Genomic DNA, 115343 nt, shown 5'->3' with positions numbered 1-115343 from the left:
CCTCGTCACGATGCCCCGTACCGTCCGGCGCGGCGCCGGTTCAGCGCGGAGTGGGACGGTAGACGAGTTCCTGGGTGTGGCCGTCGAGGGTCCGGCTTTCGAGCAGCTCGAGGTCGAAGTCGCCCGCGCCGCGCAGGATCGGGCTGGTCCCGGTCCGTCCGGAGATGACCGGGAAGATCGTCACCTGCAGCCGGTCGACCAGTCCCGCGGCCATCAGCGCCCAGTTGAGCGACAGGCTGGCCGGCGAGCGCAACGGCACCTCCGACTCCTGCTTGAGGCGGGTCACGATCTCCACGGCGTCGCCGCTCATGATCGTCGCGTCCGGCCAGCCCAGAGTGTCTTCCAGCGTGGACGAGATCACCGTTGCCGGCGCACGCATCGTCCGGAGGTTCCACTCGTCGAGCCAGTTGGGGTCGATGCCCGACGTCATGATCGCGGCGTTCTCCCGGAAGGTCGTCGCCCCGAAGACCATGCGCTGCCCGGTGTCGAAGAGGGCGGCGCGGTGGGCCAGGAGATCCGGGCCCTGTTTGCCCCAGTAGCCACCCCAGTCGGCGCCTTCGGCGAACGAGCCATAGCCATCGAGGGTGGAGAAGACGTCCCAGGTGTAGACAGCAGTCATGTCGGTTCCCTTCCGCGTGCCAGTCTTGTCCTCTCCACGAACGGGCCGGCCCGGATCCGACAGGACCGGCGGTGGTTCCCTCCACCGGATCGGAGCCAGGTACACGTCCGCGCGGCCGTCATGCCCCTCAGCGGCACGCGGACGGTAGCGTCTCGCGAACCGTGGACAACTCTCTAGGCTGGAGCGATGAAGGTTATGTCCATCCAGTCGGCGGTCGCCTACGGCCACGTCGGGAACTCGGCGGCTGTCTTCCCGCTGCAGCGCATCGGTGTCGAGGTCATCCCGGTTCCCACGGTGAACTTCTCCAACCACACGGGCTACGGCGCCTGGCGGGGACCGCTCATCCCGCCGCCCGACGTGGCCGAGATCCTCCTCGGGGTCGAGGAGCGGGGCGTGTTCCCGCAGATCGACGCCGTGCTGTCCGGCTATCAGGGCGGGGTCGGCATCGGGGATGTCATCGTCGACGTGGTGCGCCGGGTGAAGGCTGCGAACCCGGCCGCCCTCTACGCGTGCGACCCGGTCATGGGCAACGCCAAGTCGGGCTGCTTCGTCGCGCCCGAGATCCCCGACATGCTGCGGGACAGGGTGGTGCCGGTGGCCGACATCATCACCCCCAACCAGTTCGAGCTGGGCTATCTGACCGGCACCGAGCCGGCGAGCATCGAGTCGACCCTCGCCTCGGCCGACCTGGCCCGGGCCGCGGGTCCCTCGACCGTGCTGGTCACGAGCGTGGAGCGGCCCGACCGGGACGAGGGCACGATCGAGATGCTCGTGGTCGACGAGACCGGCGCCTGGATCGTGACCACCCCGCACCTGCCGTTCAAGGCGAACGGGTCCGGTGACGTCACGGCGGCCCTGTTCACCGCCCACTACACCGCGACCAGGGACGCGGCGGTGTCGCTGGAGCGGACGGCGTCGAGCATCTTCGACCTGATCGAGACCACCTACAAGTCCGGCGAGCGCGAGCTCCAGCTGGTGGAGGCGCAGGGGTTCTACGCCACGCCGCGCATGCAGTTCACCGCCCGGCGCGTTCGCTGAGGCGCGCGTACGTCCGGGCGTGACCGCGCGCGCCCGGACCGCCGCGCATAGGGTCGGGGCATGTTCGCACTGGTTGTTCGCTTCGACTGCCGTGACTCGGCCGCGGCTGAACGGTTCGACGAGTTGACCGCAGAGGTCGTGCGCGAGATAGCGGAGAAGGAACCGGGCACGCTCACCTACGCCACGCACGCCGTGGCCGACGAGCCGCTGGCCCGGGTCTTCTACGAGGTGTACCGCGACCGGGGCGCCTTCCAGGCCCACGAGACCGCCGAGCACGTCCGGCGCTTCCACGCCCGCAAGGACCCGCTGCTGACCGCCACCCGTGTCGAGTTCCTGCAGCCCGGCGCCGGACTCGGCCGCTGACGGCCGTGATTCCGTTGTTTCCCGGCCCCGCCGAAGGGAAGGCGGCCCGCTCCAGCCACCATTGAGGAGCGACGATGGCCGACCGGGGTGCGGGTCGTGGGACGGCCGAGCCGAGCGCGGGCCGGCCCTGATATGGACGAGCAGACACGGCGCAGCTTACGGGCGATCGAGGACGACCTGGTCCGGGAGGATCCCGCCTTCGTCGACCGGATGCGGTTCGATCAGGCGCGGGCCGCCCGCCGTCCCGGCCCTTTGCGCCTCCTTCTACATCGTCGTTCCGATGGTGATGGTGCTTTTCGGCTGGCCGGCCGTGGTCCTGACGGTGATCGTCTTTGCCCTGGCACTCGGCTCTGTGCTGATCCGCCGCCGCCTCCGCGGGTGACCATCACCGGTACCCGGCTCGTCGCCATGCGAAAAGCCCGGCGCCAGGGGGCGCCGGGCTTTGCCGAAGCTGAGGCCGGTGTGGAGGTCGCCTGAAGGCGAGTGGCGCGACGCGGCTCCAGCCGAACGGTATTCCGCGAAGGCAATGGGGTGAGGCCCTGGGACACTGGCCACACCGGCTCCTCTTCCAACCGGTGGACCCCGGCGAGCAATCCCGGCCCGGCCGTGACGCCGACCACAACCGCCACCCGTACGTGGCCGGCGCCCACATCTCACCACCACGACGGGCGAGGGTACGCAGGCCGACGTGGCTGAGCAGGGCGCGAGAACACAGGACTGAAACCCGCCGTCCCGGCAGGCATCAATGCCGGATCGCCGGGTACGCGGCGCCATGACGCAGCCACAAGAAGCGGTCCTGATCGGTGGCCCCCGCGACGGGCAGCAGTTCGACCCGGCCGGCGCGGCCCTGGTGGAGCTCGAGGTGGACGCCTACGTCCACCGTTACGTCCGGACCACCGCCACTCGCGACACCGGCGGGCAGACCCGCCTGGTCTACAACTACGACGGCATGGTCGACCGGGTCATGGCCAGTGGCGAGCCGGTCCGTGATCTCGGAGAGGGAGACGACATGCAGCAGGACGGACAGCAAGGCGAAGGTCTCGAATACACCGGCACAGGCGACAGCGCCAAGCGGATCGGTCAAGCGCCCACCGCCACGGACGTCAACGATCCCGAACGGTCCTCCCGCAACACCGCGGCCGGATCGGGCTCGGAGCCCGGCCCGGGACCGGTGCAGCCGGACGCCGACGCCGGCGTCGACCCGACAGCGAGCATCGAGCCGCGCAACCAAGGCGCGCTCTGACCCGACCCCGCAACTCTGTTCCTGGGAGAAAGGCAAGGACGTGCCCAAACCGGTTTCCGAACAGGTCGTGGTCATCACCGGGGCATCCACCGGGATCGGCCGGGCGACCGCCCTGGCCTTCGCCGCCCGGGGCGCGAAAGTGGTCTGCGCGGCCCGCAGCGCCGAGGCGCTGGACGTGCTCGCCGCGCAGATCCACGTCGACGGCGGCACGGCCGTCGCCGTGCCGACCGACGTCGCCGACCCGGTGGCCGTACGCGCCCTGGCCGACACCGCCGAGCAGCACTTCGGCCGCATCGACACCTGGGTGAACAACGCCGCGGTCAGCGTGTGGGGACGGGTCGAGGACATCACCGACGCCGAGTTCGACCGGGTGATGCGGGTGAACTTCCTCGGCCAGGTGCATGGCGTGCACGCCGCGATGCCGGCCCTGCGCCGGGCCGGTGGCGGTGTCGTGATCGGCATCGCCTCGGTCGAGGGCGTCCGCGCTGTTCCGCTGCACGGGCCGTACACGGCCAGCAAGTTCGCCCTGCGCGGGTTCTACGACTGCCTGCGGATGGAACTGGCCCAGGAGGGCGCGCCGATCGCGGTCACCACGATCCTGCCGGCCTCGATCGACACGCCGTTCTTCGAGCACGCCCGGAGCAAGCTGGGCGCCATGGTCAAGCCGCCACCGCCGGTGTACGCGCCCGAGATCGTCGCCGACGCCATCGTCTATGCGGCCGCCCACCCGCGGCGCGAGATCCCGGTCGGCGGGGCGGCGGCGGGGTTCTTCCTCGGCCAGCGTCTGTCACCGGCGCTCACCGATGCGCTGTTCTCGCTGCGCCGGCTCGGCGTGGGCGCGCAACGCACCGACCGGCCGGACAACGGGGTCGACAACGTCGACGGCCCGCTGGACGGGCCGGGGCAGGTGCACGGCACCTATCCGGGCCGGGTGCTGCGGCACAGCCTGTTCACCCGCCTGATCGGCCGTCGGCCCCGCCCGGGCGACCTCGTGACGGCGGCGCTGAGCCGGCTGCGGCAGTCCCCGGACCGGGCGCCGGCGCCGGAGCCGGCCACCTCGATGGCCGGTTCCCGGACTTCGACCGTGACGAATCCGGCTGTTTGATCGAGGAACCGCCGGGAAGGCCCGACCAACCGGCAACGGGGCGGAGGGAGGAACGGCGCGATGTGCGGAATCAGCGGGGAGGCCCGTCTCGGCGGCGAGCCGGCCGATACCGAGGCGGTGGGCCGGATGACCGAGGCCCTGCGGACCAGAGGCCCGGACGGCAGCGGCTGCTGGAACGACGGCTGGGTCGCGCTGGGACACCGCCGGCTGAGCATCATCGATCTGTCCGAGAGCGGTGCCCAGCCGATGGTCGCCGAGCGCTGGGGCGCGGCGATCACGTTCAACGGCTGCATCTACAACTACCAGGAGCTGCGGACCGACCTGCGGGCTGCCGGGTACCGATTCCGGTCGACGAGCGACACCGAGGTGATCCTCGCGGCGTACCACCGGTGGGGCGAGCACTTCGCCGACCATCTGGTCGGGATGTTCGCCGTCGCCATCGTGGACCGCGCGCGGCGCCGGCTCGTCCTGGCTCGTGACCGGCTCGGCATCAAACCGCTGTACGTGTCCGAGACGCCGGGCCGGGTCCGCTTCGCCTCCACCCTGCCCGCCCTGCTGGCCGGGGGTGACGTCGACACCGGCATCGACACCGTCGCCCTGCATCACTACCTGTCCTGGCACACGATCGTCCCGGCGCCGCGGACGCTCCTCAAGGGGGTTCGCAAGCTGCCGCCGGCCACCGTACGGGTGATCGAGTCCGACGGCCGCCGCCGCGACCACGTCTACTGGAGCCCGGAGTACGTCCGTGACCCGGCCGACGACGGCATGGACGGGCGCGACTGGCAGGAGGCGATCGGCGGCGCGTTGCGTACTGCCGTCGAACGACGCCTGGTGGCCGACGTGCCGGTCGGGGTGCTGCTGTCCGGTGGTCTGGACTCGAGCCTGATCGTCGCGCTGCTCGCCGAGGCCGGCCGGTCCGACCTCCAGACGTTCAGCATCGGGTTCGAGGCGGCCGGCGGGGAGCAGGGTGACGAGTTCCGCTACTCCGACCTGGTCGCCCGCACCTACGGCACGGACCACCACCGCCTCCGGGTGACCGACGCGGAGTTGATGCCGGCTGTGGAGCGGGCCGTCACGGCGATGGCCGAGCCGATGGGCAGCCACGACGTGGTCGCCTTCCATCTGCTCGCCCAGCAGGTGTCCCAGCACGTGAAGGTGGCCCAGTCGGGACAGGGCGCCGACGAGGTGTTCGCCGGGTACGGCTACCACCAGCCGTTCGCGGACGTCACCCGGGCCGGCGCCCCCGGCCTGTTCGCCGCGACGTTCTTCGATCGCGGCCACAGCGAGATGACCCAGGTGGTGCAGCCGGAGTACCTGTGCGATCACGACGCCACCGCGGCGCTGGCCGGCGGGCATCTGCTCGCGCCCGGTGCGGAGACCGCGCTGGACGCCGCGCTGCGGCTGGACACGCACCTGCTGATGCCGGACGACCCGGTCAAACGCGTGGACAACATGAGCATGGCGTTCGGTCTGGAGGTCCGCGTGCCGTTCCTCGACCAGGACCTCGTCGCGCTGGCCGCTACCTGCCCGCCCGGGCTGAAGGCGGCGCACGGCGGCAAGGGCGTCCTGAAGGATTTCGCCCGTACCGTGCTGCCCGCCGGGTTGATCGACCGTCCGAAGGGCTACTTCCCGGTGCCCGCCCTGCGTCATCTGCGGGGTCCGCTGCTCGAGCTGGTCGGCGACGCGCTCTACAGCCCGGCGGCCAAGAACCGGGGGCTCTTCCGCCCGGAGTACGTCGACCTGCTCCTGCGGCAGCCGAACGAGCACCGCACGCCGGTCGGCTACAACAAGCTGTGGCAACTGGGGCTGCTCGAGCTCTGGCTGCAGAACCACGACATCAAGTGACCGACCGCACGGCACCTGAGCCACCCCGGTTCCGGAGCAGCCGGCCGGACCTCGGAAGGAGACCGTCCATGACGAAACCACTCACGAAGCCGACCGAAGCGTTCGCCGAGCTCGGGCGGATCGACTTCACGCAGACCGACGTCGCCGCGTCCCTGTCCCGGGTGGCCGAGCTGGCCGGGCGCAGCATCCCGGGCGCCGACGAGGTCTCGGTCACGCTCGTCGGGCCCGGCGGTGCGCACACCGCCGCCTTCACCGGGCCGCGGGCCATCACGGTCGACGAATGGCAGTACCAGCAGGGCCACGGTCCGTGCCTGGCCGCGGCGGCGGCCGGCCTGACGGTGTCCGTGCCGGACATGGCCGGGGAGAGCCGATGGGCGGACTGGGCCGACCACGCCATCGACGCGGGGGTCCACAGCTCTCTGTCCATCGGGTTGCCGCTGCGCGAGTCGGTCAGTGGCGCCTTCAACGTGTACGCGAGGAGGCCGCACGCCTTCGACGACGACGCGGTCATCCTGGCCGAGACCTTCGCCGGGTACGCCGCCGTCGCCATGGCCAACGCGCACCTGCACGCCGGTTCGGCCACGCTGGCCGATCACGCCCGGGCCGCCCTCGACAGCCGCATGGTGATCGAGCAGGCCAAGGGCATCGTCATGGCCGAGCGGCACTGCACCGCGGACGAGGCGTTCGCCGTCCTGGCCAGGGTCGCCGAGCAATCCGGCGGCGACCTGCACACTGTCGCCGAGGCGCTGGTGGCCGGCGCTGTGCGGTCGCCCGGCGCCGACTCCGCCGGGACGCCCGGCTCGAAGGGTGCGCTGCCGGCCTGAGCGATTCCGATCCCGGTCCGGATCAACTGTTTCGAGATCCGTCGGTTCAGGTTTTCCTCACCGGTGCCGGGGGCAAGCATCGGGCCCATGAACCCGCTGCGGTTGTCCGCGCCCCCGGCGCACGCACGGCAACTTCGCATCTGGGAATTGACCGGCGACGCCGAACTGAGAGTGATCCGCACCGACCTGCATCGTCACTTCGACGCAGACCGGCCCGACGAGCGCGAGAACGCCGAGCTGGCGCAGCGGATCGCGCTGGTCGCCACCGAGCTGGCCGGCAACGCCTTGCGTCACGGGACGCCGCCGGTCGTCGTCCGGCTGCTGGGCGACGAGGACTGCTACGTCCTCGACGTCAGCGACCACGACCCGCACCATGCCCCGCAACTCCCGGGCCCGCGCCGGCAGATCAACGCCGGGGGCCGGGGCCTGCACATCGCCGGCTCCCTGGCTCAGCAATTGTGCTGGTACAAGGACGCCGACACCAAGCACGTCTGGGCCTCGTTCCCGCGGCCGCACCGGGCCTTGGACACCACGGCGGTCCGCTGACCACGCCACCCTTTTCTGTCCTACCCCTGTGCTAGACATACCGACTGTGACTACGCCTCCGTTCACCATCTCCGTGCAGGAGCCCCACCTCGGCGTCGTGCGGGTGGGCCTGTCGGGCGAGTTCGACATGAGTGTCGGTGACGCTCTCGCGACCGCCCTCGTGGAGGCGGCGCGGCGTCCCGGGGTCACCCGGGTGATCGTCGACCTGGAACGGACACTGCTGGTCGACTCGCACGCCATCGCCGGCCTGGTCGCGGGGTATGAGGCGGCTGTTGCCGACGACCGGGTGTTCACCCTGGTCAACGGGCACGGCTTGGTCCAGCAGGTGCTCGACGTGACCGGTCTGTCGGAGGTGCTCTGCAGCCCCTCCTGACCCCGGAACGTCTTGAATGGCCAGGGCGGCGACGGGTATGCGCCGCGCGTGGACGTGACTCTGGCCGCCTTGATCGGCCTCATTGCGCTGGCCCTGTTGTTCGATTTCACCAACGGCTTCCACGACTCGGCGAACGCCATCGCCACCGTGGTCGCCACCCACGTTCTGCGGCCGCGGGTGGCCGTGGCCTGGGCCGCCTTCTTCAACTTCGCCGCTCTGCTGATCGTCGGCACCGCCGTGGCCAACACCGTGGGCCAGACCGTCAAGACGGAGTACTTCGGGCTGCCGGTCGTCTTCGCCGCCCTGCTCGGCGCGGTCATCTGGAACTACCTCTCGTGGTGGCTCGCGCTGCCCACGTCGTCGTCCCACGCCCTGGTCGGCGCGCTGGTGGGAGCGGGTCTGGCCCGCGGCGGCCCCGACGCGATCCACGGCGGCAGCGTCCAGAAGACCGCGCTGTTCATCCTGATCAGCCCGGTCGCCGGGCTGCTGATCGGGGGCGCCGTCATGCTCGTTCTCCGGCTGCTCCTGCGCCGCGCGGACGTCGTCCGGACGGAACGCCGTTTCCGGTACGCCCAGCTGGTGTCCTCCGCGGCGGTGTCGCTGGCCCACGGCGGCAACAACGCCCAGAAGACGATGGGCGTCGTCGCCGCGCTGCTGGTGGCCACCGGGCACCTGGAAGCCTCCGGCGACCAGCTGACCATCCCGCTCTGGGTCGAGGTGTCGGCCTACACCGCGATCGCGCTGGGCACTGTCTCCGGCGGGTGGCGCATCATCCGGACCATGGGTACGCGGATCACCCAGCTGCGCCCGGTCAGCGGGTTCGCCGCGGAGACCGGAGCCGCGGTGGCCCTGTTCGGCTCGACCTATCTGGGCGCTCCGGTCTCCTCGACCCACACCGTCGCCGGCGCCATCGCGGGCGCCGGCTCGCAGAACCGCGCCGCCACCGTGAACTGGTCGATCTTCGGCCGCGTCGCCCTCGCCTGGCTGGTCACCATGCCGGTCGCCGCGGCCCTGGCCGCGCTGGTGTACTGGGGTGCCACGCTGCCGCCCGAGCCGTACAACGTCGTCCTGATGGGTCTGGTCCTGCTCGTCCTGGGCACGCTGCTGGTGGTGGCTCTGCGCCGGGCGCCGTCGGCCGACGAGATCGAGGACGAGATCACCGGCGACCACGAGGCGCCCCTGCGGGCCGGCACCGGAAGCCTCACCGGCACCGCCCGCGTGCCCCTGACCAGCCCGGAACCCGACCCGGACCGGGCCCGGGCCGTCGCCAAGGAGATCGAGCAGCCCCTCTGAAACGCCGTCCGGCCCGTCGGTGGAGTGGCTGATGCCGGGCGGGTGGAGCGGCGGTCAGTCCTGGCCGCTGACGACGATGCGGAGGGCGACCGGGAGGCCGTCGGCGTCGACGTCGAGATGGACGGGGAAGAAGCCGTCACCCACGGAGGTCATCGCCATCAGGACGGTCGCGCCGGCGACCTCGATCACGCCGGCCTCGTGGTCGGCCGCCCGTACGAGGCTCATCACCTGCCAGTGATGCGAGTGCGGCCGGAAGTCGAACGCGAAGGCCGGACCGCCGGGCTCGTCGTGCCGGGCCTCCAGGGCCAGGCCCCGCTGGTAGGCCTCCTCGGCCGGCAGATCCACCCACCCGTACCCGGCATCGGGGGAGTCGCCGAGCGGGGGCGCGCCGAACTCGGCGGCGACCTGCTCCTGGTCGCGTCCCCAGAAAACCAGGTCGGCCAGCCCGTCCAGCGGCTCGAAGTGCTCCCAGGAGTTGAGCGCGTCGGCGTCGGCGAAGACGAACCGGGCGTGGTCGATCCCGAGCTGCCAGAACACCCAGGAGCCGGCGACGGGCGCGTCACTGAGCTCGATGCGCAGGGACTGCCAGGCGCCGTCGCCGGGGAGGGCGGTGACCGGCAGCGCCCGGTCGGCCGGCACCTCGATCGACAGCACCGGGACGCCCATGACGATGAAGCCCGGATCGCGGGCCGTGACCGCGTGGCGGACCCGCTCCCGGTGCGGGACCTGCTGCTCGAACGCCCGCAGGCTCGCGTCGTGCCCGTGCTCGCGGCAGTGTTCGTCGAACGTCGCGGTGAACCCGGCGACGCCGTGGGACGGGATGTCGTACAGCCGGGTGCCGGTCTGCCGGTCGAAGGACGCGGCCGCGGCCTCGGCGTCCGGGCCGACGATCGCGAAGTCGGTGGCCGGGCGCTCCTCGTCGTCGGGCACCCGGGCGCCGGACCACATCTCCAGGTAGCCGCCGTCGGTGATCACCAGCTGCCCGGACGGACAGGTCACCTCGCCGAGCACCACTTCGATCGTCATGATCGTGGAGCTTAGGGCGTATCTGATGGATCACGCCGCAGCCCCGCGTGATCCATCAGATACGCCCCTAGGGCAGCCGCGGCACCGTCAGTCGTTGCCGGCGAAGGCGCCGAGCCGCTCGATCGCCCACGACAGGACGAGGTCGCGCAGGGCGGCCGCGTCGTCGCCGGCGTACAGATCGGTGTTCCTGGCCTCTGCGAAGCGGCGCCGAAGCGTGTCGTCGGCCTCGACCTGGACGTCGGCGGAGCGCAGCGGCAGGTACGGGAAGGCGGCGACGTAGCCGGGGTCGCGTTGGAGAGGCCGGGCACCCGGCACCTCGCGAGGTCGCGGCAGACCGAGGACCGCGGCCCGGTCGTACGCGCCGCGGGCGTACTCGATGTCCTCGGGCCGGCTGTCCTCGATCGTGACCCGTACCGGGCGCAGCCCGAAGTTGCTGCAGTTGGACAGGTCGTCGCCGCACACGTTGGGGACGACCAGCAGGTCCAGGAGCGCGAGGAACTCGATGTGGTCGCCCGGCCGGGCCCGGTTGCGCTGGATGACCGCCTCGCCGCCCGGGCCGGTGGTGGTGTGCATGAACAGGTTGAGCGACTCGTGCAGGTCCCAGGGCGCCAGGCCGTACTCGCGCTGGGCCTCGTTCTGGATCTCCTGGCAGTTCGTGCGGTCGTGCAGGCCGAAGAACGCGCTGTAGATGAGCCGGCTGCAGAACGGGAACTGGGTGTCGGTCGTGGCCGTGCCGCCGACGATCGCCATGATCGGGCGCTCCCACGGCGCGTTGGACCACAGCACGTCACCGCGGGACGGGTGGCGGCCCTGCATGCCCCGGGTGCGGCCGGCGTGCAACCGTTCGCGGGGGTCGCCCAGGACGAAGACGTTCAGGTCGACGCACTGGTGGCCCTGGATCTGCGCGATCCGGATCACCCGGCCCGCCCGCACCTCGAACGCCTTGCCGGTGCCGGGCTCGAGGGTGTGCTCTTCCCCGGGCGTACGCCGGGGAGGTGCGGCGACGGCCTGCGGTGTGGCCCGACCGGGTGTGTGGGCCGGGGCGTCGGCCAGGGCGGCCCGGACGAGCTCGCCGAGGTCGCCGAGCTGCGCGTCCCGGTCGACGACCGCCTGCAGGAAGTCACGCTGCTGGTGGTTGAGCCGGAGCGTGATCATCGCGGCTCGCCGTCCGCGCGGCGGGCGAGCCAGGGACGCAGGCCGTAGTTGACCGTGGCGTTGAGCACGATCAGCAGCACCGCGCCGAACATCATCGGGGTGGTGACCAGCGCCCGGGCCCAGTCCGGCATGGTCGCCACCATCGCCTCGGGCAGCCACTGACCGCCCAGCGCGAGGATGAAGGCGGTGCCCGCCACCGTGAGGTTGAGGTCGTCCCACCGGACCGCGCTCATCATCTGCACGCCGCTCATCGCGATGATGCCGAAGAGCACCGTGGACGCGGCGGCCAGCACGGCGCCGGGCAGGCCCGCGACGAACGCGCTGAACACGGGCAGGAACGCGAGGGCGATCGCGATGACGCCCGCGGCCATCGTGACGAACCGGCTGCCGACCCGGGTCACCCGGACGATGCCGGCGTTCTCCGGGTACGAGGCGGTGCCGACCCCGCCGAACAGCGCCCCGGCCACCGAGCCCGCGTACTCGGTGAACAGCCCGCGGTTGATGCGGTTGCGGGTGAGCTCGGCGCCGCCCCAGCGGGACACGAGGGTGTACATGCCGACCGCCTCGGCGCTCGACTCGAGAAAGGCCAGCAGCATCAGCAGGACGGCCGGCCACTGCACGGCGAAGCCGAACGGCAGGAACGACGGCGGCCCGACGAACGAGACCCCCGTCAGGTCCGGGACGCTCCACAGCCCGGTCACCGCGGCCAGCACCGACCCGACCAGCATGCCGATCAGGACGGCGGCCCGCCGGATGAGCGTCGTGCCGCCCAGCAGCAGGCAGGCCACCACGGTCAGCAGCGTGACCAGGCCGATCCAGAACAGGTCCCAGCCGTACCCGGTCTGGCCCTCGGCGCCGAACCAGCCGGGCAGCCCGAGCGTCGCCAGTTGCGCGCCGATGATGATGCACATCGTGCCGAAGACCAGGGGGTCGGTGGCGAACCGGACGACGTGGATGAGCACCCCGAACCGCCCGATCGGGATGGTGAGCGCCATGAAGATCAGACCGGCGACGACCATCGACCCGAACGCGGCGTCGAGGCCGTAGGCCGCCCCGGCGGCGAGCAGGGCGGCGAAGAACGCCGCGGTCGGGCCCTGCACGATCGGGAGTCGCACGATGCGGCTGGACTGCAGCACGGTGACGATGCCGGCCAGCAGGAACGACGCCTGGATCATGGCGGTGACGTCGCCGGTGGCCAGGCCGAGCGTGACGCCGATGAGGACCGGGAAGACCCAGATGGCCGAGAGCGTCAGCAGATGCTGAACGGCGAAGAGCAGCAGTTTGGGTGGCGGGACTCGCTCCTCGAAGCCGACGTCCAGGACAGGCCGGCTCTCCGCTTCAACATTCACACTCATGGATCTTAGGGCCCTCGGCGCCCGGCTCGCCCCCGTCGAGCCGGCCCTCCTTGCCGCCTTCCTTGCCGGCCGGGAGTGTGCGGCGCCTCACGGGCGGCGGGCCAGGGGCTTCGGCCGGACACCCCGTACGATTCGCAGGGTTCAGTTCCAGTCGGTACAGAAGCGGTGGGTCGCCGCGTCAGGGAAGGTCGCCATGTCGGACACCGAGGCGGTCGACGCTTCACATCCCGGTCCCGGCGCACCGCCGGTGGCCGTGCGCGAGGTCCTCGCCGGCCCGCCGGCCCGGACCTCGTGGGCCGGGGTCGTCTCGCTCAGCCTCGGCGTCTTCGCGCTGGTGATGGCCGAGTTCCTGCCGGCCAGCCTGCTGCCGCGGATGGCCGCGGACCTCGGCGTGAGCCAGGGCACGGCGGGACAGACGGTGACCGTGACCGCGATCGGCGCCGGGCTGGCCGGGCTGTTCCTCCCGATCGCGCTGCCCCGAGCGGACCGGCGTCACGTCATGCTCGGCCTCTCGGTGGTCGCCGTGTTCGCCAACGTGCTGGGCGCCCTGGCCCCCAGCCTGGCTGTCCTGCTCGTCGCCCGGTTCTTCGTGGGCGTGGCGCTCGGCGGGTTCTGGGCCCTGGCGATCGCCATGGTGGCGCGGCTCGTCCCGCCCGGTCATCTCGGCCGCGCGGTGACCGTCATCAACGCCGGTGTCTCGCTCGCCACCATCACGGCCGTCCCGGTCGGCACCCGGCTCGGCGAGATCTGGGGCTGGCGCGGGGTGTTCCTGCTCGGCGCCGGGGCCGCGGTGCTCGCTCTGGTGGTGCAGGCGATGACCCTGCCGCGGGTCGCGCCGGAGTCGGCCGGCGGTCTTCGCGCTCTCGGGTCGACGCTGCGCTCGGGCGTCCTGCTGGTCGGCCTGTCGGCGATCCTGCTGGTCGCGGCCGGGCAGTTCACCGGGTTCACGTACATCCGGCCGGCCGCGGAGGAGGTGTCCGGCATCGACGCCGGCGGGCTCGCCGTGCTGCTGCTGGTCTACGGGATCGCCAATGTGCTCGGCACCGCGGCGAGCGGCTTCCTGGCCGACCGGGCCCTGCGGGTCGCCGCGCTGGTGTTCCCCGCGGTGCTCGGGCTGGGGATGCTCGGCATCGTCCTGACCGCGGGTTCGACGACGGGGTTGTTCGTCGCCGTCGCGTTGTGGGGCTTCGGGTTCGGTGGTTTCCCGACGACCGCGCAGACGTGGGGCGCCCGGACCGAGCCGGCCCGGCTCGAGCAGGTGGGCGGTCTGATGGTGACGGTCTTCCAGATCGCGATCGCGGCCGGCGCGGTCGGCGGTGGACTGCTCGTCGACCACGTGACCGCGTCGGCGCCGCTGATCGCCGGGGGCCTCGCCGCGATCGCCGGCGGCGCGCTGCTGGCGGTCCGGCGCCGGCGAAGCTGAGGGGGCGTTCGCTCAGCGGTAGAAGTCGCTGGGGTCGCCGGCCAGGGAAGCCTTCACGTGGGCGGTCCACTCGTCGGCGACCACCTCGGCGCGGTCCTGCTCGAGGCCGTCCAGCCCGGCTCGGACGAGCACCGCCGGGTCACCCTTGGGGCCGTCGTAATCGCTCAGGTCGGTGTCCGCGGCGCCCAGGTGCAGGGCGGTGACCAGCGTCTTCTGCTCGGCGAGCTCCAGTCGTACGCCGTTGGTCAGGTTCCATTCGGCGGCCTTCGCGACGCCGTACGCGGTGTGCCCGGGATAGTTGAACCACGACATCGCGGACAGCACGTTGAGGATCGCCCCGCCGGCCAGCTGCGGCGCGAAGGCCCGGATCATGGCGAGCGTGCCCCAGAAATGGGTGTCGAGCTCCAGCCGGATCCGGTCGAGGTCACCGGTGACCAGACCGGTCGCGGTGTCGAGGCCGGCGTTGTTGACGAGCAGCGTGACATCCGGCGCGGCGGCCGCGGCCGCCGCGACCGACGCCGGGTCGGTGATGTCGAGCGCCAGCACCGTGGCGCCCGGAAGGTCGACGAGCTCAGGGCGGCGGGCGGTGGCATACACCTTCGCCCCGCGCGAGAGAAGCTGCTGGGCGAAGTGCTTGCCGAGGCCACGATTGGCCCCCGTGACGAGGGCGACTGCTCCGGAGATCTGCATACCGCCGACGGTAGAACCTCACGTTGACGTCAGGGGCAAGACTCTGCGACGCCGGTCACTGCGGGTCAGGCGGCTCTCGAGCCGGCCCGCTCCGGACGGTGGTCGGCTGCGCTTGTGGCCTGCCGGACGAAGCGGGCGAGGTCGCGGGAGGTCGCGAACCTCGGCCAGGCCAGCCGCACCTCGCTCGGTGAGATGTCGGCCACCTCGACGACGCTGATGCCGGTCAGCACCATCTTGGGCAGCAGATCCGCCGCGACGAATCCGACCGCCTCGCCGAGCCGGATGCCGGCGCCGTACTGAGCCGCGCCCGACACGGTCAGGCCGGGCCGCCAGCTGTGCCGGAACGCGGAAGTTCTGTCTCCATGCCGTGGACCTTACCGCTTTCATACCGACCGGTACTTAATGGCGACCGGCGGAGCTCCGAGCCGGCGCGCCCCCGGTGTTCCCCGAGATGTTCACGAGCCGGGCCGCTGGCAAGATGATCGCGAAGTCGCCCGGCGTGATCCGAGGGTCCGGGCGGTACAAAACCCCGATAATGGGGAACGGGTCGTTCGTGCGCAGGATCTCGGCGCGCGCCCACGATGGAGGGACTGACATGGAAGCGCCGGCTTACGTTCAAGCGACGCTGATGAAGGCGGAGAAGGCCGGCGCGCATCCGGCCGAGCTGGCCGCGCTGCGCCGGCGTCTCGAGCAGCTGGAGGACCCGCGGGCCGGCCTGCTGCCCGGCGCGGATCTCGAGCCGCTCGACGACGTGCCCGCGCTGGAGGATCTGCCGGAGCCGTCGGCCGAGCAGGCCCGCGAGGTGCTCGACCGGCTGGTCGTGGTCAAGCTCAACGGCGGGCTGGGCACGAGCATGGGGCTGACCGGGCCGAAGTCCCTGCTCGAGGTCAAGCCGGGCCGGAGCTTCCTGGACGTCATCGCCACGCAGGTCCTGGCCGCGCGGGAGCGGTACGGCGCCCGGGTGCCGCTGCTGCTGATGAACTCGACGGTCACCCGCGAACCGTCGCTGGCCGTGCTGGAACGCTACGCCGATCTGCGGGACGCCGAGGTGCCCCGCGACTTCCTGCAGGGCCGCGAGCCCAAGCTGCGCGCCGACGACCTGTACCCGGTGGAGTGGCCGGCCGACCCGGAGCTGGAGTGGTGCCCGCCCGGGCACGGTGACCTCTACACCGCGCTGGCCGCCTCCGGCACGCTCGACCGGCTGCTCGACGCCGGTCTGCGCTGGTGCTTCGTGTCGAACTCGGACAACCTCGGCGCCACCGTGGACGCCCGCGTCGCCGCCTGGGTCGCGGCCGAGCGGATCCCGTTCGCGATGGAGGTCGTCCGGGGCACGCCCGCCGACCGCAAGGGCGGGCACCTGGCCCGTCATGGGGGCCGGGTCGTGGTGCGGGAGACCGCGCAGGTGCCCGAGGGCGACGACTCTTTCACCGACGTCGAGCGCTGGCGGTTCTACAACACCAACAACCTGTGGATCGACCTCCGGGCGCTCAAGGAGTTGCAGGACGCCGATCCGGCCGCGCCGGAGCTGCCGCTGATCGTCAACCGCAAGACCGTCGACCCCCGGGACGCGTCGAGCACGCCGGTGATCCAGCTCGAGACCGCGATGGGCGCGGCGATCGGGTCGATCGAGGGAGCCCGGCCGGTGCTGGTGCCGCGGACGAGGTTCGCGCCGGTCAAGAGCACCGACGATCTGCTCGTGGTCCGGTCGGACGCCTACGAGCTCGACGGGGACGGGCGGATGGCCCCGACCTTCGACGGCCCGGGACCGGTCGTGGCGCTGGACCGCGAGGCCTTCCGCCTGGTGCCCGACTTCGAGCGTCACTTCCCGGCCGGCCCGCCGTCGCTGCGCGGCGCCGCCCGGCTGCGGGTCGACGGCGACGTCACCTTCGGCGCGAACGTCGTCGTCGAGGGCGACGTGCACCTCAGCGGCCCCCGGAACGTCGCCGACGGCGAGGTGCTGCGGGGCTGAAGCGGGCAGGACTGTCCGGCAGTGATCCGGGTATGCGGGCCGCATGACCATCGGCGCACGCCTGCGACGCCGCGAGGATCACCGGTTGGTCCGGGGAGCCGGCTGTTACGTCGGTGACCTGCGCGTCGCCGGCTGTCTCGACGCCGTCTTCGTCCGGAGCGACCTTGCCCACGGCGACCTGCGGCAGGTGGACCTCGAGGCGGCCCGGGCGACGCCGGGGGTGGTCGCCGCCTGGTCCTCCGCGGATCTGCCGTTCCTGCCGGACACACCGCCCATGATGGACCCCGAGTCGGTGCGGGGGCGGCCGTGGCCGCCGCTGGCCACCGACCGGGTCCGCTACGTCGGTCAGCCGGTCGCCGTCGTCGTGGGGGACGACCGCTACGTGGCCGAGGACGGCCGGGACGCGGCCCGCGTCCGGATCGACGCGTTGCCGGTGCTGCTCGACCCGGCCGAGGCCGCGGACAGCCCGGTGCGCCTGTTCGCCGGCGCGGGCAACGTGGCCTCGGAGAAGACCTTCGGCGAGCCGATCGACGAGGCCGTCTGGCAGCAGGCCACCGTGGTCGTCGAGGCGACCTACCGCCAGCAGTTGCTCGCCCACACCTACCTGGAGACCCGGGCGATCCTGGTCCGGCCCGAGCCCGGCGGCGGCCTGACCGTGTGGGTGTCCCACCAGGCGCCGCACCGCCTGCGCCGGGATCTCGCCGGCGGGTTCGGCCTGCGCGAGGAGAACGTCCGGGTGATCGTGCCCGACGTCGGCGGGGCGTTCGGCGGCAAGAGCGAGACCTGGCCGGAGTATCTCGCCGTGGTGGCCGCGGCGCGGCGGCTGAACCGCCCGGTGCGCTGGCTGGAGGACCGGGCCGAGGCGCTGACCGGGCCGCCGCACGGCCGCGGCCAGAACCAGCGGGTCCGGCTGGCCGCCGACGCGGACGGCCGGATGCTCGCCTACGAGCTGCACATCGACGCCGACGTCGGCGGTTATCCGCACACCGGGGCGTTCGTGCCGATGGCGACCTCGATGATGGCCACCGGGGCGTACACCATCCCGCAGGTGTCCGTACGGAGCCGGGCGGTCGTCACCAACACCGCCCCGACCAGCCCGTACCGCGGCGCCGGCCGGCCCGAGGCGGCCTCGGCGATCGAGCGTACGGTCGACCTGCTGGCCCACCGGCTGGGGCTGGACCCGGCGGAGGTGCGCCGGCGCAACTTCATCGGTCCGGACGCCTTCCCGTACGACACGCCGACCGGCTTCACCTACGACAGCGGTGACTACGCCGCCGCCCTGGACGTGGCGCTGCGCGAAGTGGACTACTCCGGGTGGCGCTCCGAGCAGGCCCGCCGCCGACGCGAGGGTGGTGTCCCGCTCGGCATCGGGTTGTGCACCTATGTCGAGCGGTCCGGCGCCGGTGAGGAGTTCGGCGCGGTCGAGGCCTGCCCGGACGGCACGTTCGTGGCGCTGTCCGGGTGCTGCTCCACTGGGCAGGGCCATGAGACGTCGTTCCCGCAGGTGGTCGCCGACGTGCTGGGAATCGAACCGGAGCGGGTGCGGCTCGTCGAGCGGGACACCGCGGTGGTGCCCAGCGGCATCGGGTCGTTCGCCAGCCGGTCCATGCAGACCGGCGGGGCGGCGCTGCACCGCGCGGCCGGGAAGCTCATCGAGGCGGCCCGGCAGCGGATGGCCGAGACCTGCGCCGTGCCGGTGGGCGAGGTGACGTACGACGCCGGGGTGCTGGCCGCGGCCGGGCGGAGCATGACCCTGGCCGAGCTGGCCGGCACCGGTCAGCTGCGCGCGGACAACACCTTCGCGCCGCCCGAGGGGTTCCCGTTCGGGGCGTACGCCGCGGTGGTCGAGGTGGAACCGGAGCTCGGTGAGGTGACCGTCCTGCGCCTGGTCGCCGTGGACGACTACGGCGTCGTGGTCAACCCGCTCATCGTCGACGGCCAGGGGTACGGCTCCACGGTCCAGGGTCTCGGCCAGGCCCTGTACGAGGACGTGCGCTACGACCCCGACGGCCGGCCACTGACCCGCAGCCTGCTCGACTATCTGATCCCCACCCTGTCCGAGGTGCCCGCGCTGCGGTTCGCCGAGACCCGCACGCCCAACCCCAACACGCCGCTGGGGGCCAAGGGCGCCGGGGAGGCCGGGTGCATCGGGGCGCCGCCGGCGATCGTGAACGCGGTCGCCGACGCGCTCGCCCTGGACGCCCGCGACGCGCTGCAGATGCCCCTCACCCCGTACACCTGCTGGAGCGCCGCCCGATGAAGCCCGCACCCTTCGAGTACGTCGCCGCCCGCAGCGCCGACGACGTGGTGGCCGCCCTGGCCGACGGCCGGACCGAGGTGCTGGCGGGCGGGCAGAGCCTGGTGCTGGAGATGAACTACCGCACACGGCGGCCGGCCCGCCTGGTCGACATCAACCGGGTGCCCGGCTTCGACACGGTGGAGGCGATCGGCGACACGGTTCGCATCGGCCCGCTGGTCCGCCACCAGGCCTTCGAATCCGGCGCCGTCCCCGGACAGCTCGGCGCCCTGCTGCACCGCGTCGTGCGGCACATCGCCCATCCGCCCATCCGCACCCGCGGCACCATGCTGGGCAGCCTCGCGTACGCCCACCCGGCCGCCGAGTGGCCGGCGGTGATCACCGCCCTGGGCGCCGAACTCGACCTGGTGGGCGCCGGTGGCCGGCGCACGGTGGCGGCCGGGGACTTCTTCCTCGCGCCGTTCCGCACCGCCCGCCGCCCGGACGAACTGCTCGCCGAGGTCAGGCTGCCGGTGCTGCCGGCCGGCACGGTCATCGGCTTCGCCGAGCACCGGCGCACCCACGCCAGCTTCGCGCAGCTCGCGGTGATCGCGGCGGTGACCCTCGCGGACGGCCGGGTGTCGTCGGCGTCGATCGGCCTGGTGAACGCGGCCGACCGGCCGGTGCGGGCCCGGGCCGCCGAAGCGGCGCTGCTCGGCCGTCCCCTCGACGACCCGGCCGTCGCCGCCGCGGCCCGGGCTGCCGCCGAACAGGACGCCGATCCGGGTCCCCAGCCCTACACCGACCTGGCCTACCAGCGGCACACCGTCGCCGTGCTCACCCGCCGCGCCCTCGACCAGGCCCGAACCGAAGGATGACCGCTTTGCGTACCACGTTGACCGTCAACGGCCGGCCGTACGACCTCGACGTCGAGCCGCGCCGGACGCTGGCCGACGCGCTCCGCGAGGACTGCGGTCTCACCGGCACCCACCTCGGTTGTGAGCACGGCGTGTGCGGCGCCTGCACGGTTCTGGTGGACGGTCAAGCGGTGCGGTCGTGCCTGCTGTTCGCCGTCCAGTGCACGGACGCCGAGATCCGTACGGTCGAAGGCCTGGCCGATGGCGCCGAGCACCCGTTGCAGACGGCTTTCAGCGCCGAGCACGCGCTCCAGTGCGGGTTCTGCACGCCCGGTTTCCTGATGCTCGCCGTCGGTGCGCTCGAGAAGGATCCCGGCGTGGTGCGTGACGCCGAACGACTGCGCGAACTGCTGACCTCCAACCTCTGCCGCTGCACCGGTTACGAGGCCATCCGCCGGGCCGTCGTCGCTGCCGCCGGCGACCGGCCCGCCGGCGAGGACTGACCGTCGCGCGTCACGTTTTCTCCGCGCCGTGCCGGGAAGGCGGGGGACGAAGCGAGACCTCGCATCGACGATCACGAAGGAACACGATGACCGACAACGAGCCTCAGCAGCAGCCGCCCGGCAGCACCCAGGAGATGAGCCGGCGGCCCGACCACGGCGAGGACAGCTACCGCGGCAGCGGCCGCCTCACCGGGAAGCGCGCGCTGATCACCGGCGGCGACAGCGGCATCGGCCGGGCCGCCGCGATCGCGTTCGCCCGCGAGGGAGCCGACGTCGCGATCGCCTATCTGAACGAGGACGAGGACGCGCAGGAGACCGCCGCCCTGATCGAGAAGGCCGGTCGCAAGGCCGTGCTGATCCCCGGCGACCTCACCCGGCGCGAGCACTGCCGGACGGTGATCGACCAGACCGTACGGGAGCTCGGCGGCCTGGACGTGCTGGTCAACAACGCGGCGTTCCAGATGACCCACGAAACCCTCGAGGAGATCAGCGACGAGGAGTGGCAGCACACGTTCGACATCAACATCACCGCGATGTTCCGGCTGGTGCAGGCGGCCCTGCCGCACCTCGGCGAGGGTGCTTCGATCATCAACACCAGTTCGGTGAACTACGACCAGCCCAAGCCCACGCTGCTGCCGTACGCGACCACCAAGGGCGCGATCGCCAACTTCACCGCGGGCCTGGCTCAGATGCTCGGTGACCGCGGCATCCGGGTGAACGCGGTCGCCCCCGGTCCGATCTGGACGCCGCTGATCCCCTCGACCATGCCGCCCGAGCAGGTCGAGGAGTTCGGCAAGAACACCCCGCTCGGCCGGCCGGGCGAGCCCCGGGAGGTCGCCCCGGTCTACGTCCTGCTCGCCTCGGACGAGGGAAGCTACATCTCCGGGGCCGTCGTCCCGGTCACCGGCGGCAAGCCGATCCTCTGACCGCGCGCCGGGGCCGGCCGCGGGCCGGCCCCGGTTGAGTACGGGTACGCATGCCGGCGCGGCCCGCGTCGGCGAGACTTCTCGGCATGACTCAGCGCACCCGCATGCCGTTTCTGCTCGCCACCGTCGCCCTGGCCGCCGGGCTCACCGCTGGCTGCTCGATCCGGGACGCGATCTGCAGCTCGGGGGAGTACCCGGTCGCGGCCGTGGACAGCCTCACCGGGCGCGCCTGCGTGGCCGACGGCGAGCAGCCGCCGACCGGCTACGTCCGGTTCCCCGAGGGCAAGGTGCCCGAGCACGTCGGCGACGAGTGGGACACCTACTGGGGCGAGCACAAGCTGGACGAGAACGGCAACGAGGTCGCCTGATCGTGGCGCGGCGACAAACCGGGTGTTTCGCGCCGCCCCGCCGCCGGTCCGGGCCACCGCGGCCCCTAGAGTTGCGACATGTCTAAGGTGCTGCGGAAACTCCCTGTCGGCGAGCGCATCGGAATCGCCTTCTCCGGTGGCCTCGACACCTCGGTGGCGGTCGCTTGGATGCGAGAGCGCGGCGCCGTCCCCTACGCGTACACAGCGGACGTCGGGCAGTACGACGAGCCCGACCTCAGCACCATCCCGGACCGCGCCATCACCTACGGCGCCGAGCGGGCCCGCCTGGTCGACTGCCGGGCCGCGCTGGTCGAGGAGGGGCTGATCGCGCTCACCTGCGGGGCCTTCCACATCCGGTCGGGCGCGCAGACCTACTTCAACACCACGCCGCTCGGCCGGGCCGTGGTCGGCACGCTGCTGGTGCAGGCCATGCGGGCCGACGACATCTCGATCTGGGGCGACGGCTCGACGTTCAAGGGCAACGACATCGAGCGGTTCTACCGGTACGGGCTGCTGGCCAACCCGGACCTGCGGATCTACAAGCCCTGGCTGGACGACGCGTTCGTCACCGAGCTGGGCGGGCGGCACGAGATGTCGCACTTCCTGCTCGAGCACGATCTGCCGTACCGGGACCCGGTCGAGAAGGCGTACTCCACCGACGCCAACATCTGGGGCGCCACCCACGAGGCCAAGCGTCTCGAGCACCTGGACACCTCGATGGAGATCGTGGCCCCGATCATGGGCGTGCCGTTCTGGCGGGACGACGTGGACATCGCCGCCGAGGACGTCACCGTGGAGTTCGACCACGGCCGCCCGGTCCGGATCAACGGGCGCACGTTCGCCTCCGCGGTCGAGCTGGTGCATGAGGCCAACGCCGTCGGCGGGCGGCACGGCCTGGGCATGTCCGACCAGATCGAGAACCGCATCATCGAGGCCAAGAGCCGCGGCATCTATGAGGCGCCCGGCATGGCGTTGCTGCACATCGCGTACGAGCGGCTGCTGAACGCCATCCACAACGAGGACACCGTCGCGATGTACCACACCGAGGGCCGCCGCCTGGGCCGCCTGCTGTACGAGGGCCGCTGGTTCGACCCGCAGGCGCTGATGCTGCGCGACAGCATCGACCGCTGGATCGGCGGCGCGGTGACCGGCAGCGTCACCATCCGGCTGCGCCGCGGCCTCGACTACTCGATCGTCGACACCCAGGGGCCCAACTTCAGCTACCAGCCCGAGCGCCTGTCCATGGAGCGCAGCCACCTGCCGGCGTTCAGCCCCGACGACCGCATCGGCCAGCTGACGATGCGCAACCTGGACATCGCCGATTCCCGCAACAAGCTGGAGCAGTACGTGGCCGAGGGCGGCCTGGCCCCGTCGCGCAACCTCATCGGCGAGCTGCCGTTCGGCGGCGCGGCCTCGATCGTCGCGACCGGTGAGGCCGAGGTGGCCCCGGACGCTCTCGACCGGGCGGCGATGGAGTCGGGCACCGACTGACCCGCGAGCAGCACCACGTGGCCCCGGAGCGTCGAGCGCCGGGGCCGCTGTCGGCTGTGCCCGAGGTTCTCAAGGCAGTGCCGGCGATCACTTGCTGAGCGGAACAATGTTCCGTATCGTCGAAACGGAGCACGGTTCCACAACACGTCTCGAGCCACGGGAAAGAGAAGCCATGCAGTACCGCACCTTGGGCCGCACCGGAGTGCAGGTCAGCACGCTCGCGCTCGGCGCCATGAACTTCGGCCGGATCGGCAACACCACGCAGGAGGAGGCCACCGCCCTGGTCGATGCCGCGCTGGAGGCGGGGGTCAACCTCATCGACACCGCCGACGCGTACAGCGCCGGGCAGTCCGAAGAGATGGTCGGCCGGGCGATCAAGGGCCGCCGGGACGACATCGTCCTGGCCACCAAGGCGTTCCTGCCGATGGGCGACGACCGGAACAACCGGGGTGCTTCTCGCCGGTGGCTGGTCACGGAGCTCGACAACAGTCTGCGCCGCCTCGGTGTCGACCACGTCGATCTCTACCAGATCCACCGGTGGGACCCGACGACCAGCGACGAGGAGACCCTGTCGGCGCTGACCGATCTGCAGCGCGCGGGAAAGATCCGTTACTTCGGCTCGTCGACCTATCCGGCGTACCGCATCGTGCAGGCCGAGTGGGCCGCCCGGGAGAACCGGCTGAGCCGGTACGTGACCGAGCAGCCCAGCTACTCGATCCTGCAGCGGGGCATCGAGCGTGATGTCCTGCCGGTGACCGAGCAGTACGGCCTGGGCGTGCTGGTGTGGAGCCCGCTGGCGTCCGGCTGGCTGTCCGGCAGCGTACGTGCGGGCCGCGAGGTCTCCACCAACCGCTCCGCTTTCATGCCACAGCGGTTCGACCTGAGCCTCCCCGGCAACCAGGTGCGCCTGGACGCGGTCGAGCAGCTGGCCCGGGTGGCCGACGAGGCCGGGCTGAGCCTGATCCAGCTGGCGCTCGGCTTCGTGACCGCGCATCCCGGCGTCACCAGCGCGCTGATCGGTCCGCGCACCATGGACCACCTGACGTCACAGCTCGCCGCGGCGGACACCACGCTGTCCGGCGACGTCCTCGACGCGATCGACGCCATCGTGGCCCCGGGTGTCGACCTGGCGCCGGAGGAGAAGAACGACACCCCGCCGGCGTTGCTGGACGCGTCACTACGACGTCGCTGACCGGGTCGTACTTCGTCCGGCGACGGGCCTCCGTACAGCCGTCGCCGTCCAGGCCCGGCGATGATCGCAGCTATCCACGGATCACCTGTCCCCGGATAGCTGCGACCTTCACCCCGGTCCCCGGTTCGCGCCATGCTCCACCGGTCGAACACGGAGGCGGAACCGATGGACCGAGCACACCTGGCCGGCTTTCTGCGGGCCCGCCGCGAGGCGCTGCAGCCGGAGGACGTCGGGCTTCCCCGCGGCTCCCGCCGCCGAAGCGGTGGTCTGCGGCGGGAGGAGGTGGCCGCGCTGGCCGGTATGTCGGCCGACTACTACAGCCGGATGGAGCAGCAGCGTGGTCCGGTGCCCTCGGAGCAGATCCTCGGCGCGCTGGCCCGGGGCCTGCACCTGAGCCTGAGCGAGCGCGACCACCTGTTCGCGCTGGCCGGGCACCGGGCGCCGCGGCGTGTCCTGCGCGACGATCACCTCAGTCCCACGATGATGCGCATCGTCGACCGTCTCGCGGACACGCCGGCGCTGGTGATGTCGCGGTTCGGGGAAACGCTGGTGCAGACCCGCCCGGCGGTGGCCGAGCCGGCGAGATCGTCGCGGCCCTGCTGAAGGTCAGCCCCGAGTTCGCGCGGATCTGGCGGTTGCACGAGGTGGACGTCACCCACCATCACGACCTCAAGCGGTACCGGCATCCCGGGCTGGGGGAGCTCGAGCTGTACTGTCAGCCGCTGGTCGACCCGGAGCAGGCCCAGACGTTGCTGGTCTTCACCGCCCGGCCCGGCTCCCCGAGTCACGAGAAGCTGGGGCTCCTGGCCGCAGTCGGCGACTGATCCACCCACCGGTCCGACCCATGATCTTTACCCGCCCCGGGGTTCGGGTCATGCTTGCGGGGTCGAAGAGGGGAGGACCGATGGATCGGGCGCAACTGGCCGATTTTCTCCGGACACGCCGCGAGGCGCTGCAGCCCGAGGATGTCGGGCTGGTCCGCGGTTCCCGGCGCCGGACCGGCGGTCTGCGGCGCGAGGAGGTCGCCGCCCTGGCCGACATGTCGGCCGACTACTACAGCCGGATCGAGCAGCAGCGCGGCCCGATGCCGTCGGCTCAGATGCTCACCGCGATCGCCCGGGTGCTGCAGCTGAGCCTGAGCGAGCGGGATCACCTCTTCCGGCTCGGCGGGCAGCCCGTGCCGAGACGGGAGCGCGACGACAGCATCAGCCCCATCATGAGGCGCATCGTGGAGAGCCTTTCCGATGTGCCCGCGATAGTGATGACCGACCTCGGCGAGACGCTGTTGCAGACCCCTCCGGCGGTGGCGCTGCTCGGTGACTACACCCGGTTCCGGGGTTTTTCCCGTTTCCTGGTCTACCGCTGGTTCACCGACCCGGCGCAGCGCGCGCTCTATCCGGTCGAGGATCACCGCCGGCGCGGCCGGGTCTTCACCGCCGACCTTCGGGTGGAGTACGCCGCCGATCCGGACGGTACACCCGGCGACCTCGTCGCGGCGTTGCTGGAGGCGAGCCCCGAGTTCGCCGACATCTGGCGGTCGCACGAGGTCGACGTCATCCACCACCGCGACCTCAAGCGCTACCGGCATGCCGAGCTGGGCGATCTGGAGCTGTACGCCCAGCCGCTGCTCGACGTCGACCAGGACCAGTACCTCCGGGTCTACACCGCCGTCCCCGGCTCCCCGAGCGACGAGAAGCTCAAGCTGCTGTCCGCCCGGGCGGCCTCCCGCTGAGCCTGCTCCCCGTACCGGGCCGGCAAGTCCAACCGGATCCGCGCAACCGAACGTAACCTTCACTCGTCTTGATGCTCATGAAACGAACAGAGGCGTCAGATGGCGCGCGGTGACGACGACTTCATCGCGTTCGCCCAGGCGAGTTCCTCGCGGATGCAACGGGCGGCGTACCTGCTCACCGGCGACCAGCACCAAGCCGAGGAGGCGGCTCAGGCCACCCTGGTGCGGGTGTACGCCGCGTGGGGGCGGGTCAGTCGTAAGGACCCCTACGCCTACGCCCGCACGGGGCGGGACTATGACGCAGCTGGACGACCTCAAGGACGCCATGCACTCACCACCGGACTTCCAACCCGTCTCCCTGGACCTGCAGCAGGTGATGGCCGAGGGGGGCCGGATGCGCCGCCGCCGCCGGCTCGCCGTCGGCAGCGCGTCCGCGCTGACGGTGGCGGCTCTGCTGATCGGCGGAAGCCAGCTGGCCGGCCCCCGCGATCGGGTCGGCTCAATTCCGGTGGCCGGCCCCTCGGCGGCGCTGCCGTCCGCCGTCAGTTCCTCGGCGCCCGGCGTGCTCGGCACCGTCGTCAGCACCGGCCGGCAGGTCGGGGGCCGGCAATGGGTCCTCTACGTCCAGGCCGTCGATCCCGATGATCTGAACGGGACATTGACCCTGGTTCTCGGACGCACCAGAACCGGCACCGTCGACGACTTCACCACCGACATCGTGAGCAGCGACCCCGGAGCCGATCGGATGGCTCCCGGCTTCCACGCGGTTCGGCCCGGCCGCCTGCTCAACGGTCGCACCACCCCGACGTTCGGCTACTACGTCGGCGACGCCACCAAGATCACCGCGCGCGACGCCGCCAACGGGAAGACCGTCGAAGCGAAACGGACCCCCTGGACCGACTTCGGCGGACCGGAGAAGGCACAGATCTTCTGGTTCGACTTCACCGAGGGGCAGCCGCCGGCCGGCTTGACCGACCTCACCGCGTACGACGACAAGGGCGCCAGACTGCACGTCGGCGGCTGAAGCCAGATCTTCGTACCGTCGAGATCATGACCTGATCGCGCGCTGTCGACGGACCGGGCCGGACCTCCTAGAAGTGCATGCTGAAAAGCTGTTATGCGGCCGGCGCCTTTCCGGTCCGGTCCGGCGACCGCCCGATGAGTCTTGAACCTCGCGTAACCGCGTGGCAACATTGGCAATCGCAAATGCCTCGTTCGGCCAACCCGTTGCAGATGACCGCCGGGGCATTTTCTGGTTCAGGTTGTTAACGTTCACTGGGTGCGCGGGAGGATTCATGAAGGTCTTTGTGTCAACGCGCCCGAAGGGACGCCGGCGATGGCTTCCGGCGGTGACGGCAACGCTCGCCCTGCTCGCCGGCACGGTGCTCACCGTGGTGGCCGCCCCGGCCGCGTCGGCCGCCACGGTCGACCCGAGCGCCTGGTACGTGCTGGTCAACCGCAACAGCGGGAAGGCGCTCGACGTCTACAACCTGGCCACCACCGACGGCGCCCGGATCACCCAGTGGGCGCGCAACAACGGCAACCAGCAGCAGTGGCAGTTCGTCGACTCCGGTGGCGGCTATTACCGGATCAAATCGCGATTGTCGGGCAAGGTGCTGGACGTCTCGAACCATTCGACCGCCGACGGCACCCCGATCGTGCAGTGGGCCGACGGGAACGGAACGAATCAGCAGTTCCGGCTGGCCGATTCCGACGGCGGCCACGTCCGGCTGATCAATCGGAACAGCAACAAGGCCGTCGAGGTGCAGAACGCCTCCACCGCCGACGGCGGAAACATCGTTCAGTACGGCGACTGGAACGGCGCCAATCAGCAATGGCAACTGGTGCCGGTCGGCTCGACCACCCCGCCGGCCGGGGGCACGTTCAGCAACCCGGTGGTGTGGCAGGACTTCGCCGACGGCGACATCATCCGGGTCGGCGACGCCTATTACTACTCGGCATCCACCATGCACTACTCGCCCGGCGCGCCCATCCTGCGGTCGTACGACCTGGTCAACTGGGAGTTCGCCGGTCACTCGGTGCCCCGGCTCGACTTCGACTCGGGCGCCTACGACCTCTCCGGCGGGCGGGCGTACGTCAAAGGCATCTGGGCGTCGGCGTTCAACTACCGGCCCGCCAACAGCACCTACTACTGGCTGGGCTGCACCGAGTTCAACCGTACGTACGTCTACACCGCCACCGCGGTCGACGGCGGGTGGAGCAAGAAGGCCCGGATCAACAAGTGCTACTACGACGCCGGCCTGCTGTTCGACAACGACACCCCGTACGTGGCCTATGGCAACGGCACGATCAGCGTCGCCCAGCTGTCGTCCGACCTGACCTCCGAGGTGCGCTCGCAGACCGTCTACCAGACCCCGTCGAGCGTCGGGACGCTCGAGGGCGCGCGCATGTACAAGCGCGGCAACTACTACTACATCTGGCTCACCCGCCCGGCCAACGGCCAGTACGTGCTCCGCTCGACCAGCCCGTTCGGCCCCTACGAGCAGCGGCAGGTCCTGCTCGACCTGCCCGGGCCGATCAGCGGTGGCGGCGTCCCGCACCAGGGCGGCCTCGTCCAGACCCAGAACGGCGACTGGTGGTACATGGCCTTCACCGACGCCTACCCCGGTGGCCGCATGCCCACCCTGGCCCCGATCACCTGGAGCGGCGACGGCTGGCCGGTCCTGCAGACGGTCAACGGGCGCTGGGGGAGCAGCTACCCCAAGCCCGCGATCAGCACGACCAGGACCGTCCAGTCCATGATCGGCCCCGACACGTTCACCGGGGCCACGCTGGCGCCGCGCTGGGAGTGGAACCACAACCCGGACACCTCACGGTTCAGCGTCGGCAACGGGCTGCGCCTGTCGACCGCGACGGTCACCAACGACCTGTACAACGCCCGCAACACGCTCACCCACCGGATCCAGGGCCCGTCGTCCACGGCGACGATCCAGCTGAACTACTCCGGCATGGCCAACGGCGACCGGGCCGGGCTGGCGATGCTGCGCGATCAGTCGGCCTGGATCGGCCTGCGCAAGGACAACGGCGTCACCCGGGTGTCCATGACCAACGGGCTGACCATGTCGACCGGGGGCTGGGCCACCACCGGCACCGGCGCCGAGCAGGCGGGCGCGGCGGTCTCCGGCGGCACGATCTGGCTGCGGGTCCAGGCGAACATCCAACCCGGCTCCGGCCGTACGGCGACGTTCTCGTACAGCACGAACGGCAGCACGTTCACCACCCTCGGGCCGGCCTTCACGCTGAACAACGACTGGCAGTTCTTCATGGGCTACCGCTTCGGCATCTTCAACTACGCCACCAGCGCGCTCGGCGGCTCGGTCACCGTCAACCGTTTCGACCTGACCGCCCCGTAAACCCTTCGACCAGTGACCCGGCCATCCGTCCCCCGGCCGGGCACCGTCCACCAGATCCCCGGAGGAACCACGTGAACCCATCCCCCCACCGGCGCCGCCGCTGGCTGGCGGCCGCCGCCGCAGCCGTGACGACGCTGGCCGCCGGCCTGCTCACGGTCGTGAACGCCCCGGCCGCCTCGGCCGCGACCATCGACACCAGCGCCTGGTACGTGCTGGTCAACCGGACCAGCGGCAAGGCGCTCGACGTCTACAACCTGGCCACCACCGACGGCGCGCGGATCACCCAGTGGACCCGCAACGACCAGACTCAGCAGCAGTGGCAGTTCGTCGACTCGGGCAACGGCACCTACCGGCTCAAGTCGCGGCTGTCGGGCAAGGTTCTCGACGTCTACAACTGGTCGACCGCCGACGGCGGCTCGATCGTCCAGTGGGCCGACAACAACGCCGCCAACCAGCAGTTCAGCGTCCAGGACGTCGACGGCTACATCCAGCTGATCAACCGCAACAGCGGCAAGGCGCTCGAGGTGCAGGGCGCGTCGACCGCCGACAACGCCAACATCGTGCAGTACAGCGACTGGAACGGCGCCAACCAGCAGTGGCAGCTCGTCCGGGCCGGCACCACCCCCACGACGCCGCCCACGACCACGCCACCCGGCAGCTGCGCCCTCCCGTCCACCTACCGGTGGAGCTCGACGGGCTCGCTGGCCAACCCGCGGTCGGGCTGGGTCTCGCTCAAGGACTTCACCACCGCCCCGTACAACGGCCGGCAGCTCGTCTACGCGACGACGCATGACACCGGAACGAGCTGGGGCTCGATGAACTTCGGCCTGATCAGCAACTGGTCGGAACTGGGCTCGGCCAGCCAGAACGCCATGTCGTCGGGCACCGTGGCGCCGTCACTGTTCTACTTCGCCCCGAAGAACATCTGGGTGCTCGCCTACCAGTGGGGTGGGCCGGCCTTCTCGTACCGGACCTCCAGCGACCCGACCAACCCGAACGGCTGGTCGGCGCCGCAGACGCTGTTCTCGGGCAGCATCACCGGCTCCGGCACCGGGCCGATCGACCAGACGATCATCGGTGACGGCACGAACATGTACCTGTTCTTCGCCGGCGACAACGGCAAGATCTACCGGGCCAGCATGCCCATCGGCAACTTCCCCGGCTCCTTCGGCAGCACCTCGACGATCGTCATGAGCGACACCACCAACAACCTGTTCGAGGCGCCCCAGGTCTACAAGGTCCAGGGCCAGAACCAGTACCTCATGATCGTCGAGGCGATCGGCGCGAACGGGCGCTACTTCCGCTCGTTCACCTCGAGCAGCCTGGGCGGCTCCTGGACCCCGCAGGCCGCGACCGAGAGCAACCCGTTCGCGGGCAAGGCCAACAGCGGCGCCACCTGGACCAACGACATCAGCCACGGCGAGCTGATCCGGACCAGCGCCGACCAGACCATGACCATCGACCCGTGCAACCTGCAGCTGCTCTACCAGGGTCGTTCCCCCAGCTCGGGCGGCGACTACGGGCTTCTGCCGTACCGGCCCGGCCTGTTGACCCGGCAGCGCTAGCCACGGCCGCAGTATCATGGCGTGCCCCCTCGCCGTCCTGGTGTGGGCACGCCCATGCCGCATCCGCACCCGACCGGGCAGGCGCCGTGTTCTCCGTTCACGACATCCCGTTCTCCTACCGTGGCTCGTGGTTCGACATCTCCCCGGTCATCGCCGAGAAGACGTACGCCGACGACCTCCACCTGGTCTCCCACCAGACCGGTCTGCACGCCGTGCTGCGGTTCCTGCCCCGGCGCGGCGAGACCCGGGCCGACACCCGGATCGTCGCCGAACCGTCCCGGCTCACCTGGGAGAGCGGCGACGACCGGATCGAGCTGGCCTACCAGGACGCCGACACGATCCGGCTGCGCGGCACCGGCCTGGGCCTGCGCCTCGAGGTCGCCGCCGGCACGCTGACCCCGTTCTCCGGCAGCTACCTCTTCCGCGACGGCGTCACCGGCGGATACGTGCTCACGTCGTACGAGACCGGCCGCCGCTACCGGATCACCGTGCTGACCGGCGAGGTCGCCGACGTGGCCGGCGTCGAGACCCTGGGCGCCGGGGACCGCCACCTCACCATGCCGGACGGGCCGGAGTGGGAGCTGGCCGTCGAGGAGTACGAGACCGGCCGGGCGCCGTTCACCGCGGTCCTCTCCTTCGACGAGACAGTCGCCGCGGCGGCCCGGCAGTTCACCGCGTTCGCCGACGCGGTGGCCCCGTGGCGCGACGCCGGGACGCCGGCCGCCGACCTCGCCGCGTACGTGGTGTGGTCGGCCACCGTGCGCCCGGCCGGTTTCCTCGCCCGGCCCGCGGTGCTCATGTCCAAGCACTGGATGGACAAGGTCTGGAGCTGGGATCACTGCTTCAACGCCCTGGCCCTGGCCGCCGGCCACCCGGAGCTGGCCTGGGACCAGTTCCAGCTGCCGTTCGACCACCAGGACGAGGCCGGCGCCCTGCCCGACTCGGTGACCCACTCCGAGGTGCTCCACAACTTCGTCAAACCGCCCATCCACGGGTGGACCTTGCGCCGGCTGCGGGACGAGCTGTCGCCCGGGCCGGAACAGCTGAGCGAGGCGTACGCCCGGCTGGCTGCCTGGACGCGGTTCTGGCTCGACCACCGGCGTGCCCCCGGCCGAGAGCTTCCCCACTACCAGCACGGCAACGACAGCGGCTGGGACAACGCCACCACCTTCGACGAGGACCGCGTCATCGAGACCGCCGACCTGTCCGCCTTCCTCATCCTCCAGCTGCGCGAGCTGGCCGAGCTGGCGACCGCGCTGGACAGGCCGGACGAGGCCCACGAGTGGTCGGCGACGGCGGACGCGGTCCGCGAGGCGTTGCTGGGCGAGCTCTGGCAGGACTCGCGGTTCGTCTCCCGGTCGGTCCACACCGGGCGCCGGCGAGCCAGTTCCAGCCTGCTCGACCTGATGCCGATCGTGCTCGGCGACGACCTGCCGGCCGACGTCAGCGACCAGCTCGCCGCCGGCATCACCCGGCACCTCACCGACCACGGCCTGGCCACCGAACCGGTCGACTCCCCGCATTACGACGCCGACGGCTACTGGCGGGGACCGATCTGGGCGCCCTCGACCGTCCTGATCGAGGACGGGCTGCGCCGGGCCGGTCACACCGACCTGGCCGACACGATCAGCCGGCGGTTCCGGGCCCTGTGCGAGCGCTCCGGCTTCGCCGAGAACTTCGACGCCGAGACCGGCGCGGGCCTGCGCGACCGCGCCTACACCTGGACCGCCGCCGGCTATCTCATCCTGGCCGCCGCCCACCAGCACCGGACAGCCTGGACGCCCGGGTAACACCGGCCGGCGGCATCCCCGCCCGCAACAGCCCACCGGCGCGGTTGCCGGGCCGCGCTGGGGATGCAGGTCGACTCGGCCCCGGCCCGCGGGTCACGGCACGGACTGCTGGGCCTCGCCGGTGGGCCGGGCGTCGGTCCGCCGCTTGTCGGCTTGGGGTACGTGGGCGCGCAAAGGCGACCGTTGCCGCACCCCACGTCCGCGATCTCCGTGCCCGCTACCAAGGTCATCTCGGCGAGCAGGTCGAGCATCGCCCGCTCGACCGGCATGGAATTGAGCGCTTCGATCAGGTTCTTGGCGGACCACTCCGAGAGCACGTCATGCGCTCTCGCAGTTCTGTTCTGGCATCCATTTCCCGTTGACCTTGCCGTCGGGATCGGCGTGGCGGCGAATCTACCCCCGGCCAGAGACCTCACCGGTGGGGACGGACCAGCGTTCGTCGTCGCCTGGGTCAGGAACCACAACAAAGCCCAGGAGGGATGAGCCGTGGCCGACACCAGCCGCGTCTTCAACATCATCGCCCGTGACTCCGGCGTCGGCCGTGCGGCGGGCCATCGCCAAGGAGATCAAGACGGAGTCCGAGCAGCGTCGAGATCGGCGGCCAGAACTTGCTGCCGGAGCACGTGAAACAACGCCGGCAACACCACGGGTGGGTCACCCACCCGACCAGCTCCAGCCATCAGTGGCGCAGGAGACGCGAACGCCTGCACCAACTGGTCGACAAGGTCGGTCCGGGCGCCGTGCCGCGGATGCCGATACCGCGACAACCAGCGCAGATTCGCCGCCAACACCGGATCCATGACACCGAGCCGGCGGAACGCCCAGCCAACCTCCTCGCAAGCGCGAGCGATCACCGCGAACGCCTGGGCGTCCTTGCCAGAAATCCGATCGTCCGGGCGGACATCGACCACGACCCCGGCGCCGTCGACCAGCCGAGCGAAGAAGTCCGGCGCGTGGCGCCGCCAACGTGTCCCAACCTGCCAATACAGCCAAGAACGGCTGCGACGGGAACGCCACCACCTCACGGTCGACGTCCAGCCGCATCACATGGTCCCGCTCCAGCCAGGACTCAAACCCCACATGCCGGTCCGTGGTCGCCGACCACCACCAGCCGGGAAAGTGCTTCTGCCCTCGTGACCAGCCGGAATCGCGTATCGGCGACATCTCCTCGAACGCCGCTGTCCAGCGTTGCGCCAACGAGCCACGGCAACGAGACCCCGCCGCGTCGATGAACTCGATCTCGAAGTCCGTCGCGCCGAAGTCTTCTCCGTCAGCCTCGACCTGCGCGCTCATGCGAACGTGATTGCTGCTGCCGCCTACGGGTTGGGACTATGGCAGCCATGGATGTCATCGTGCAGCGCGTACGCACCACCTGGAGCAAGCGATCCCGCGGCTTCCCCCGCGCGACCGCCCGCAATGCTGCCCCGACCGCCTTCGAGCTGCCTTCCGGGCGCACGCCGCTGTTCCACGACGTCGCCATGCAGGAGGAAGACGATTTCGAGCCGCAGGTGAGCGTGATGCACGAGGCTCCACCACGGCATGAATTTGGGTTACGCCATACGGGGTCCGCGCTGCGGGTGCAGCTGCCGAATGGCTTTGGGGTACCCGTCCGTTCGCATCGCCCGGTTGTGCTGCTTCAGCCCGGCGAGTGGGTTCGGTGGCAGCTGAACAACCGCTGGTCGTCGGCGACTGGCATGGGGGACTGGCATTACACCTTATCGACGGTCAGCATCGCGCTCGGACCGATGCCACCTGAAACGTTCCTCGGCGAGGCGCCACACGTCATCGACGAGAAAGCAGCCTTGCGGTAGGGGCGCATGCAAGCTTGGGATGCGACCGAGCCGATCTCGGCCGATCTGTGACGCCAATCCGAACGCCGCAAGAGCCGGGAGGTGACCGCGCCCTAGCAGGTGGCGGTCGTAATCTGCTCCGATGAGTGATGCGGACCCTTTCGAAGTCGCAGGCTGGCGAATGGTGATGGGCGAGCTTCGTTCGGAGGATCTGCTGGTTATGTCGGTGAGCTCGAGCGCCGGTTGCTACCGACGTTTAGCCACCCGTTTTGAGCCGGAGGTCGTGTCAGTGAGTTTCAGCGCCACCCGGCGTCGGTTGCCGCTGACCTATTCGTGAGGATTGCCGTGGAGCCTTTCGCGGGCCTGGCGGCCTTGCTGCCACAGCAGCTCGAACTTCTCCGCTGGGATCGGCTCGATCGGCGGCTCGCCTTCGGCGGTGGTTGTGGGGAAGGGCGCTTCAGGGGCGATGCCGTAGCGATGTTCATAGGCGATAACCGCGTCCGCGCCGCCTGAATCTCGCGCTTCGAGGACCTCGGCGAGTGACGCGGCGGCGAGGAACGTCTGGTCTTGAGCGCGTATCTCGATGTGACGCGTTGACCAGCGCTCGTCGTCGAGTTCGTCGTAGCCCCAAAGGTCCTCGTCCGGTTGGTACCACTGGACATAGGTCGCCATGCCGTCAGTATCGATCATGGGCCCAGGATCGCCGCCGCGGTCCGGCTACCCGGCGAGCAGCTCCGCCAAGACCACACGGACGTCAGCCGGGTGCAGATTCAACGCCTCGAACTCATCCGCAGTCACCCACATCAACTCGAAGCTGTTCTCCACGGACTCGGGACCGGACAGCATGGGCACACCAGCAACGCCAGTCATCTGGAAGGAGAAGGCTGGACGGCCGTTATGTCGCCCGACCCACAATTGCCGGCCGATCGTGGCCCGCAGCCCGGTCTCCTCGGCAAGCTCTCGCACCGCATCTCGCCCCGCTCCCACGTGATCCACCAGAACACCCAGGACGCGCCGGTCCGAAACATGAGGCCGCTGCCGTCGGTCTCCATGGTCGCCGGTGGGGTGTCGCGGATGAGGAAAGCCCGCCGGCCCGGAGGTCCGGGCCGGCGGGTGAGGGACGTTGTGGGTCAGCCGGCGGTGCAGACGAGGGCGGCGGCCGGGCCGGCGCCGGTGCCCTGGAAGCCGAACTCGGTGCTGCCGCCGGCCGGGACCTGCCGGTTGTAGTCGACGCTGCGGAAGGCGACCGTCCCGGTGGTGCCGGTGTTGGTCGCGCTCCACGCGCCGGTCACCGCGCCGCCGGAGGGCAGGGCCACTCTGACGGTCCAGCCGTTGATCGCGGCGGAACCGGCGGTCACCCGGACCGAGGCCACGTACCCGCCGTTCCAGGTGTTCAGCGAGACGGTGGCGGCGCAGCCGGAGCCCGCCGGCGGCGGCGACGAGGTGGTCGGCGGGGTGACCGGAGGGGTGGTCACCGGCGGTGTGGTGACCGGCGGTGTGGTGCCACCGGCGTTCAGGGCGTTCAGGACCGAGGTGTACGCGGCCTTCTTGTTGCCCGAGCCGTCGAACAGCAGCGGGTTGGCGCCGGTGCGCCACGAGTCGGTGTCGCGGATGCCCCAGACGGTGATCCCGGTGCATCGGGACACGGCCAGGCAGGCCCGGGTGACGGTGCCGTAGATGTTGGCCTGGTTGCCGCCCTGCTCGATGTCGAGCTCGGTGATCTGCACGTCGACCCCGAGGTCGGCGAAGCGCTTCAGGTTGGCCTGGTAGGTCGAGTCGATGCCGGTGCCCAGGTGCGACTGGAAGCCCACGCAGTCGATCGGGACGCCGCGGGACTTGAAGTCGCGGACCATGTTGTAGATGCCGGTCGACTTCGCGTTGATGCCGTCGGTGTTGTAGTCGTTGTAGCAGAGCTTGGCGGCCGGGTCGGCGGCCCGCGCGGCGCGGAAGGCGGCCTCGATCCAGTCGTTGCCGGTGCGCTGCAGGTTGGAGTCACGCCGGGCGCCGCTGCCGCCGTCGGCGAAGGCCTCGTTGACCACGTCCCAGGCGTAGATCTTGCCCCTGTAGTGGGTGGCCACCTGCGTGACGTGGTTGATGGCGGCGTTGCGCAGGGCGGTCCCGGACAGCGACTGGGCCCAGCCGGGTTGCTGGGCGTGCCAGAGCAGCGCGTGGCCGCGGACCTTGGCGCCGTTGGACAGACCCTGGTTGAGGATGCGGTCGCCGTTGGTGTACGTGAATCGGCCCTGCTGCGGCTCGGTGGCGTCCCACTTCATCTCGTTCTCGGCGGTCACCGAGTTGAACTCCGTGGTGAGAATCCGGGTGTACGTGGAGTCGCCGAGCCGGCCGGCCGCGATCGCGGCGCCGAAGTAGCGGCCGGACTGGGCGGCCGAGGCGCCGAGCGTGCTGGCCGCTTCGGCGGTGCCGACAACCGCGACACTGGCGGCGATCACCGCACCTGCGGCGGCGGCCGAGAGCAGCAGGCTGCGTCGGCGGGGGATTCGGGGATTCATCAGGGGATGTGCCTTTCTGCGGGGGCCGAGCGGGGGTACGAATGGGAGCGCTCCCAGCTCAATGACGCATATTGCCAGGATGTTTCCGGCGACTCAAGGCGTATCGGCCGGGGCATATCGGCGACGGTCGGCGTAACAGTTTCGCGGTCGTGGTGAGCGGAGCAAAAGACGTCCGAGCCGAAGAAAATCGGGTAGTGAAAAAGTGTTACGTACGGTGGGCCTGATTGGTCGCGAGGCCGCATCCGCCACGGAGAGACCTGAATAGTTCTCGTGACCTTGCGGGCACCCCCACCGGTCTGCGACTGTCGAATCTCGCCCATTCATGCGATTCTTTGTTAGCGTTCACAGCAGTCGGTCACGCCGGTCGTCGGCAGTGGCGTTCTGGTGGAGGGGGCAGCTTCGATGGGTTTTCGCATCGTGATCGGCCGGCTGGAGGGCGTCGCGGCCGCCGCCTTGCTCAACGCCGTGCGGCAACCATGTCCGGGACCGCCGGATCGTCGTCCACGCCGGCGGACACCGAGCCGGCGCCTCCGCCATCCCAGGCTCGACGGGCCGGGGTGAGCCCCGATCATGGTGTGCGCGAAGCGCATACCGCGGGCGCGGCCAATCTTCAGCTGCCGGAGCCTGCCATCGTGGGTCAGACTCCGGCGCGGCATGGACAGCTCTAGGCAGTGCCGGGCTGGACAGCTCTGGGGAGTGCCGGGTCCTTTGGGGGCCGTTCGGGCAGCGCTCGGGAGTGCCGGTCCGGACAACTTCCGAAGACGGCCCGACGACTTCGCAAAGCCGGCCCGGAGTTGCGGGGAGTGCCGGTCCGGCTTTGGGGAGCGCCGGTCCCAGCTGTGAGGAGCGGCGGATCAAGGTTGTGATGAGTGGCGGATCGAGGCTGTGTGCTTTACCGATCGGACACCCTGAGAAGCACCGTCCGACTTTCCGGCACGTGGGGTGGCAGAGACTGTTCACTCCACGGATTACGCACGAGCGAACGAGAGAAGAAACGTTTCGCGTCTTAAAGGAATGCGACCACACGCCCCGGTTGAACAGGGAGATGTGTCGATTCCCGTCGAGGGCTGAATGCGCGACCGATCCGCGATGGTTGTCGATATCATCGGTGCGGCATCGAGCGGTGGAAAACCGGTGAGGGGAGGGGCCGTGGCGGCAGGCGACAGGGCGGCAGGACGCCACGCCCAGGTAGGAGGCGGCACCGGCCCCGGCGCCGTAACAGAAAACGCGGCGGAGCTGAGCGCGCTGGTCGTCGCCGCCCGCAACGGCGACCGCCCGGCCGCGGAGGCGCTGATCGCCGCGTACCTGCCGTTGCTCTATCGCATCGTCGGCCGGGCCCTGGACGGGCACGCCGACGTGGACGACGTCGTGCAGGAGACGGTCCTGCGGGCGCACCGTGATCTGCCGACCCTGCGGACCCCGGCCAGCTTCCGGTCCTGGCTCGTCGCGATCGCGATGCACCAGGTCAGCACCCGGCTGCGCGCGTGGCAGCAGGAGCGCGAACGCTCGGCCCCGCTGGACGACGCCGCCCGGCTGGCCGACCCGGCGGCCGACTTCGCCGACGTCACGCTGCTGCGGCTGGGGCTGTCGGCCCAGCGGCGCCAGGTGGCCGAGGCCACCCGCTGGCTCGATCCCGACGACCAGGAGCTGGCGGCGCTGTGGTGGCGCGAGGTGGCGGGTGAGATCACCCGGGCCGAGCTGGTGCGGACGCTGGGTCTCTCGCCGGCGCACGCCCGGGTCCGGCTCCAGCGGATGCGTCAGCAGCTCGAGCTCAGCCGGTGCCTGGTGGCCGCGCTGCAGGCCGAACCCCGGTGTCCCGGACTCGACGAGGTGGCCGAGGGCTGGGACGGCACGCCCAGTCCCCGGTGGCGCAAGCGCTTCGCCCGCCACGTGCGCGACTGCCCGGTGTGTGGTGCGGCGCCGACCGGCTTCTTCCCGCTCGAACGGCTGGTGGTCGGCGCGGCGGCGATCCCCCTGCCGGCGGCCGCGGCGATTCCCCTGTCGGCCGCCGCCGGGGCGTCCGGAGTGCTCGGCGCGGTCGCCACGGCGGGGGCCACCGGCGCCGGGACAGTGTTCGGCGCCAAGGTGGTGACGGCCGTGCTCATCGGGGCCGCCGTCTCCGGCGGTGTCTACCTGGCCCGGCCGGACGATGCCCCGCCGCCGTCGCGCCCGGCCCCCACGGCGGCCCCGTCGGCCTCGGCCTCCGGCGGCGCCGGCCGACCGGCCTCGCCGCGTCCCCCGTCGTCCACCGCCTCGGCGACGCCGCGGCCGAGTGCCCCGGCCGGCCCCGGCGCCGCCCGGCTCGTGCCGCCGGGGCGGGTGGTGCTGCGACCGGCCGGGTCACCGGGCGCCGTCGTGGCGCTCGACGGGAACTTCCTCGTCACGGCGACGGGTGTCCCCGGTGTCGTGCTGAACGCGATCCCGGGAGTCACCGATGCGCAATGCGTCTCGCTGCGCGCCGGCGACGGCCGCTGGTTCCGGCACGCCTCCTTCCGCATCATGCTGAGCCCCGAGGAGGACCGGGAGCTGTTCCGGATGGACTCGACCTTCTGTCCGCGGCCCGGACCCGGCCCCGGCACGGTGCGGCTCGCGTCGTTCAACTACCCCGACCGGCTCGTACGGGTCGTCGACGGGCAGTTGCGGCTCGATCCCCAGCAGACCGACGCGGCGTTCCTGCGCTCCGCCACCTTCACCCTCCACGAGGAGTAGTCCCGGCGCCGCTTGAATCCGGGGTCGGGCCCTCCTACCATCCGGACGCAGGCTGTGTGAGCGTTCACCACCGTCCATCGGATTGAGGACAGCTGATGGTTCGACCCGGTCAGGCCGACGACGACGCCGTGGTCCGGGCGGCCCGGGCCGGTGACCGGGACGCCCGGGACGAGCTCGCCCGCCGTCACCTGCCCATGGTCTACCACCTCGTCCGGCAGGTGCTGCACGACGAGGCCGAGGTCGACGACGTGGTGCAGGACGTCATGGTGCGGGCCCTGCGGCAGCTCGGGGATCTGCGCTCACCGGGCAGCTTCCGGGCGTGGCTGACGACCGTCGCCGTCCATCAGATCGGCACCCATCGGGCCCGGGCGAGCCTGGCCGCCCGGCGGTCGGCGCCGCTGACCGAGGCGGCCGGCCGGCCGGATGCCGGCGCCGAGGTGGAGGGGCCCGCGTTGCTGCGGGCGGCCCTGACCCAGCAGCGGCGTCAGGTGCGGCAGGCCGCGCGGTGGATGGGCCCGGACGAGCGCACGGCCTTCTCGCTGTGGTGGCTCGAACTGATCGGCGAGCTGACCCGCGCCGAGGTCGCCGCCGCGCTGGGGGTCGGGGTGGCACACGCGGGCGTACGGATCCAGCGGTCCCGCGAGCAGCTCGAGCTCAGCCGGGCCATCGTGGCCGCGCTGGAGGCGCTGCCCGGATGCGACGTGCTCGGTGACGTCGTGGCCGACTGGGACGGGGCGCCGAGCCCGTACTGGCGCAAACGGATCGGCCGTCACGTCCGTTCGTGCCCGGTCTGCGCCCGCGCGGCCGGCGAGCTCGTGCCGGCCGACCGGCTGCTGCCCACCCTGGCGCTGCTGCCCGTGCCGATCGCCCTCGCCGCGGCCGTTCTGGCCAAGACCGCGGGCGGTGGCGCGGCGGTGATGGCCTCGCCCGCGGCGACGGTGTCCGGCGTCTCGAAGTGGGCGAGCGGCGCGGTGCACGCAGCCACCGCCCATCCGCTGGCGGCCGTGGTGGGGGCCGGGTTCCTGGCCGTGGGGGTCACCGTGCCGGCGACGGGATGGGCCACCGCCCCGCAGCCCGTCCCGGCGGTCGCCGTGGTGCCCCGCCCGGGCCCGGTGGTGCCGTTGCCGGGCTCGTCGGCCCGGCCGCCGGTGATCGGACCGGTGTCGCTGGAGTCGGCCGGTCTTGCGGGGTCGTACGTGACCGTGGCCGGCGACCAAGGGGTGCTGGCCGCCGTCGGGCCGTCGAGCGCCCCCGCCGACCGGCAGCAGGCCACGCTGCGGGCGGTCGCGGGTCTCGCCGACCCGGCCTGCGTGTCGTTGCGGGGCCCCGACGGCCGATATCTGCGCCATTCGTCGTTCCGGCTGCGGCTCAGCCCCGAGGAGGGCACCGTGCTGTTCCGCCGGGACGCGACGTTCTGCGGCCGGGCCGGCTTCGTGGCCGGCAGTGTCTCGCTCGAGTCCTTCAACTACCGGACGTTCTTCCTGCGTCGTGTGGGCGACGAGCTGTGGATCGACCAGTTCGACGGCAGCGACACCCGGGCCGACGGCTCGTTCTTCGTCCGGCCCCCGCTCGCTTGACATCACCCGAGCGGAACGCCCCGGTCCCCGCGTGGGGGAACCGGGGCGCCGGCGTGGGTCAGCCCTTGATGCCGTGGACCGGCGGAACGGTCAGGGTACGGGCGTCGGGCGTGCCGCCGAGGATGATCTGGCGCAGCGCCGAGTTGTTGGTGGTGTCCAGCTCGGCCAGCTTCTTCTCGGGGTTGGCCAGCACCTGGATGTAGTAGGTGCCGTTGGGCAGGTCGGTGATCTCGAACGACTGACCCGGCCGGTACTGGCTGTAGGTGTCGCCGTTGCCGATGTCGAGCACCTCACGCACCGCGATCACGGTGTTCGCGCCGCACGAGGTGGACAGGTCGGTGTTCTCCGGCTGCCACTTCGCGTTCGGGATGGTGAAGTCGACCGCGTCGGTGTTGGCCAGGCAGAACGCCTCCTTGCCGCTGCGCACCGAGAGCTTCTGGGTCGAGTCGAGCAGGTTGTACTGCGCGAAGTCGGTGAAGTGCCAGTGCTTGTGACCCTCGCGGGCGTCCCACTCCATCGTGCCGGCCGGCCGGCTGCCGACCTGGTTGCCCTTGGCGTCGAAGTAGTACTGGTACGCGTCCATCAGCTCGGTGCCGGTGCGGCGGAAGCCGTCGACCAGCAGCGGCGACGTGCCGGCGTTCCACACGGTCGCGCCGAAGTTCACGTACGTCTTGCCGTCCTCCTCGGACAGCGCGATCTCCCACGCCGGCAGCGAGCGCAGGTCCGGTCGCGGACCGCCGGACGGGGCGGCCTTGAGCGGGGTGGGCCGCTTCGCCGGCGCGCGCAGCTCCGGCACGTACGCGGAGACCTGGCGCTTGGCGTCGCCCTCGGCCGTGTGGATCGAGTGCTCGTCGGTCGTGGCCGCCGGACCGGCGTCGGCCGCCTTCACCCGGGCCAGGCCGGCCTTGTCGGTCTCGGCGTCCACCACGTCGACCGTGACCTTGGCGCTGCCCTGGTCCTTCGGGATGCCGAGCAGGTCGCGGTAGACGGGGTTGACCGTGGCGGTGGCGGTGTACTTGCCGACCGGCAGGATGAAGGGCTTCGCCTCGTCGTACTCGGGCTGGTCGGGGACCGCGGAGTCCCAGCCGGCCTGCACACCCCAGACCGCGCCGAGCGTGAACGGGTTGTAGCCACCGCACGACGTCGGGTACGGGTTGGTGGCCGGGGCGTCGGGCCGGGTCCGCGCCGAGGAGTACGAGTTGCCGCAGAACGGGGTCTTGTACTCGGTGACCACCTTCCCGGCCTCGTCGGCGATGGAGATGGTGGTGAAGTCCTTGAGGCCGGTGAAGTCACTGATCAGGCCGGCCGGCAGCGCGACCTTCTTCTTCTTGCCGTTCTGCACGACCAGGCGCTCGGCCACGATCGGCTTGTCGTACCCGGCGCGCTTGACCCAGATCTCGAGCGGGTCCTTGCCGGCCACCACGTGCAGGCCCAGATCGAAGGACAAGTAGATCTCGCCGTCGTAGTCGTACCGCTCGGCGGTCACCTGCCCGGTGGCGGCGACGAACGACAGCGGGGGAGGGGTGGCCGCGGCCTGGGCCACTCCCACGCCCGCGGCGGTCAGCGCCAGCGACGCGGCCACGGCGCCGTAGGTCATCAGCCGTGATCGGCGGCGGCGCTTCTTCAACGGATCGGTCATGGGGTCCTTCCGGTCGGGCGGCTGTCGGTGGGGCAGCCGCTACCGGACATCCAAATCGGACAATGTCAGTTTCCTGTGAAATCGATGAGCGTTGGCACGAATCCGCGACAAAACCCTTCTTGTGGCCGAGGTCCGACATCGGCCGAAAGTCAGATGCGCCCAGGGTGCGCCGTCGGCATGCGGCGGCCGGCTGATCATCCGCCCAAAGCCTATAGACCGCGGTGGAATAGCATGTCGCGCATGAACATGCTTGGACGAGGTCGTAGGGCGGCTGCGCTGACCGCTGCCGTGATGCTGGCGATCGGCGGCGCGGCCGGCTGCGCCAAGGAGGACACCGGCGGCACCACCGAGGGCGGCGTGGCCCTGGTGAAGGCCGGCACCCTCACCACCTGCACCCACCTGCCGTACGCGCCGTTCCAGTCGAAGGACGACAGCGGCAAGGTCGTCGGCTTCGACGTCGCCCTGATCGACCTGGTCGCCACCAGGCTGAAGGTGACCCAGGCGATCGTCGACACGCCCTTCGAGGGCATCAAGTCCGGCGCCGACCTCAACTCCGGCAAGTGCGACGTGGCCGCGGCCGGCATGACCATCACCGACGAGCGCAAGAAGGTGCTGGACTTCTCCGACCCGTACTTCGACGCCACCCAGGCGCTGGCCACCCCGACCGGCAAAGAGGTCAAGACGCTCGACGAGCTCGTCGGCAAGCGGCTCGGCGTCCAGGGCGGCACGACCGGCGAGGAGTACATCAACACGCAGGTCAAGGACAAGAACCTGAAGATCGAGGTCGTCTCGTACAAGGACCTCGCCGCGCTCCAGCAGGCCCTGGCGACCAACCAGGTCGTGGCCGCCGTCAACGACCTGCCGGTCTGGAACGAGTACATCAAGGCCAACCCGGGCAAGGTCGTCGTCGCGGCCGGCTTCGACACCGGCGAGCAGTACGGCTTCGCCGTCAAGAAGGGCAACGCGGAGCTGCTCAAGGCCGTCAACGACGCCCTCGCGGCGGCGCGCACCGATGGCACGTACGACAAGGTCTACGCGGAGTGGATCGGCGAGAAGCCGGCCGCCTGACCCGATGAGACTGACTCCCCGCCGGCGGCGACGGATCCTCCGCGTCGCCGGCTACATCGTGTTCGCCCTGGCGATCGTGGCCGCCGTGAGCGCCGCGGACTGGGGCCGCCTGTCCGACGCGTTCTTCCGGCTCGACGTGGCCGAGAGCATGTTCCCCGAGGCGATCACCGTCGCCCTGCGCAACACGATCCTCTACACGCTGCTGGCGTTCGCCTTCGGCCTGACCGTCGGGCTCGTCCTCGCGCTGATGCGGCTGTCGACGATCCTGCCGTACCGCTGGTTCGCCACCGCGTACATCGAGCTGTTCCGCGGACTGCCGGCCCTGCTGGTGCTGTTCATGGTCGGCTACGGCGTGCCGCTGGCCTTTCCCGACCGCGAGATCCCGGGCGGCGTCTACGGCTCGGTCACCGTCGGGCTCGGCCTGACCGCGGCGGCGTACATGGCCGAGACCATCCGCGCCGGCATCCAGGCCGTACCCAAGGGGCAGCTCGAGGCGGCCCGGACGCTGGGCATGTCGCACCCGCGGGCGATGGTCTCGATCGTGCTGCCGCAGGCCTTCCGCATCGTCATCCCGCCGCTGACCAACGAGATCATCCTGCTGACCAAGGACACGTCCCTGGTCTACGTCCTCGGCGTCACCTCGTCGACGATCGAGCTGACCAAGTTCGCCGGGGACACGCTCAACACCCGGGTCAACCCGACCCCGCTGGTCGTGGCCGGACTGCTCTACCTGGTCATCACCCTGCCGATGTCGCAGGTGGTCCGCGGGCTGGAGCGCCGGGCCCGGAGGGAGAGGTGACCGCCATGTCCACCATCGAGATCACCGGCCTGCACAAGTCGTTCGGCCGCCTGGAGGTGCTGCGCGGCATCGACCTGACGGTCGAGCCGGGCGAGGTCGTCTGCGTGATCGGCCCCTCCGGTTCCGGCAAGTCCACGCTGCTGCGCTGCGTGAACCTGCTCGAGGAGCCGACCGGCGGCTCGATCCGGGTGGCCGGCGTCGAGGTCACCGACCCCGACTGCGACATCGACGCCGTACGCCGCGGCATCGGCATGGTCTTCCAGCAGTTCAACCTGTTCGGCCATCTGACCGTACGGGAGAACGTCACCATCGCCCAGCGCCGGGTGCTCAGACGCAGCCGGGCCGAGGCGTACCGCATCACGACCGACAACCTCAACCGCGTGGGCCTGGCCGACAAGGCCGACTCCTACCCGGCGCAGTTGTCCGGCGGTCAGCAGCAACGCGTGGCCATCGCCCGCGCCCTGGCCATGGACCCGCAGCTGATGTTGTTCGACGAGCCGACCAGCGCGCTCGACCCCGAACTGGTCGGCGAGGTGCTGGCGGTCATGCGCGGCCTGGCCGCCGACGGCATGACCATGCTCGTGGTCACCCACGAGATGGCCTTCGCCCGCGAGGTCGCCTCCCGCGTCGTGTTCATGGACGCCGGCGTGATCGTCGAGCAGGGCCGCCCGGCCGAGGTCTTCGCCCATCCCCGCGAGGACCGCACCCGCGAGTTCCTGCACCGCGTGCTCGAGCCGACCCGGGTCAGCGAGTCGGAGATCGGAGCCCAGCCGGCCGACTGAGCTCGTAGGGGCGGCCGGTCGCCCAGAGGCGGTCGAACTCGGCCAGGAAGTGGGCGAACCAGCGGGGGTCGCGGTCGGCCCGCAGGGGCAGCGTCGGCTCGGGGGTGCCGCAGCGGTGCGAGTAGATGTCGACGCGGGCGCGGCCGTCCGGGGTCTCGGGGTCGACGGCGATCAGGCCGAAGGCCGGCACGAAGTCGAGCAGCCGGACCTCGAGGCGGCCGGGGCCGGCGGCGGCCCGGTCGGTCAGGGCGTCCAGCAGGTCGAGGGTGGGACGCAGCCGGTGTTCGAAGATCTCGGGGTGGCCGGCGATGGTGCTGCGCCGGGCGGCCTCGGCCAGGGTGGCCGCGTGCGGGGCTATCACGGCGATGCGGACGGTGGCGCCCGCGTCGAGGCGCTGCTGCAGGACGGCGTAGTGGTTGCGCAGCGTGCGGGCCAGGGTGACCCCGGCCAGGCGGACGTCGGTGGCCGAGCGGAGGTCGAGGTCCACCCCGGAGGTCGACGGGGCCAGCAGGCGGTCGGCGCCGGCGTGGTCGCCGATCTCGCGGCCGAGCCGCTGGACGGAACGGGTGAGCCCGGCCAGCGTCGTCCGGCCCTGCAGCGAGCCGATCGCGAGCAGGCCCAGCGTGGTGAGCGTGGCGCCGCCGGTGACGGCGGGACCGACCACGTCGAACGCGCCGAGCAGGCCGACGGTGACGGCGAGGACGACGGTGGTCACCAGATCGAGCTGACGTAAGCGGGACATCATGCACCACCTCGGGGACGGCCGGAGGAGCCGGCGACCCGAGCCTACCGCATTATTGTCTAACTGACGAAAACTACGCCGCCGCGGTGCGCAGGATCGGCGGGTTCAGCATCGTGGCCGGCCCGGCGCGGTAGAGCGCCGCCGGTCGCCCGGTCGGGGGAACCCGCTTGGCCCCGGTGGGTTCGACGAAGCCCTCCGTGTTGGTCACCTTGCGGCTGAAGTTGCGCGGGTCGAGCGACTCGCCCCAGACCACCTCGTAGACCGAGCGCAGGTCGCCGATGGTGAACTCGGGCGGGCAGAACGCCGTGGCCAGGGTGGTCAGCTCGAGCCGGCGGCGCGCCCGCTCCACGGCGTCGTCGAGGATGCGGTCGTGGTCGAAGGCCAGGCTGCCGCGAATCTTGTCGACCGCGGCCCAGGCCGCGCCGCTCGCATCCGACCCGGCCACCGGCAGCGGCAGGTCGGGCATGATCGCCAGGTAGGCCACGCTGACCACCCGGCCCCGGGGATCGCGGCGCGGCTCGCCGTAGACCGCGAACTGCTCGAGGTGCAGGTCGTCGCCGTCGAGGCGGGTCTCCTCGCGCAGCTCACGCACCGCGGCGACGCCGAGATCCTCGTCGGTGCGGACGAAGCCGCCGGGCAGCGCGGGCCGGCCGGCGAAGGGATCGTTGCCCCGGGTGATGACGAGCGCCTGCAGGGCGCCCTCACGGACGGTCAGCACGGCGAGGTCGACCGCGATGCGCAGCTGGGCGTGGTCCCGGGTCGTCACCCGGTCAGCCTAGCTTGATGTTCGAATGACACGAACGGTGCGGGACCGGGACACGGACGTGGTGCGGCCGCCGAGGCGCTTGCCGGTCGTCTCGGCGGCCGGCCGCGCCGGGGGACGGCGATCGGGGCGTCGACCGCCGTCCCCCGGTGCGGGTCGTCCGTGGGGCCGCCACCCCTCGGACCGGTGTCAAGCCTTCCCGGTGGCCCTACCGTTTCCCTACCGCCGGTAGCCCCCAGGAGATATCGATGGCGATGTCGATCACCGTGCGCTGTTCCGGCATGACACAGTCGGTGACGTGGGCGACGGGGAACGGCAGTTCATCTTCGGGGTGCTGGGTGATCTCGAGGTGCGGGCGCCCGACGGCCGCCTCGTCGAGCTGCCCGGCGGTCACCATCTCTCGGTGCTGGCCGCCCTGCTGCTGCGGGCCAACCAGCAGCTGTCCACGGCGGAGCTGCTGCGCGCCGGCTGGGGCGACCCGGACGTCCAGGCCGCGCAGTTGCACAAGGCCGTCTCGGCCGTGCGCAAGCTGGTCACCGCGGCCGGCCGGCCGCGGGCCATCCAGACCCGCAACCGCTTCGGGTACGAGTTGAGGGCGGCCGACGACGAACTCGATCTGCTGCGGTTCCGCCGGCATGTCGAGCGGGCCGACGCCGAGCGCGGCGCCCAGCGGACGCCGGCCGAGATCGACCATCTGCGCCAGGCGATCCGGCTCTGGCGCGGTCACCGTCCCCTGGCCAACGTGCCCCAGCCGCCCTTCGCGGCCGACCTCGCCGCCCTGACCGGCCGGCGCAAGCGGACGGCCGTACGGCTGTTCGCGCTGGAACTGGCCCGCGGGGAGCACGCCGCGATCCTCGACGAGCTGACCCAGTTCGTGGCCCAGGACCCGGCCGACGGGCAGCTCTGCCGTCAGTTGATGCTGGCGCTTTATCGCAGCGGCCACGCCGCTGACGCCACGGCCGCCCTGGAACGGCACGAGGAGGCGATCGGGGGCAGCGCCGACCGGGAGCTGCGCCGCCTGGGCTACGCGATGGCGCTGTCCAACGACGAAGCGGTGGCCCGGGCCGACGCCGCCGTCCGCGGCTCGCGGGCCGTCCCGCTGCCCCGGCAGCTGCCGCCCGCGGCCGCGCACTTCGTCGGGCGCGAGGGCCCGCTCGGCGAGATCCGGCAGCTGCTGAGCGGGCGGCGCACGACGGTCGTGGTCATTCCCGGACCGGGCGGGATGGGCAAGACGGCGCTCGCGCTGCGGGCGGCCCACGAGGCCGCCGGCGCCTTCCCCGGGGGCCAGCTCTGGGCCGACCTGCGCGGCACCTCGGACCAGCCGGTCGACCCGGGCGAGGTGCTGGCCGAATTTCTGCGGGCGCTCGGCGAGACCGCCGTGCCCGAGCGCCGGCGTGAGCGGATCGCGCTGTTCCGGTCGCTGACCGCCGAGCGCCGGATGCTGATCCTGCTGGACGACGCGGCCGACGTCGCCCAGATCCGCGACCTGGTCCCCGGTGGTGGTGACTGCGTGGTGCTGGTGACCGCGCGGCGCCGGCTGCCCGGCATCGACGCGCCGGTCCACCACATCGCGCCGCTGGCCGCCCTCGATCCGGGCACGGCCGCGACGCTGTTCCGCAACGTCGTCGCGTCGGCCCAGGTGGACGTGAGCGCCGAGAGCGAGGCGGTCGAGGCCGTCGTCCGGCTGTGCGGCGGGTTGCCGCTGGCGCTGCGGATCGCCGCGCAGATGCGGGTGGAGGACTTCCACCGGCCCACCTCGGCGTTGCTGGGCCGGCTGACCGAACAGGGCCCGGACGGCTTCCGGCACGGTGACGAGAGCCTGGCCCGCACGGTGGGGGCCGGGCTCGCGCCGCTCGACGACCGCGCCCGCCGGCTCTTCTACTCCCTCGGGCTGCTGACCCAGCCCACGTTCGGCGAGTGGACGGCGGCCGCCCTGCTGGACGAGCCGGGGCCGGTGGCAGCCACGGCGCTCACCCACCTCGCCCTGGTCGGCATGATCGACGCCGTCCGCCCCGGCGTGCGCTACGGGTTCCACGACCTCACCCGGGCCTACGCCCGCGACCGGGCCGCCGTCGAGCTGACCCCGGCGAGCGAGCGGACCGCCGCGCCGGCCCGGGTGTGCCGGGCGCTGCTGACGCTCACCCGGCGGGCCCACGGCGCCCTCTACGGCGGGCAGTTCGACGTCGTCCACAGTGGTCTGCCGGACGTGCCGGTGCCGGCCGCCGAGTGGACGGCCGCCGCCGCCGCGCCGCGCGAGTGGTTCGAGGCCGAGCGGCTCAACGTGCGGGCCGCGGTCGGCCAGGCCGCGGCGCTCAGGCTCACCGAGCTGTGCTGGGATCTGGCCGTCTCGGCGCACGAGTTCTACGCGCTCGGCGCCCACTTCGACGACTGGCGGGCGACCCACGAGATCGCGCTGGCCGCGTGCCGGCGGGCGGGCGACCGGCGAGGCGAGGGCATGGTGCTGGTCGCGCTCGGCCAGCCCCCGCTGGTGGCCAGCGGCAGCCCGGGGGTGTCGGGGGCGGCGGAGCTCGAGCGGGCGGTCGCGTTGCTGGCCGCGGTGGGGGAGCGGCACGGCCGGGCGGTGGCGTTGCGCACGCTGGCCAACGCTCTGCGCCGGCGCGGCGAGCTGGCCCGGCCCCTGCGGCTGTTCACCGAGGCGCTCGTGCACTATCGCGAGAGCGGCGACATGGTGGGCGTGCAGCAGACCCTGCGTTTCATCGGGCAGACCCACCTCGACCTGGGCGACCATGAGTCGGCGCTGGCGATGCTGCGCGAGGCCGAGCGGCTGGCCCGCGAGACGGGCAAGCCGCAGGTGCTCGCGCCGACGCTGTACTGGAAGGCCCAGGCGCACCTGGCCCAGGGTGACCCGGCGGGCGCCGCGGACGCGCTGGGCGAGGTGCTGGCGGCCTTCCCCGGCGGGGTCGGGCACGCGTACGCCCTCCACGGCCTCGGTGACCTGGCGCTGCTCGCCGGCGAGCTCGAGGTGGCGGCGGCCCGTCTCGCCGGCGCCCAGGAGCACGCGCGCGACGGCGCCGACGTCCCGCTCGAGGGCCGCGTTCAGTTGTCGATCGCCAGGCTGGCGGGCCGTCGCGGCGCCCGCGCCGAGCAGGAGATCGCCCTGGTCCGCGCCGTGGAGCTGTTCCAGTCGTGCGGCGCCGTGCACCTGGAGATCGAGGCCCAGGCCGCGCTGGCCGAGGCGTACGGGTCGATCGGGGACCAGGACGCCGAGGCGGCCGCCCGGGACCGGATCCGTGAGCTGCACGGCGCCGTGCCGCCGGAGGACCGTCGGCGCGAGTGACCCCGCCGGTCTTAATGTCGGGTTGACACAAAGCGGGTCGGGCCCTTAATGTCATATCGACAGTAAGGTCGTCGGCGCCGCGATCCTTGCCGTTGATCCAGCGCGCGGACACGCGTGCGGAGGTCGGCCGGCCTCCGATGCCTCCCGTTCGGCCGTACGGGACGACCACGCGTGTCCTCCATCCGCTGTCCGCAACCCGCGAAAGGAAAGGCCATGCGCGCACGTCAACGTCACTTCCTCCTGGCTCTGGTCTCGGCGGTCGCCCTCGCGCTCGCCACCCAGCCGGCCCCGTCCAGCACCCAGGCCGTCAGCTGCCCCGGCAGCACGAGCTGGGACAACATTCTGCAGCGCTGCGTCTGATCGTCGGCGCAGGCCGGCGCCGGGGTCCGCATCGGGCCCCGGCGCCGCGGTGTCAACCCAGCAACTCCCACTCGGCCAGCTGGGTCGCCGTCCCGCCGTGGTTGGCGGTGACCTGCAGGCGGTAGCGGGAGTACGCCCCGGCGGCGGGAACGACGAACGCCCGGGTCTGGCGGCGGTCGGCGAAGTCGAGGCCCGTCCGGGTGTCGAGGGTGACCCAGGTGGCGCCGTCGGTCGAGCCCTGCAGAGTCCAGCCGCGCGGGTCCCGTTCGGGTGCGTCCTCGGCCGAGGTCAGGGTGTACTGCTTCACCGTCACGGGCGCCGGGAGCCGCTGCTCGAGAGTGGCGGTGTTCTGGAACGTCAGCCACTTGGTGAGCGACGTGTCGTCGACCAGCTTGGCGGCGGACTCGTTCGGCGCGTTCTCGCCGCTCGCCGTCACCGTGCCGGCGACGTCGGCCAGCGGGCGCGGGGCGGCGCTGCCGGTGGTGAGCGACGGGGGCACGTCGTTCGCGCCCGTGCCCCACGCGGACGGCGACGGCCCCATCGTGAACCGCAGGGTGCCCCCGGCCTGCAGATCGGCGTGGGTCAGGTAGTTCTTCGGGTACGCGACACCGTTGAGGGTGGCGCTCTGGATGTAGCGGTTGGTGTCGCTCACGCCGGGCGCCTCGACGGTGAACGTGCGGCCGTTCTCCAGCGTCAGCGTGGCCGACGGGTGCAGCGGCGCGCCGATCGTGTAGTCGGTGCTGCCCATGCGGGCCGGATAGAAGCCGAGCGCGCTGAAGACGTACCAGGCCGACATCTGGCCGTTGTCCTCGTCGCCCAGGTAGCCGCCGCCGTTGCCGGCGCCCGATCCGTACAGCTGGCTCAGGACGTCGCGGACCCGGTTCTGGGTCTTCGCGGGCGTGCCGGCGTAGTTGTACATGTAGAGCATGTGGTGGATCGGCTCGTTGGGATGCGCGTACTGGCCCATGCCGGTGTCGTAGGCCTCGCGCATCTCGTGGATGACCCCGCCGTACGAGCCGGGCAGGTAGTCGCGGGACGCCGCGAACACGGAGTCGATCTTGGCGGAGAGCTGGGCGCGGCCGCCGTACAGGTTGGCCATGCCCTGCGGGTCCTGCGGCGCGGGCGTGGCGTAGTGCCACGGCGCGCCCTCGGTGAACTCGTGGCCCCATTCGTTGGGGCGGAACGCCGAGTCGGCCGTACGCCAGGCGCCGTTGCTCTGCCGGCCCCGGAAGAACCCGGTCGAGGGCGAGAACAGTTTCGCGTAGTCCAGGGCGCGGTTCTCGAAGTAGGCGGCGTCCTCGGTGAACCCGAGACTCCGGCCCAGCTGCGCGATGCCGAAGTTGTTGGTGGCGTCCTCGAGCGTCCAGGAGGCCGCCTCGCCGCGGACGTCGGTGGGCACGTACCGCTTGAACGTGGACACCTCGAGACCCTTGCGGCCCCGGGACCCGGAGGGGGAGTGGACGGCCGCGTTCTTCACCATCGAGGCGTAGGCGGCCCGGTGGTCGAAGTTGCGCACCCCCTTCACGTACGCGTCCGCGAAGGCCAGATCCTGGTTCGTGCCGACCATGATGTCGATGTAGCCGGGACCCGACCAGCGGGGGGTCCAGCCCCCGTTCTTGTACGCGTTGACGAACCCGTCCAGCATCTCTCCGGTACGGGTGGGGGCGAGCAGCGTGTACAACGGCCACACTGCCCGGGCCGTGTCCCAGAAGCCGTTGTTCACGTACATCTGACCGTCGTGGACCGCGTTGTCGTACGGGCTGAAGTACTTGCGCACCCCGCCCACCATCTCGGACATGTTGTTCGGGTACATGAAGGCGCGGTACATGTTCGAGTAGAAGGTGACCTGACGGTCGGCGGAAGCGCCCGCGAGACGCACCCGGCCGAGCGCCGAGTCCCACACCGCCGCGGCTTCCTCCCGTACGGAATCGAAGGTCTTGGCCCCGACCTCCTGGCTCAGGTTGGCGGCGGCCTGCGCGACGCTCAGGTACGACGTGGCGAGCTTGAGGGTCACCGGCTCGTTCGCCGTGGTCGCGAAGCGGATCCAGCTCGTCACCCCCTGACCGCCGACGCTGCCGCTCGCCGCGATGGCCTTGTCGACGGTCGCCGAGAAGTACAGTCTCGGGCCTTTGTGGTCGACATACCCGGTGATCGTCCGGGCGGCCGCGTCGACGTTGATCGTGCCGCCCACCTTGTCGATGGTGTCGAAGACGATGACCGACTCGGACGTGGCCGGATACGTGAACCGCATCGCCCCGGCGTGGTCGGTCGGCGTCAGCTCGGCGGTGATGCCGTACGTGTCGAGCTGGGTCTTGTAGTAATGCGCCTTGGCCACCTCGTTGCCGTGGCTGAAGGTGGACTTGCGCGCGTCCGGCGTCGTCTTCACCGCGCCGGTCATGGGCATCACCTGCAGCTGGCCGTAGTCGCCGATCCACGGGCTGGGCTCGTGGCTGACGCCGAAACCCTGCACGGTGGTCGCGTTGTACTGATAGAGCCAGCCGTCGCTGTTGCCGTTGGTGATCGGCGTCCAGAAATTGAAGCCGTTGGGCACCGTCGTGCCCGGGAAGGTGTTGCCGCGCGAGTAGCTCACGTCGGAGTTCGAGCCGCGGCGGGTGTCGACCAGATCGGACAGGCGGGCGGCGGGCGCGGCGGCGGTGATCGCGAGGTCGTCGAACCAGCCGCGGAACGGGCCGGTACCGGCCGGCTGGTCGTAGCCGATCAGGATCCGGTCGATCGTCCGTCCGGCGACTTTGTCGCCGATCGCCGACGTGACGTAGTTCCACCGGTCGAAGCCGAGCACCGACCCGCTGCCCTGATAGGCCGGGTGCAGCCGGACGCCGTTCTGGTCGGTCGCCCCGGAGTCGCGCAGCCGGCTGCCGTCGGTGAAGACCAGGTCGACCGCGACGTCGAGGTGCCCGCCGGACTGCGGGTACACCCAGTAGGACAGGGTGCTGGCGGCGGTCACCGGAAGGTCCACGTCGAAGACCCGGTTGTACGAGTACGACGAGGTGGTGCTGAGGTCGTTGCCCGAGTACATGAGCGCCGACGTGCCGGTGTGGGCCGTCTCGGCGCGGGGCGCGCTCTCCATGGCGGTGAGCCCGCAGCAGTAGCCACCCACCCCGGCGCTGCTCTCCACGCTGTTCTGCCAGGTGGGCTGGGGGTCGCCGGTCTCAAAACCGGTCACGAAGTTGCCGGCGGCGGCCGCGGCGGGCGGACCGACCGCCAGGCCCGGACCGGCGATCAGCAGGAGAGTGGCGAGCCAGGAGACCGTTCTCGTACGCATGGCGTGACCTGCCGTTCCGGCCGAGCGGATGACAACGATGTCAACGTAAGCCGTCTCATGGACGAAGGTCAATGGAACGACGGACGTCGGTCGTCACCCGTGAGGTCGGCTAGCGTCGATCACATGAAACAGGAGAATCTGCGGTCGGTGGAACTCGAGCGTTCCGGTGTCGGGCGGTTCGTCGTACGCAATGCCCGGGGCGGGAAGATGCCGCTGGGCACGGGTGAGGACGACGCCTTCACGCCGGTCGAGCTGCTGCTCGCGGCCATCGGCGGCTGCACCGGCATCGACGTCGACCTGGTCACCAGCCGCCGCTCCGAGCCGGCCCGTTTCGTCATCCGGGTCACCGGCGAGAAGATCAAAGACGAGTCCGGCGTCAACCGGATGCAGGACCTCGAGGTCGAGTTCGACGTGGCTTTCCCCGAGGGGCCGCAGGGCGACAAGGCGCGCGAGGCGCTGCCCCGGATCATGCAGCAGTCGCACGACCGGCTGTGCACGGTCACCCGCACCGTCGAGCACGGAACGCCGGTCGCGATGCGCCGGACCGAGTGACCCCGCGCCCCCTCAGGTACGAAGACTTTCGGTGACCCGGCGGGCGACGGCTTCCCGGTCGTCCGCCTCCCGGTCGGCCTGCTCACGCTCGGCCACGGTCCGCCGGTCGTAGGCATCACGCGCCGCCGCGATCCTCGACTGGTGCTCCTCGGTCCAGCTCACCAGGGTCTGGATCGTCAGGTGCAGGGTGGAGCCCATCGCGGTCAGCGCGTAGTCGACCCGGGGCGGCACCGTCGCGTGGACGGTCCGGCTCACCAGGCCGTCCCGTTCGAGATGACGCAGGGTACGGGCCAGCATGCGCTGGCTGATCCCGTCGACCTCGCGGCGCAGCTCGGTGAAGCGCATCGTGCGCCGCTCCAGCAGGGCGATCACCAGCAGCGACCACTTGTCGGCGATGCGGTCGAGGATCTGCCGCACCTCGCAGTCCTCGCGGGTGTCCCACTGGCGCGCGTCATACGGATCCTCGGTATCACAGCAGTTACCGAGGGACTCCGAAGTTCCGTCTTCCACAGCTCGATGGTGCCTGGTGGTGTGGTCGGTGACAAGAAGTAACCGGCTTGCACGGGGGTAACCACCATGGATCTACGCGCCTGGAGCGTGTTGCTCGTCCTCTGCGGAGCCATCTTTCTCGAGGGCATCGACATCGCGATGCTCAACGTGGCCCTGCCGGCCATCCGGGCCGACCTCGGCCTGTCCACCGGTCTGCTCAGCGGGGTGGTCAGCGCCTACGTCCTCGGCTACGGCGGCTTCATGCTGCTCGGCGGCCGCGCGGCCGATCTGCTCGGCCGGCGGCGGATGTTCCTGTTCTGGCTGGCCGTCTTCCTGATCTTCTCGGGGCTCGGCGGGCTGGCCACCGAGGGCTGGCAACTGCTGGTGGCCCGGTTCATCACCGGCGTCGCCGCGGCCTTCATGACGCCCGCGGGGCTGGCTCTGATCACCGCCAACTTCCCGGACGGGCCGCTGCGCAACCGGGCCCTCGGTGTCTATGCCGGCACCGCGGCCGGCGGGTTCTCGCTCGGGCTGGTGGCCGGCGGGGCGCTGGTCACGATCGGGTGGCGCTGGGTCTTCTTCGCCCCGGTCCTGCTCGCCGCCGTCCTTCTCGCGGCCGCGGTGCCGCTGCTCCGGGACACTGCGCCGCCGCCGCGGCCCGCGCGGGCCTTCGACCTGCGCGGTGCGGTCACGGTCACCACGGCGATGCTCCTTCTGGCGTACGCCGTGGTGGACCTGGCCGTCGGGCCGGCGCTCGCCGGGCTGGCCCTGCTGGCCGTGTTCGTCGCGATCGAGCGCCGGGCCCCGCATCCGCTGGTGCGGCTCGGCATCCTCCGCTCGGCCCGGCTGATCCGGGTCAACGTGACGGCCCACCTGTTCCTGTTCGCGTTCGCCGGCTTCCAGTTCGTCGTCACGCTCTATCTGCAGGAACTGCGCGGCTGGAGCCCGATGCGGACCGGCCTGGTGATGTTGCTGGCCGGCATCGACACGGTGCTCGCGCCGACGCTGACGACCTGGCTGGTGAACCGCCACGGCGCCGTCCGGGTGCTCTTCGGTGGTCTGGTGGCCGGCGTGCTGGCGTACGCGTCGTTCCTGCCGGTCACCGAGGACTGGACCTACTCGGCCATGGTGCCCGGTCTGGTTCTGCTCGGGGTGGCCTTCGCGCTCGCCTACGGCCCCCTGACCATGGCCGCGACCGAGGGCGTGGCCGAGCGCGAGCACGGCCTGGCCGGCGGGTTGCTCTACACCGCGATCCAGTTCGGCACCGCGCTCGGCATCTCGGCGGTCACCGCGGTCAGCCTGGCCGGCGGCGTGAGCATCGGCTCGATCCGCGCGGCCCTGTGGCTTCCGGTCGGCGCCGTCGTCGTGGCCGCCGCGGTGACGGCGTTCGGCCTGGCCGGCGAGCGCCGGCCGAAACCCGCCGTCGTTCTGACCTGAGATCTGCTCGGGCTGGCGGGGCGGCCGTCGGGCCGGCCGGTCAGGCGGCCGGCACGGTCACCGGGATGGCCAGCACGCTGCCCTCGCGGGCGGCCCGGCGGGCGTGCTCCTGGAAGTCGGGGGCGGCGCAGGCGAACAGGGTCCGGCCGGTCGCGCCGCCCAGCGCGCAGGCGTAGACGTTCGTGCCGGGGCGGATCTCCTCGGTGATCTCGCCGCCCTCGACCACGCGGATCAGGCGGCCGCCGAGGGCGTCGGCCACCCACAGGCCACCGTCGGCGTCCAGGCACGAGCCGTCCGGAGCGACGTGCAGCTGGGCGAGCGCCCCGGCCACGCTGCGGTCGGTGGCGAGCGGGCCGAACTCGGCCCACACCCGCCGGTTGGTGAGCCGGCCGTCGCCGGTCAGGTCGAAAGCGGTGATGCGGTTGCCCAGCGTCTCGTTGACCAGGACGGCGCCGCCGGCCGTGAACGCCATGGCGTTGGGGAACCACAGATCGGTGGCCAGTTCGGTGACGGTGCCGTCCGGGTCGGCCCGGTGCAGCGCGGCCGGCTCCAGCGGGTCGCCGGCCATCAGGTCGAAACCGAAGTTGCCCACGTAGGCGCGGCCGTCGCCGTCCACCGCCATGTCGTTGAGATGCCCGCCGGCGTGCTCACTGAGATCGGCGTGGGTGACCAGGCGGCCGTCGGGCTCGCGGCGCAGGATGCGGCGGTCGCGCATCGAGACGACCAGCAGGCGGCCGTCGGGCAGCCAGCCGAGGCCGGACGGCTGCTCGTCCACGGTCGCCTCGAGGCGGAGGTCGGTGCCGTCCTCCCGCGCGGACATGACCCGGCCCGTGTAGAAGTCGGAGAACCACAGCCGGCCCTCGTGCCATCGTGGCGCCTCGGTGAAGCTGAACCCGTCGAGCACGGTGGTGACGGCGTACGTCATGGTCGTCCTCCCTCGGTGGGAGGCTGATGATCCGCCTGGCCGGGCCCGGTCCGCAAGGGGCCGCTCAGGACGGCTGCGGGACGACGGCCTGGGCGCCGATGACCGAGAGAAGCTGCAGTTTCTCGTAGCTCTCGCTGCCCGGGACGGCGGTGTAGACGAGCAGGATGTGCGACTGGCTCGGGTCGATCAGCGACTGGCAGGCCAGCTCGAGGTCACCCACCTCGGGGTGCACGAACCTTTTCGCCTCCTCGAACCCCACGCTGACCTCGTGGTCGTTCCAGAGGGTGCGGAACTCCTCGCTGCGCGGCAGCAGCAGCTCGGCCAGCTGGGCCGCCCGCGAACCGGGACCGCGCAGGGTGACGATCTTGCGCAGGCCGGAGGCGTAGACCCGGGAATGGTGCGCGTGGTCCTCCGGCGGGTGCAGGGCCCGGGCGGCCGGGTCGGTGAACCAGCGATAGCCCAGGCTCCGGGCCGGGCCGGTGAACCGGGTGTTGTCGCCGGTGAGCGCGACCCCGGGCGGCGTCTGCCGCAGGCTCTCGCCGAGCTCGGTGACGATCTCGGCCGGGCTGTCGGTGAGCCGGTCGAAGATGCGCAGCAGCCCGGGGCTGATGTGCTCGCTGGTCGCGCCCCGGGGCGGCGGGTTGTGCCCGGCCAGCCGGAACAGGTGGTCGCGCTGATCGAGGGAGAGGTGCAGGCCCTGGGCGATGGAGGCGATCAGGCGCTCGGACGGGTGCGGCCCGCGCTCGCGCTCGAGCCGGCTGTAGTAGTCGGTCGAGAGGTGGCAGAGCGCGGCGACCTCCTCCCGGCGCAGCCCGGCGGTCCGGCGGCGCTGCCCCCGGGGAAGGCCGACGTCCTCGGGTTGCAGCGACTCGCGCCGGTTGCGCAGGAATTCGGCGAGTCCGCGTCGATCGATCACGACTTCGTTCTACCAGCCGGCGCCGGCCGCAACCACGGATCACCGATCCCCCCTTCACAGCCGGGGATCGGCAGGCCGTGGATGTCGTCCGGCCGGTACCGCAACCTGGGAACACATCACCGAGGACGCACCGAGGAGCAACTCATGGCCCGCAGGCAACCGGACATCACCGTTCCCGACCTCTCCGGCAAGCTCGCCGTCGTCACCGGCGCCAGCGACGGCGTCGGGCTGGGCCTGGCCGGCCGCCTGGCCGCGGCCGGGGCCGAGGTCGTGCTGCCCGTCCGCAACCAGGCCAAGGGCGAGGCGGCCATCGCCCGGATCCGGCAGCAGCATCCGGCCGCGGCGGTGTCGCTGCGCGAGCTCGACCTGTCGTCGCTGGAGTCGGTGGCCACGCTCGGCGCCCGCCTGCGCGACGAGGACCGCCCGATCCACATCCTGGTCAACAACGCCGGGGTGATGACCCCGCCCAGCCGGCAGACCACCGCGGACGGGTTCGAGCTGCAGTTCGGCACCAACCACCTGGGTCACTTCGCCCTGGTGTCACACCTGCTGCCCCTGCTGCGCGCCGGCCGGGCCCGGGTGACCTCGCAGATCAGCGTGGCGGCGAACCAGAACGCCATCAACTGGGACGACCTGAGCTGGGAACGGGCGTACAACGGCATGCGGGCCTACAGCCAGTCGAAGATCGCCTTCGGCCTGTTCGGGCTCGAGCTCGAACGGCGCAGCCAGGCCGCCGGCTGGGGCCTCACCAGCAACCTGTCCCACCCCGGCGTCGCCGCCACCAACCTGCTGACCGCGCGCCCCGAGGTCGGCCGGGCCCGGCCCACCCTGGGCGGCCGCTTCATCCACGCCATGGCGCGCCGCGGGGTCCTCGTGGGGACCCCCGAGACCGCCCTGCTGCCGGCCCTGATGGCCGCGACCGGCCCGGAGGCGCGCGGCGGCCGCCTGTACGGCCCGAGCGGCTTCCAGAATCTGTCCGGCGCGCCCGCCGAGCAGCCCCTCTACTCCCGCCTGCGCAGCACCGACGACGCCGCCCGCATCTGGGAGCTCTCCGAACGCCTGACCCGCACCGCCATCGCCGCCTGACCGGCCGGTGCTCGACCCGGGCTGCAACCGGCCGCGTGACCCGATCGGCGGCCGGATGTCAGGTTGGATCACTGTCGGCGGTGTAAGCGCCGGCCTGGGCGGCTGCCACTGCCGCCTCGGCGGCGCAGTCCGCCGCGGCCGCATCGACGGGGTCCCCGCTGATGAGCAGCCGATAGTAGAGCGGTGCTGACACAGCACGGATGACTTCGGCAGCGTCGGTGCCCGCGGGCAACTCGCCCCGTTGCGCGGCTTCCTCCACGCACGGGGCCCACTCGGCGATGCGGACGGCGTAGAAGCGATGCAGCGCTTCGGCGGCTCGGGGGTCGCAGGTCGCCGCGACGATGACCGCCCGGAACAGCGCCCCTTGACGGGGGTCGGCCAAGGTGCGCTGCACGAGCCGGGCGTTGGCCCGCAGGTCCTCCAGCAGTGAGCCGGTCTCGGCCCGCGGCGACGATTGCTCGGCCATGTCCGTGAGCAGATCGGCGACGAGGCCGGCGGTTGTTCCCCATCGACGGTAGACCGTGGTCTTGCCGACCTCGGCGCGACTTGCCACATCAGCGAGGTCGAGGCCGGCGAACCCGTGTTCGACAAGGGCGTCGGCGGCAGCGGACAGCACGGCGGCGCGCACTCGGGCGGTCCGTCCGCCCGGCCGGATGGTGCCGACGGTCATAACGGGTCTCCGGTTCCATTAATCGGTGAGGACTGCTAGCTTAACCCTCACCTTAATGGGAACTGCGTACCGTTAGCATGAGGAGTTGCCGCCATGGAATACCGACGACTCGGAACCTCCGGACTCACTGTGCCCGCTCTGAGCTTCGGAGCCGGCACCTTCGGCGGCTCCGGGCCTCTCTTCAGCGCCTGGGGCAACACCGACGCACGAGAGGCGCGACGGCTCGTGGACATCTGCCTCGACGCCGGCATCACCATGTTCGATACCGCTGACGTCTACTCCGACGGCGCATCCGAACAGGTGCTGGGCCAGGCGATCAAAGGCCGGCGGGACACTGTCCTGTTGTCGACCAAGAGCGGCCTGCCGACCGGGGACGGAGCCGCCGACCTGGGTACCTCGCGCGCCCGGCTCATCCGGTCGGTCGAGGCCGCGCTACGCCGCCTCGGCACCGACTACATCGACCTGTTCCAACTGCACGCCTTCGACGCTGGAACACCCATCGAGGAGGTTGTCTCGGCCCTGGACGACCTGGTGCGCCAGGGCAAGATCCGCTACGTCGGCGCCTCGAACTTCGCCGGCTGGCAGCTCATGAAATCGCTGGCCACCGCGGACCGCGACCACCGCACCCGCTATGTGGCCCACCAGGTCTACTACTCCCTGGTCGGCCGGGACTACGAATGGGAGCTGATGTCTCTCGGGCTCGACCAGGGCGTCGGAGCCGTGGTGTGGAGTCCGCTGGGCTGGGGCCGGCTCACCGGCAGGATCCGCCGAGACACGCCGCTGCCGCCCGCGAGCCGACTGCACGCCACCGCCGACTACGGCCCTCCGGTCGACGACGAACTCCTGTTTCGCGTCGTGGACGTTCTCGACGAGCTGTCCCGCGAGACCGGCCGGGCGGTACCCCAGATCGCCGTGAACTGGCTGCTGCAACGACCCACCGTGGCCACCGTCATCATCGGCGCCCGCAACGAGGAGCAACTGCGGCAGAACATCGGCGCGGTCGGTTGGTCCCTCACCCCCGACCAGGTCGCCCGACTCGACGCCGCCAGTTCCCGCACGGCGCCGTACCCGTACTTCCCTTACCAGCGACAGGAGGCCTTCGCCAGACTCAACCCCTCGCCTGTCGTCCCGGTCTGAGCAATGCCACGCGCGGCGATGTCGCTCCTGGTTGTCCGCCGGCCTCAGGACGGCCAGGCCGACACGACGTCGTCCGGCCCCCAGGCGACGTCGACGGCATCGGCGGGCAGGTCGAAACCCGAGCGGCTGACGGCGATCAGTCCCGAATGCGTGCTGTCGAAGCCGGGAACCTGGGCGGCGCCGTCCCGCAGGTGACGCAGATCGTGGAGATCGAACGGCGTTCCCAGCCACTTCAGGGAGCCGCAGAAGTGGATCTGCGACGCCACGGGAGCCCGGTCGGCTCCGACCAGGTCGATCTCCGGGTTGAACTGCCGGTTCCACCACCCGCCGACGGTCTGGACGCCGGGCCAGGGCAGGTCGCCCGTGATCGTGGCTTGTTCCAGCGACCTGCGGATCAACGGTTCGACCGCCCGACCCCGCCAACTCGTCCACCGTTTCTGAAAGAGGGCATAGCCGGCGTCGGGCCGGCCGCGCTGCGTCAAGTTGTAGACGTCGCGCAGGATGGCGAGGAAAAGGCGGAGATTGCTGTCGGCGACCCGGTACAGAGCCGGCTTGCCGCTGCTGGTCGACAGCGGCTGATCCACGGCCAGGAGGTGTTTGTCGTCGGTGAGCTGCCGGAGCAGGGGTGACAGGGTGCCCGAGCTGACCGGCCCGCCCCGGCTGCCGGCCGTGCTCGCGATGCTCGGGAAAGCGCGGGCGTCACCGCCGACCGCCTCGACCACTCGCCGGGCGACGTCGGGGTTGGGAAGTTCGGACGCCAGCGACTGTTCCGGGACGGTGAACACGGGAGAGGCCGGGTCGGCGATCTCGTCCCGGAGATAGTCGTCAGCCGGGGAACCGCCTGGCCAGCGCAAGAGGATGCCCGGGAGACCACCGGTGATCAGGTGCGCGTCAATGGCATCCGATCCGGTGAGCGCCGTCGTGGAAGCGGTCTCGGCCAGGTTGAGTGGGCCGAGGACGAAGTTGTCGGCCCGGCCGTAGAACGGGCGGTCGTAGGCGGTGAAGCGTTGCATCATGTGCAGGTCGCTCCCCAAAAGCAGAAGGAGGACCGGCCGGCGCGACAGGAGTCGGTCCCACACCACCTGCAACTGGCCATCGAAAGTCTCGTCCTGTTCGGCGAGCCAGGGCAGCTCGTCCAGTACCACGATGCAGGGCTGGTCCGGCAGAGTGCCGGCGAGGACGCGCAACATGTCACCCCATCCGCCGGTCGGCGGGGTGGTGGGTAACAAGCCATGATCGTTCGGAAGGTCCGACTCGGCCAAGGCGGTCAGGAATTGCGCCGTCGACTCTGTGACCGGCGCACCTTTGACCGCAGTGAAGTACAGATAAGGCAAGCCGGAACGGTCGCAGAGTTCTTGGACAAGGCGAGATTTCCCGACCTGGCGCCGTCCTCGGACGGCCACGGCCAAGCCTGTTCCCGTCCTGGCGATATGGTCGATCCGGCGCTTCAGAAGCGCCAGCTCGGGCCGTCGACCGACGAACACGGCGCCTCCTTAGGTAGATGGCATCTACGTAGATGGTATCTACCTAAGTGAGGAGATGGCGACTCAGAGCTCGAGAGAGAACAACGTGCGGGCGTTGGTTTCCAGGAACTGGCGGAAGACGGGCGGTTTCAGGCGCTGGGCCAGGCGGAGCAGGGAGGCGTTGTAGGTCTCGCTGGTCTCGATGTTCGGGGGCTCGCGGACGAAGTGGGACGGCCCGTCGGTGGCCGCGTCGGAGCCGAACAGCACGCGGCCGGGGCCCACGTCGTCGATCAGGCGCTCGACCGTCCGGGAGCCGCACCAGGACGTCTCCAGGTGCAGGTTGGGGTGGCGCTTCGCGTGCCGGACGGCCCGGCGCCGGCCCTCGGGCGGGCCCAGATAGGTGTGGTAGAGCACGAACGGCACGGTGGGGAAGCGGTCGGCCAGCCGGGCGATCAGGTCGGGGTCGGCCGGGCCGGGGGCGCTGTGGACGGTCACCGGCACGCCGGCCTGCTCGGCCACCTTCAGGTACGGGTCCAGGCCGGGCGTGTCGGCCGGGTACTCGTCGTACGCGGGGTGCAGCTTGAGTCCCGCGGCGCCGTCGGCCAGCCGTTGCCGTACGTCGTCGGGGTCGGGACCGCCCGGGCGCACCCACACCAGACGGGTCAGCCAGGGCACGGCCTCGGTGGCGATGTCCACGAAGTCGTTGTCGCCCCAGCTCACCACCGCCCGCGTCATCCCGCCGGAGGCGGCCGCGGCGAGCAGGCTCTCGAAGCCCAGCATGTCGCGGCCGGGCGCCCGCACGTGCACGTGGGCGTCGACCGGGTCGAGGCCGGTCCACAGGCGGTAGTCGGCGCCGTGGTTGTTGTCGCAGCGTGAGGCGGCCTCGTCGCGAATGACGCAGTCGAGGACCAGTCGGCCCCGGGTCGCCACCTCGGCCTCCCAGGCGTGGTCGCCGACCCGCTCCATCGGCACGTCCTGGGGCGACTTCCAGCCGTCGTGGCCGACATGCAGCACCAGCTCATGGCTTTCGCGGGCCCGGCGACCGGGGGCCGCGGGAGGGTCGGCGGTGCGGCGCGCGTCCTGGGCCAGGCGGCCGGTGTAGCGCACCCGGGCCTTCCCGGCTCGCCCGGCCGGTGGCGCCAGCCAGCGCAGCGGATGGTCGTAACGCCTCACAGCTCGACGACCCAGCCCCGGCCGTCGTTGTCGTCCCAGCTCTCCGAGTCGCCGGCCGGGTCGGGCCGGCCGTTGCGGATCAGGTGGAAGCCGTAACGGACCCGTGTGCCGCGCACTCCCCACACCCGGCCGCGGAACGTGTGCGGCAGAGGCTGGGCCCGGACGAACTCGTAGAGGTTGCCGTCGCCGGGCGCGTCGCCCGGCGTCTCGAAGGGCAGGCCGTCCATGGCCGTGCTCGTGTAGTTCGGGGCCGCGAGCTCGACCTCGCTCCAGACCAGGCCCACCGATGTGAGGTCGCCGCCGGTGTCCTCGTACGCCACCTCGGCCGAGACGATGTCCTCGGTGAACACCGGCGAGGCGGCCCGGTCGTCGGCCCCGACCACGAAGAAGAAGTGGTGCAGGACGAAGGCCGAATCCAGCCGCGGCACCTCGAGCACGGCGGTGCGCAGCCGGTCGCCCTCGGGCGCGAGCACGACCTGCTCGGCTTCCGTCCAGTCGGGCACGGCGTCGCGCGGCGACCACGTGTAGTGCGCCTGCACCATGGCGATGCCCGGCACGGGGTCGAGCCAGTTCTTGCGCAGACCGAAGAAGGCGGTCACAGATGATGCACCCAACAGTTGTCACCTCCCGGCGCCGACGAGCCGTACGGCCCGATCCAGGTCTCGTTCTTCTCCTCGGGCGGATACATGCGCCCGATGTGGTACTGCTGGACGATCGAGGCGCCCCGCGGGCCCCACATGCGGGCCGAGTAGCGGTGCGGCAGGTCCAACGCGTACAGCATGTGGTATTTCTCGCGGTGGAAACGCTCTTTGTCGTCGTACGTGTAGTAATTGCGCGCCACGAACTCCGAGTCGGCCGGGATCCGTGGGTCCTCCATCGGGCTGTAGACCGGGGCGTGCCAGTCGCCGACCGACCAGTAGATGCAGATGTTCGTGATCCAGCCGTTGTCGTCGGCGTACTCGAGATCGCGGTAGACGATGTCCTCGGAGAACAGGTCGGTCGTCCACCGGTGACCGTTCTGGTAGACCTCGAAGAAGTAGTGGAAGCGGTACTCCGGTGTCGACCACCCGTGCTGCATGTCCCACACCTCGCGGGGCATCCGCAGCACCTTGAGCCGTTGCCGCGGGTAGCCGCCGAAGTCCTGCAGCACGCGCGCGTCGTGGCTCCAGCTCCAGTCCGGCCACTGGCCCGGCGGCGTGCACGCGTAGTGGATCAGCACCTGTTCGATGCCGTCCTCCTGGTCGGTCCAGCCCTTGGGGTAGTACCAGCTCACGCCGACCCCCACCCGTTGGTGCCGCCGTCGGGGCTGAGCACCTCGAACGTCCGGACGCTGGGCACGCCCATCAGCAACCCGGGCAGCTCCTGATAGAACGTGCTGGTCACCGGCTGGTCGAGATAGCGCTGCATGTCCTCGACGCTGCGCCAGCTGGAGACGGCGAGCACCCGGTCGCCGCTGCGCAGGGACTGCACGAACACGATGCCGGGCGCGTTCGCGACCACGTCCCGCTCCTGCTGGACGAGCAGCTCCGACAACCGGCTGATCGCGCCGGGGCGGGCCGTGGCCTCCAGAATCCGGAAGACTGCCATCCTCTTCCTCCTCTAACCGCGGTGGTCGACCAGCCGCTGGATCTTGCCGGCCGATCGGGGCAGCGTCTCGGGCTCGAGGCACACCACCTCGACGCTGGTGCCGATGGTGTCCTTCACCGCCTTGACCACTTCGGCGGCGGCCGCGTCGCGGCGGTCGGCCGGGCTGTCCGGGCGGGCCTCGACCTGGACGGTCAGATGGTCCAGCCGGCCGCGGGTGCTCAGCACGAGCTGGAAGTGCGGAGCCAGGCCCGGCGTACGCAGGATGATCTCCTCGATCTGGGTCGGGAAGAGATTCACGCCGCGCAGGATGATCATGTCGTCGCTGCGGCCGGTGACCTTCTCCATCCGGCGCATCCCGGGCCGCGCCGTGCCGGGCAGCAGGCGGGTCAGATCCCGCGTGCGATAGCGGATGACCGGCATGGCCTCCTTGGTCAGCGAGGTGAAGACCAGCTCGCCCAGCTCACCCTCGGGCAGCACCTCGCCGCTGTCCGGGTCGATCACCTCGGGATAGAAGTGGTCCTCCCAGATGTGCAGGCCGTCCTTGGTCTCCACGCACTCCTGGGCCACGCCGGGGCCGATGACCTCGGACAACCCGTAGATGTCGACGGCGTGGATGCCGGCCCGCTCCTCCATCTCGGCCCGCATCTGCTCGGTCCACGGCTCGGCCCCGAAGATGCCGATCTCCAGGCTCGACGTCCGCGGGTCGAGGCCCTGCTTCTCGAACTCGTCGATGACGGTGAGCATGTAGGACGGCGTCACCATGATCACGCGCGGCTCGAAGTCGGTGATCAGCTGCACCTGCCGCGGCGTCATGCCGCCGGAGACCGGGATGACGGTGCAGCCGAGCCGCTCGGCGCCGTAGTGGGCCCCGAGACCGCCGGTGAAGAGCCCGTACCCGTACGCGTTGTGCAGCCGGTCGCCCGGCCGGCCGCCGGCCGCCCGGATGGAGCGCGCCACCACCGTCGCCCAGATGTCCAGGTCGTTGGCGGTGTAGCCGACCACCGTGGGCCGGCCGGTGGTGCCGGACGACGCGTGGATCCGGCGCACGTCGGCCTGGGGCACGGCGAACATCCCGAACGGGTAGTTGTCGCGCAGGTCGGCCTTGCTGGTGGTGGGGAACCGGGCCAGGTCGGCCAGGTCGCGGCAGTCCTCCGGTCGTACGCCGGCCGCGTCGAACGCGCGCCGGTAGTGCGGGACGTTCTCGTACGCGTGGCGAAGCGTCCACCGCAGCCGTTGCAACTGCAGGTCGCGTAGTTCCTCCACGCTCAGGCGCTCGGCCTCGTCGAGCGTCTCGCGGGGCGGCGCTTCCCCGAGATGCGGACCGGACCGGTTGATCGCAGCCGTCATGGCACAGCCTCCATCGAGCCGAGTGTGCTGTCCCGGGAGCGGGGATCGATGCACCCGGTGACTCTCCATCGACGCTCCGTCCACCAAACGCCCGGGTGTGACCGCTGTCAAGCCGAGTGACGGGGACCGCCGTCCGCATCAGTCGTTCAACGGACGACGACCGGCGGCCGCGCTGGACAACATGGCGAGGTCACATCGCCGCACAAGGGAGATCGAGGCCGCGGCATCGGGGGCCGGCCGGTATCGGGCCGGGGCATCCGTACCCGCTGCCCGGTACGCGGGTTGGCGGCTGGCGGCAATGCCGGACCGGTCCTTTCGGAGAACCGTGAGGGGAAGGAAGCAGGACCTCTGCCGAAGGGACCGGACCGATGACCGATCATGCTGTGCGCGCCGGGACGCACGTGGCCTTGCGCGACATCTCGATCGCCGAGCGCGTGCTCACCGCGGTGACGGCGGTGCTGCTGGGCGTGGACGCCTACGTGCACCTGCACGACGCCGCCCGGTACGACCAGTTCCACTCGTCCGTACTGAGCGAGGGCGCGCTGTTCCGCATCCAGGGGGTGGTCGCGATCGTGGTCGCTCTCGCCCTGCTGATCCGGCCGGCCGTGCTCACCTGGGCCATCTCGCTGGTGGTGGCCGGCGGCGCCGCCGCGGCGGTGACGCTCTACACGTACGTGGATCTCGGCCCGGTGGGCCCGCTGCCCGACCTGTACGAGAACACCTGGAACGCGCCCGGCAAGGTGGGCTCGGCCGTGGCCGAGACGATCGCCGCTCTGGTGTCGATCGCCGGTCTGGTGCTCGCGCTCCGGGCGCGCCGGGCGACCGCCTGACCGGACCGCCGGACCCCGGCCGGCGAGGGCCGGCCCCGACATCGGGGCCGTCCCCCCGCCGGCCGGGTGAAGGTCAGCCGCCGCCGGCCCGCAGCACGTCGCCGAGTCGCCGGCGTCGCCGGACGGCGGCCTCGGCGGCCACCACGGCCACCAGCACGGCCGCCGACGCGCCGACGGTCACCAGCTCGAGCACCCACCAGGGCACGACGGTCACCGGGTCGGACAGCTGGCCGGTGAGCCTCCGCAGCTCCAGCGGGCCGAGGGTGATCCGGGCCAGCAGCGCGCCCAGCGCCGGCCCGCACAGCGCGGTGACCAGCAGCACCGGCAGCAACTCGCCGGCCGCCACCCGATGGCTGTCGCGCGGCCGCAGGCCCAGCGTCCGCAGCCGGGCCAGCGTCTCCCACCGTTCCGGCGCGCTCGCGGCGGCGGCGACCGCGAAGCCGAGCAGCCCGAGGGCGAGCAGGACCCCGGCCGCGATCAGGTAGAGATGGACGAGCCCGGAGGTCAGCGGCGCGGTCCGGCGATCCGCCAGCACGTCTGTCCGGGCCGTCAGCCGCCCGTCGACGGCCGTGGCGCGGATCGCCCCGGCCGCGCCCGGCCCGGTCGCCCAGATCGTGTCGGGCTCGGACGCCAGGCCGGCCGCCCGGGCGGCCGCCGCGTCGACCACGACCACGTCGCCGGCGCCGATGGCCGGCGCGGCGCCGACCGCGGTCAGCGGGATCGACGTGTTGGTCACCACGGGGAGCCGGAAGCTCGTGCCCGGCCGCAGGCTCCTGTCGCCCGTGCGGACCAGGGCGGGTACGGCGCCGTCGCGGGTGGCGGTCAGGCCGGGCACGTCGGGCAGGCCGGGCAGGGGGGTGTCGCCCAGCAGCCGGCGGAAGGCCGCGGTGTCCACGACGACCAGGCGGGCGGTGACCGCGGTGGAGTCGGCGATGAAGCGCTCGTTCTCGACGACCCGGGCCGCGACGACGTGCCGGACTCCGGGCGCGGCGGCCACCCGTCCGGCGACCGTCGCGGTGGGGCCGGCCGTGGTCGGGCCGGCCGCTGTCGAGCGCGCCGCCCCGGAGCCCACGGTGAGGCGGGCGTCGGCGCCGACCGTCTGCCAGGCGCCGTCGGACAACCCCCGGGCGGTCGTGGTGTGCAGCGTGAACGCGAACGACGCCAGGGCGATCGCGGTGATCAGGGTGAACGCGGGCAGCACGCGCGACGACGTCGCGGCGGCCCGCGCGGCCGCGAAGAGCGCGAGCGGGCGCCGGGAGCGCAGGGTCAGCCGCAGCCCGGCCCGGATGCCGTACGGCAGCAGCCGGACGAGGAGCAGGGCCACGGCCAGCGCGACCAGGGCCGGCGCGGCGGCGGGCAGACCCACGTCGCCGTCGGCGCTGGATCCGATGCCCCGCTGCCGCAGGGCGATCAGCGAGGCGGCCGCGAGGGCCAGCACGGCCAGGTCGAGAGCGGCCCGCCGGAGCTGTCCGGTGCGCGACGCCCAGCGCCGGGCGCTGCGGTTGGCCGGGGTCCGCCGGTCCCGGGTGGCCCGGGCCGCGGTCAGGGTCCCGGACACCGGGCCCGTGCCCACCGCGATGGCCAGGAAGGGGAGGACCCAGACCGGCGAGGCGCTGCCGACGATCGCGACGCTCAGGCCGAGCCCGAGCAGGGCGGCCGGCACGGTCACCGCGATCGACTCGACAGTCAGCTCGGTGGCCAGGCCGGGCAGCGACGCGCCCCGCTCGCGGGCGGTGGTCAGGGCGGCGGCCCGGCGCCGGGTCAGCAATTCGGCGGCCAGCCCGATCACGAGCAGGGCGCCGGCCAGCACGGCGATCAGCAGCACGGCGGCCTGGGCCGTGGCGGTGGCGATCTGGCTGCGCAGGTCGCTCAGCACACTGTCGAGCTGGGTAGCCCACTTGAGCGAGTCGCCCCGTTCGGCCGACACGGCCGACCCGCCCTTGAGCTCGCCCACCGTGGCCGCCAGCGCCTGAGCCGACTTCCAGGTGAGCTTGTCCGGGTCGGCGTCGAAGCGGACGCTGCGCCGCAACTGGTCGGCGCGGAAGGCCAGCCGGGCGTCGGGCAGCGACTCGGCCGACAGCAGCCCGCCGAACCGGGTGCTGCCCAGGCCGTCCCGGTTGGCCGCCGGCTGCAGGAGCCACGGGGCCAGGCGCCAGGCCGGGTCGTTCGCGTCGACCGGCCGGAAGATGCCGCTGACCCGTACGTCGTAGGGGGTGCGCTGGTCGTCCTGGACCGGGATCCGGTCGCCCGGCTCGGCCCCGAGCACCCGGGCGTCCGTTTCGGACAGCCCGATCTGCATCGGCCAGGGGGCGCCGTTGAGCGGCACCTCGACGAACTCGTCGGCGTCGGCCGGGCCGGGGGCCCGCCCGGCGATCCAGGTGACCGCCGGGCCGCCGGCGGCCCCGCGCAGATATTCGAGCTGGAGGCGGCGCTGCACGCTGCCGTCGGTGACGGCCAGCGAGATGCTCGACACGGTCGTGACGGGTGACTGCAGCGCGGCCCGCAGGCCGGGGTCGAGGTCGTCCTCGGCCAGCGCGCCCACGGCGGCGACGTCGTCGGCCAGGCGCGGGCTGCGCAGCCGCCCGCCGGTGGGCCCGTAGTCGTCGGGCCAGTCCGACTCCACCCGGACGGCGGCGTCGTCGGCCGCGCGGCGCACCGCGTCCCGGGTGGCCTCGTCCGAGGTCGAGCGGATCAGCGGCGGCGTGGCCCCGGCGAGCAGCGCCACGACGGCGACCACGCAGGCGACCAGCAGCAGCGGCCCGGCGTCGGCACGGGCCCGGCCGCGAACGCTGGGCCAGTGCGGGGCGGGCGCCGCCACCCGGCGGGCCCTCACGACGCCACCCGCAGATGGGCGGCGTCGGCCCGGCTGACCTGCACGAGGACCGCGGCGCCGGCCGCCAGGCCGCAGGCGGCGACCAGGGCCACGAGCAGCAGAATCTCGCTCGCCCAGGGCCAGTGGGCCACGGCGGCCGGTACGGCGGTCGCGCCGGTGTCCGACCGGATCAGCAGCGGGGCGACCAGGTGGGTGGCCAGCGCCCCGACCCCGGCTCCGGCGGCCAGCAGGGGCAGGACGACCGCGGCCTGCTCGCCGAGCAGCGCGGCCCGGATCCCGCGCCGGGACACGCCGAGGCCGCGCAGCCGGGCCACCTCGACGGCCCGCGCCTGCATGTCGCACGTCACCTGCAGCAGCACGCCCCCGAGCAGCAGCACGACCGCGGCGACGATCAGCACCCGCAGGACGGCCGGGAAGGAGGCCCGCACCGGGCTGCCGGACAGGCGCTCGGCCTCCGCGGCGCGGGTGGTGACAGTGCCCAGGCCCAGACCGTCGGCGCGGGCGGCGGCGTCGGGGGCAGCCGGGTGCCCGACCCACCAGGCGCTCACCGGCAAGTCCACGTTGCCGCGCACGGCCATGGCCCGGGTGAGCAGATCGAGGTCGGCCAGCAGGGCGGCCGCCCCCGGGGCCGACGGCACCTGGGGCACGACGCCGACGACGACCGCGCGCACCGGGGTCTGGTCGACGGCGAAGGAGATCTCGGATCCGCGGCGGGCGCCGACCGCGGTGGCGAACTGCCTCGACACCACGACCGGGACCGGGCCCGGATCGGCGAAGGCGGTGGCGACCAGGATGCGGGCCGAGGGGGCCGTGTCGGCGAAGCTCACCGCCGAGCTCAGCCGGAGCCGCGAGCCGGTGGCCGTGATCTGAGGATCGTCGAGCTGGCCGGACTCGGGCGAGGCGGCCCGCACGGTCCACGCCGACGTCGACGGGGCGGGCAGGGTCACCGTGGCGTCGATCCGGGTCACGTACTGGATGCCCGCTTCGCCGAGGACCGACAGCGTGACACCGATCAGCCGCAGTCCGGGCTGGGTGACGCACCCCGGCACCGGGTGGGCGCGGCCGTCCAGCGGGACGGGGCCGCCGTCGCACGTCGTCCGGAGCCCGCTGTCGTCCTGCAGCAGCAGATGGGGGGCCACCGAGATCGGCATGGCCCCGGTGGTCGTCCCGGTGATCGCCGGAGTGCTGCCCCGGGGGAGGGCGACGCCGGTCACCGGGGCCGGCGCGACCAGCGGGCGGGTGGTGCCGGCCCAGCCGCCGGCCGGCCCGGCCCGGCCCCGCAGCAGGACGTCGGCGTGCCGCAGGTCGGCCGCGATGAGTTGCGGAGCCGAGTCCGGGCCGCCCAGCCACTGGCCGACCACGATGTTCTGCCGGGCGACCGGGCTGATCACCCCGCCGGTGGCCGTGGCGACCTGGGCGCTCTGCCCGGTGAGCGGCGCGGTGGTCAGCGACAGGGCGAGGTCGGTGCCGACGGCCAGGTCGGCCTGGTCGCGTTGCGAGGTGTGCCAGGTCGAGCCGAACGCCGTGCCGAAGGTCGCGGCCCCGCAGCCCAGGCAGATCAGCAGCCCGGCGGCCAGCGCCTGCGGGCGGCGGGCGGCCCCGGCGGCGGCCAGCGCGAGCGTGAAGCCGCGGGCCCGCCCGGCCAGCCGCTCCCCGGCGCGCAACAGCGGCGGCACGACCCGCAGGGCCAGCGCCGCTCCGGCGGTCAGGATCAGGGCGGGCGCGAGGACCCGTACGGCATCGGCCCGGGAACCGGCGGCCGCGGGCTGGGCCCGCAGCTGCCACCAGCCGACCACCGCGAGGGCGACCAGCAGGACGTCGAGCCCGGAACGGGCGAGCAGCTCGCGCTGGGTGCGCCGGTCCCCGGCCCCGGCGGCCGTCCGGGTGGCCAGCCCGACGTTCAGCGCGGTCAGGGCGACGGCCCCGCCGACCACCGCCAGGACCTGGGCTGCGGTCACGGTCACCGGGGCGGCCAGGCCCGCGCCGGCCAGCGGCGGCAGGCGGGTCAGGGCGGCGTGCAGCAGCGAGGAGAGCGGCACGGCCAGGGCGACCGCCACCACGGCGACCGCACCGGCCTCGGCCGCCGCCACCGCGGTGAACTGGCGCCGGCTCGTGCCCAGGGCGGCCAGGAGATCCGATTCGCCGGCCCGGACCCCGGTGGTCAGCCGTCCGGCCAGGGTGAGCGCGATCGCGGTCAGCACCAGGCCGATCAGCGCCAGCGACAGCACCCCGCCCGAGGTGAGCTGCTGCTGATCGCGCGCGTCGAGCAGCACCCGGGGGAGCGGTGAGGAGACCCGCTGGACCTCGACGCGATCGCCCAGCGTCCCCTCCAGCTTGCGGTTGGCGCCCAGCAGCGACGCCGTCAGCTCGTCGAGCCCGCGGCCGGTCGGCGCGGACAGATCGGGGTGGGCGGTCACCTCGAGCCGGCTGAGCGCCGATCCGCCGGTGAGCAGGTCGTCCAGGTCGACCAGGAACGGCCCGTAGGCGTGGATCTGGCGGGCCGACGTGCTCTCGGGCGGATCGGGGTCGAAGCCGGTGCCGCCGAGCGGGTCGCGGTCCCACCCGGCGTTCTGCAGGGGCCGGACGACGGCCACGATCCGTACGCCGACCGCCTGGTTGGGTGAGCGGCCGAGCTCGGGCCCGAGGTCGACGCGGTCGCCGACCTTCAGCTCGAGCAGCCGGGCCGTGCTCTGCAGGACGGCCGCCTCCGGGAGCGCCGCCGACGCCCGCGGCCATCGGCCGGCGACCAGCGCCGCCCGCGACGGCAGGTCGTCGAGGCCGGACAGGTAGCCGCCGCCCAGCACGCCGCCGCCGTCGCCCATCGGCAGCAGCCGCAGGGCGGCCGACGCGCGGGTCGTGGTGGTGGCCGGGAACGGCGCCATCGCCGAGGTCAGCACGGTCCGGGTGTCGGTCGCCACCGACCGGGCGTTCGCCGCGGCCACGGTTCCGACGTACGCGGTGGCGGTGACGTCGTCCGGGTCGGCCCGGGCGGCCGAGACCTCCACCCCGCGCTCCGAGGTACGGGTCACCAGCAGCGCGGCCGTGCCGAGCAGCGTGGTGCCGACGACCAGGATGGTCAGCAGCGAGGCCAGCAGTGGCCACTGGGCGCGGGCCCGCCGCGGCACCAGCCTCAGCACGGAGACGTCCGGGCGGTCACGGCTCCACCCGCCCGTCGCCGATCCGGATCACCCGGTCGGCCAGCGCCATCATGACGGGGTCGTGGGTGGCGACGACGGCCGTGACGCCCTCGGACTCGACGACGCCGCGCAGCAGTCCCATCACGGCCAGGCCGGTCTCGGCGTCGAGCTGACCGGTCGGCTCGTCGGCGACCAGCAGCCGGGGCGAGGCGGCCAGCGCGCGGGCGATCGCCACCCGCTGTTGCTGGCCGCCGGACAGCTCGCCGGGCCGCTGCTCGGCGTGGTCGCCCAGGCCGACCAGATCGAGCAGCAGCCGCACCCGGCGCTCGCGCTCGCGGGGCTCGGCCCGGGCCAGCCGCAGCGGCACGCCCACGTTCTCGGCCGCGGACAGCACGGGGATCAGCCCGAACGTCTGGAACACGTAGGAGACCTTGTCGCGGCGCAGGCGGGACAGGCCGTCCTCGTCCAGGCCGGTGACCTCCAGCCCGTCGACCATGACCGTGCCGGAGTCGGGCCGGTCGAGCCCGCCGATCACGTTGAGCAGCGTGGTCTTGCCGGAGCCGGACCGGCCGACCAGGGCCACCATCGTGCCCGGCTCGACGTCGAACGAGACGTCCCGCAGGGCGTGCACGGCGGCCGCGCCCGACCCGAAGGTGCGGTTCACCTGCCGGACGGCCAGCAGCGCGCCGGTCATGCGTCGGGCCGGATCGTGATGTGGTCGGGTTCGAGCGCGAGCCGGACCCGTCTGGTCAGCGCGAGGGCCTCGCGGTAGTCGCGGGGCACCTGGATGCGCCCGGCCCGGTCCATCACGGCGTACTCCTCGGCGATGACGTGGGTGCCGCCGTCGTCGGCGGTCGCGGTGCGGCGCAGCACCTCGCTGCTGGTGCGTCCGTCGCGGATCGCCACGGTCCGCTCGACCTGGCCGCTGACCGCCGGGTCGTGGGTGACCACCACGACGGTGACGCCGAGGTCGCGGTTGACGTCGCGCAGGGCGCCGAACACCTCGGCCGAGGTGGCCGTGTCGAGCTCACCGGTCGGCTCGTCGGCCAGCAGCACGTGCGGCTGGTTGGCCAGCGCGACCGCGATGGCGACGCGCATCTGCTGCCCGCCGGACAGCTGGCCCGGCGTGCGCCCGGCGTACTGGCCGACGCCCAGCGCGTCGAGCAGCTCGCCTGCCCGCTGCCGGCGGACGGCCTTGGGCGTGCCGGCGGCGGTCATCGGCAGGTCGACCATCTGTCGCGCGGTCAGGTACGGGATGAGGTTGCTGGCGGTCTGCTGCCGGACGAAGCCGACGGTGTGCCGCCGGTAGCGCACCCGGTCGGCGCGCGACATCGACAGCAGGTTCCACTTCTCGACCCGGGCCCGCCCGGCGGTCGGGGCGTCGACCCCGGCCAGGATGGACAGCAGCGTCGACTTGCCCGAACCGGAGGCGCCGACGACCGCGACCATCTCGCCCCGTTCGACGACCAGATCGAGTCCCTGCAGCGCCTGGATCTCCACCGGCCCGGTCTGATAGATGCGCACCAGGCTCTCGCAGGCGATCAGCGCCTGGTCGCCGAACTCCGGCTCGGATGCTGCCATCACGTACCTCCGCCCGGGTGGATCACTGTTATACCGCGCACCCGCCCGGGCCTGCCGCCCGGTCTTCGTAACATTGACGAAACTTCCTGGTGTCGATAGGTTCTGAGAGTTGGAGAGCGCTCTCTCCCCGGTTGGCGCCCTCCGGATCCCCCATCCCCCTGGAGGCCATCCGCATGGCACGATCCCCTTCCTCCCGACGTCTCACCGGTCTGCTCACCGCCGCCCTCGTCGCGCTCGGCGCCGGCGGCCTCGCGGTGACGACCGGCGCCGGCAGCGCCTCGGCCGCCCCGGTCGGCGCCGGCAGTTACGCCGAGACCCTCCCGGCCGGCCGCAGCCTGCCCACCGGGTGCGGCTCGATCTCGACCAACCCCCGGCAGTACGTCACCGGCAACGCCCCGGCCGGCCCGGTGCCCACCAACGACTGGTGGTCCTCGCTGCTCTACAAGCGCATCGACTGCCAGTTCTCGATGCCGCTGTTCGCCGGCCCGGCCGCCTACAAGCCGGGCGCGGGCGGCATGGGCCTGTCCTACCAGACCGACGCCGCGATCAGCGGCTCGGCGACCGGGACCGGCGAATTCCACTACCCGTACGCCGAGCACGTGCGCGTCGGGGTCGACGGGTTGAACGCCACCCAGGCCCTGGTCGACGGCTGGAGCGACTGGACGGTCAGCACCGCGCTCAGCGGCGGCGGGCGCACCCTGCGGGCCACCGTCGGCCGCGGGCTGCCGCTCTCGTACTACCAGGTGACCGGCGGCGACGCGGTGATCACCACGACCGGGACGGGCACCGCGTGGTCGAACAGCGGCAACCGGATCGGCTTCTCGATCGGCGGCCACGACTACGTCGCCTGGGCCCCGACCGGCGCCACGTGGGCGCACAGCGGCACCACGATCCGGTCCAACCTGGCCGGGCGCGGCTACCTGTCGGTGGCCGTGCTGCCGACCACGGCGTCGACCAGCACGGCCGACAAGATCGCGCTGGCCGACCGGTTCACGCCGTACGCGCACAACCACGTCACCGGCAGCCGCCTGTCCTACAGCTACAACCAGGCCGGCGGCACGGTCAACACCACCTACGCCCTGACGACGACCGCCCGTGAGGGCAGCGGCACCGGCACGGTCATCGCGCTCTACCCGCACCAGTGGCGCTACCTGACCGGGTCGACCCCGCTGGCGCAGAGCTACGTGTCACCGCGCGGCGCCATGCGCGTCGTCACCGGCACGCAGTTCACCACGTCCATGAAGTACACCGGGGTGCTCCCGGAGATCCCGGCCGTGGGCGACTCCTCCGGCGCCGACCTCGGCACGGTCACGAACTTCCTCAACGCCGAGCTGAACAACCCGGCCGACTTCCGTGGCGACGACACGTACTGGACCGGCAAGGGCCTCGGCCGCGCGGCCCGGATCGCGGAGATCGCCGATCAACTCAACATCACCTCCGTACGGGACTCCGCCCTCAACGTCATCCGGACGCGCCTGACCGACTGGTTCACCGCGACGCCCGGCAAGACCTCACGCGTCTTCTACTACGACCGCAACTGGGGCACGCTGATCGGCTACCCGGCGTCGTACGGCTCCGACCAGGAACTCAACGACCACCACTTCCACTACGGCTACTTCATCGCCGCGGCGGCGACGCTGGCCAAGTTCGACCCGGCGTGGGCCTCGGCCGGCCGGTACGGCGGCATGGTCGACCTGCTGATCCGCGACGCCAACAACTACGACCGCTCCGACAGCCGGTTCCCGTACCTGCGCGACTTCGACATCTACGAGGGTCACGACTGGGCGTCCGGGCACGGCTCGTTCGGCGCCGGCAACAACCAGGAGTCCTCGTCGGAGGGACAGAACTTCGCCAACGCGCTGATCCAGTGGGGTCAGGCCACCGGCAACACCGCCGTGCGCGACGCCGGCGTCTGGATCTACACGACCCAGGCCGCGGCCATCAACGAGTACTGGTTCGACGTGCGCAACGAGAACTTCCCGGCGAACTGGGGGCACAACTACTCGGCCATCGTGTGGGGCTCCGGCGGGGCGTACGCGACCTGGTTCTCCGGCGAGCACGAGATGATCGTCGGCATCAACATGCTGCCGATCACCGGTGGCCAGTTCTACCTGGGCGACCACCCGGCCGCGGTCCGCAGCACGTACGCCGAGCTGGTGCGCAACAACGGCGGTGAACCCACGCTCTGGCGCGACATGCTCTGGCAGTACCTCGCGCTGGGCGATCCGGACGGGGCGCTGGCGCGCTTCCGGGCCGACACCTCGTACACGCCGGAGGAGGGCGAGAGCAAGGCCCACACCTTCCACTGGATCCGCAACCTGGCCGCGCTCGGGCAGGTCGACACCACGGTCACGGCCAACCACCCGCTGGCCAAGGTCTTCGTCAAGAACGGGGCCAAGACGTACGTGGCCTCAAACATCACCGGCAGCGCGCAGACCGTCACGTTCTCCGACGGCCGGACGCTCGCCCTGCCGGCCGGCAAGACGGTGGCCAGTGGCGCGACCAACTGGTCGGGCGGCAACGCGAGCGGCGGCGGCACCACCCCGACCGACCCGCCCCCGACCGACCCGCCGCCGACCGGCTGCGGCACGGGCACCCTGGCCTCGCAGGCCCGCCCGGCGACGGCGTCGACCACCGAGGCCGGCTTCCCGGCCGGCAACGCGGTGGACGGCAACGCCGGCACCCGCTGGTCGTCGGCGTTCGCCGACCCGCAGTGGCTCCAGGTCGACCTCGGTTCGTCGCGGGCCCTCAACCGGGTCGAGCTGAGCTGGGAGGCGGCGTTCGGCCGGTCGTACCGCATCGAGACGTCGGCCAACGGCACCACCTGGACGCCGGCCGTCACGGTCACCGGCACCGGAACCGGCGGGCAGGCCACGCACGCGCTCACCGGTGACGCCCGCTACGTGCGCATGTACGGCACCGAGCGCGGCACGCCGTACGGCTACTCGCTGTGGGAGTTCAAGGTCTACGCCTGCAGCTGACCGACCTGCAGCTGACCGACCGGGGCCGCCCGTGGGAGACCTCTCCCGCGGGCGGCTTCGTCGTTCCCAGCGACGGCCGCGCAGGCCGGCCAGGAGGCCGGCGGTGATGATTCCGGAGTTTTTCATGGACGCCGGGTTCCCGGCCTGGTGACCGGCTGGCCTGTATCGGAACCGTGCCGGTGGCGACACAGGACTGTCATGAAGGAGCTCGATCCCGGGGTTGCCCCACGCCGGCGGTTCCGGCCGGGGGGTCCGGCCGGTGGCGGTGACGGGTCGCGGACAGGCCGCGCAGGCTGACCGCGGCCAGCAGCCGGGCCCGCGGGCCCCGTTCGGCCAGGCCGCGCCGGAGCGCGCGAACCGACGACCAGGCCTCGGCGAGGTCGGCGCGGCGCACACCGTCACCGGACCAGGCCGCCCGGTCGGCGACCGCTCCGAGCCGGCGCAGCGCCGCCGTGGCGGGCTCGGGTATCCCGCAGGCCAGGTCGCGCAGGGTCATCGCGGGGGAGACGGTCAGGCCGTACGCCAGCAACCGGTCGCGGGCCTCGCCGGCCGCCGCCAGCACGCCGTCGGCGCCGCGACGCCGGCGGCGGAGCCCGGCCCGGGCGGCCCAGAGCAGCGGCACGACGACCGGCCAGGCGAGCAGGACGCCGGGAACCAGCGCCCACCACGGTGACCGGTGACGCGGCCGGGCCGCCGCGGGGACGGGCGCCGCCGCCGGAGCCGGGGGAGCGGCGCCGGGCCGGCCGGGCCGGGCCGAACGGGCCTGCTGCGCCGCCGCGGCCGGACCGGTGGCCCGGACTCCGGCGGCGGACGCCTGACCGGTCGGGTCGAGCGGGATCCAGCCCGCGCCGGGCACGGCCACCTCGGGCCAGGCCAGCGCGTCGCCGTTGCGGACCGTGTAGGCGCCGTCGGCGTCCGGGCGGGCGGGCGTGCGGTAGCCGACGGCCAGGCGGGCCGGGATGCCGGCCATCCGGGCCAGGACGACGTACGCGGCGGCCACCTGCTCACTCGTTCCCCGCCGGGTCGTCCGCAGGAACTCGGCGAGCTGCGGCCAGCTGTGCCCCGTGGGCAGATCGTCGCCGGTCGCCAGGCGGTACTCGGCGCGGAACCAGGCCTCCAGCCGCAGGGCGGCCCGGAAGGACGAGCGCTGCCCGCCGGTCGCCCGGGCCGCGAGCTCGGCCAGTCCGGGGGGTGCGTTGCCGATGGGACCGAGCCCACCCGGCGCCCGGTCGTCCACCCCGGAGCGCAGCAGCGCCGCCCCGTCGATCTGGGGCTCCCACCACCGCAGCGTGTAGTCGACCGGGCCGGCCAGCAGCAGTGTTCCGTGACCGGGGGCGACGTACGGCGCCGCCCCCTCGACCGCGGCCGGCCAGGTCTGGCTGGGCAGCCACGGGCCGGGCGCGCCGGCCACGGTCGCGGCCCGCTCGCGCACCGGGCCGGTGATCACCGGCGGCAGCCGGGCGCCGAGGCGGCGCAGCCGGTCCCCGGGTGTCCACTCGACGCCGTCGAACCGGTCCAGCACCACCAGTTGCCACCGGTCGGGCACCACGTCGGCCCGGAACCGGAACACCGGCGTACCCGGCTGCGCCAGCCGTCCGGCCAGTTCGTCGAGCGGGCTCGTCAGCGGGGCGGGCACCGGCGGGGGCGGCGGGTCGGCGCGGAACGAGAAGCGCGCGCCGGCGGGCGACACGACGACGCCGGCCAGCACCACCGCGCCCACGGCGCCCGCCGCGGCCGGGATCAGCGCTACGGCCCGGGCCCGAGCGAGCAGCACGCCCGCGAGCCCGGCCCAGCCGAGCGCGACGCCGACCGCCGGCCCGGTCGTCAGGGGTACGTGGGCCTGGGCGAACAGGAGCAGGGCGAGGCCCGGGAGCAGGGCCGGCAACGGGCTGCGGAGCCGGTGGAGCAGCTCCAGGGCGACGACCGCGGCGGCCACGGTCAGCAGCGGTACAAAGATGATCAACTCGGTCTCGGGCCGGACCGGCCACGTCGACTCGAGCGTCTGCCGCCATGAGCGGGTGACCCCGTCGACGACGGCGTGCAGGGTCGCGGCGGTGGGCAGCCCGGCCACCGTCGTCGGCCACAGCAACGTCGCGCCGATCGTCAGCAGCCCGGCCACGGTGGCCAGCAACGGGCGCCAGTCGGGCACCCGATTGCCGAGCAGCGCCACCACCAGCACGGCCAGCGCCGGCGCCCCCACCGGCACCAGCAGCGCGGTCAGGCCGAACACCGGCGCGAACAGCAGACCGCCGAGGACCGTGGTCAGCACGACCGGGACGGCGCGGACTCGGCTCATCGACGCGCCTCGTTCCAGGATCGCAACGCCCGCGCCGCGTCGACGCCCCGGCCGAGGGCGAGGACCACGACGCTGTCGTAGGCCCGGCCGAGGAAGGCCGGCGCGGCGGGCCCGCCGGTGATCAGCACGAGCCGCCCGCCGCGGCCCGGCGCGGTCAGCGGGCCCGGGCCGTCCTGCCGCACGTCAGCGAGAACCTCGAGGAAGTGCCCGGTCGACGCGCGGCCGTCCGCGGTCACCAGGCGGGCCGGGACCCCGGCCCGGCCCGCCGCGCCCAGCAGCGACGCGGCCAGGTCGACTGCCTCCTCGAAGTCGTCCGGGCCGAGCACGCCGGCCCGGGTGTCGAGCAGCACGGTGAGCCGCACCTGCCGGGGGTCGCCGAGGTCGCGGACCATGAGCCGGCCGGTGTGCGCGGTGGCCCGCCAGTGCACCAGCCGCATCTCGTCACCGGACTCGTACTCGCGGATGCCCCGCGGCTCGGCCGCGCCCCGCCACAGGTCGTCGGTGGCCGGGCCGGCCGGGGCCGCCCGCACCGGCCCGCCCGCGGCCCGGGCCGGCAGTTGGCGCGGATGGACCAGCAGCGTCGCGGTGGAACCGGTGCGGCGCCGGCTGCGGGCCAGCCCCAGCGGATCCTCCCGGCCGACCTCGAGCGGGCCGAGCGGGAACCGGCCGCGCACGCCGGTCGGGAGCGGATACTCGGCGGCGTCCGCGGTCCGGACCACGTGCCCGCGCCCGGCGACGGTGTCGCGGATCTCGACTGTCGTGCCGGGCGGGCGCACGGTGAGGACGGCGACGGCCCGCGCGCCCCGTTCGACCCGCTCCGGGCTGATCGTGCGGGTGACCTCGACCCGCGGGCCCCGGCGCACGCTCAGCAGGGCCCCGGCCACCGCGCCCAGGCCGGCCGCGCCGATCAGCGCGGGCAGCGGATAGCGCAGCCACCAGCCGGAGGCCACGAGAAGGAGCGCGGCGACCAGCACCGCGACGCCCCGCCGGGTCGGCCGCACGGTCAGCGGCCCACGCCTGTCGCGGGCACGACGGTCGCGGCCAGGACCTCCGCCACGACGCCCTCGGGGTCGCGCCCGGCCAGCTCGGCCTCGGGCGTGCGCACCAGCCGGTGGGCGAGGACGGGCCCGGCCACGTCCTTCACGTCGTCCGGCGTCACGAAGTCGCGGCCGGCCACGGCGGCCAGCCCCTGGGCGGCGCGGACGAGCCCGATGCTCCCCCGCACGCTGGCCCCGAAACGGACCGCCGGATGGGTCCGCGTCGCGGCGGACAAGGCGACCGCGTACGCGGCGACGGCCTCGTCCACCCGCAGCGCCCGCACCTGGACGATGGCGTCGCGCAGCACCGCGATGTCGACCACCGGCCGCAGGTCGTCGGGCGACTCGCCGAAGCGGTCGGCCAGCACCACCCGGACCTCGTCGGCGGCCTCCGGGTAGCCCACCGACAGCCGCATGAGGAACCGGTCGAGTTGTGCCTCGGGCAGCCGGTAGGTGCCTTCCAGTTCGATCGGGTTCTGCGTGGCGACGACCAGGAAGGGCCGGGGGGCCTCGTACGTCTCGGCGTCCACCGTCACCCGTCGCTCGGCCATCACCTCGAGCAGCGCGGACTGAGTCTTCGGCGTGCCCCGGTTGATCTCGTCGGCCACCACGACGTTGGCGAACACGGCGCCCGGGTGGAAGGTGAACCGGTCGCTGCCGGGCAGGAAGACGCTGACCCCGGTGATGTCGCCGGGCAGCAGGTCCGGGGTGAACTGGATGCGGTGCCACGAGCCGCCGATGCTGCGGGCCAGGCAGCGGGCCAGCGACGTCTTGCCCAGGCCAGGCACGTCCTCGATGAGCAGGTGACCCTCGGCCAGCAGGGCGGCCACCGCGTACCGGACCAGGCGGGGCTTGCCGCGGATGATCCGCTCGACGTTCTCGATGATCCGGGTGGCGATCAGGTGAGCCGTCACTACGGTGCCCTCTCCGGCCAGAGGAAGCGGTTGGACTCGACGCCGTCCACGTCGACCCAGACCGTCTGGCCCGCGCCGCTGAACGGGAAGCGGCTCTGCGAGACCAAGGTCCCGTCGGCCCGGGTCTGGAGCTCCGCGCCAGTGCCGTTGAAGCGTCCCCATCCCGAGGCGACCGGGGTCAGCTGCACGTTCGTCAACGGCGGGAACCCGAAGAGCTCGACCCGGATGTTCCCACAGGAGGGCGGGCCGCAGTTGGTCCAGGTCGCGTCGCGTCCGCGCGACACGGTGATCCACCGGCTGGGCAGGGTGGCCTCGACGACGGCGGGCACGCCCGACCCGGCGGCGTTGCGGGCTGTGACCCCGATCCGGTACGGCGTCCCGCGCGTCAGCCCGGCGATGGCCGTCGTCCGCGTGTCCGCTCCGGTGGTCCGGGTGCCGCTCCCGCCGTCCGGCCCGATCCAGGTCACCTCGTACGCGGTGACGTCGGCGCCGTTCGCCGGTGCGGCGTCCCAGGTGAGGATCAGCTCGGTGGAGCGGGCGACGGCGGTCAGGCCGGGAGGCATCCCGGGCCGGTTGGGCAGCAGGGGTGGCTCCTCGGGGGTGCCCGAGGGACCACCGGCCGGCGGGCCGGTGGGATCGCCGGCCGGCGGGCTCGGGGCCGGGCCGGTCGGAGTGTCCTGGCCGGGCGTCGAAGACCCGGGACGGGGGTCGGCCGACGGCGGCGGGATCGTGAGCCGGGAGCCCGCGGGCCGGTTGCCGGTGATCGCCGGATCCGCGACCGGCGCTGTCTCGAGCGGCAGATCGTCGAGCGGCAGATCGGTGGGCGGGGGGTCGGTCGGCGGCACGTCGGTGGGCGCCAGGTCTGTGGGGGGCGGCACGCGGGTCGAGGGCGGCGCGGGCAGGGTCGTCGCGCTGCTCGCGGGCGCGCCGGGCCGCCGCGATGCCGATCGGGAACCGGCCGGGGTCCCGCCGCCGTCCCGGGCCGCCGCCGCGCCACCCTGGTCGTCGACCACGAGCACCTGCCGTCCCTGGCCGATCTCGACGTACACCCGGCCGTCCTGACCCTGCCGCAGCTGGGCCTCGCCGCGGCCCGGGGGCAAGGGCGTCACCCGCTGAAGCCGGCCCGTGGGTGCGTACGTGTGAATCTGCCGGCGTTGCAGTTCGAGCAGCACGACCGACGACCGGCCGGCCATCGGCGCGGCCCACCGGCCCCGCGGCAGCGCCACCCCGCCGGCGATGCCGCGCGTGTCCACCAGCAGCAGATCTCCGCCGGCCAGCACGGCCGCGCGGCCCTGCACCGAGGCCCCCGCGACCCGGATGCCGGGCGGCAGGTCGGCGCCGATCGTGGTCACCTTGCCCGGACCGTCCAGGGTCAGGGTGGTCAGGGTGTCGTCGACCGGGTCGAGGAAGACGGCGACCCCGTCGAGCACGCTGAGCGCCCCGGACCCGCCCGCCGGCGCCGGCGTCGCGCAGGTCACCCGGTCGGCCCCGGGCCGCAGGTGACAGAGCAGCCCGGCCGCGGTCCGGTGCAACCACAGCGTGCCGTCGGGGGTGACGACCGGGGCGCCCAGCGGGCCGCCGGCCTCGATCACCGCCCCGCCGGGGCCGAGCCGCACCACCTTGCCGGCCGCCCGGTAGACCGCGTAGGGCTGCCCGGCGCCGTCGACCGTGACCGGACGCTCGCGGGCCGGTGGCCGGGTCGTGCCGGTCACCGTGAGGCTCGACTTGTCGAGCTCGCGGATGTCGGTCGGCCCGATCACGTAGGAGCTGCGCTCACCCTCGACGACCTCCGTGCCCGGCTCGAGCCGGGGGACCGTGGCCCGGGCGTCGACCGTCCGGCTCACGCCGTTGACGCGGAAGACCGTGTCGCGGGCGGGGTCGGCGAACCAGCGGCCCACCGCGGCGAAGCGCACCCCGGGAGTGCCGGTGCTCGCCGTGGACACCGCGGCCACGCCGGCCACCAGGGCCAGGGCCACCAGCAGCACCATCGGCAGCCGGTTCCGCCGTCCCCCTCGTGCCCCGCTCATCCGGCGAGCATAGACAACCGCCTACATAATTGGTCCACAGTCGATACAGGATTCATCCACTGTCCACCGGGAGCGTCAGCTCGAAGATCGCCCCGCCCTCCTCGGCGTTGTAGACGTGCAGCCCGCCACCGTGGGCCTCGGCCACCCAGCGCACGATGGACAGCCCCAGTCCGCTGGAGCCGCCGGTGCTCCGGAACCGGTCGGACGCGGCGCCGGTCCGTGCCGGGTCGATGCCGGGGCCGTGATCGGCCACCATCACCCGGCCCCCGGCCACGGTGATGTGCACGACCGCCCGCTGCCCGGGCGCCCGGCCGTGCCGCAACGCGTTGTCCAGCAGGTTGCCGACCGCCCGGCGCACCAGGGCGGCGTCCGCCTCGACCCGGCTCGGCGCGGTCGTCACCGTCACCTGCGCGCCCTCGGCCGGAGTCTCGTCCACCACGGCGCTGACCAGCTGATCCAGCCAGACCGGCTCGCGTTCCAGGGTCTGCACCCCGGCGGCCAGCCGGGCCCGGACCAGCACCCCGTCGATGATGGTGCCCATTCGCTGGGCCAGCTCGACCGTGCGGGGCAGCAGCTCGGCGCGGTGACCGGGGTTGAGCAGCGCCGCCTCGGCCAGCGCCCGCAGCGCGGCCACCGGGGTGCGCAGGTCGTGCGCGGTGTCGGCCAGCAGCACCTCCTGCTGCTCGAGGGCCGCGGCGACCGGGCGCAGGGCGCGGGCGGCCAGCAGGCGCCCGGCCACTCCGATGACCAGCAGCAGCGCGGCGCAGCCGGCGACGAGGACGATCATCGCCCGCCGGTGGGCCGCGTCGGCCCGCGAGGCGTCGGCCACGGCGACCACGGCGCCGACGGCCTGCCCGTCCGGCTGCCGGAACGGCTCCGCGCCGAGCCGCACCGGCCGCCCGTCCTCGGCGGTCGCCTCGAAGGTGACCAGCCGGCCGGCCGAGGTGGCCCGCTCGGCCGCCCCGGCCAGCACGGCCGGGTCGACCGGCACGCATTCGAGGCGGCTGAAGTGGCCGGTGAACCGCGCGGACGTCCCGGGCAGCACGGCGAACTGCGGGCAGGAGCCGTCCAGCGGGTCGCGCAGGACGGCGGCGGTGGTGACCGTGCCGTCGAACCGGACCAGCCGCGACACCGTGGAGGTGACCCGGCGCAACTCGGCGTCCAGCCCGGCCTCACGGCGGGCGCTGTCGGACCGGACGAGCAGGGTGCCCAGCACGACCAGTCCGGTGGCGCCGGCCAGGCACGACCAGACGGTGAACCAGCGGGGCAGCGAGCGCAGCCGGCCGGCGGCGGTCATGAAGGCCCCGCCCCGCCGAAGCGGTAACCCCGCCCGCGGACGGTGTGCACCAGCTCCGGCTCGCCCAGCTTGGCCCGCAGCCGCCGCACCACCGCGTCGACCACGTTGGACATCGGGTCGGCGCTGGTGTCCCAGCAGTGCTCGATCAGCTCGGTGCGGCTGACGGCCTGCCCCGGGCGGCTCATCAGGTGCTCCAGCACGGCGAACTCCTTGCCGGTGAGGCCGAGCAGCACCCCGGCCCGGCGGGCCTGCCGGCGGGGACAGTTCACCTCCAGGTCGGCGTGGCGCAGCACGGCCGGGCGCACGGCGCCGCCCCGCCGGGCCAGGTTGCGCACGCGGGCCGTCAGCTCGGTCATCGCGAACGGCTTGACCAGGTAGTCGTCGGCGCCGTGCTCGAACCCGGCGACCACGTCGGCCACCGTGTCCCGGGCGGTCAGGAACAGCACCGGCGTCGTCCACCCGGTCTGCCGGCGGCGGCGCACGTAGTCGGCCGCGTCGCCGTCCGGCAGCATCCGGTCGAACACCACGCAGTCGGGCGGGCCGGCCGTCAGCGCGGCGTCCGCGGCCGCCACGCTGCCCGCCTGCCACACCTCGGCGCCGCCGCGGGCCAGCTCGGCGGCCACCGCCAGCCGCAGGTTCTCGTCGTCCTCGACCACCAGCACGCGTGTCATCGGATCCTCATGTGCGTCGATGGAAAGTAGTGCCGACGGCCACCATACGGAGGCCGCCGACCGAGGGAGTGCCGACGTGTTGTTCCACGTGCTCGGACCGATCGAGGTGCACGTCGAGGGGGCGCGCACACCGATCACCGGCAAGCCGGCGACCGTGCTGGCCACGTTGCTGCTGCACCGTGCGTGGGTCAGCCTCGACGAGCTGGCCGACGGCGTGTGGCCGGACGCGGCGGCGCCGCCCTCGGCGGTGGCCAACCTCCGCACGTACGTCTGGCAGGTGCGCCGGGCGTTGCCGGAGCGGGGCCGGGTGGAGCGCCGGGGGGACGCGTACCGACTGCGTGCGGAGCCGCACGAGGTGGACGCCGACCGGGCCGCCCGGACGGCGGTGGAGGCGGCCCGGACGGCCGACCCGGCGACGGCGTTGTCCCGGGTGGACGAGGCGCTGGGGTGGTGGCGGGGCCGCGCGTACCCGGGTCTCGCCGCCGCCTCGGCCGTCGCCGACCAGCTCGACGAGCTCCGGATCGACCTGCGTGAGCTCCGGGCGGCCCAGCTGCTGGCCCTGGACCGCGGGGCCGAGGCGGTGGCCGAGCTGCGGCAGGTCACCGTGGCCTCCCCGTTGCGCGAGGGGGCCTGGGCCGGACTGGTGCGCGCCCTGGCCACGACCGGTCGCCGGACCGAGGCGCTGCTCGCGTACCGCCGCGCCGCCGACCTGCTGGCCGCCGAGCTGAGCGTGCCGCCGGGCCCGCAGCTGCGGGCGGCGCGGCAGTCGGTGCTGTCGCTGGTGGCGGTGTGACCACGATGGACGAGAACCTCCTGGACGAGCGTGAGCGCCGGCTGCTCGGCCTGCTCGCCACCGGCCTGACCGACGAGTCGGTGGCCGCCCGCCTCGGCCTCTCCGAGCGCACGGTCCGTCGGACCATGGCCTCGATCATGGCCCGGCTCGGCGCGCGCAGCCGCTTCCAGGCCGGCCTGATCGCGGCCCGGCAGGGGGTGACCCCACCGGCTACCGTGTGTTCCTGTGCGGGTGCTTGTCATCGAGGACGACGCGAACATGCGCCTGGCGCTGGACGTGGCCTTGCGGGGCGCCGGCTTCGCGGTTGACACGGCCGCCGACCTGCCCGAGGTCGACGAGGCGCTGAGCGTGTACGCGTACGACTGCGCGGTCGTCGACCGGATGCTGCCCGCCGGCGACGCCCTGGACTACGTGGCCGCCCGCCGCCGGGCCGGCTGGCGCGTGCCGGTGCTGTTCCTCACCGGCCGCAGCGTCCCGGCCGAACGCGTGGCCGGCCTGGCCTGGGGCGACGACTACCTGGGCAAGCCGTTCGCCCTGCCCGAGCTGCTGGCCCGCGTCGGCAACCTGTGCCGCCGCGGCCCGGCCCCGCCGCCCGCGGCCGTCCTGCGCCACGCCGGCGTCGAGGTGGACGCCGACCGCTACGAGGCCCGCCGCGACGGCCGCCCGCTCACCCTGACCGGCAAGGAGTTCGCCGTGCTGGAGGCGCTGGTGGCGGCCGGCGGCGAGCCGGTCACCCGGGCGGCGCTGATAGCGGCCGGCTGGGACGAGCTGGTCCCACCGGCCTCCAACGTCCTCGACGTGGTGATCGCCCAGCTGCGCCGCAAACTCGGCGATCCCCCCGTTCTGCACACCGTCCGTGGCGTCGGTCATCATCTCGGTTGACCGCTCATCGATCGTCTCCGTCGTCGCCGTAGTCGCCGACCCCGACGTCGTTCAGGAAGGCCGACCAGAACCCGTCCGGATCGGCGGTCGAGACGACGTCGATCGTCTCGAGCGACTCCCGGAGCCGGTCCTCCGCGCTCCCGGCGTCGTCGAGATCGGCGTCCGCCGGATAGAAGGGGTAGGCGGAGGCGACCAGAGCCAACGACTCCACGAAGGCGGTCACCCCGGCGTTGACCGGAATCGGAGCGGCCGGCCGCCACGAAGCCAGCAACCAGACCGCGCCGTCGGCGTAGTCGAGAAACAGCGGATCCTCTTCGCGGGAATGGCCGAGAACGAGCCCGTCGACAGTTCTCCCGCCAATCGTCACCGACGTTCTCGCCGGTTCCGCATCGGCTTGGAAAATGGTGATCACACTGAGCGGCAGGCCGGTCTCCTGCAAGAACGCCTTTGCCTCCGCCGGGCAACCTTCGAGCGCGTCCGCGCCGATCTTCACGTATTTCATGTCATCACCTAATTGAAGAGGGCCTTCACCATCGCGGTCAGGGCTTTCTTGGATGCGACCCGCGAGGCGGGATCCGCGAAGGGGAACGTGTAGGTGATGTCAACACCATTCCTCAGCAGCGGAAGGACCTCCTTCTTCCCCGGGCCTTGGCACATCGGGCACATGCCGTACTCGGTGTAGATCTCGTCGATCGCCTGGGGCTGGAAACCCGCCGCCCGCACCAGGTCCACAAGCTTCGCTTCCGCATGTCCGCTCTTGTCGGAGTGGGCGACGAAGATCCGACTGCCGACTCTCGCCGCACCGTACATGTTCAGCCTGTTGTTGTCCGTGAGCCGTTGCTCCCGGGTGGCCCGGCTGAGCGCCGTGGAGCCGCTCGCCACCTGTCGGCCCGGATCGCAGAAAGCGGTAGCGGCGTTGTGCACGAGAACCGGCACATCCCCGGCGAGCACGTAGTACGTGTGCAGTCCGGCCACCGTGAAGTTGTGGACGGTCGCTTCGACGGTCCGCTCGGCGACCTGCAGGATGTGGACGGTGGCGCCGGACGCGGCGCGCAGCCGCATCCCGGCCCGCAACTCGTTCCCTTCCACCCACCGGCGGGTGTCCACCGACCAGAACGGATGGCCGGCGGTCGCGCTGATCGTGGTCACGCCGTCCGCGTCGGCGAAGGTGAGGTCGACCAGCGTCTTGACCCCGGTGCCGGTGATCAGACTCGTCACCGGCCGCGGCCCGGTCATCCCGGTGAGCGGGTCGCCGGCCAGCACCGAGTCTCCCGGCCGGACGGCTTCGATCGCGACGGTGCTGCGGTCGGCCAGGAGCACCCTGGTGCCGGGCAGGAAGCTGTTTCCCGGCACCTGGCAGCTCTTGAGACGGTCGGCCAGGGCGAGGAGATCGTCGACCTTCCGGCGAGCTTCGATGATCCGGGCGACGAACTGGATCAGCTTGGGCAGCAGCCGACTGATCTTGGCGACGGCGATGCCGGCCTTGGCCAGCGGCACGAAGTTCGCCAGGGTCTCGACGCAGGCCCACAGATCGCCCTGCAGGAAGCAGGCCTTGAGGTCGGGCAGCCCGGTCAGGTCCTCGAGCAGACCTTCGCCCTCCCGGGCGATGAAGTCGATGATGTCGCCGCTGGCCTCGGCCAGGAGCTCGCGGTACTCCTGCTGTTGCTCCGGGGTGAGGTAGGGGAGCAGCTCGCGGTCGTCCGGCACCTCGGGGTCGTTCGCCGGTCGCACCAGCCACCGCATCGCGTCCTGGCGGGCGGCGTCCTCGGCCCGGTAGGCCGCGTTCTGCGCGTCGATCGCGTGCTGCAACGCCTGCTCGGCCGCCTCCGCGGCGCTGTCGGCCGACCGCCGGGCGGCCTCGGCGGACCGTTGGGCGGTCGCGGCGTCGGCCTCCGCCTCGGTGGCCGCGTCCCGTGCCGCGGCGGCGTCCCGTTCCGCGGACCGCGCGGCCGCGGCGGCACGATCGGCGTCGGCGCGGGCGTCCGCCGCCGACCGTCCGGCGATGGCCGCGTCGTTCGCCGCGGCGTTGGCGGCGCTGCGGGCGCTGGTGGCGTCCGCCTTGGCCTGAGCGTCGGCCTGAGCCGCGCCGGCCGCCGCGGCGCGGGCCGCCGCCGCCTCGGTGGCGGCGTCGGCCGCGGACTTCTTGGCTTCGGCGGCCGAGGTCGCGGCGGCCGCGGCCGACTGGGCGGCGGCGGCCGAAGCGTCGAACGCCTCCTTGACGTCGGCGTTGGCGTCGCGGGCGGCCTGAGCCGCCCGCTGGGCCGCGGCGACCGCCTCGTTCGCCCGCTGCTGTGCCGCCGCGGCCTGCTGGGCGCCGATGACGCGGGCCTCGGCGGCCACCTGGGCGACGAAATCCGCGTCGAGGTCCGACGTGGTGAACGGGCTGACCATGACCAGCGCCAGGTTGTGCGGCTCGGCGATGCCGGCCGACGAGGCCCGGGCGGCCACCGAGGCGCTGACCGCGATGTCCGCCTGGGCCGAGGCGCCCACCGCCTCGGTGGTGGCCGCCTCGGCCTCCTGCTGGGTCCGCTGGGCGGCCCACAACGCCTGCACCGACTCGTTCTGGGCCTGCTCGGCCAGCCGGACGGCGGCCCGGGCCGCCTCGGCCGCCCGGGACTGCTGCGCGGTGGCCTCGCCGGCCCGGGCGTCGGCCTGCAGCCGGGCCTGGTGGGTCGCCTTGGCTTCCGCCTCGGCCCGGCCGGCCGCGGCGTCCGCGCGAACCGCGGCCGCCCGGGCCTCCTCGGAGGCCGCCCAGGCCCGGTCGGCGGCTCGCGCCGCCTCGGTTGCCGCCGCCCGGGAAGTGGCGGCGGCGCCGGTGGCGGTGTTCGCCGCGGCCCGGGCTGTCCGGGCCGCCACTCCGGCTTCCTGCGCGTCCCGGGCGGCCTGGTCCGCCTGGCGCTGCGCCTCGTCCTTCGCGTCGCCGCCGGCCGCGGCGGCCACCTTGGCCAGCACCTGCGCCCGGGCGACCGCTCCTTGCGAGAGGCGCTCCGCCTGGTAGGCGTCATCCCGGGCCCGCCGGGCGGCGCCCTCCTTGTCCCAGGCGGTCTCCTCGGCCGAGGCGGCGGCCGTGGCGGCCCGGTCGCTGCGCTGGGCGGCCGCCTCGGCGATCCGGGCCTGGGCCGACGCGTCCCGGCGCGCGTTCGCCGCGACCGCGGCCTGGCCCTCCGCGATCGTGCGCTGGTCGGCCGCGGTCTTGCGTTCCTTCTCGGCGATCAGTCGCTGGTCGCGGGCGGTGACCGCCTCGGCCTCGGCGGTGAGCCGGTGCTGCCGGGTCCGTGCGGCGGCCGCCCGAGCCTTGGCCTCGGCCGCCTGGGCCTGCTCGCGGGCGGTCTTGGCCCGGGCGGCGGCGGTCTTGGCCGCCTGCGCCTGCGCCTTCGCGGCGTCGGCGAGCTTCGCGGCCGCCGCCGCGTGTTCGCGGGCGTGCTCTTTCCACTTCGCCGCCTGCCGAGCGTGGGCCTCGGCCCGATCGGCCGCGGTCCGGGCGTTGTGGGTGGCGATCGTGGCGTCGACGGCGTGCGCCGCGGTGGTGGACGCGCCCACCGCCGCCACGGCGGCCTGGTGCATGCCCCGCACGATCAGGGACCATTCGGCGCCGTAGTCCAGGCCGGTCTCGATCAGGGTGTCGGCCGCGCCGACGGCCGCCGCGGCCGCCGCCTGTGCTCGTTGGGCGGCCTGCTGGGCCGCCGACAGCTGGGCTGCCGTCTCGGTTTTCGCCGTGGCGAGCTGGGCGCTCTTCTCCGCGCCGGATCCGCCGCCGGCCAGGATGCGTTCGGCCGAACGGGCCGCGTTGGCCGCGCCGGCCATCGCGTTGGCCGCGCGTTGCAGTTCCCGCACCGCGTTGCCGTGCGCGACCAGCAGGTGCCGGCGGGCCTCGGCGGCGCGGGCGGCCCGGCGGGCCAGGTCGGTCAGGTCCTCGGCCGCCTTGGTGCGCGCCTCGAGGTCGGCCAGGTACTGCTCGCGGGCGACGGCGTCGGCCTCGGCCGCGGTCCGGTAGCCACCGTTCCAGAACGCCGCCACGGCCGTGTCGTCGCCGGCCCGGGCCGCCTCGGCGGCGCGCTTCATCTCGGAGCCGTCGGGGGCGGCGGCCGCCACGGCGGTCAGCCGCTCGCGCAACACCCGGCGACGGTCGGTCTCGGCCGCGGTGGCCTGCTCGTCGCGGGTACGGGCGATCTCGGCGCCGTACGCGAGGAACGCGGCCCGGTCGGCGTCGCTGCCCCGCAGCACCCGGGTGACCTCGGCGTTGAACGAGCCGCCGGACGCCCCGGTCCCGGCCATCGCGCGGATCGCCGCGGTGTTGCGCTGCGCCGTCGCCGCGTACCGGTCGTCGATCTGCCGCTGCAGTGCCGGATGGGTCTCGTACATGTAGCGGTCGATCGCGCCGGGCTCGGTGGCGGCCAGCGCGGCCGCCGCGGCCTCGCGCAGCTCCGGTTCCTCGCTGAGCTCGGCGACGTCGGCGACCAGGGTGCGCAGGAACGGGTCGTCCGGGAAGGTGACGCCGGTCCGGCCGTCCCACTCCCCGGTGACCAGCGGCGGGACCGGGATGGGGGTGCCGGCCGCCCGCGCGGCCGGCGCCGGGGCGGCGGCCACCGGGCTGACCGGCGCCATCAGCAGGCCGGCGGCGACGAGCAGGGCGGCGCCGAACGCGCCGGGACGACGTCTCATGCCGCACCGCCGGTCATCCGCTGCTCGCCGGCCAGCGCCTCGGAGAACAGGCCGGACCAGTACGCCGCCTGTTCGGCCGCCTGTTCCCGTTCGGCCGCCCACGATTCCGCCGTGGCGCCGGCCGTGCCGAGCACGACGTTCCAGTTCGGACCCGTGGCGGCGCCGGCCGCTCCGGCCACCCGGCGCCAGTTCGCGGCCTGTTCCTCGGCGACCGCCTGGGCCTGGCCCCACACCACCCGGGGCGATCCGGTCTGGGCCGAGACGTCACCCCAGGCCCGGGCGGCGAGCGCGCGGGCCTGGCCGGCGGCCTCCCCGGCGGTGGCCAGCGCCGCGGTCTCGGCGTCGCGGGCGGTGCTGAGCAGACGCGCGACGCCGGCCCGCCAGCGCATGTCCTCGTCGGTCACCCGGATGCGGAAGGCTTCGAGATCGAGCGCGGCGGCGTTGGCCCACTCGTACGCGAAGAACTCGACCAGGTCGGCGTCGGTGGCCGCCGGGCGCAGCGCGAACGTGGCCGCCGCCCGGACCTGCTCGCCCGGGTCGGTGTCGCGCAGCGACCCGACGAAGTCGCGGTCGAACTGCTCGAGGGCCGCGGCCTGCTCGCCGGTGGCTTCGCGGGCTTGCCGGTCGCGCGCCTTGGCCGCCGCGTATCCGGTGCGGGCGAAGGCTTCCCGGTCCGCGGCGAACCGGCTGGTCAGCGCGAACTGGGCCGCCGCGTGCACCTCGGGGGCGAACTCGGCGGTGTGGGTGGCCAGCACGCGGCGGGCGAAGTCGGTGTTGCGGGCGTCGTTCTGCGCGGCCCGCAGCTTGGCGAACGCGAAGCCGCTGGCGACGAACCGCGCGACCGCGGCCTCCACGTCGTTGCTGACCAGCGCGCCCCAGGCGGCCGCGCGCACCGAGGACCGCGGGTCGACCAGGGTCACCGCGCGGGTGCGGGACCAGTTCGCCGAGTGCTGGTCGACGGCGGCCGCGGGAGCGGGCCCGGCGAGAGCCGTACCGGCCAGCAGCGCGACCGTCACGATAAGAATTCGCATTCTCGCTTTCATCGCACTCTCCACAGCAGACGACGAGATGGCGGCGACAGCTAAACATCAATGCGAATGCGAATGGCGGCGCTGGCCGGAAACGGCCAATGGAGTGGAAATGTATCGGCCTCGCTATAACCGTTCTTGCCGACTCCGGGAGGAATGATGAAAGCGTCGAGAACGAGACGGGTGGCGGCCGCCGCCGTCGCCCTGCTGACCGCCATGACCCTGGCCGAACCGGCCGTGGCCGGCTCCCGCGGCGTGCCCGCCGCGGCGGCCCGCTCCGCCGGGCTCGAGTCCTCGCTGGAGGACCGGGTGCGCGCGGCCGCCCTGGTCGGCGTGGTCGCGCCGGACAGCTGGCTGGTGCTCAACGAGCGCGACTTCGTCTTCGAGATCTGGAAGAACGCCGAGGACCTGTCCGAGGTGCGTGGGGCCGCCGAACTGGCCCTGATGAACTGCACCACGACCTCGTACGTGCAGTGCACGGTGTTCGTCGAGTCCGGCATCCACGACGCGAAGGCCCGGGACGTCGCCGACCAGGTGCGCGACGGCTCGGCCGCCCGCGAGGCGCGGGAGATCCGGCAGCGGGCCCTGCTGGTGCTCGAGATCGCGGTGACCCCGGAGCTGCTGCTGCTCACCGACCGCGACTTCGTCTTCGCCCTCTACCAGCGCAGCGCCGGCGAGCGGGTGCGGGCCGCGGCGCTCGTCGCGTTCGGCGGCAGCGCCCAGCAACAGCGCGACTTCATCACCGTCGGCGTCGTGGCGGCCCGGGAGCAGGACCGCGCAGCCGAGATCGAGGCCGACCAGGAGCGCACCGAGGCCGAGCGGCAGGCGCTGCTGGAGCGCGAGGCGCGCAAACGGGCGGCCGCGATCCTCGGCGTGGTCGCGACCGAGGCCACGCAGGTGCTCAGCGACGAGAACTTCGTGCGCTGGGTGTGGAACACCGCCGCCGAGCCGACCGAGGTGTACGCGGCGGCGATGGCCGCGCTGCGCAGCGCCGACCCGGTCGCGTGGCGGACGTTCATCCACACCGGCATCCACCAGGCCGACCACCGCGACCTGGAGGCCGCGCTGAAGAAGAAGGGCGAGGAGGACCGGCGGCGGGTCAGCGCGATCGAGGCCGCGGCCGACGCGGCCGGGAAGACCAACCTGGCCCGGGCGGCCCGGACCGCGCTGGCCGGCTCCGACACCGACGTCAGCTACTTCCTCCGGGTCGGTCAGTACCAGGTGTCCGACAACGAGTGCGCCAACCCGGCGCTGGCCGTGGACGCGACGGGCTGGGGCCGGCTGAGCAGCAGCCTGGTCGTCACCCGGCGGGCGATCACCGGTCACCCGGACGCGCAGTGGGAGCTCTCCGTGGCCAACGGCACGGCCGTCACCGCCGGCATCTTCCTGCCCAAGCAGCAGGTGCTACCGGGCTCGGTGTGGGACGTCGCCGCCGACGTCCGGGCTCCGGACGACCCGTCCCGGGCCCGCACCGAGATCGACTGGTACGGCCCCGGCGACGTGTACCTCGGTCACACCAACGGCGGGTACCTGCCGGTCGCGGGGACCAGCGCCTTCACCCGGATCTCCGGACGGTTCACCGTCCCGGCCGGCGCGGTGCGCGCCAACGTGCTGCTGCGCTTCACCGATCTGGCCGCCAACAGCCAGTTCGGCGCCACGTCATGCGCGTACAAGCCGAACCCGAAGCCGGACGTGAGCGTGACCGGCGTGCCGGGCAACGGAACCGGCAGCCTGACCTGGAGCACCACCCGCACCGACATCGTCGGCTGGAACGTCGGCCGGGACGGCACGGACACCCGCAACAACGGGCCGTGGGCCACCGACGTGGCCGCCGGTGTCGGCAGCCAGCAGTTCAACCTGCTACGCAACGACACGACGTACTCGTTCATCCTGATTCCGCGCACCGCCGCGGGCCCGCTCACGCCGGTCAGTGTCAGCGTCACGCCGAGCACCAACCCGCCGCCGACGGACGGGGGCGGCGGAACCGGCAACGGCGTGGAGGCCGCGGTCCGGCTGGGCTGGGGCGCGCCGCTGGCCCAGTACAGCGACGAGTTCACGTACACCGGACGGCCGGACCCGGCCAAGTGGAGCGACGCCGACGAGTGCTGGCGCAACCCGCACGCGTCGGGCGGGCAGCGCTGCGCCAGCGCCACCACGGTCGACGGCCAGAAACTGGTCATGACCGGCGCGGGCAACGGCACCACCGGCTGGCTGCAGAACGACTGGAAGACCAGGTACGGCCGGTGGGAGGCGCGGGTGCGCTCGCGCAACACCGGGTCGAGCAACGGGCGGACGTACCACCCGCTGCTGATCGTCTGGCCGGACGGCGACAAATGGCCGGAGGAGGGTGAGTACGACTTCCTCGAGAACAGCGCGCCCGGCGCCGCCTGCGCCGTCGCCTTCCTGCACTACCCGGTTCTGCGAGGTGACACCCAGCAGGAACGGGCCGAGGAACGGAACTGTGGCGCGCCGCTGAGCGAGTGGCACAACATCGCCTTCGAGTGGACCCCCGACCACGTGCGCGGCCTCATCGACGGGATCGAGTGGTTCCGCTTCTCCAACGGCTCCACGTCGTCGCGCAAGGCCATGCAGGCGATGGCCTCGGGCCACCTGACCATCCAGCTGGACAACTTCGACGGCACGAACATGACCCCCGCGGTGTACGAGGCGGACTGGGTGCGCGTCTATCGGGTCTGACCCGGCACAGGCCAGGTCAGAGGTACTTGGCCAGCACGTTGGCGACCTCGGCCCGCATCGGGTCGGGGTCGGCCCAGCTCCAGTTGGGGTGGGCCCGGTTGGTCAGCAACGACAGCACCAGCTTGCGCCGGGGGTCGACCAGCAGCGACGTGCCGGTGAAACCGGTGTGGCCGAACGTCGTGGGGGAGGACAGCGAGCCCATGAACCACGGCTGGCGCAGCGTCACCCCGAGGCCGTGATCGGACGGCCGGCCCGGTCGTTCCGGGTCGACCGCGGGCAGCCCGGCGTTCTGGTTGGCCAGCATCTGCTGGACGAGCGCGGCCGACAGCAGGCGCTTGCCGCCGTAGGCGCCGCCGGCCAGCAGCATCTGGCCGAACAGGGCCACGTCGCGGGCCGTGCCGAACAGGCCGGCGCTGCCGATGACGCCGCCCATCTGGGCCGCGACGTCGTCGTGCACGGTGCCGCGCAGCAGGCCGCGGGACGTGCGGGCGTCGGTGGCGGCCAGCCGGGCCGCCTGGTCGGCCGCGCTGAGCCACGTGCGCGGGTTGAACCCCAGGTGGCGTGCGCCCAGGGGAGCGGAGATGCCGTTCTTGACGGCGGCCTCGAGGGTGCTGCCGGTGACCTTCTCGACGAGCTGGCCGGCGACCATCAGCCCGGTGCTCGAGTAGCGGAACGTCCGGCCCGGGACGGCCCCGCCGACCAGCGGCGTGGCCAGCACCTTGGCCCGCTGGGCGGCCGTGGTCAGGCCCTTGACCCCGGTGACGCCGACCGGCAGCCCGCTCGTGTGGGCCAGCAGCATCCGTACGGTGACCTTGTCCTTGCCCGCGCCGGTGAACCCGGGCAGGTAGCGGGCGACGGGCGCGTCCAGGGCGACCTTGCCCTTGTCGACCTGTTGCAGCAGCGCCACCGCGACCCACATCTTGGTCAGCGAGGCCAGATCGAAAACGGAGTCGGCGCGCATCGCCACTCGCTTCGCGGCGGCCAGCTCGACCGGCCCGGCGCCGTAGCGCAGGGCGTGCCCGACCGCGACGGTCGCCGTCGTCGAGTTGTTCACCATCACGACCGCCACGGCGCCGGCGTAGGTCGGATGCTTCGGGTTGGCTGTCGTCGGCTTCAGATACTTGGTCAGCACCGCCTTGAGCGGGGCCAGGTAGGCCGGCGCGGCGGCTGCGGCGGCGGCCCCGCCGCCCGCGCCCCCGCCGGGCTGTCCATCCACCCAGCCGGGCTTGTCACGGCCACAGCCGGCGGCGGTAGCGGTCAGCGCGGCGGCTCCGGCACCCAGGAGGTGGCGGCGAGTCAACGACATGGCGCAGATCATGCCAAGGTCCCCGCCGGGGGGCAATCGATCGAGGTGGTTCGCTGCCCCGAAGGTGTGTTACTGAGCACGTATCGGCCATTCGCTGGTCATCCGCCGTTTCCCGCCCGTAGCTTTGATCGCTGCCCCCGGGCGGCTCGATGCCGTGCGCCTGGCGACGTCGACCGATGGTAAGGATGGAGCACGCCCGGTGACCGTGACGACCGCTGACCTGCGACTGATCGATCTGCCCGCGAGCGCCGACGCGCCCGGCGCCCCGGCTCTGTTCCGCTCCGACTCGTCCCCGGTCCGGCGCACCCTGGTCGACATCTTCGACGCGACGGTGCAGGCCCACCCGGGCGCCCGCGCGATCGACGCCGGCGGGGCCGCGCTGACCTATCGCGAGCTGGCCGACGCGGTCGAGGCGTTGCGGGTGAGCCTGCGCGGGCACGGCGTCGGCGTCGGCGACCGGGTCGGCATCCGGGTCTCGTCCGGTTCGGCCGAGCTCTACCTGGCGATCCTCGGGGTGCTGGCGGCGGGCGCGGCCTACGTGCCGGTGGACGCCGACGACCCCGAGGAGCGCGCCGAGCTGGTCTTCGCCGAGGCGGGCGTCTGTGCGGTGCTCGGCGACGGGCTGAGCGTGTCGTTGCGCCGTACGCCCGAGGGCCGCGACGGACGGCCGGGACCGGCCGACGACGCCTGGATCATCTTCACCTCCGGCTCCACCGGCACCCCGAAGGGCGTCGCCGTCCCGCACGGCGCCGCGGCGGCCTTCGTCGACGCCGAGGCCCAGCTGTTCCTGGCCGACGACGACGCCGAGGCGATCGGGCCGCACGACCGCGTCCTGGCCGGGCTGTCGGTGGCCTTCGACGCGTCCTGCGAGGAGATGTGGCTGGCCTGGCGGCACGGCGCCTGTCTGGTGCCGGCCGCGCGCTCGCTGGTCCGCAGCGGCGTCGACCTCGGCCCGTGGCTGGCCGAGCAGCGCATCACCGTCGTGTCGACCGTGCCGACGCTGGCCGCGCTGTGGCCGGTCGAGGCGCTCGACGAGGTCCGGCTGCTGATCTTCGGTGGCGAGGCGTGCCCGCCCGAGCTCGCCGAGCGGCTGGCCGTCGAGGGCCGCGAGGTCTGGAACACGTACGGCCCGACCGAGGCGACCGTGGTCGCCTGCGCCGCCCGGCTGACCGGCGAGGGCCCGGTGCGCATCGGGCTGCCGCTGGCCGGGTGGGAGCTCGTGGTGGTCGACCCGGCCGGTCAGCCGGTCGCGATGGGCGAGACCGGCGAGCTCGTCATCGGCGGGGTCGGGCTGGCCCGCTATCTCGACGCCGCGAAGGACGCCGAGAAGTTCGCGCCGTTGCCCTCGCTCGGCTGGGAGCGGGCCTACCGCAGCGGCGACATCGTGCGCGCCGAGCCCGAGGGGCTGCTGTTCCTCGGCCGCGGCGACGAGCAGGTGAAGCTGGGCGGGCGCCGGATCGAGCTGGGTGAGGTCGACGCCGCCCTGCAGGCGCTGCCCGGGGTGGCCGGCGCGGCCGCCGCGATCAAGCGCACCGCCGCGGGCAACCAGCTGCTCGTCGGCTATGTCGTGCCCCGCGAGGGCTTCGACGCCGCCGCCGCGGCCCTGCGCATCCGTGAGCAACTGCCCGCCGCGCTCGTGCCCCTGCTGGCCGAGGTCGAGGCCCTGCCCACCCGCACGTCCGGCAAGGTCGACCGGGCCGCGCTGCCGTGGCCCCTGGCCGCCGCCGGCGCGGGCGACGCCGAGCTGACCGGGACGCAGGCCTGGCTGGCCGGCGGCTGGGAGGAGATCCTGGGCGTACGCCCGACCGAACCCGGCGCCGACTTCTTCAGCAACGGCGGCAGCAGCCTCAACGCGGCCCAGCTGGTGGCCTGGATCCGGCGGGCCCACCCGCAGGTCGCGGTGGCCGACGTCTACCAGCATCCCCGGCTGTCGCAGATGGCGGCGGCCCTCGACGCGCTCGTGGCCACCGAGACGGTGCGCCGCGAGGTCCGGCCGACGCCGTTGCGGGCCGGGCTCGTCCAGGCCGTGCTGATGGTGCCGATGCTGGCGCTGGTCGGGCTGCGCTGGCTCACCGTGCTGGCCGCGCTGGCCAACCTGGTGGCCTGGGCCCCGCACGTCTCCTGGTGGTGGATCGCGGCGAGCTGGCTGCTGCTGTTCAGCCCGCCGGGGCGGATCGCCCTCGCGGCCGGCGGCGCCCGGCTGCTGCTGCGCGGCGTCGGCAAGGGCAGCTATCCCCGCGGCGGCTCGGTGCACCTGCGGCTCTGGGCGGCCGAGCGGCTCGCCGAGCTGACCGGCGCGACCGGCGTCACCGGCGCGAGCTGGATGATCACCTATGCCAAGGCGCTCGGCGCGCAGATCGGCCCCGACGTCGACCTGCACTCCGCCCCGCCGGTCACCGGCCTGCTCAAGCTCGGCCGGGGCGCGGCCGTCGAACCCGAGGTCGACCTGTCCGGCTACTGGGTCGACGGCGACGTCGTCCGGGTCGGCAAGGTCCGGGTCGGCGCGGGCGCCCGGGTCGGCGGCCGGAGCACCCTCATGCCCGGCGCCCGCATCGGCAAGAACGCGCACATCGAGGCCGGCTCCACCGTCACCGGGGCGGTGCCGGCCACCAAGCACTGGGCCGGTTCGCCCGCCGCGCCGGCCGCCGCCAAGGACAACGCGGGCTGGCCGGCCGGCCGGCCCCCGCACCGTTCCCGCCTCTGGGTGGCCGCCTACAGCGTGACCGCACAGCTGCTGGGGCTGCTGCCGGTCGTCGCCGTGCTGCCCGCTCTGGCGCTGCTCGGCTGGAGCGTCGGCGACGGCTTCGACCTCGGCCCGGCGTTGCTGACGGCCCCGGTGGCGGCGGTCGCCTACTTCCTGTCGTACGCGCTGCTCGTGCTCGCGGCCGTCCGGCTGCTGGGCGTCGGCCTGCGGGCCGGCTACCACCCCGTACGGGGCCGGGTCGCCTGGCAGGTGTGGACGACCGAGCGGCTCATGGGCATGGCCCGGATCGCGCTGTTCCCGATCTACGCCAGCCTCTTCACGCCGGTGTGGCTGCGGCTGCTGGGGGCCCGGATCGGCCGCAACGCCGAGCTGTCCACGGTCCTGGCCCTGCCCACGATGACCACGGTCGAGGACGGCGCGTTCCTGGCCGACGACACGATGGTCGCCACCTACGAGCTGAGCCACGGCTGGCTGCGCGTCGGCCCGGCCCGCATCGGCAAGCAGGCCTTCCTCGGCAACTCGGGGATGGCCGCGCCCGGCCGTTCGGTGCCCAATCGGGGCCTGGTCGGCGTGCTCTCGTCGGCGCCGCGCAAGGCCAAGAAGGGCTCGTCGTGGCTGGGCGCCCCGCCGATGCCGCTGCGCCGCACGGTCGAGACGGGCGACGCCGGCCGCACCTACGACCCACCGCTGCGGCTCAAGCTGGCCCGCGCCGCGGTCGAGCTGTGCCGGGTCGTCCCGGTGATGCTGGCCGGGGTCCTGGCCGTCCTGGTGCTCGCCGCCCTCGAATCGATCTGGCAGGCCGCCGGGCTCGGGGCGGTCGCGCTGGCCGCGGGCCCGGTGCTGTTCGCCGCGGCGATCGCCGGCGCGCTGACCGCGACGGCGGCGAAGTGGCTGCTGGTCGGCCGGTTCCGGGTCGCCGACCGGGCCCTGTGGACGTCGTTCGTCTGGCGCAACGAGCTGGCCGACACGTTCGTCGAGGTGCTGGCCGCGCCGTGGCTGTTCCGCTTCGCGACCGGTACGCCCCTGCTCAACCTGTGGCTGCGGACGCTCGGTGCGAAGATCGGCCGGGGCGTCTGGCTGGAGACGTTCTGGCTGCCCGAGTACGACCTGGTGCGGCTCGGGCCGGGCGCCACCGTCAACCGGGGGTGCGTGGTGCAGACCCACCTGTTCCATGATCGGATCATGAGCATGGACGAGGTGACTCTGGGCGCGGGCGCGACGCTCGGTCCGCACGGGATCGTGCTGCCCGGCGCGAGCATCGGCGCGCGCACCACCGTGGGCCCCGGCTCGCTGGTCACCCGGGGCGACGCCGTACCGGAGAACAGCCGATGGCTCGGCAACCCGATCGCGAACTGGGCATGACCCCAGCGGGCGCCGACCACTCGCCCGATCCGTACCTTCCCGGGCACGGCAACGGCGGGTACCGCGTGCTCCACTACGACCTCGACCTGGACTACCGGATCCTCACCAACCGGCTCGCCGGGAAGGCCACGGTCACCGCGCGGACCACCCAGCCGCTGTCCCGGTTCAGCCTCGACCTCGGCGCGTTCCGGATCCAGGACGTACGGGTCGACGGCCGCCGCGCCGGCTGGACCCACCGTGCGGGCAAGCTCCGGGTCAAGCCGGAGAAGGCGATCGACCACGGCTCCGTGTTCCGGGTCGAGGTCCGGTACGCCGGCACGCCCGTGCCCGTCTCGGGCCGGTGGGGCGACCTCGGCTGGGACGAGCTGACCGACGGCGTGCTGGTGGCCAGCCAGCCCGACGGGTCGCCGTCCTGGTTCCCGTGCAACGACCGCCCCGACGACAAGGCCACCTTCCTGGTCACGGTCACCGCCGCGTCGCCCTACACCGTGGTGGTCACCGGCGACCCGGTCTCCCGCCGCCGCGGGGCCGGCACCACCACCTGGGTGTACGAGCGGAACGAACCCACCTCGCCGTACCTCATGAGCGTCCAGATCGGCCGGTACGAGCTGGTCGAGCTGGCCCCCGGCCCGGTCGTGCAGCGGGCCGCGATCCCACCCCGCCTGCGCACGATCTTCCGGCACGACTTCGGCCGGCACGGCGAGATCATGACCGCCCTGGAACGCTTGTTCGGCCCGTACCCGTTCCGGGAGTACGTCGTGGTGGTCGCCGACGACGACCTGGACGACCCGGTCGAGGCGCAGGGCATGGCCGTCTTCGGCCGCAACCACCTCGACGGCCGGCGCACCCACGAGCGGCTGGTCGCCCACGAGCTGGCCCACCAGTGGTTCGGCAACAGCCTCACGGTGGCCGACTGGCGGCACATCTGGCTCAACGAGGGCTTCGCCACCTACGCCGAGTGGCTGTGGTCCAGCGTCTCGGGCGGCCCGTCGGCCGACATCCACGCCACCCGGTGGCACATCTGGCTGCTGTCGCACCCGGCGACCGTCACCGTCGCCGACCCGGGCGTGGACCGGATGTTCGACCCGCTGGTCTACAAGCGCGGCGCGCTGACGCTGCACGCCCTGCGCACCACCATCGGCGACCCGGCGTTCTTCGCCCTCCTGCGGTCCTGGGTCGCCGAACACCAGCACCGCACCGTCACGACGGCCCAGTTCCGCGCCCACGCGCAACGCTTCGCGGCCGAGCCCCTCGACGACCTCTTCACCGCCTGGCTCGACCGCCCGGCCCTGCCCCCGCTGCCCCGGACCCCCTGACCGAGCGTCACGCGGGCCGCCGGCCCTCCTCGGTCAGCAGGTCGAAGAAACCCTCCCTCCGATACTCGTCCTGCGGCCCCAGCCCGGCCAGGGCGTCCTCCCACGCACGCTGCTCGCCCAGGTGCTCCCGCACCACCTTCGCGAGCTGTTCGTCGGTCATGGTGGCCGCGCCGCCCGGCACCGGGGCTTTGAGCAGTCTCTCCAGCACCGCTGCCCACTGGGCGCTCACCCGGTCGACGTGGCGGGCCCGGCGGGCCGCGATGTCCCGCTCGTAGTCAAGCTCGATCATCCGTTCCCAATAGGGCCGGATGTGCTCCTGAATACGGTCGTCCAGCCGCACCCGCACGTGTGCGCGGCACCTGACCCGCAGCCCTTGCCGCTCGTAGGTCCAATCCCGCATCTCGGCCAGCTTGCTGCGCAGCCGGCGTTCGAAGTCCTCACCGCGGTGGGGTTCGACTCCGCGGGCCAGACCGGCGGCGACTCCCTTGAGGTGGCCGCGAGCGTACGGGAGGAAGGTCTCCACCAGCGACCGCAGGTCGGACCGGTCGAGTCCGTCGCTGGTCCAGACGAAAGTGCCGTCTATCTGGAAATCGAAAGCGAATCCCCGGGCCGGCACCGCGAGGGGAGCGATCGACCGGCGCTCGGTCAGACGCCCCGGTGCGGGCGGCGGTGGCGCCAGCGGAACTTCCGGACCCTGGAACGCGGCTACAAAACGCCGCCACAGCCTCATCAAGTAGGCGCCGATGCGGCGCCACCGTCCCGGCGCGTTCGTCGGCCGGCTCGTTACGTCGGTCATTTCCATTCCTCCGTCAGGGCGGCGATCCATTCGGGTGCGTCGGGGCGGGAGAGGCAAAGCAGCAACCGGCGTCGCAGCGCCGGGGGAGTGGCCATGTCGCGCAGCAAGTCCTGAACCGAGGGGCGCAAGGCCGAATCGTGGTCCGCTCGGCGCAACCACGCCAGCAACCCGTTCCAGGCCTCCCGCCCGGTGCTGGCGCCCAGCAAGGCCGGGTACCAGAGCTCTGACAGCTGCTCCACCAGAAGGTCCCCCTCGGCCAGACCGCTCAGCAGCACCGGCACGGGGCTTCGCCCGTCCTCATGCGGCATCGGCACCATGCGAACGAAGGCCCGAGCCGCGTGCCGGGTCACCACCCGTGCGGGGCCATCCTCGCGAATCCAGCCGACCAGGGTTCCGACGATCAGACGACGGGATTCCGACGTCAGTAGCCGACTTGCCGCGGCGGCGATCGTCCAGCCCCGTTTTTGCAGGGGATCGGTGCCGATCTCGTGCAGATCCGCGAGGATCCATCGGCGGTCACTCAGCAGCAGTCCGTCGGCGTATGCCCCGGCGGCGGCGTCCCGTTGATAGTTCGTGCCGCGTGCCCAGCCGTGGACCTTCCGCGCCACAAGATGCTGGACCCGGTTGGCCGATCCGAGGTAGAGGGCCGCCTTCGCCGCGGCCAGCCGTACCCGCGACTTCGGGGATCGGCTCCATTCATCGATGACTTCTCGCCAGATGCTGTCGAAGTCCACCAGCGCCAGGATGACCGCGGCCCGGACGGCGGCGTCGCGCGATCCGGCGTCGGAGTCCTCCACCATGGCTCTGAGCCACGTCAGCAGAGCGGGCCGGGTGTGGTCGAACTCGTGCCAGGCCACGTCGAAGATCGAACGCGCCAACTCGTCGTCGACACGGGCCAGCCGCCGGGGATTGTCGGCGGACTGCCACTGCGCCGCGAGATCTTCGCCCAGCAGGGTCGTCACGGGATGCTCGAGCGCGGTGCGGCCGAGATCATCCCAGCCCGATGCGGCATCGAGCATCCTGAGCAGGTGCCCGGTGGCATCGAAAACGCGGCCGATCGGGCGCCCGGCCATCGCGACATACGCGAGACGGAACGCCCGTCGATGTTGCGGGAGGCGGCGCCGGCCCGCGTTCGCGACGTCTGGTCCGTCCACGAGAGCGTCTGTCGCGCGTTTTCGTAGCGCACGGAGATCCTGCAGATGAGCGAGGTCCTCGGCCTCGCCCGGACTGTGCTTCAGGGACTCACTGGCCAGCCACACGACGTCGCGTGGCTTCCGAGGGAGAGGAACGGTGTCGGCGAGGCGTCGGTACCCGGTGACGTCTCGGCCCGACGCCTCACCGAGCCACCGCACATGAGCCTTGAACACCTCCTTCGGCGAGGGCGGGAGGTGGGCGACCTCGGCGTTGCTGCGCGGCGGGGAGGACGCGTTCCGGATGAGGATCAGCTGAGCCCGGTTCTCCCGCATCAAGGCGTCCAGTCGCTTGATGTACGGGTCGGGGTCGCTGTTCTCGATGCGCAGCAGATAGCCCGTCTCCAATGTCAGGTCTTCGGTACCGACCTGGTGAATCGCTTCCACCGGAGACTGGTCGGGCGGTGGAAGTATCTCCTCGATGTTCGGTCCGAACAGCTCCCGGAGGGCCATGCAAGCCGTACTGAACCGTCCCGTCTCCGGTTCGCCGACCAGGCAGACGGTGGCGTGCCGCTCCAGGGCGGCCCGCAGGGCTTTCTCCTCCTTCTCGTCGGTGGGCACGTAGTAGTCGGTCAGACTCTCCATCTGTGCCGGTCGGCGGAAAGTCGGCGCCATGCGTTCCGAGAAGATGTTCTGGATGTTGCCGTCGCCCCACATCGACTGACCCTTGGCGCGGTTCCGGCTGAACCTCTGCCGCTCGTACTGGGAGCCGAGAATCTTTTCCTTGTCGTCTTCTTCGACCCTGGCTTCACCCGGCTGCAGTGGTTCGCCCTCGGACGACGCCGCCGCCGGCTCCGGGCGTTCGTTCGCCGATGCGCCCGTCGGATCCGCGCCGGCCGAGATCAACTCCCGGCCGCGCCCGTCCGGTGCGACGGGACCCTGGTCGTGCCCGGTCATCGGGGCCCACGACCGAGATTCTGGGTGCCGTGGTTTCCGAAGATCGTCGGCCCACTGGCCTTGTTGTGATCCCATCTTTGAACGGGCGGCGGCTTGCTGGTGCCGGCCTCCGACGGCGAAGGGTCGTCCGGTCGTGGTGACTGTTCGCGCGCGCCGTCCTGGGCGGCGTTCTCATTTGGCACATACAGCCACGCAGGTTGTGCGAATCCCTTGTCCGGCAGTTCCGCCAACACTTTCTGAAAGAGGTCGGGCCGCAAGTCGTGATACTGGCACACGACGTCGTTGTACAACTGATCGGAGACGATCAGAGCCACGTCGGCATGGGGAAAGCGATTACGGAGGGCATCCTTGATCACTGGGGAGTCGACGAGGCGGGACACTGTCACCACGGCTTCGCCGGGAAAGCCGTTGCTGCCGTCGAGATGCACCAGTCCCTGATGAATGGCGACTCGCAAGCGGACGCGCCCGGCCGGGCTCCGGCCCAGATTGTGTTGCCTGAGAAGCTTGTCGAGGGTTGGCGTCAGCTTCGCGACCAGAGCGCGTTCACTCGCTTCGGCCGGGAGAACGGCCAGTTCACCGTCGCCTGCTTGCTGCTGCATCCAAGCCGGCCGGTCGACGGCCAGTTCTTCCGCCGCCTCGTCCATGATCCGGTGGAAGTCCTTCTGTGCTTCGTACTGGAGCCAGTTGTTGCGTTTGCTGTAGTCGGCCATGTCGACCGAGATGACTATTCGTCGGCTCGGATCGCTGATCGCAGGCACCGGCGCACCCCTTTCGTGACGGCGGATCGGTCGGTCCTGTCATCTCTATCGCGCGCCACGGCAACGGATCTCATAGAAATATGAATTGTCGAGTGAGTGGCCATTCGGCGAGATTTCATATTCTGAGGAGATGGCTGGGGTGGCTCAGGTCTTTGCTGGACGCATGACGTCGCGAGATGAGAGAACATCCACGGCCGGTCGTTCCCGATCCGGCGCCGACCTGAGGGTCGCCCGGGCAACCGCGGAGTCGTTGCAGGCGATCATCCGACTGGCCGATGCGAAGGCCGCGACTTTGCTCGGCGTCGCGGGAGGCATGGTGACGATGTCGGCGGACATGGCACTCGCGACACAGCCGTGTCCGGTTCCGGCGGCCCTCGTGTTCGCTCTGACGGCGCTCACGTCGGCGAAGGCCGGTTGGCATCTGCTGGCTGTGGTCCGGCCTCGTATCGACGGATGGCCGGCGCGGGCCGGGGCCTGGGATCAGGAACTTGCCGCGTTGCGGCGGATCGCAGTGGCCAAGAACCGCGAAGCGCTCCGCAGTATCCCGTGGCTGGTTCTGTCCGGCGGCGCAACCGGGGCCGAGATCGCTCTGGCGATTGCCAACAATCTATGGATATCGTGACGGCGAGTACTCGTACGATTACTCCGAGTCCGAGCGCTGGAGCGGCTTTGTGGACTGGCCCGCACGCACGTTGATGGGTCGGCTGGATCCCGCGGCACGCGCCGCTCTTCTCCGTGCCGGCGTTCGTCGCCGGCACGATCCCGGTGACGTTCTCATCCATGAAGGTCTCCTCGAGACGCATGTGTTTCTGCTCGAGGACGCTCTGGTGAAGGTGACTGTATTGCTTCCGGCCGGACGTCAGGCGCTCATGGCCATCCGCGTATCGGGGGATCTGGTCGGCGAGATGTCGGCGCTGAACGCCGTGCCCCGTTCGGCGACCGTGATCGCGTGCCGGCATTCGACTGTGCACCAGATCGGCCGGGAAGCGTTTCGCTCGTTCTTGCGACAGCACGCGGACGCGGCGATCGAGGTCGCGGGCATCGTGTCGGACCGCCTGCGGGCGGCCAATCGGCGGCGTGCTGACTTCGCGTCGTACCCGGTGAAGGTGCGGGTGGCCCGTGCGCTGGCCGAAATCGGGAGTTGGTACGGGCGGCGCGCGCCGACGGGTATCGCTGTCGACATCGAACTGACTCAGACGGAGCTGGCCACGCTCTGCGGTGCAGCGGACATAACCGTGCACAAGGTGCTTCGGGAACTTCGCGAGTCAGGTTTGATCACTACCGGGTATCGCGGGTTCGTGATCCGCGACGCCGAGGCGTTGCAGGATCTGGGCCTGATGACTCGCGACACCCGGTCGGAAGGCTTTGTGTGAGATCTGTGGCATCCAGCACGGCCCGGCCTGGACAAGCCGGAGGTGTCTCAGCCGTCGAGCGGATGGACGGCGCCTCCGGGCCACGGTGATCGCGTGCGATGATGCGGGGCTCCGGCCGGAGAGTGGAGCGTGGATGACGCCGTCGCTGTATGTGGCCTACGACGACAAGCTGGTCATCGTGGCCCGGCTGCCGGTCGGCGTCGTCGGCGGGCGGGGGATCACCTTCCGCTGGGGCGGCGTCCTCGAGGTCACACCGGCGCGGGAGCCGGCCGATCCGGCGCCGGTGGCGGGCACCCTCTACGGGCTGGGCGCCGTCCTGATCCTGATCGGCGCGGCCCTGCTCCTGACCGGATATCCGGTCGGCGGGCTCACCACCCTGCTGGGGCTGGCCGCGGTGGCCGGTGGCTGGGCCTGCACCTGGTGGCAGCGGGCCGGCGTCCTCTCGGCGCCGCGGCTGGACAGTGATCGTGATCAGCATCATGTGCTGGTCGAGGACGCGGACCGGCAGGTGTTCGCGGAGGCGGTCGACCTCTGTCGACGGTCGTCGCGGGCGTGGCCGGCGCTGGGCGCGCTCGTCGACGTGCCGGTGGCCGAACGGCAGCTCGCGCAGGCCCTGTTCGACCTGGCCGGGGCGCTGGAGAGGCGGCAGGAGCTGCGCGAGCTCCGCACCGAGCTGGGCGGGCACGCCGGGGCGCCCGAGCTGGCCCCGCGGCTGGCCCGGGCCACGGCCGCCCTGGCCGGGCTGGACGACGAGGTGTCGCGGCGCCTGGCCACGTTGACCGCCGTCGCCGTGGCCGGGGAGGAGTTCCTGCGCGACGAGGAGATCGGCGAGCTGGCGCGGACGGCCGACGAGACCATCGCCCGGCTGACCTCGGCCCGCCCGTCGGCCGGGCCGGATGCCGGGTCCGAGCTGGCCGAGCGTACCGAGGCGGTGCTGCGGGCCTACCGGGAACTCAGTTGAGCCGGCCACGTTCGAGGTGTGGCATGCTGCGGTCCTGGCCGTCGGAGTGGAAGATGGGTCTGATGCTCGCTTCGATGGAGGCCGTTCGCCGGCTCATGGACCTGAGGCACCGCGGACGGGCTGAGGACCTGCCGGCGGTGCTGTCGGGGGCTGCGCCCCTGCTCGACGCCGAGGCGGCCACCGTGTTGCTGGTCGACTACGCGCAGGAGGGCCTGCATCCGCTGCGCGGGACGGTGCCCGACGTGCGGACGGCCTACCCCGTGGACGGCACGCCCCCGGGCCTGGCCTTCACGAGCGCCCGGCAGCAGTGGCTCGACGAGGGCGGCGGGGGTCTGCTGTGGCTGCCCCTGTTGCACGGGGCCGAGCGGCTCGGTGTGCTCGAGTTGCGGGTCAAGGCCTACCCGTCCGAGTCCGACCGGCACGACCTCGAGGTGATCGCCGCCCTGGTGGCCGAGCTGATCGCCAGCCGCCGGTTCTACGGTGACGCGGTCGAGCACACCCGGCGCCGGCTGCCCATGCAGCTGGCCGCCGAGATCATCTGGAATCAGCTGCCGCCGCTGACGTTCGCGGTCGACGGCACCATGGTCACCGCCGTGCTCGAGCCCTGCTACGACGTCGGCGGGGACGCGTTCGACTACGCGGCCAACGGCGATGTCCTGCATGTCGCGCTCTTCGACACGGTCGGTCACGGCATCAGCGCCAGCGCGCTGACCACGCTGACGTTGAACACGTACCGTAATGCCCGCCGGTCGGGGTTGTCGCTGTCGGACACATACCGGTCGATCGACAAGTGGATCCGCTCGCAATATCCGGGCGCGTTCGTCACCGCGTTGTTGGCCGAGCTGGAGATCGAGACCGGCGCGTACCGGCGGATCAGCGCCGGTCATCCCGCCGAGCTCTTCCTGCGGGACGGGGCGGCCCTGCCGTCGTTCCCCACGCCCAACGCGCTGCCGCTCGGCCTCGGCCACATGGTCTCGCGGCCGCCGGGGATCATCGAGCAGCAGCTGGAGCCGGGCGACACGCTGGTCTTCTACACCGACGGCATCACCGAGGCCCGGGACGCGTCGGGGGCGCTGTTCGGCGCCGACCGGCTGAGCGAGTTCCTGCTCGAGACCATGCGCGACGGCGCCGGGGCGCCCGAGACCATGCGCCGGCTGATTCAGACGATCGTCTCGTACGAGGCGGGGGAGCTGCGCGACGACGCCACTGCCGCGATGCTCCAATGGCGGCGGCACTGAGGCACCGCTTCTGAGGCGCTGCTGTGGAGAGGTTGCGACGAAGACGGCCGGCCGCCCCGGGAGATCACGCGGATGTCGCGGATCTCGACCAGAGGCAACCGGCCGCCGTCCTGCCCGTCGACCCCGTCATCGGGCCGGCCGAGCTGCTTGCATCAGAGCGGACGGATGTTCTCCGCCTGCGGGCCCTTGGCGCCCTGGGCCACGTCGAACTCGACGCGCTGGTTCTCCTCGAGGCTGCGGTAGCCCGAGGTGGCGATGGCCGAGAAGTGAGCGAACACGTCAGCGCCGCCACCGTCCGGGGTGATGAATCCGAAGCCCTTGTCGCCGTTGAACCACTTGACGGTACCTTCAGTCACGTTCTTTTCTCCCTGCGAATTCTTGAGGAACCGCACCGTGCGGAGCCTCGCGTCGCGGCTCGATACCCAAGATGTGACCCCGGCGAACATCCGCCGAAAACAAAAAACGCCTCACGGGCCAAGATGCCCGTCAGGCGTTCAAAACGTCTTAGGAAATCAAAACTGCAACGCGGCTACCGTAGCACGGAAACCGTGAATCGGGCGCCGCGGCGCTCAGGAAGCTGTGCCCCGGGCCAATTCGGCCAGATCGAGGTGCAGCGTGGCCAGCAGTCCGCCGTGCCGGTCGGTGTCGATCTCCTCGGGCAGTTCACGATCGACGAAATCGGCCCTGGCCTGCTGGCCGCGCTCGCGAAGGACGGTCAGAACGGCCGCTTTTGAAACAATCATGAGGTGCTCCTTTGAGGTTGCTGACCGATGGACAGGCGAAGGCCCACGCCGGTCTCCTCGATCTGGAATCCGTCGTCCCGCCCCTCGGCGGTCAGCATGGCGTCGTACAGTTCGGCATTCGTGACGTCGACGTGACCACCCGAACGAGCGATGAGCACGGTCAGGACGGCCCGCAGGTTGACGTCACTGAGATAGCGCTTGGGGTCGGCCGGCATGGACGTCCGTTCCAGTCATGGGGCCCAGGTGAGCGCTGTCCCCGTCGAGCGGACCACGCGAAGCGCAAAACGGGGTCCATCGAGGACGAGGGCCGGCCGACGTGAAGACCCACCGACCCGAATGGGTGATGGCAGGTCAGGGCAGTCGGATATGAGAAGCGTACGCCATCGGGGCTCCGCCGGCGCGGAGCGCTCGTCAGGCCGGCCCGGCGTCCAGATACATCAGCACGGCCATGACCCGGCGGTTGTCGTCGTCGGAGGGCGGCATCCCCAGCTTGGCGAAGATGTTGTTGATGTGCTTGCTGACCACCTTCTCGGTGATGAACAGCCGGGCCGCGATGGCGGCGTTCGAGCGGCCCTCGGCGATGTGCCGCAGCACCTCGTGCTCCCGGGTGGTCAGCCCGCCCAGCGGCTCGCGGCGGGCCATCATCTGGGCGACCACCTCGGGGTCGAACGCGGTGCCGCCCGAGGCCACCTGCTGCACCGTGCTGACGAACTGCTCGACGTCGGAGACCCGTTCCTTGAGCAGGTAGCCCACGCCACCGACGTGATCAGTGAGCAGTTCGCGGGCGTAGAGCGGCTCGACGTGCTGGGACAGCACCAGCACCGGGAGCCCGGGAATCTCCGCGCGGGCGGCGATGGCCGCCTTCAGCCCCTCGTCGGTCTGGGTGGGCGGCAGGCGGACGTCGATGATGGCCACGTCCGGCCGGTGCCGCAGCAGCGCGGGCAGCAGGGCCGGCCCGTTGTCGACCGCCTCCACCACGTCGAAGTCGAAGGCCTCCAGCAGGCGGGTCAGACCGTCCCGCAGCAGCATCAGATCTTCGGCGATGACAACACGCACGGCAGCTCCATGGTCACGACGGTCGGACCGCCGGGTGGCGATGAGACGGCCATCGTCCCATCGAAGGCGTTCAGCCGGCGCTCGATGCCGTGCAGGCCGGTGCCCCGCTCGGCATCGGCGCCGCCGTCCCCGTCGTCGCCGATCTCCACGAACAGCACCCCGTCCGCGTGTTTGAGGGCCACCCAGGCCGACCGGGCGTTGCTGTGCCGGGTCATGTTGGCCAGCGCCTCGGCCACCGCGAAGTAGACCGCCGACTCGACCGGGGTGTCGAGGCGGCCGGGCAGATGCGAGGTGACGTCGGTGCGCACCGGCAGGGCCATCGCCAGCGCCTCGACCGCCCCGTCCAGACCCCGCTCGGCCAGCACCGGCGGGTGGATGCCGCGGACCAGGTGGCGCAGCTCGACCAGGGCGGTCGTGCTGGCCGCGCGCGCCTCGGCCAGCAGCTTGAGCGCGGCGGTGGGATCGCGGCGGACGAGTCGTTCGGCCAGGCCGATCGTCATGCCCACCGACACCATCCGGGCCTGGGCGCCGTCGTGCAGGTCGCGTTCGATGCGGCGCAACTCGGCGGCCTGCGCGTCGATCGCGTCGGCCCTGGTCACGGTCAGGCGGGCAACCCGCAGCCGCAGCCCGGCCGAGCGGGTCGGCGCCAGGAACAGCCGGGCGAAGCGCAGGTGGGTCGCCCGGGTCAGCGGCGCCACGATCAGTCCGAGGGCGACGATCACCAGACCCTGGGGGAGGGCGAGCCAGCCCTCGGCCAGGTGGGCGGTCGGCCAGAAGATCCCGTAGCCGAACCGCAGATCGCCCAGGAACAGCCACAGCGGCACCAGCAGCACGCCGATCAGGCCGTACCCGATGATCGCCACCGTGATCAGGCTGAGCCCCATCGCGACCAGCGCCCCGGGCAGCAGCCAGGCCGCGTCGCGCCAGGTGGCCGGGTCGGTGATGATCCACCGCAGCCAGCGGGCGCTGCCCACCTCGGCCCCGGCCGGCGGGGGCAGATAGGGCCGGCGGATCGGCACGCCGGCCCGGGTGCTGAGGCGCCGCTCGAGGTCGGCGCGCCACCGCACCACCGTGGTGGCCACCCCGAGCATCTCGGGGCCGAGGGCCGGGATCGGGCTGAGCACGAGCCCGATCACCCAGATCGCGAGCACTACCGGGTTGAGCAGCCCGAGGCCGATCGCGAACACCCCGTCCGCGGTGGCGGTCATCCCGGGCAGCAGCCGGAGGCGGAATGTCATGACACCATCATCGCGCGACGCTCAACCACAGCGGCAGGCCGGAGGGCAGGGGTGCTGGCACCCCCACGGCAGTGGGGTCCCACACTCCTGATTCTGCAACCGTCGGCACCCACACTGAGACCATGACGGCAACCCCAGTACGGCCGCGAGCGGCGGCCGGAAGCGATTTCGCGGCTCTCAACCGGCGGGTCAACGAGGCCGGCCTGCTGGAACGGCAACCGGCCTACTACGCCCTGCGGCTGACGGTCGTGGGCCTGATGGTCGTCGGTGGCTGGGCCGCCTTCTTCCTGGTCGGGTCGTCCTGGTGGACGCTGCTGGTCGCGGTCTTCCTCGCGGTGACCTTCTCGCAGCTCGGGCTCGTCGCGCACGACATCGCCCACCGTCAGGTCTTCCGCACCAAACGCCCCAGCGAGATCGTCGGCCGGATGGCCGCCAACCTGGGCGTGGGCATGAGTTACGGCTGGTGGATGGACAAGCACACCCGCCACCACAACAACCCCAACCACGACGATCTCGACCCGGACGTCTCGCCCGAGGTGCTCATCTGGGTCACCGAGTCGGCCATCGGCCGCAAGGGCCTGGCCGCCTTCGTCACCCGCCACCAGGCCGGGCTGTTCTTCCCGCTGCTGACCCTGCTCAGCACGGACCTCAAGGTCTCCAGCATCAAGGCGCTGCGCGCGGGCGTCGTCAAGCGCCCCGTGCTCGAGGCGGCCCTGCTGCTGGTGCACGCCGTCGCGTACCTGTCGTCGGTCTTCATCGTGCTGTCGCCGCTGCAGGCCATCGCCTTCCTGATCGTTCACCAGGGCGTGTTCGGCGTCTACCTCGGCATGACCTTCGCGCCCAACCACAAGGGCATGCCGCACCCCGACGGCACCGAGGACTACCTGCGCAAGCAGGTCCTGACCTCGCGCAACGTCCGCGGTGGCTGGCTCACCGACGTCGCTCTGGGCGGTCTCAACTACCAGATCGAGCACCACCTGTTCCCGGCCATGCCGACCCCGAACCTGCGCAAGGCGCAGAAGATCGTGCGGGAGTACTGCGCCGAGATCGGGGTGCCGTACGAGGAGACGACGCTCATCGAGTCCTACCGGCAGGCGCTGCGGTACCTCCACGAGGTCGGCGCCCCGCTGCGCGAGCCTCGGCCGACGGCGCGCGCCTGACCCGGTCGGGCCCGCCCGTGCTAGGTTCAAGGCGTTGCAGTTTGATTTCCTTGGACGTTCCACAACGCCTGATGGGTCTCAGCCCATCAGGCGTTTCTGGTTTCGTCGGTACACGGTGATCAGGGCGGCGACGCGGGGTGGCGCAGGGTGCGCCTCCGCACGCGCGACAAGGAGAAAATCATGGTCACCGGTACCGTCAAGTGGTTCAACGGAGACAAGGGCTTCGGCTTCATCGCTCAGGACGACGGCGGCGCCGACGTGTTCGCGCACTTCTCGGCGATCGCGTCGTCCGGTTTCCGCAGCCTCGACGAGAACCAGCGGGTCGAGTTCGACGTCGAGCAGGGAGCCAAGGGGCTTCAGGCGGCGAACATCCGCCCGCTGTAAGTAGCAAAGGCCGGTGACCGCTCGCGGTCACCGGGTTCGGCGGCGGCCGGCTGCCCACGGTTGATGATCCGCGATCGCGTGATCTCCCGGGGGGAAGCCGGCCGTTCGTCTTGTGCGGGTGCTGCACCCCGCCGCCCGCGCCGCCCGCGCCGCCCGCGCCGCCCGCGCCGCCCTGCCGCGCCGCCCGCGCCG

Annotated in this window: 96 protein-coding genes and 3 pseudogenes; 52 read left to right on the top strand and 47 right to left on the bottom strand. The window is 72.4% G+C overall.

The genetic code is table 11. The annotated features are described in order from the left end of the window. Positions 1-40: 40 nt before the first annotated feature. Positions 41-619, bottom strand: coding sequence for a dihydrofolate reductase family protein (locus HJC40_RS37455; RefSeq protein ID WP_250008262.1), 579 nt, complete (start codon positions 617-619; stop codon positions 41-43). Positions 620-805: 186 nt separating this feature from the next. Here HJC40_RS37455 and pdxY point away from each other — a divergent pair, with 186 nt between their 5' ends. The 10 genes and pseudogenes from pdxY (at position 806) to HJC40_RS37410 (ending at position 9249) form a co-directional block, all read left to right on the top strand. After that, positions 806-1657: a pyridoxal kinase PdxY gene (pdxY, locus tag HJC40_RS37450; protein WP_250008261.1), complete on the top strand. Its 852-nt coding sequence runs from the start codon at positions 806-808 to the stop codon at positions 1655-1657. A gap of 60 nt (positions 1658-1717) precedes the next feature. Continuing rightward, a complete protein-coding gene (locus HJC40_RS37445; RefSeq protein ID WP_250008260.1) occupies positions 1718-2020 on the top strand; it encodes a putative quinol monooxygenase in 303 nt (100 codons plus the stop codon). A 132-nt stretch (positions 2021-2152) separates the two neighbouring features. Beyond that, positions 2153-2266 (top strand): annotated as a pseudogene (locus HJC40_RS46755) (DUF3040 domain-containing protein); the annotation flags it as partial. 526 nt (positions 2267-2792) lie between these two features. Next, complete coding sequence (locus tag HJC40_RS37440; protein WP_250008259.1) at positions 2793-3263, top strand: hypothetical protein; 471 nt, start codon at positions 2793-2795, stop codon at positions 3261-3263. Positions 3264-3303: 40 nt separating this feature from the next. Further along, positions 3304-4368: an SDR family oxidoreductase gene (locus tag HJC40_RS37435; RefSeq protein ID WP_250008258.1), complete on the top strand. Its 1065-nt coding sequence runs from the start codon at positions 3304-3306 to the stop codon at positions 4366-4368. Positions 4369-4428: 60 nt separating this feature from the next. Further along, positions 4429-6213 carry an N-acetylglutaminylglutamine amidotransferase gene (locus HJC40_RS37430; protein WP_250008257.1) on the top strand — a complete coding sequence of 595 codons (1785 nt, stop codon included), beginning with the start codon at positions 4429-4431 and terminating at the stop codon, positions 6211-6213. A 68-nt stretch (positions 6214-6281) separates the two neighbouring features. Further along, on the top strand, positions 6282-7037 hold the full coding sequence (locus HJC40_RS37425) for a GAF and ANTAR domain-containing protein (RefSeq protein ID WP_250008256.1): 756 nt from the start codon (positions 6282-6284) through the stop codon (positions 7035-7037). Positions 7038-7124: 87 nt separating this feature from the next. Continuing rightward, on the top strand, positions 7125-7583 hold the full coding sequence (locus HJC40_RS37420; RefSeq protein WP_250008255.1) for an ATP-binding protein: 459 nt from the start codon (positions 7125-7127) through the stop codon (positions 7581-7583). A 46-nt stretch (positions 7584-7629) separates the two neighbouring features. Further along, positions 7630-7956, top strand: a complete 327-nt coding sequence (locus HJC40_RS37415; RefSeq protein ID WP_250008254.1) for an STAS domain-containing protein — start codon at positions 7630-7632, stop codon at positions 7954-7956. Positions 7957-8004: 48 nt separating this feature from the next. Then, the gene (locus HJC40_RS37410; protein ID WP_250008253.1) at positions 8005-9249 is read left to right on the top strand and encodes an inorganic phosphate transporter; all 1245 of its coding nucleotides are present in this window, start codon (positions 8005-8007) and stop codon (positions 9247-9249) included. Between the two features lie 54 nt (positions 9250-9303). Here the strand turns inward: HJC40_RS37410 and HJC40_RS37405 are convergent, their stop codons facing one another. From HJC40_RS37405 to HJC40_RS37395, 3 genes are all read right to left on the bottom strand, one after another. Continuing rightward, positions 9304-10275: a hypothetical protein gene (locus tag HJC40_RS37405; protein ID WP_250008252.1), complete on the bottom strand. Its 972-nt coding sequence runs from the start codon at positions 10273-10275 to the stop codon at positions 9304-9306. 87 nt (positions 10276-10362) lie between these two features. Then, positions 10363-11430 carry an urea carboxylase-associated family protein gene (locus HJC40_RS37400; RefSeq protein WP_250008251.1) on the bottom strand — a complete coding sequence of 356 codons (1068 nt, stop codon included), beginning with the start codon at positions 11428-11430 and terminating at the stop codon, positions 10363-10365. After that, on the bottom strand, positions 11427-12779 hold the full coding sequence (locus HJC40_RS37395) for a uracil-xanthine permease family protein (RefSeq protein ID WP_250008250.1): 1353 nt from the start codon (positions 12777-12779) through the stop codon (positions 11427-11429). The genes HJC40_RS37400 and HJC40_RS37395 overlap by 4 nt, the downstream gene beginning before the upstream one ends. A 199-nt stretch (positions 12780-12978) precedes the next feature. Between HJC40_RS37395 and HJC40_RS37390 the strand changes: the two genes are divergently transcribed. After that, complete coding sequence (locus HJC40_RS37390; RefSeq protein ID WP_250008248.1) at positions 12979-14208, top strand: MFS transporter; 1230 nt, start codon at positions 12979-12981, stop codon at positions 14206-14208. A gap of 12 nt (positions 14209-14220) precedes the next feature. Here the strand turns inward: HJC40_RS37390 and HJC40_RS37385 are convergent, their stop codons facing one another. Then, positions 14221-14898, bottom strand: a complete 678-nt coding sequence (locus tag HJC40_RS37385; protein ID WP_250008247.1) for an SDR family oxidoreductase — start codon at positions 14896-14898, stop codon at positions 14221-14223. A gap of 65 nt (positions 14899-14963) precedes the next feature. Then, the gene (locus tag HJC40_RS37380) at positions 14964-15212 is read right to left on the bottom strand and encodes a hypothetical protein (protein ID WP_250008246.1); all 249 of its coding nucleotides are present in this window, start codon (positions 15210-15212) and stop codon (positions 14964-14966) included. Between the two features lie 281 nt (positions 15213-15493). Between HJC40_RS37380 and HJC40_RS37375 the strand changes: the two genes are divergently transcribed. The 14 genes and pseudogenes from HJC40_RS37375 to HJC40_RS46405 all read left to right on the top strand — a co-directional run bounded on the left by HJC40_RS37375 (position 15494) and on the right by HJC40_RS46405 (position 32901). Next, positions 15494-16867: a UTP--glucose-1-phosphate uridylyltransferase gene (locus tag HJC40_RS37375; protein ID WP_250008245.1), complete on the top strand. Its 1374-nt coding sequence runs from the start codon at positions 15494-15496 to the stop codon at positions 16865-16867. Between the two features lie 43 nt (positions 16868-16910). Beyond that, the gene (locus HJC40_RS37370) at positions 16911-19127 is read left to right on the top strand and encodes a xanthine dehydrogenase family protein molybdopterin-binding subunit (RefSeq protein WP_250008244.1); all 2217 of its coding nucleotides are present in this window, start codon (positions 16911-16913) and stop codon (positions 19125-19127) included. Beyond that, positions 19124-19981, top strand: a complete 858-nt coding sequence (locus HJC40_RS37365) for a xanthine dehydrogenase family protein subunit M (protein ID WP_250008243.1) — start codon at positions 19124-19126, stop codon at positions 19979-19981. Before HJC40_RS37370 ends, HJC40_RS37365 begins: the two co-directional genes overlap by 4 nt. Next, positions 19978-20463 (top strand): (2Fe-2S)-binding protein, encoded by a 486-nt coding sequence (locus HJC40_RS37360; protein WP_250008241.1) that lies wholly within the window; start codon positions 19978-19980, stop codon positions 20461-20463. Before HJC40_RS37365 ends, HJC40_RS37360 begins: the two co-directional genes overlap by 4 nt. A gap of 86 nt (positions 20464-20549) precedes the next feature. Next, a complete protein-coding gene (locus HJC40_RS37355; RefSeq protein WP_250008240.1) occupies positions 20550-21389 on the top strand; it encodes an SDR family oxidoreductase in 840 nt (279 codons plus the stop codon). Positions 21390-21475: 86 nt separating this feature from the next. After that, positions 21476-21757: an SCO0607 family lipoprotein gene (locus HJC40_RS37350; protein WP_250008239.1), complete on the top strand. Its 282-nt coding sequence runs from the start codon at positions 21476-21478 to the stop codon at positions 21755-21757. A gap of 78 nt (positions 21758-21835) precedes the next feature. After that, positions 21836-23248, top strand: a complete 1413-nt coding sequence (argG, locus tag HJC40_RS37345; protein WP_250008238.1) for an argininosuccinate synthase — start codon at positions 21836-21838, stop codon at positions 23246-23248. A 172-nt stretch (positions 23249-23420) separates the two neighbouring features. Further along, positions 23421-24440, top strand: a complete 1020-nt coding sequence (locus HJC40_RS37340) for an aldo/keto reductase (RefSeq protein WP_250008237.1) — start codon at positions 23421-23423, stop codon at positions 24438-24440. Between the two features lie 165 nt (positions 24441-24605). Beyond that, a pseudogene (locus tag HJC40_RS37335) lies at positions 24606-25264 on the top strand (helix-turn-helix transcriptional regulator). 80 nt (positions 25265-25344) lie between these two features. After that, entirely contained in the window at positions 25345-26172 is an 828-nt protein-coding gene (locus HJC40_RS37325) for a helix-turn-helix transcriptional regulator (RefSeq protein WP_250008235.1), read from the top strand. Positions 26173-26467: 295 nt separating this feature from the next. Then, entirely contained in the window at positions 26468-27196 is a 729-nt protein-coding gene (locus HJC40_RS37320; protein WP_250008233.1) for a hypothetical protein, read from the top strand. A gap of 271 nt (positions 27197-27467) precedes the next feature. Next, the gene (locus tag HJC40_RS37315; RefSeq protein WP_308200988.1) at positions 27468-29546 is read left to right on the top strand and encodes a family 43 glycosylhydrolase; all 2079 of its coding nucleotides are present in this window, start codon (positions 27468-27470) and stop codon (positions 29544-29546) included. A gap of 71 nt (positions 29547-29617) precedes the next feature. Continuing rightward, the gene (locus HJC40_RS37310; protein WP_374273640.1) at positions 29618-31111 is read left to right on the top strand and encodes a non-reducing end alpha-L-arabinofuranosidase family hydrolase; all 1494 of its coding nucleotides are present in this window, start codon (positions 29618-29620) and stop codon (positions 31109-31111) included. 86 nt (positions 31112-31197) lie between these two features. After that, positions 31198-32901 carry a trehalase family glycosidase gene (locus tag HJC40_RS46405; RefSeq protein WP_250008231.1) on the top strand — a complete coding sequence of 568 codons (1704 nt, stop codon included), beginning with the start codon at positions 31198-31200 and terminating at the stop codon, positions 32899-32901. Positions 32902-33074: 173 nt separating this feature from the next. Here the strand turns inward: HJC40_RS46405 and HJC40_RS37300 are convergent. Together HJC40_RS37300 and HJC40_RS37295 are read right to left on the bottom strand one after the other, a co-directional pair. After that, positions 33075-33253: pseudogene (locus HJC40_RS37300) on the bottom strand (SAM-dependent methyltransferase); the annotation flags it as partial. A 214-nt stretch (positions 33254-33467) separates the two neighbouring features. Next, entirely contained in the window at positions 33468-33926 is a 459-nt protein-coding gene (locus HJC40_RS37295; RefSeq protein WP_250008230.1) for a TnsA-like heteromeric transposase endonuclease subunit, read from the bottom strand. Between the two features lie 315 nt (positions 33927-34241). Between HJC40_RS37295 and HJC40_RS37290 the strand changes: the two genes are divergently transcribed. Then, positions 34242-34712 carry a hypothetical protein gene (locus HJC40_RS37290; protein ID WP_250008229.1) on the top strand — a complete coding sequence of 157 codons (471 nt, stop codon included), beginning with the start codon at positions 34242-34244 and terminating at the stop codon, positions 34710-34712. Between the two features lie 121 nt (positions 34713-34833). Then, positions 34834-35028 carry a hypothetical protein gene (locus tag HJC40_RS37285; RefSeq protein WP_250008228.1) on the top strand — a complete coding sequence of 65 codons (195 nt, stop codon included), beginning with the start codon at positions 34834-34836 and terminating at the stop codon, positions 35026-35028. On the opposite strand, the gene HJC40_RS37280 is transcribed toward HJC40_RS37285, so the two are convergent. The 3 genes from HJC40_RS37280 to HJC40_RS37270 form a co-directional block, all read right to left on the bottom strand. Then, the gene (locus HJC40_RS37280; protein WP_250008226.1) at positions 35019-35381 is read right to left on the bottom strand and encodes a hypothetical protein; all 363 of its coding nucleotides are present in this window, start codon (positions 35379-35381) and stop codon (positions 35019-35021) included. The genes HJC40_RS37285 and HJC40_RS37280 overlap by 10 nt on opposite strands. Before the next feature lie 27 nt (positions 35382-35408). Next, on the bottom strand, positions 35409-35687 hold the full coding sequence (locus HJC40_RS37275) for an NUDIX hydrolase (RefSeq protein WP_250008225.1): 279 nt from the start codon (positions 35685-35687) through the stop codon (positions 35409-35411). A 134-nt stretch (positions 35688-35821) separates the two neighbouring features. Further along, positions 35822-37201, bottom strand: coding sequence for an endo-1,4-beta-xylanase (locus tag HJC40_RS37270; RefSeq protein ID WP_250008224.1), 1380 nt, complete (start codon positions 37199-37201; stop codon positions 35822-35824). 1149 nt (positions 37202-38350) lie between these two features. On the opposite strand from HJC40_RS37270, the gene HJC40_RS37265 reads away from it, so the two are divergent. Then, positions 38351-39910, top strand: a complete 1560-nt coding sequence (locus tag HJC40_RS37265; RefSeq protein ID WP_250008223.1) for a sigma-70 family RNA polymerase sigma factor — start codon at positions 38351-38353, stop codon at positions 39908-39910. Between the two features lie 95 nt (positions 39911-40005). Continuing rightward, entirely contained in the window at positions 40006-41487 is a 1482-nt protein-coding gene (locus tag HJC40_RS37260) for a sigma-70 family RNA polymerase sigma factor (protein WP_250008222.1), read from the top strand. A gap of 58 nt (positions 41488-41545) precedes the next feature. Here HJC40_RS37260 and HJC40_RS37255 read toward each other — a convergent pair whose 3' ends face one another. Further along, on the bottom strand, positions 41546-43126 hold the full coding sequence (locus HJC40_RS37255) for a lysyl oxidase family protein (protein WP_250008221.1): 1581 nt from the start codon (positions 43124-43126) through the stop codon (positions 41546-41548). A 240-nt stretch (positions 43127-43366) separates the two neighbouring features. Here HJC40_RS37255 and HJC40_RS37250 point away from each other — a divergent pair, with 240 nt between their 5' ends. The 3 genes from HJC40_RS37250 to HJC40_RS37240 are packed head-to-tail and all read left to right on the top strand — an operon-like array spanning position 43367 to position 45775. Next, complete coding sequence (locus HJC40_RS37250) at positions 43367-44194, top strand: transporter substrate-binding domain-containing protein (protein ID WP_250008220.1); 828 nt, start codon at positions 43367-43369, stop codon at positions 44192-44194. A 4-nt stretch (positions 44195-44198) separates the two neighbouring features. Next, positions 44199-44993: an amino acid ABC transporter permease gene (locus HJC40_RS37245; protein ID WP_250008219.1), complete on the top strand. Its 795-nt coding sequence runs from the start codon at positions 44199-44201 to the stop codon at positions 44991-44993. A gap of 5 nt (positions 44994-44998) precedes the next feature. After that, entirely contained in the window at positions 44999-45775 is a 777-nt protein-coding gene (locus HJC40_RS37240; RefSeq protein WP_250008218.1) for an amino acid ABC transporter ATP-binding protein, read from the top strand. Here HJC40_RS37240 and HJC40_RS37235 read toward each other — a convergent pair. Further along, positions 45738-46517 carry a hypothetical protein gene (locus tag HJC40_RS37235; protein ID WP_250008217.1) on the bottom strand — a complete coding sequence of 260 codons (780 nt, stop codon included), beginning with the start codon at positions 46515-46517 and terminating at the stop codon, positions 45738-45740. The two genes, HJC40_RS37240 and HJC40_RS37235, sit on opposite strands and share 38 nt — an antisense overlap. 73 nt (positions 46518-46590) lie before the next feature. Continuing rightward, positions 46591-47283, bottom strand: a complete 693-nt coding sequence (locus tag HJC40_RS37230; protein WP_250008216.1) for an NUDIX domain-containing protein — start codon at positions 47281-47283, stop codon at positions 46591-46593. Between the two features lie 295 nt (positions 47284-47578). Here HJC40_RS37230 and HJC40_RS37225 point away from each other — a divergent pair, with 295 nt between their 5' ends. After that, positions 47579-50578: a BTAD domain-containing putative transcriptional regulator gene (locus tag HJC40_RS37225; RefSeq protein ID WP_250008215.1), complete on the top strand. Its 3000-nt coding sequence runs from the start codon at positions 47579-47581 to the stop codon at positions 50576-50578. A 213-nt stretch (positions 50579-50791) separates the two neighbouring features. After that, positions 50792-50938 (top strand): hypothetical protein, encoded by a 147-nt coding sequence (locus HJC40_RS37220; RefSeq protein ID WP_250008214.1) that lies wholly within the window; start codon positions 50792-50794, stop codon positions 50936-50938. 52 nt (positions 50939-50990) lie between these two features. On the opposite strand, the gene HJC40_RS37215 is transcribed toward HJC40_RS37220, so the two are convergent. Then, positions 50991-54221, bottom strand: a complete 3231-nt coding sequence (locus HJC40_RS37215) for a GH92 family glycosyl hydrolase (RefSeq protein ID WP_250008213.1) — start codon at positions 54219-54221, stop codon at positions 50991-50993. A 123-nt stretch (positions 54222-54344) separates the two neighbouring features. Between HJC40_RS37215 and HJC40_RS37210 the strand changes: the two genes are divergently transcribed. After that, positions 54345-54773 carry an OsmC family protein gene (locus HJC40_RS37210; protein WP_250008212.1) on the top strand — a complete coding sequence of 143 codons (429 nt, stop codon included), beginning with the start codon at positions 54345-54347 and terminating at the stop codon, positions 54771-54773. 12 nt (positions 54774-54785) lie between these two features. Here the strand turns inward: HJC40_RS37210 and HJC40_RS46400 are convergent, their stop codons facing one another. Next, positions 54786-55283, bottom strand: a complete 498-nt coding sequence (locus HJC40_RS46400; protein ID WP_250008211.1) for a helix-turn-helix domain-containing protein — start codon at positions 55281-55283, stop codon at positions 54786-54788. A gap of 66 nt (positions 55284-55349) precedes the next feature. Between HJC40_RS46400 and HJC40_RS37200 the strand changes: the two genes are divergently transcribed. Continuing rightward, a complete protein-coding gene (locus HJC40_RS37200) occupies positions 55350-56699 on the top strand; it encodes an MFS transporter (RefSeq protein ID WP_250008210.1) in 1350 nt (449 codons plus the stop codon). A 40-nt stretch (positions 56700-56739) separates the two neighbouring features. Here the strand turns inward: HJC40_RS37200 and HJC40_RS37195 are convergent, their stop codons facing one another. Continuing rightward, positions 56740-57624 (bottom strand): SMP-30/gluconolactonase/LRE family protein, encoded by an 885-nt coding sequence (locus tag HJC40_RS37195; RefSeq protein WP_250008209.1) that lies wholly within the window; start codon positions 57622-57624, stop codon positions 56740-56742. Positions 57625-57688: 64 nt separating this feature from the next. Next, positions 57689-58537, bottom strand: coding sequence for a helix-turn-helix transcriptional regulator (locus tag HJC40_RS37190; protein ID WP_250008310.1), 849 nt, complete (start codon positions 58535-58537; stop codon positions 57689-57691). Between the two features lie 147 nt (positions 58538-58684). On the opposite strand from HJC40_RS37190, the gene HJC40_RS37185 reads away from it, so the two are divergent. Further along, positions 58685-59626 carry an SDR family oxidoreductase gene (locus tag HJC40_RS37185; RefSeq protein ID WP_250008208.1) on the top strand — a complete coding sequence of 314 codons (942 nt, stop codon included), beginning with the start codon at positions 58685-58687 and terminating at the stop codon, positions 59624-59626. A gap of 58 nt (positions 59627-59684) precedes the next feature. Here HJC40_RS37185 and HJC40_RS37180 read toward each other — a convergent pair whose 3' ends face one another. Then, entirely contained in the window at positions 59685-60296 is a 612-nt protein-coding gene (locus tag HJC40_RS37180) for a TetR/AcrR family transcriptional regulator (protein ID WP_250008207.1), read from the bottom strand. Between the two features lie 93 nt (positions 60297-60389). Between HJC40_RS37180 and HJC40_RS37175 the strand changes: the two genes are divergently transcribed. Further along, positions 60390-61433: an aldo/keto reductase gene (locus tag HJC40_RS37175; RefSeq protein WP_250008205.1), complete on the top strand. Its 1044-nt coding sequence runs from the start codon at positions 60390-60392 to the stop codon at positions 61431-61433. A 44-nt stretch (positions 61434-61477) separates the two neighbouring features. On the opposite strand, the gene HJC40_RS37170 is transcribed toward HJC40_RS37175, so the two are convergent. The 6 genes from HJC40_RS37170 to paaK all read right to left on the bottom strand — a co-directional run bounded on the left by HJC40_RS37170 (position 61478) and on the right by paaK (position 67003). Beyond that, on the bottom strand, positions 61478-62917 hold the full coding sequence (locus tag HJC40_RS37170; protein ID WP_250008204.1) for an ATP-binding protein: 1440 nt from the start codon (positions 62915-62917) through the stop codon (positions 61478-61480). Positions 62918-62980: 63 nt separating this feature from the next. Next, the gene (locus tag HJC40_RS37165) at positions 62981-64069 is read right to left on the bottom strand and encodes an amidohydrolase family protein (protein ID WP_250008203.1); all 1089 of its coding nucleotides are present in this window, start codon (positions 64067-64069) and stop codon (positions 62981-62983) included. After that, the gene (locus tag HJC40_RS37160) at positions 64066-64668 is read right to left on the bottom strand and encodes a hypothetical protein (protein ID WP_250008202.1); all 603 of its coding nucleotides are present in this window, start codon (positions 64666-64668) and stop codon (positions 64066-64068) included. The genes HJC40_RS37165 and HJC40_RS37160 overlap by 4 nt, the downstream gene beginning before the upstream one ends. Beyond that, positions 64665-65342 carry a hypothetical protein gene (locus HJC40_RS37155; protein ID WP_250008201.1) on the bottom strand — a complete coding sequence of 226 codons (678 nt, stop codon included), beginning with the start codon at positions 65340-65342 and terminating at the stop codon, positions 64665-64667. Before HJC40_RS37155 ends, HJC40_RS37160 begins: the two co-directional genes overlap by 4 nt. Further along, the gene (locus HJC40_RS37150) at positions 65339-65656 is read right to left on the bottom strand and encodes an antibiotic biosynthesis monooxygenase (RefSeq protein WP_250008200.1); all 318 of its coding nucleotides are present in this window, start codon (positions 65654-65656) and stop codon (positions 65339-65341) included. The genes HJC40_RS37155 and HJC40_RS37150 overlap by 4 nt, the downstream gene beginning before the upstream one ends. Positions 65657-65668: 12 nt before the next feature. Next, positions 65669-67003, bottom strand: a complete 1335-nt coding sequence (gene paaK, locus HJC40_RS37145; protein WP_250008198.1) for a phenylacetate--CoA ligase PaaK — start codon at positions 67001-67003, stop codon at positions 65669-65671. Between the two features lie 368 nt (positions 67004-67371). Between paaK and HJC40_RS37140 the strand changes: the two genes are divergently transcribed. Beyond that, positions 67372-67833, top strand: a complete 462-nt coding sequence (locus HJC40_RS37140) for a hypothetical protein (RefSeq protein WP_250008197.1) — start codon at positions 67372-67374, stop codon at positions 67831-67833. 73 nt (positions 67834-67906) lie between these two features. On the opposite strand, the gene HJC40_RS37135 is transcribed toward HJC40_RS37140, so the two are convergent. From HJC40_RS37135 to HJC40_RS37120, 4 genes are read right to left on the bottom strand one after another with little or no spacing between them, the layout of a single operon-like run. Beyond that, entirely contained in the window at positions 67907-70666 is a 2760-nt protein-coding gene (locus tag HJC40_RS37135; protein ID WP_250008196.1) for an FtsX-like permease family protein, read from the bottom strand. After that, complete coding sequence (locus tag HJC40_RS37130; protein WP_250008195.1) at positions 70663-73803, bottom strand: FtsX-like permease family protein; 3141 nt, start codon at positions 73801-73803, stop codon at positions 70663-70665. Before HJC40_RS37130 ends, HJC40_RS37135 begins: the two co-directional genes overlap by 4 nt. A 16-nt stretch (positions 73804-73819) precedes the next feature. Further along, complete coding sequence (locus HJC40_RS37125) at positions 73820-74497, bottom strand: ABC transporter ATP-binding protein (RefSeq protein ID WP_250008194.1); 678 nt, start codon at positions 74495-74497, stop codon at positions 73820-73822. Continuing rightward, positions 74494-75384 carry an ABC transporter ATP-binding protein gene (locus HJC40_RS37120; protein ID WP_250008193.1) on the bottom strand — a complete coding sequence of 297 codons (891 nt, stop codon included), beginning with the start codon at positions 75382-75384 and terminating at the stop codon, positions 74494-74496. The genes HJC40_RS37125 and HJC40_RS37120 overlap by 4 nt, the downstream gene beginning before the upstream one ends. Positions 75385-75557: 173 nt before the next feature. On the opposite strand from HJC40_RS37120, the gene HJC40_RS37115 reads away from it, so the two are divergent. After that, on the top strand, positions 75558-78365 hold the full coding sequence (locus tag HJC40_RS37115) for a glycosyl hydrolase (protein ID WP_250008192.1): 2808 nt from the start codon (positions 75558-75560) through the stop codon (positions 78363-78365). Between the two features lie 196 nt (positions 78366-78561). On the opposite strand, the gene HJC40_RS37110 is transcribed toward HJC40_RS37115, so the two are convergent. From HJC40_RS37110 to HJC40_RS37085, 6 genes are read right to left on the bottom strand one after another with little or no spacing between them, the layout of a single operon-like run. Beyond that, positions 78562-80661 (bottom strand): transglutaminase domain-containing protein, encoded by a 2100-nt coding sequence (locus HJC40_RS37110; RefSeq protein WP_250008191.1) that lies wholly within the window; start codon positions 80659-80661, stop codon positions 78562-78564. Further along, positions 80658-81662: a DUF58 domain-containing protein gene (locus HJC40_RS46395; RefSeq protein WP_250008190.1), complete on the bottom strand. Its 1005-nt coding sequence runs from the start codon at positions 81660-81662 to the stop codon at positions 80658-80660. The genes HJC40_RS37110 and HJC40_RS46395 overlap by 4 nt, the downstream gene beginning before the upstream one ends. 2 nt (positions 81663-81664) lie before the next feature. Further along, positions 81665-82612 (bottom strand): MoxR family ATPase, encoded by a 948-nt coding sequence (locus HJC40_RS37100; RefSeq protein WP_250008189.1) that lies wholly within the window; start codon positions 82610-82612, stop codon positions 81665-81667. Further along, positions 82612-84639 carry a fibronectin type III domain-containing protein gene (locus HJC40_RS37095; RefSeq protein ID WP_250008188.1) on the bottom strand — a complete coding sequence of 676 codons (2028 nt, stop codon included), beginning with the start codon at positions 84637-84639 and terminating at the stop codon, positions 82612-82614. Before HJC40_RS37095 ends, HJC40_RS37100 begins: the two co-directional genes overlap by 1 nt. Before the next feature lie 52 nt (positions 84640-84691). Further along, a complete protein-coding gene (locus tag HJC40_RS37090) occupies positions 84692-85936 on the bottom strand; it encodes a sensor histidine kinase KdpD (RefSeq protein WP_250008187.1) in 1245 nt (414 codons plus the stop codon). Then, complete coding sequence (locus HJC40_RS37085) at positions 85933-86607, bottom strand: response regulator transcription factor (protein ID WP_250008186.1); 675 nt, start codon at positions 86605-86607, stop codon at positions 85933-85935. The genes HJC40_RS37090 and HJC40_RS37085 overlap by 4 nt, the downstream gene beginning before the upstream one ends. Before the next feature lie 76 nt (positions 86608-86683). Between HJC40_RS37085 and HJC40_RS37080 the strand changes: the two genes are divergently transcribed. From HJC40_RS37080 to HJC40_RS46390, 3 genes are read left to right on the top strand one after another with little or no spacing between them, the layout of a single operon-like run. Then, on the top strand, positions 86684-87400 hold the full coding sequence (locus HJC40_RS37080; RefSeq protein WP_250008185.1) for an AfsR/SARP family transcriptional regulator: 717 nt from the start codon (positions 86684-86686) through the stop codon (positions 87398-87400). A gap of 5 nt (positions 87401-87405) precedes the next feature. Further along, complete coding sequence (locus HJC40_RS37075) at positions 87406-87708, top strand: LuxR C-terminal-related transcriptional regulator (RefSeq protein ID WP_250008308.1); 303 nt, start codon at positions 87406-87408, stop codon at positions 87706-87708. After that, positions 87626-88282: a response regulator transcription factor gene (locus HJC40_RS46390; RefSeq protein ID WP_250008184.1), complete on the top strand. Its 657-nt coding sequence runs from the start codon at positions 87626-87628 to the stop codon at positions 88280-88282. The genes HJC40_RS37075 and HJC40_RS46390 overlap by 83 nt, the downstream gene beginning before the upstream one ends. Positions 88283-88286: 4 nt before the next feature. Here HJC40_RS46390 and HJC40_RS37065 read toward each other — a convergent pair whose 3' ends face one another. From HJC40_RS37065 to HJC40_RS37055, 3 genes are read right to left on the bottom strand one after another with little or no spacing between them, the layout of a single operon-like run. Further along, a complete protein-coding gene (locus HJC40_RS37065; RefSeq protein WP_250008183.1) occupies positions 88287-88775 on the bottom strand; it encodes an SUKH-4 family immunity protein in 489 nt (162 codons plus the stop codon). A gap of 17 nt (positions 88776-88792) precedes the next feature. Further along, on the bottom strand, positions 88793-92944 hold the full coding sequence (locus tag HJC40_RS37060) for a polymorphic toxin-type HINT domain-containing protein (protein ID WP_250008181.1): 4152 nt from the start codon (positions 92942-92944) through the stop codon (positions 88793-88795). Beyond that, a complete protein-coding gene (locus tag HJC40_RS37055; RefSeq protein WP_250008180.1) occupies positions 92941-93975 on the bottom strand; it encodes a hypothetical protein in 1035 nt (344 codons plus the stop codon). The genes HJC40_RS37060 and HJC40_RS37055 overlap by 4 nt, the downstream gene beginning before the upstream one ends. A 156-nt stretch (positions 93976-94131) precedes the next feature. On the opposite strand from HJC40_RS37055, the gene HJC40_RS37050 reads away from it, so the two are divergent. Next, complete coding sequence (locus HJC40_RS37050) at positions 94132-96669, top strand: glycoside hydrolase family 16 protein (RefSeq protein WP_250008179.1); 2538 nt, start codon at positions 94132-94134, stop codon at positions 96667-96669. Positions 96670-96685: 16 nt separating this feature from the next. Here the strand turns inward: HJC40_RS37050 and HJC40_RS37045 are convergent, their stop codons facing one another. Further along, on the bottom strand, positions 96686-97975 hold the full coding sequence (locus tag HJC40_RS37045) for a serine hydrolase (protein ID WP_250008178.1): 1290 nt from the start codon (positions 97973-97975) through the stop codon (positions 96686-96688). Between the two features lie 199 nt (positions 97976-98174). On the opposite strand from HJC40_RS37045, the gene HJC40_RS37040 reads away from it, so the two are divergent. Both HJC40_RS37040 and HJC40_RS37035 read left to right on the top strand, forming a co-directional pair. Continuing rightward, positions 98175-102041 carry a Pls/PosA family non-ribosomal peptide synthetase gene (locus tag HJC40_RS37040; protein ID WP_250008177.1) on the top strand — a complete coding sequence of 1289 codons (3867 nt, stop codon included), beginning with the start codon at positions 98175-98177 and terminating at the stop codon, positions 102039-102041. Then, positions 102008-103357 (top strand): M1 family metallopeptidase, encoded by a 1350-nt coding sequence (locus HJC40_RS37035; RefSeq protein ID WP_250008176.1) that lies wholly within the window; start codon positions 102008-102010, stop codon positions 103355-103357. The genes HJC40_RS37040 and HJC40_RS37035 overlap by 34 nt, the downstream gene beginning before the upstream one ends. 7 nt (positions 103358-103364) lie before the next feature. On the opposite strand, the gene HJC40_RS37030 is transcribed toward HJC40_RS37035, so the two are convergent. The 3 genes from HJC40_RS37030 to HJC40_RS37020 are packed head-to-tail and all read right to left on the bottom strand — an operon-like array spanning position 103365 to position 106998. Further along, positions 103365-104153, bottom strand: a complete 789-nt coding sequence (locus HJC40_RS37030; protein ID WP_250008175.1) for a hypothetical protein — start codon at positions 104151-104153, stop codon at positions 103365-103367. After that, on the bottom strand, positions 104150-106240 hold the full coding sequence (locus HJC40_RS37025; RefSeq protein WP_250008174.1) for a hypothetical protein: 2091 nt from the start codon (positions 106238-106240) through the stop codon (positions 104150-104152). The genes HJC40_RS37030 and HJC40_RS37025 overlap by 4 nt, the downstream gene beginning before the upstream one ends. Then, positions 106237-106998 (bottom strand): hypothetical protein, encoded by a 762-nt coding sequence (locus HJC40_RS37020; protein WP_250008172.1) that lies wholly within the window; start codon positions 106996-106998, stop codon positions 106237-106239. Before HJC40_RS37020 ends, HJC40_RS37025 begins: the two co-directional genes overlap by 4 nt. Positions 106999-107161: 163 nt before the next feature. On the opposite strand from HJC40_RS37020, the gene HJC40_RS37015 reads away from it, so the two are divergent. The 4 genes from HJC40_RS37015 (at position 107162) to HJC40_RS37000 (ending at position 110570) form a co-directional block, all read left to right on the top strand. Continuing rightward, complete coding sequence (locus HJC40_RS37015; protein WP_250008171.1) at positions 107162-107620, top strand: hypothetical protein; 459 nt, start codon at positions 107162-107164, stop codon at positions 107618-107620. Positions 107621-107693: 73 nt separating this feature from the next. Then, a complete protein-coding gene (locus HJC40_RS37010) occupies positions 107694-108371 on the top strand; it encodes a Crp/Fnr family transcriptional regulator (RefSeq protein ID WP_284044270.1) in 678 nt (225 codons plus the stop codon). 133 nt (positions 108372-108504) lie between these two features. Then, positions 108505-109332, top strand: a complete 828-nt coding sequence (locus HJC40_RS37005) for a hypothetical protein (RefSeq protein ID WP_250008169.1) — start codon at positions 108505-108507, stop codon at positions 109330-109332. Positions 109333-109355: 23 nt separating this feature from the next. Beyond that, entirely contained in the window at positions 109356-110570 is a 1215-nt protein-coding gene (locus HJC40_RS37000) for a PP2C family protein-serine/threonine phosphatase (RefSeq protein ID WP_250008168.1), read from the top strand. Between the two features lie 152 nt (positions 110571-110722). On the opposite strand, the gene HJC40_RS36995 is transcribed toward HJC40_RS37000, so the two are convergent. The 5 genes from HJC40_RS36995 to HJC40_RS36975 form a co-directional block, all read right to left on the bottom strand. Continuing rightward, on the bottom strand, positions 110723-110926 hold the full coding sequence (locus HJC40_RS36995) for a cold-shock protein (RefSeq protein ID WP_250008167.1): 204 nt from the start codon (positions 110924-110926) through the stop codon (positions 110723-110725). Between the two features lie 213 nt (positions 110927-111139). Then, a complete protein-coding gene (locus tag HJC40_RS36990) occupies positions 111140-111313 on the bottom strand; it encodes a hypothetical protein (protein ID WP_250008166.1) in 174 nt (57 codons plus the stop codon). Further along, complete coding sequence (locus HJC40_RS36985; RefSeq protein ID WP_250008164.1) at positions 111310-111528, bottom strand: hypothetical protein; 219 nt, start codon at positions 111526-111528, stop codon at positions 111310-111312. The genes HJC40_RS36990 and HJC40_RS36985 overlap by 4 nt, the downstream gene beginning before the upstream one ends. A gap of 196 nt (positions 111529-111724) precedes the next feature. After that, positions 111725-112369, bottom strand: a complete 645-nt coding sequence (locus HJC40_RS36980) for a response regulator transcription factor (protein WP_250008163.1) — start codon at positions 112367-112369, stop codon at positions 111725-111727. Then, positions 112342-113607: a histidine kinase gene (locus HJC40_RS36975; protein WP_250008162.1), complete on the bottom strand. Its 1266-nt coding sequence runs from the start codon at positions 113605-113607 to the stop codon at positions 112342-112344. Before HJC40_RS36975 ends, HJC40_RS36980 begins: the two co-directional genes overlap by 28 nt. A 122-nt stretch (positions 113608-113729) precedes the next feature. Between HJC40_RS36975 and HJC40_RS36970 the strand changes: the two genes are divergently transcribed. Next, a complete protein-coding gene (locus HJC40_RS36970; protein WP_250008161.1) occupies positions 113730-114767 on the top strand; it encodes an acyl-CoA desaturase in 1038 nt (345 codons plus the stop codon). 180 nt (positions 114768-114947) lie between these two features. Continuing rightward, a complete protein-coding gene (locus HJC40_RS36965) occupies positions 114948-115151 on the top strand; it encodes a cold-shock protein (RefSeq protein ID WP_250008160.1) in 204 nt (67 codons plus the stop codon). The last annotated feature ends 192 nt before the right edge of the window (positions 115152-115343 follow it).

The sequence above is a fragment of the Actinoplanes sp. M2I2 genome (assembly GCF_023544445.1).
In the GTDB taxonomy this organism is placed as follows: domain Bacteria; phylum Actinomycetota; class Actinomycetes; order Mycobacteriales; family Micromonosporaceae; genus Actinoplanes.
Note: the sequence above shows the minus strand (reverse complement) of the source record. Positions and strands in the feature narration are given on the sequence as shown.

Excerpts from the sequence above, each read along its gene's own strand:
- HJC40_RS37455 (WP_250008262.1), bottom strand. The coding sequence starts at position 619 with ATGACTGCTGTCTACACCTGGGACGTCTTCTCCACCCTCGATGGCTAT.
- pdxY (WP_250008261.1), top strand. The coding sequence starts at position 806 with ATGAAGGTTATGTCCATCCAGTCGGCGGTCGCCTACGGCCACGTCGGG.
- HJC40_RS37445 (WP_250008260.1), top strand. The coding sequence starts at position 1,718 with ATGTTCGCACTGGTTGTTCGCTTCGACTGCCGTGACTCGGCCGCGGCT.
- HJC40_RS37440 (WP_250008259.1), top strand. The coding sequence starts at position 2,793 with ATGACGCAGCCACAAGAAGCGGTCCTGATCGGTGGCCCCCGCGACGGG.
- HJC40_RS37430 (WP_250008257.1), top strand. The coding sequence starts at position 4,429 with ATGTGCGGAATCAGCGGGGAGGCCCGTCTCGGCGGCGAGCCGGCCGAT.
- HJC40_RS37425 (WP_250008256.1), top strand. The coding sequence starts at position 6,282 with ATGACGAAACCACTCACGAAGCCGACCGAAGCGTTCGCCGAGCTCGGG.
- HJC40_RS37420 (WP_250008255.1), top strand. The coding sequence starts at position 7,125 with ATGAACCCGCTGCGGTTGTCCGCGCCCCCGGCGCACGCACGGCAACTT.
- HJC40_RS37405 (WP_250008252.1), bottom strand. The coding sequence starts at position 10,275 with ATGACGATCGAAGTGGTGCTCGGCGAGGTGACCTGTCCGTCCGGGCAG.
- HJC40_RS37400 (WP_250008251.1), bottom strand. The coding sequence starts at position 11,430 with ATGATCACGCTCCGGCTCAACCACCAGCAGCGTGACTTCCTGCAGGCG.
- HJC40_RS37390 (WP_250008248.1), top strand. The coding sequence starts at position 12,979 with ATGTCGGACACCGAGGCGGTCGACGCTTCACATCCCGGTCCCGGCGCA.
- HJC40_RS37385 (WP_250008247.1), bottom strand. The coding sequence starts at position 14,898 with ATGCAGATCTCCGGAGCAGTCGCCCTCGTCACGGGGGCCAATCGTGGC.
- HJC40_RS37375 (WP_250008245.1), top strand. The coding sequence starts at position 15,494 with ATGGAAGCGCCGGCTTACGTTCAAGCGACGCTGATGAAGGCGGAGAAG.
- HJC40_RS37370 (WP_250008244.1), top strand. The coding sequence starts at position 16,911 with ATGACCATCGGCGCACGCCTGCGACGCCGCGAGGATCACCGGTTGGTC.
- HJC40_RS37365 (WP_250008243.1), top strand. The coding sequence starts at position 19,124 with ATGAAGCCCGCACCCTTCGAGTACGTCGCCGCCCGCAGCGCCGACGAC.
- HJC40_RS37360 (WP_250008241.1), top strand. The coding sequence starts at position 19,978 with ATGACCGCTTTGCGTACCACGTTGACCGTCAACGGCCGGCCGTACGAC.
- HJC40_RS37355 (WP_250008240.1), top strand. The coding sequence starts at position 20,550 with ATGACCGACAACGAGCCTCAGCAGCAGCCGCCCGGCAGCACCCAGGAG.
- HJC40_RS37350 (WP_250008239.1), top strand. The coding sequence starts at position 21,476 with ATGACTCAGCGCACCCGCATGCCGTTTCTGCTCGCCACCGTCGCCCTG.
- argG (WP_250008238.1), top strand. The coding sequence starts at position 21,836 with ATGTCTAAGGTGCTGCGGAAACTCCCTGTCGGCGAGCGCATCGGAATC.
- HJC40_RS37340 (WP_250008237.1), top strand. The coding sequence starts at position 23,421 with ATGCAGTACCGCACCTTGGGCCGCACCGGAGTGCAGGTCAGCACGCTC.
- HJC40_RS37325 (WP_250008235.1), top strand. The coding sequence starts at position 25,345 with ATGGATCGGGCGCAACTGGCCGATTTTCTCCGGACACGCCGCGAGGCG.
- HJC40_RS37320 (WP_250008233.1), top strand. The coding sequence starts at position 26,468 with ATGACGCAGCTGGACGACCTCAAGGACGCCATGCACTCACCACCGGAC.
- HJC40_RS37315 (WP_308200988.1), top strand. The coding sequence starts at position 27,468 with ATGAAGGTCTTTGTGTCAACGCGCCCGAAGGGACGCCGGCGATGGCTT.
- HJC40_RS37290 (WP_250008229.1), top strand. The coding sequence starts at position 34,242 with ATGGATGTCATCGTGCAGCGCGTACGCACCACCTGGAGCAAGCGATCC.
- HJC40_RS37285 (WP_250008228.1), top strand. The coding sequence starts at position 34,834 with ATGAGTGATGCGGACCCTTTCGAAGTCGCAGGCTGGCGAATGGTGATG.
- HJC40_RS37280 (WP_250008226.1), bottom strand. The coding sequence starts at position 35,381 with ATGATCGATACTGACGGCATGGCGACCTATGTCCAGTGGTACCAACCG.
- HJC40_RS37270 (WP_250008224.1), bottom strand. The coding sequence starts at position 37,201 with ATGAATCCCCGAATCCCCCGCCGACGCAGCCTGCTGCTCTCGGCCGCC.
- HJC40_RS37260 (WP_250008222.1), top strand. The coding sequence starts at position 40,006 with ATGGTTCGACCCGGTCAGGCCGACGACGACGCCGTGGTCCGGGCGGCC.
- HJC40_RS37255 (WP_250008221.1), bottom strand. The coding sequence starts at position 43,126 with ATGACCGATCCGTTGAAGAAGCGCCGCCGCCGATCACGGCTGATGACC.
- HJC40_RS37250 (WP_250008220.1), top strand. The coding sequence starts at position 43,367 with ATGAACATGCTTGGACGAGGTCGTAGGGCGGCTGCGCTGACCGCTGCC.
- HJC40_RS37245 (WP_250008219.1), top strand. The coding sequence starts at position 44,199 with ATGAGACTGACTCCCCGCCGGCGGCGACGGATCCTCCGCGTCGCCGGC.
- HJC40_RS37240 (WP_250008218.1), top strand. The coding sequence starts at position 44,999 with ATGTCCACCATCGAGATCACCGGCCTGCACAAGTCGTTCGGCCGCCTG.
- HJC40_RS37235 (WP_250008217.1), bottom strand. The coding sequence starts at position 46,517 with ATGTCCCGCTTACGTCAGCTCGATCTGGTGACCACCGTCGTCCTCGCC.
- HJC40_RS37220 (WP_250008214.1), top strand. The coding sequence starts at position 50,792 with ATGCGCGCACGTCAACGTCACTTCCTCCTGGCTCTGGTCTCGGCGGTC.
- HJC40_RS37215 (WP_250008213.1), bottom strand. The coding sequence starts at position 54,221 with ATGCGTACGAGAACGGTCTCCTGGCTCGCCACTCTCCTGCTGATCGCC.
- HJC40_RS37210 (WP_250008212.1), top strand. The coding sequence starts at position 54,345 with ATGAAACAGGAGAATCTGCGGTCGGTGGAACTCGAGCGTTCCGGTGTC.
- HJC40_RS37200 (WP_250008210.1), top strand. The coding sequence starts at position 55,350 with ATGGATCTACGCGCCTGGAGCGTGTTGCTCGTCCTCTGCGGAGCCATC.
- HJC40_RS37195 (WP_250008209.1), bottom strand. The coding sequence starts at position 57,624 with ATGACGTACGCCGTCACCACCGTGCTCGACGGGTTCAGCTTCACCGAG.
- HJC40_RS37185 (WP_250008208.1), top strand. The coding sequence starts at position 58,685 with ATGGCCCGCAGGCAACCGGACATCACCGTTCCCGACCTCTCCGGCAAG.
- HJC40_RS37180 (WP_250008207.1), bottom strand. The coding sequence starts at position 60,296 with ATGACCGTCGGCACCATCCGGCCGGGCGGACGGACCGCCCGAGTGCGC.
- HJC40_RS37175 (WP_250008205.1), top strand. The coding sequence starts at position 60,390 with ATGGAATACCGACGACTCGGAACCTCCGGACTCACTGTGCCCGCTCTG.
- HJC40_RS37150 (WP_250008200.1), bottom strand. The coding sequence starts at position 65,656 with ATGGCAGTCTTCCGGATTCTGGAGGCCACGGCCCGCCCCGGCGCGATC.
- paaK (WP_250008198.1), bottom strand. The coding sequence starts at position 67,003 with ATGACGGCTGCGATCAACCGGTCCGGTCCGCATCTCGGGGAAGCGCCG.
- HJC40_RS37140 (WP_250008197.1), top strand. The coding sequence starts at position 67,372 with ATGACCGATCATGCTGTGCGCGCCGGGACGCACGTGGCCTTGCGCGAC.
- HJC40_RS37125 (WP_250008194.1), bottom strand. The coding sequence starts at position 74,497 with ATGACCGGCGCGCTGCTGGCCGTCCGGCAGGTGAACCGCACCTTCGGG.
- HJC40_RS37120 (WP_250008193.1), bottom strand. The coding sequence starts at position 75,384 with ATGGCAGCATCCGAGCCGGAGTTCGGCGACCAGGCGCTGATCGCCTGC.
- HJC40_RS37115 (WP_250008192.1), top strand. The coding sequence starts at position 75,558 with ATGGCACGATCCCCTTCCTCCCGACGTCTCACCGGTCTGCTCACCGCC.
- HJC40_RS37110 (WP_250008191.1), bottom strand. The coding sequence starts at position 80,661 with ATGAGCCGAGTCCGCGCCGTCCCGGTCGTGCTGACCACGGTCCTCGGC.
- HJC40_RS37095 (WP_250008188.1), bottom strand. The coding sequence starts at position 84,639 with ATGAGCGGGGCACGAGGGGGACGGCGGAACCGGCTGCCGATGGTGCTG.
- HJC40_RS37090 (WP_250008187.1), bottom strand. The coding sequence starts at position 85,936 with ATGACCGCCGCCGGCCGGCTGCGCTCGCTGCCCCGCTGGTTCACCGTC.
- HJC40_RS37085 (WP_250008186.1), bottom strand. The coding sequence starts at position 86,607 with ATGACACGCGTGCTGGTGGTCGAGGACGACGAGAACCTGCGGCTGGCG.
- HJC40_RS37075 (WP_250008308.1), top strand. The coding sequence starts at position 87,406 with ATGGACGAGAACCTCCTGGACGAGCGTGAGCGCCGGCTGCTCGGCCTG.
- HJC40_RS37060 (WP_250008181.1), bottom strand. The coding sequence starts at position 92,944 with ATGAGACGTCGTCCCGGCGCGTTCGGCGCCGCCCTGCTCGTCGCCGCC.
- HJC40_RS37055 (WP_250008180.1), bottom strand. The coding sequence starts at position 93,975 with ATGCGAATTCTTATCGTGACGGTCGCGCTGCTGGCCGGTACGGCTCTC.
- HJC40_RS37050 (WP_250008179.1), top strand. The coding sequence starts at position 94,132 with ATGAAAGCGTCGAGAACGAGACGGGTGGCGGCCGCCGCCGTCGCCCTG.
- HJC40_RS37045 (WP_250008178.1), bottom strand. The coding sequence starts at position 97,975 with ATGTCGTTGACTCGCCGCCACCTCCTGGGTGCCGGAGCCGCCGCGCTG.
- HJC40_RS37035 (WP_250008176.1), top strand. The coding sequence starts at position 102,008 with ATGGCTCGGCAACCCGATCGCGAACTGGGCATGACCCCAGCGGGCGCC.
- HJC40_RS37030 (WP_250008175.1), bottom strand. The coding sequence starts at position 104,153 with ATGACCGACGTAACGAGCCGGCCGACGAACGCGCCGGGACGGTGGCGC.
- HJC40_RS37025 (WP_250008174.1), bottom strand. The coding sequence starts at position 106,240 with ATGACCGGGCACGACCAGGGTCCCGTCGCACCGGACGGGCGCGGCCGG.
- HJC40_RS37015 (WP_250008171.1), top strand. The coding sequence starts at position 107,162 with ATGACGTCGCGAGATGAGAGAACATCCACGGCCGGTCGTTCCCGATCC.
- HJC40_RS37010 (WP_284044270.1), top strand. The coding sequence starts at position 107,694 with ATGGGTCGGCTGGATCCCGCGGCACGCGCCGCTCTTCTCCGTGCCGGC.
- HJC40_RS37005 (WP_250008169.1), top strand. The coding sequence starts at position 108,505 with ATGACGCCGTCGCTGTATGTGGCCTACGACGACAAGCTGGTCATCGTG.
- HJC40_RS37000 (WP_250008168.1), top strand. The coding sequence starts at position 109,356 with ATGCTGCGGTCCTGGCCGTCGGAGTGGAAGATGGGTCTGATGCTCGCT.
- HJC40_RS36990 (WP_250008166.1), bottom strand. The coding sequence starts at position 111,313 with ATGATTGTTTCAAAAGCGGCCGTTCTGACCGTCCTTCGCGAGCGCGGC.
- HJC40_RS36985 (WP_250008164.1), bottom strand. The coding sequence starts at position 111,528 with ATGCCGGCCGACCCCAAGCGCTATCTCAGTGACGTCAACCTGCGGGCC.
- HJC40_RS36975 (WP_250008162.1), bottom strand. The coding sequence starts at position 113,607 with ATGACATTCCGCCTCCGGCTGCTGCCCGGGATGACCGCCACCGCGGAC.
- HJC40_RS36970 (WP_250008161.1), top strand. The coding sequence starts at position 113,730 with ATGACGGCAACCCCAGTACGGCCGCGAGCGGCGGCCGGAAGCGATTTC.
- HJC40_RS36965 (WP_250008160.1), top strand. The coding sequence starts at position 114,948 with ATGGTCACCGGTACCGTCAAGTGGTTCAACGGAGACAAGGGCTTCGGC.